This is a genomic window from Desulfotomaculum copahuensis, assembly GCF_001655685.1.
In the GTDB taxonomy this organism is placed as follows: Bacteria; Bacillota; Desulfotomaculia; order Desulfotomaculales; family Desulfovirgulaceae; genus Desulfotomaculum_G; species Desulfotomaculum_G copahuensis.
In genome coordinates, this window is the sequence record NZ_LYVF01000192.1 from 1 (window position 1) to 115,343 (window position 115,343).

At 60.0% G+C, this 115,343-nt stretch carries 104 protein-coding genes (1 of these 104 running past the window's edge); 94 read left to right on the top strand and 10 right to left on the bottom strand.

Annotated features, from left to right (window positions below):
- The first annotated feature begins 132 nt into the window (after positions 1-132).
- The 28 genes from A6M21_RS15580 (at position 133) to A6M21_RS15715 (ending at position 29,329) form a co-directional block, all read left to right on the top strand.
- Positions 133-927, top strand: a complete 795-nt coding sequence (locus A6M21_RS15580; protein WP_066671049.1) for a respiratory nitrate reductase subunit gamma — start codon at positions 133-135, stop codon at positions 925-927.
- A gap of 15 nt (positions 928-942) precedes the next feature.
- Complete coding sequence (gene dsrK, locus A6M21_RS15585; RefSeq protein WP_066670797.1) at positions 943-2,343, top strand: sulfate reduction electron transfer complex DsrMKJOP subunit DsrK; 1,401 nt, start codon at positions 943-945, stop codon at positions 2,341-2,343.
- A 182-nt stretch (positions 2,344-2,525) separates the two neighbouring features.
- Positions 2,526-2,843, top strand: coding sequence for a TusE/DsrC/DsvC family sulfur relay protein (locus A6M21_RS15590; RefSeq protein WP_066670800.1), 318 nt, complete (start codon positions 2,526-2,528; stop codon positions 2,841-2,843).
- A 175-nt stretch (positions 2,844-3,018) separates the two neighbouring features.
- Entirely contained in the window at positions 3,019-4,443 is a 1,425-nt protein-coding gene (locus A6M21_RS15595; protein ID WP_066671052.1) for a cobyrinic acid a,c-diamide synthase CobB, read from the top strand.
- Between the two features lie 131 nt (positions 4,444-4,574).
- A complete protein-coding gene (gene sleB, locus A6M21_RS15600) occupies positions 4,575-5,294 on the top strand; it encodes a spore cortex-lytic enzyme (RefSeq protein ID WP_066670806.1) in 720 nt (239 codons plus the stop codon).
- 22 nt (positions 5,295-5,316) lie between these two features.
- The gene (gene ypeB / locus A6M21_RS15605) at positions 5,317-6,690 is read left to right on the top strand and encodes a germination protein YpeB (protein ID WP_078060782.1); all 1,374 of its coding nucleotides are present in this window, start codon (positions 5,317-5,319) and stop codon (positions 6,688-6,690) included.
- Between the two features lie 139 nt (positions 6,691-6,829).
- Positions 6,830-7,120, top strand: a complete 291-nt coding sequence (locus tag A6M21_RS18520) for a hypothetical protein (protein ID WP_151191981.1) — start codon at positions 6,830-6,832, stop codon at positions 7,118-7,120.
- A gap of 170 nt (positions 7,121-7,290) precedes the next feature.
- Positions 7,291-7,770 (top strand): Lrp/AsnC family transcriptional regulator, encoded by a 480-nt coding sequence (locus tag A6M21_RS15615; protein ID WP_066671058.1) that lies wholly within the window; start codon positions 7,291-7,293, stop codon positions 7,768-7,770.
- 166 nt (positions 7,771-7,936) lie between these two features.
- Positions 7,937-9,181: an aminotransferase class I/II-fold pyridoxal phosphate-dependent enzyme gene (locus A6M21_RS15620; RefSeq protein ID WP_066670811.1), complete on the top strand. Its 1,245-nt coding sequence runs from the start codon at positions 7,937-7,939 to the stop codon at positions 9,179-9,181.
- 314 nt (positions 9,182-9,495) lie between these two features.
- Positions 9,496-11,019, top strand: a complete 1,524-nt coding sequence (locus A6M21_RS15625) for a sodium:solute symporter family protein (RefSeq protein ID WP_066670814.1) — start codon at positions 9,496-9,498, stop codon at positions 11,017-11,019.
- On the top strand, positions 11,016-12,320 hold the full coding sequence (locus A6M21_RS15630) for a phenylacetate--CoA ligase family protein (RefSeq protein ID WP_066670816.1): 1,305 nt from the start codon (positions 11,016-11,018) through the stop codon (positions 12,318-12,320). The genes A6M21_RS15625 and A6M21_RS15630 overlap by 4 nt, the downstream gene beginning before the upstream one ends.
- A 91-nt stretch (positions 12,321-12,411) precedes the next feature.
- Positions 12,412-14,196: an indolepyruvate ferredoxin oxidoreductase subunit alpha gene (gene iorA / locus A6M21_RS15635; protein ID WP_066670818.1), complete on the top strand. Its 1,785-nt coding sequence runs from the start codon at positions 12,412-12,414 to the stop codon at positions 14,194-14,196.
- Positions 14,189-14,785: an indolepyruvate oxidoreductase subunit beta gene (locus A6M21_RS15640; protein ID WP_066670821.1), complete on the top strand. Its 597-nt coding sequence runs from the start codon at positions 14,189-14,191 to the stop codon at positions 14,783-14,785. The genes iorA and A6M21_RS15640 overlap by 8 nt, the downstream gene beginning before the upstream one ends.
- 207 nt (positions 14,786-14,992) lie before the next feature.
- A complete protein-coding gene (locus A6M21_RS15645) occupies positions 14,993-15,421 on the top strand; it encodes a YwiB family protein (RefSeq protein ID WP_242868879.1) in 429 nt (142 codons plus the stop codon).
- A 9-nt stretch (positions 15,422-15,430) separates the two neighbouring features.
- The gene (argS, locus tag A6M21_RS15650) at positions 15,431-17,116 is read left to right on the top strand and encodes an arginine--tRNA ligase (RefSeq protein WP_066670830.1); all 1,686 of its coding nucleotides are present in this window, start codon (positions 15,431-15,433) and stop codon (positions 17,114-17,116) included.
- Positions 17,117-17,218: 102 nt separating this feature from the next.
- Entirely contained in the window at positions 17,219-18,829 is a 1,611-nt protein-coding gene (pyrG, locus tag A6M21_RS15655) for a CTP synthase (RefSeq protein WP_066670833.1), read from the top strand.
- Positions 18,830-18,895: 66 nt separating this feature from the next.
- Positions 18,896-19,870, top strand: coding sequence for a signal peptide peptidase SppA (gene sppA / locus A6M21_RS15660; protein ID WP_066670836.1), 975 nt, complete (start codon positions 18,896-18,898; stop codon positions 19,868-19,870).
- Positions 19,871-19,957: 87 nt separating this feature from the next.
- Positions 19,958-20,725, top strand: coding sequence for a Yip1 family protein (locus A6M21_RS15665; RefSeq protein WP_066670839.1), 768 nt, complete (start codon positions 19,958-19,960; stop codon positions 20,723-20,725).
- 109 nt (positions 20,726-20,834) lie between these two features.
- Positions 20,835-21,242 (top strand): response regulator, encoded by a 408-nt coding sequence (locus A6M21_RS15670; RefSeq protein WP_066670843.1) that lies wholly within the window; start codon positions 20,835-20,837, stop codon positions 21,240-21,242.
- A gap of 64 nt (positions 21,243-21,306) precedes the next feature.
- Entirely contained in the window at positions 21,307-21,981 is a 675-nt protein-coding gene (locus tag A6M21_RS15675) for a hypothetical protein (protein ID WP_066670844.1), read from the top strand.
- Between the two features lie 101 nt (positions 21,982-22,082).
- Positions 22,083-22,943, top strand: coding sequence for a class II fructose-1,6-bisphosphate aldolase (locus A6M21_RS15680; RefSeq protein WP_066670849.1), 861 nt, complete (start codon positions 22,083-22,085; stop codon positions 22,941-22,943).
- A gap of 66 nt (positions 22,944-23,009) precedes the next feature.
- Positions 23,010-23,666 carry a fructose-6-phosphate aldolase gene (gene fsa / locus A6M21_RS15685; RefSeq protein ID WP_066670850.1) on the top strand — a complete coding sequence of 219 codons (657 nt, stop codon included), beginning with the start codon at positions 23,010-23,012 and terminating at the stop codon, positions 23,664-23,666.
- A 168-nt stretch (positions 23,667-23,834) separates the two neighbouring features.
- Positions 23,835-24,281: a DUF2062 domain-containing protein gene (locus A6M21_RS15690; protein WP_066670852.1), complete on the top strand. Its 447-nt coding sequence runs from the start codon at positions 23,835-23,837 to the stop codon at positions 24,279-24,281.
- A gap of 261 nt (positions 24,282-24,542) precedes the next feature.
- Positions 24,543-25,856, top strand: a complete 1,314-nt coding sequence (rho, locus tag A6M21_RS15695; RefSeq protein ID WP_066671061.1) for a transcription termination factor Rho — start codon at positions 24,543-24,545, stop codon at positions 25,854-25,856.
- 294 nt (positions 25,857-26,150) lie between these two features.
- Positions 26,151-27,050, top strand: a complete 900-nt coding sequence (locus A6M21_RS15700; RefSeq protein ID WP_066671064.1) for a peptidoglycan DD-metalloendopeptidase family protein — start codon at positions 26,151-26,153, stop codon at positions 27,048-27,050.
- A gap of 361 nt (positions 27,051-27,411) precedes the next feature.
- Positions 27,412-27,603 carry a hypothetical protein gene (locus A6M21_RS15705; RefSeq protein WP_151191983.1) on the top strand — a complete coding sequence of 64 codons (192 nt, stop codon included), beginning with the start codon at positions 27,412-27,414 and terminating at the stop codon, positions 27,601-27,603.
- Complete coding sequence (locus A6M21_RS15710) at positions 27,603-27,965, top strand: type II toxin-antitoxin system PemK/MazF family toxin (RefSeq protein WP_201721917.1); 363 nt, start codon at positions 27,603-27,605, stop codon at positions 27,963-27,965. Before A6M21_RS15705 ends, A6M21_RS15710 begins: the two co-directional genes overlap by 1 nt.
- Positions 27,966-27,967: 2 nt before the next feature.
- Positions 27,968-29,329, top strand: a complete 1,362-nt coding sequence (locus A6M21_RS15715; protein ID WP_242868880.1) for a radical SAM family protein — start codon at positions 27,968-27,970, stop codon at positions 29,327-29,329.
- Positions 29,330-29,451: 122 nt separating this feature from the next.
- Here the strand turns inward: A6M21_RS15715 and A6M21_RS15720 are convergent, their stop codons facing one another.
- Positions 29,452-30,774, bottom strand: coding sequence for a GGDEF domain-containing response regulator (locus A6M21_RS15720; protein ID WP_078060788.1), 1,323 nt, complete (start codon positions 30,772-30,774; stop codon positions 29,452-29,454).
- Positions 30,775-31,109: 335 nt separating this feature from the next.
- Here A6M21_RS15720 and rpmE point away from each other — a divergent pair, with 335 nt between their 5' ends.
- The 4 genes from rpmE (at position 31,110) to prmC (ending at position 34,485) form a co-directional block, all read left to right on the top strand.
- Entirely contained in the window at positions 31,110-31,310 is a 201-nt protein-coding gene (gene rpmE, locus A6M21_RS15725; protein ID WP_066670859.1) for a 50S ribosomal protein L31, read from the top strand.
- A gap of 119 nt (positions 31,311-31,429) precedes the next feature.
- Positions 31,430-32,311: a DUF1385 domain-containing protein gene (locus tag A6M21_RS15730; RefSeq protein WP_066670861.1), complete on the top strand. Its 882-nt coding sequence runs from the start codon at positions 31,430-31,432 to the stop codon at positions 32,309-32,311.
- Entirely contained in the window at positions 32,301-33,368 is a 1,068-nt protein-coding gene (gene prfA, locus A6M21_RS15735) for a peptide chain release factor 1 (protein ID WP_066670867.1), read from the top strand. The genes A6M21_RS15730 and prfA overlap by 11 nt, the downstream gene beginning before the upstream one ends.
- Positions 33,369-33,504: 136 nt before the next feature.
- Positions 33,505-34,485: a peptide chain release factor N(5)-glutamine methyltransferase gene (gene prmC, locus A6M21_RS15740; protein ID WP_242868881.1), complete on the top strand. Its 981-nt coding sequence runs from the start codon at positions 33,505-33,507 to the stop codon at positions 34,483-34,485.
- 22 nt (positions 34,486-34,507) lie between these two features.
- Here the strand turns inward: prmC and A6M21_RS15745 are convergent, their stop codons facing one another.
- On the bottom strand, positions 34,508-35,260 hold the full coding sequence (locus A6M21_RS15745; protein ID WP_242868882.1) for a HoxN/HupN/NixA family nickel/cobalt transporter: 753 nt from the start codon (positions 35,258-35,260) through the stop codon (positions 34,508-34,510).
- A gap of 348 nt (positions 35,261-35,608) precedes the next feature.
- On the opposite strand from A6M21_RS15745, the gene A6M21_RS15750 reads away from it, so the two are divergent.
- From A6M21_RS15750 to A6M21_RS15905, 29 genes are all read left to right on the top strand, one after another.
- Positions 35,609-36,028, top strand: a complete 420-nt coding sequence (locus A6M21_RS15750; RefSeq protein WP_066670873.1) for a Fur family transcriptional regulator — start codon at positions 35,609-35,611, stop codon at positions 36,026-36,028.
- Positions 36,029-36,203: 175 nt separating this feature from the next.
- Positions 36,204-37,124: a metal ABC transporter substrate-binding protein gene (locus A6M21_RS15760; protein WP_066670877.1), complete on the top strand. Its 921-nt coding sequence runs from the start codon at positions 36,204-36,206 to the stop codon at positions 37,122-37,124.
- A 2-nt stretch (positions 37,125-37,126) separates the two neighbouring features.
- Positions 37,127-37,876 carry a metal ABC transporter ATP-binding protein gene (locus tag A6M21_RS15765; protein WP_066670879.1) on the top strand — a complete coding sequence of 250 codons (750 nt, stop codon included), beginning with the start codon at positions 37,127-37,129 and terminating at the stop codon, positions 37,874-37,876.
- Between the two features lie 81 nt (positions 37,877-37,957).
- Positions 37,958-38,833, top strand: coding sequence for a metal ABC transporter permease (locus A6M21_RS15770; RefSeq protein WP_078060789.1), 876 nt, complete (start codon positions 37,958-37,960; stop codon positions 38,831-38,833).
- Between the two features lie 290 nt (positions 38,834-39,123).
- Entirely contained in the window at positions 39,124-40,203 is a 1,080-nt protein-coding gene (locus A6M21_RS15775; RefSeq protein ID WP_066670885.1) for an L-threonylcarbamoyladenylate synthase, read from the top strand.
- A 50-nt stretch (positions 40,204-40,253) separates the two neighbouring features.
- On the top strand, positions 40,254-40,796 hold the full coding sequence (locus tag A6M21_RS15780; RefSeq protein WP_066670888.1) for a manganese efflux pump MntP: 543 nt from the start codon (positions 40,254-40,256) through the stop codon (positions 40,794-40,796).
- Positions 40,797-40,864: 68 nt separating this feature from the next.
- Positions 40,865-41,368: a low molecular weight protein arginine phosphatase gene (locus tag A6M21_RS15785; protein WP_242868883.1), complete on the top strand. Its 504-nt coding sequence runs from the start codon at positions 40,865-40,867 to the stop codon at positions 41,366-41,368.
- A 455-nt stretch (positions 41,369-41,823) separates the two neighbouring features.
- The gene (gene rpiB / locus A6M21_RS15795) at positions 41,824-42,294 is read left to right on the top strand and encodes a ribose 5-phosphate isomerase B (RefSeq protein WP_066670901.1); all 471 of its coding nucleotides are present in this window, start codon (positions 41,824-41,826) and stop codon (positions 42,292-42,294) included.
- Positions 42,294-43,541, top strand: coding sequence for a serine hydroxymethyltransferase (locus A6M21_RS15800; RefSeq protein ID WP_066670903.1), 1,248 nt, complete (start codon positions 42,294-42,296; stop codon positions 43,539-43,541). Before rpiB ends, A6M21_RS15800 begins: the two co-directional genes overlap by 1 nt.
- A gap of 311 nt (positions 43,542-43,852) precedes the next feature.
- The gene (gene dut, locus A6M21_RS19180) at positions 43,853-44,941 is read left to right on the top strand and encodes a dUTP diphosphatase (protein ID WP_242868884.1); all 1,089 of its coding nucleotides are present in this window, start codon (positions 43,853-43,855) and stop codon (positions 44,939-44,941) included.
- A 240-nt stretch (positions 44,942-45,181) separates the two neighbouring features.
- Entirely contained in the window at positions 45,182-45,796 is a 615-nt protein-coding gene (thyX, locus tag A6M21_RS15815; RefSeq protein WP_242868889.1) for an FAD-dependent thymidylate synthase, read from the top strand.
- Complete coding sequence (gene wecB, locus A6M21_RS15820; RefSeq protein WP_066670913.1) at positions 45,797-46,948, top strand: non-hydrolyzing UDP-N-acetylglucosamine 2-epimerase; 1,152 nt, start codon at positions 45,797-45,799, stop codon at positions 46,946-46,948. It abuts the gene before it with no gap.
- A 273-nt stretch (positions 46,949-47,221) separates the two neighbouring features.
- A complete protein-coding gene (locus A6M21_RS15825; RefSeq protein WP_161486098.1) occupies positions 47,222-47,518 on the top strand; it encodes an AtpZ/AtpI family protein in 297 nt (98 codons plus the stop codon).
- A gap of 243 nt (positions 47,519-47,761) precedes the next feature.
- Positions 47,762-48,175 carry an ATP synthase subunit I gene (locus A6M21_RS15830; protein ID WP_066670916.1) on the top strand — a complete coding sequence of 138 codons (414 nt, stop codon included), beginning with the start codon at positions 47,762-47,764 and terminating at the stop codon, positions 48,173-48,175.
- Positions 48,176-48,199: 24 nt separating this feature from the next.
- Positions 48,200-48,937: a F0F1 ATP synthase subunit A gene (gene atpB / locus A6M21_RS15835; protein ID WP_066670919.1), complete on the top strand. Its 738-nt coding sequence runs from the start codon at positions 48,200-48,202 to the stop codon at positions 48,935-48,937.
- 67 nt (positions 48,938-49,004) lie between these two features.
- Positions 49,005-49,238: a F0F1 ATP synthase subunit C gene (atpE, locus tag A6M21_RS15840; protein ID WP_066670921.1), complete on the top strand. Its 234-nt coding sequence runs from the start codon at positions 49,005-49,007 to the stop codon at positions 49,236-49,238.
- Between the two features lie 98 nt (positions 49,239-49,336).
- Positions 49,337-49,822, top strand: a complete 486-nt coding sequence (atpF, locus tag A6M21_RS15845; RefSeq protein WP_066670926.1) for a F0F1 ATP synthase subunit B — start codon at positions 49,337-49,339, stop codon at positions 49,820-49,822.
- Positions 49,816-50,358, top strand: a complete 543-nt coding sequence (locus tag A6M21_RS15850) for a F0F1 ATP synthase subunit delta (protein ID WP_066670929.1) — start codon at positions 49,816-49,818, stop codon at positions 50,356-50,358. Before atpF ends, A6M21_RS15850 begins: the two co-directional genes overlap by 7 nt.
- A gap of 24 nt (positions 50,359-50,382) precedes the next feature.
- Positions 50,383-51,918: a F0F1 ATP synthase subunit alpha gene (gene atpA, locus A6M21_RS15855; RefSeq protein ID WP_066670932.1), complete on the top strand. Its 1,536-nt coding sequence runs from the start codon at positions 50,383-50,385 to the stop codon at positions 51,916-51,918.
- A 43-nt stretch (positions 51,919-51,961) separates the two neighbouring features.
- Positions 51,962-52,813, top strand: a complete 852-nt coding sequence (gene atpG / locus A6M21_RS15860; protein ID WP_066670933.1) for an ATP synthase F1 subunit gamma — start codon at positions 51,962-51,964, stop codon at positions 52,811-52,813.
- A 69-nt stretch (positions 52,814-52,882) separates the two neighbouring features.
- Entirely contained in the window at positions 52,883-54,286 is a 1,404-nt protein-coding gene (gene atpD, locus A6M21_RS15865) for a F0F1 ATP synthase subunit beta (RefSeq protein WP_066670934.1), read from the top strand.
- 1 nt (position 54,287) lies between these two features.
- On the top strand, positions 54,288-54,692 hold the full coding sequence (locus tag A6M21_RS15870; RefSeq protein ID WP_066670936.1) for a F0F1 ATP synthase subunit epsilon: 405 nt from the start codon (positions 54,288-54,290) through the stop codon (positions 54,690-54,692).
- 295 nt (positions 54,693-54,987) lie between these two features.
- Positions 54,988-56,280 carry a UDP-N-acetylglucosamine 1-carboxyvinyltransferase gene (murA, locus tag A6M21_RS15875; RefSeq protein ID WP_427854637.1) on the top strand — a complete coding sequence of 431 codons (1,293 nt, stop codon included), beginning with the start codon at positions 54,988-54,990 and terminating at the stop codon, positions 56,278-56,280.
- 165 nt (positions 56,281-56,445) lie between these two features.
- Positions 56,446-57,426 carry a stage II sporulation protein D gene (gene spoIID / locus A6M21_RS15880; RefSeq protein WP_066670939.1) on the top strand — a complete coding sequence of 327 codons (981 nt, stop codon included), beginning with the start codon at positions 56,446-56,448 and terminating at the stop codon, positions 57,424-57,426.
- A 97-nt stretch (positions 57,427-57,523) separates the two neighbouring features.
- Entirely contained in the window at positions 57,524-58,555 is a 1,032-nt protein-coding gene (locus tag A6M21_RS15885; protein WP_066670943.1) for a peptidoglycan DD-metalloendopeptidase family protein, read from the top strand.
- 121 nt (positions 58,556-58,676) lie between these two features.
- On the top strand, positions 58,677-58,931 hold the full coding sequence (gene spoIIID / locus A6M21_RS15890; RefSeq protein WP_066670946.1) for a sporulation transcriptional regulator SpoIIID: 255 nt from the start codon (positions 58,677-58,679) through the stop codon (positions 58,929-58,931).
- 307 nt (positions 58,932-59,238) lie between these two features.
- Positions 59,239-60,282 (top strand): rod shape-determining protein, encoded by a 1,044-nt coding sequence (gene mreB, locus A6M21_RS15895; protein ID WP_066670950.1) that lies wholly within the window; start codon positions 59,239-59,241, stop codon positions 60,280-60,282.
- A gap of 110 nt (positions 60,283-60,392) precedes the next feature.
- Complete coding sequence (locus A6M21_RS15900; RefSeq protein WP_066670951.1) at positions 60,393-60,956, top strand: Uma2 family endonuclease; 564 nt, start codon at positions 60,393-60,395, stop codon at positions 60,954-60,956.
- A 339-nt stretch (positions 60,957-61,295) separates the two neighbouring features.
- Positions 61,296-65,318 carry an S-layer homology domain-containing protein gene (locus A6M21_RS15905; RefSeq protein WP_066670954.1) on the top strand — a complete coding sequence of 1,341 codons (4,023 nt, stop codon included), beginning with the start codon at positions 61,296-61,298 and terminating at the stop codon, positions 65,316-65,318.
- A gap of 195 nt (positions 65,319-65,513) precedes the next feature.
- Here the strand turns inward: A6M21_RS15905 and A6M21_RS15910 are convergent, their stop codons facing one another.
- The 4 genes from A6M21_RS15910 to A6M21_RS15925 form a co-directional block, all read right to left on the bottom strand.
- The gene (locus tag A6M21_RS15910; protein WP_078060791.1) at positions 65,514-66,698 is read right to left on the bottom strand and encodes a zf-HC2 domain-containing protein; all 1,185 of its coding nucleotides are present in this window, start codon (positions 66,696-66,698) and stop codon (positions 65,514-65,516) included.
- Positions 66,699-67,066: 368 nt separating this feature from the next.
- Positions 67,067-67,681 (bottom strand): sigma-70 family RNA polymerase sigma factor, encoded by a 615-nt coding sequence (locus A6M21_RS15915; RefSeq protein WP_427854638.1) that lies wholly within the window; start codon positions 67,679-67,681, stop codon positions 67,067-67,069.
- 404 nt (positions 67,682-68,085) lie between these two features.
- Complete coding sequence (locus A6M21_RS15920) at positions 68,086-68,517, bottom strand: type II toxin-antitoxin system VapC family toxin (RefSeq protein ID WP_066670962.1); 432 nt, start codon at positions 68,515-68,517, stop codon at positions 68,086-68,088.
- On the bottom strand, positions 68,507-68,752 hold the full coding sequence (locus A6M21_RS15925) for a hypothetical protein (protein WP_066670964.1): 246 nt from the start codon (positions 68,750-68,752) through the stop codon (positions 68,507-68,509). Before A6M21_RS15925 ends, A6M21_RS15920 begins: the two co-directional genes overlap by 11 nt.
- 100 nt (positions 68,753-68,852) lie before the next feature.
- Between A6M21_RS15925 and A6M21_RS18105 the strand changes: the two genes are divergently transcribed.
- On the top strand, positions 68,853-69,053 hold the full coding sequence (locus tag A6M21_RS18105) for a Uma2 family endonuclease (RefSeq protein WP_078060792.1): 201 nt from the start codon (positions 68,853-68,855) through the stop codon (positions 69,051-69,053).
- Here A6M21_RS18105 and vapC read toward each other — a convergent pair.
- Together vapC and A6M21_RS15935 are read right to left on the bottom strand one after the other, a co-directional pair.
- Positions 69,018-69,440, bottom strand: a complete 423-nt coding sequence (gene vapC, locus A6M21_RS15930) for a type II toxin-antitoxin system VapC family toxin (protein ID WP_161486099.1) — start codon at positions 69,438-69,440, stop codon at positions 69,018-69,020. The two genes, A6M21_RS18105 and vapC, sit on opposite strands and share 36 nt — an antisense overlap.
- Positions 69,430-69,633 (bottom strand): type II toxin-antitoxin system VapB family antitoxin, encoded by a 204-nt coding sequence (locus tag A6M21_RS15935; protein ID WP_066670969.1) that lies wholly within the window; start codon positions 69,631-69,633, stop codon positions 69,430-69,432. The genes vapC and A6M21_RS15935 overlap by 11 nt, the downstream gene beginning before the upstream one ends.
- Before the next feature lie 403 nt (positions 69,634-70,036).
- Between A6M21_RS15935 and A6M21_RS15945 the strand changes: the two genes are divergently transcribed.
- From A6M21_RS15945 to A6M21_RS15965, 5 genes are all read left to right on the top strand, one after another.
- Positions 70,037-72,343: a copper amine oxidase N-terminal domain-containing protein gene (locus A6M21_RS15945; RefSeq protein WP_066670978.1), complete on the top strand. Its 2,307-nt coding sequence runs from the start codon at positions 70,037-70,039 to the stop codon at positions 72,341-72,343.
- A 117-nt stretch (positions 72,344-72,460) separates the two neighbouring features.
- Positions 72,461-73,576, top strand: coding sequence for a TolC family protein (locus A6M21_RS15950; RefSeq protein WP_161486100.1), 1,116 nt, complete (start codon positions 72,461-72,463; stop codon positions 73,574-73,576).
- A gap of 272 nt (positions 73,577-73,848) precedes the next feature.
- The gene (locus A6M21_RS15955; RefSeq protein ID WP_066670981.1) at positions 73,849-76,173 is read left to right on the top strand and encodes a copper amine oxidase N-terminal domain-containing protein; all 2,325 of its coding nucleotides are present in this window, start codon (positions 73,849-73,851) and stop codon (positions 76,171-76,173) included.
- 146 nt (positions 76,174-76,319) lie between these two features.
- Positions 76,320-77,699: a copper amine oxidase N-terminal domain-containing protein gene (locus A6M21_RS15960; protein WP_066670985.1), complete on the top strand. Its 1,380-nt coding sequence runs from the start codon at positions 76,320-76,322 to the stop codon at positions 77,697-77,699.
- Positions 77,700-77,907: 208 nt separating this feature from the next.
- Positions 77,908-79,257: a copper amine oxidase N-terminal domain-containing protein gene (locus A6M21_RS15965; RefSeq protein WP_161486101.1), complete on the top strand. Its 1,350-nt coding sequence runs from the start codon at positions 77,908-77,910 to the stop codon at positions 79,255-79,257.
- 141 nt (positions 79,258-79,398) lie between these two features.
- Here the strand turns inward: A6M21_RS15965 and A6M21_RS15970 are convergent, their stop codons facing one another.
- Positions 79,399-80,943: a DHA2 family efflux MFS transporter permease subunit gene (locus tag A6M21_RS15970; RefSeq protein ID WP_066670989.1), complete on the bottom strand. Its 1,545-nt coding sequence runs from the start codon at positions 80,941-80,943 to the stop codon at positions 79,399-79,401.
- Positions 80,944-81,254: 311 nt separating this feature from the next.
- Here A6M21_RS15970 and A6M21_RS15975 point away from each other — a divergent pair, with 311 nt between their 5' ends.
- The 27 genes from A6M21_RS15975 (at position 81,255) to A6M21_RS16120 (ending at position 114,887) form a co-directional block, all read left to right on the top strand.
- Positions 81,255-83,405 carry a copper amine oxidase N-terminal domain-containing protein gene (locus A6M21_RS15975; RefSeq protein ID WP_066670992.1) on the top strand — a complete coding sequence of 717 codons (2,151 nt, stop codon included), beginning with the start codon at positions 81,255-81,257 and terminating at the stop codon, positions 83,403-83,405.
- 238 nt (positions 83,406-83,643) lie between these two features.
- The gene (locus A6M21_RS15985; protein WP_066670996.1) at positions 83,644-84,915 is read left to right on the top strand and encodes an efflux RND transporter periplasmic adaptor subunit; all 1,272 of its coding nucleotides are present in this window, start codon (positions 83,644-83,646) and stop codon (positions 84,913-84,915) included.
- Positions 84,908-88,165 (top strand): efflux RND transporter permease subunit, encoded by a 3,258-nt coding sequence (locus A6M21_RS15990; protein ID WP_066671002.1) that lies wholly within the window; start codon positions 84,908-84,910, stop codon positions 88,163-88,165. The genes A6M21_RS15985 and A6M21_RS15990 overlap by 8 nt, the downstream gene beginning before the upstream one ends.
- 139 nt (positions 88,166-88,304) lie before the next feature.
- The gene (locus tag A6M21_RS15995) at positions 88,305-88,544 is read left to right on the top strand and encodes a YgaP family membrane protein (RefSeq protein WP_066671087.1); all 240 of its coding nucleotides are present in this window, start codon (positions 88,305-88,307) and stop codon (positions 88,542-88,544) included.
- A gap of 439 nt (positions 88,545-88,983) precedes the next feature.
- Complete coding sequence (locus tag A6M21_RS16005) at positions 88,984-90,150, top strand: glycosyl hydrolase (protein ID WP_066671013.1); 1,167 nt, start codon at positions 88,984-88,986, stop codon at positions 90,148-90,150.
- Positions 90,151-90,359: 209 nt separating this feature from the next.
- The gene (locus A6M21_RS16010; protein ID WP_066671016.1) at positions 90,360-90,779 is read left to right on the top strand and encodes an RpnC/YadD family protein; all 420 of its coding nucleotides are present in this window, start codon (positions 90,360-90,362) and stop codon (positions 90,777-90,779) included.
- A 5-nt stretch (positions 90,780-90,784) separates the two neighbouring features.
- Positions 90,785-90,997, top strand: coding sequence for a hypothetical protein (locus tag A6M21_RS16015; protein ID WP_151191987.1), 213 nt, complete (start codon positions 90,785-90,787; stop codon positions 90,995-90,997).
- A 126-nt stretch (positions 90,998-91,123) separates the two neighbouring features.
- Positions 91,124-91,363: an AbrB/MazE/SpoVT family DNA-binding domain-containing protein gene (locus A6M21_RS16020; protein ID WP_066671020.1), complete on the top strand. Its 240-nt coding sequence runs from the start codon at positions 91,124-91,126 to the stop codon at positions 91,361-91,363.
- Positions 91,354-91,815, top strand: coding sequence for a type II toxin-antitoxin system VapC family toxin (locus A6M21_RS16025; RefSeq protein WP_066671023.1), 462 nt, complete (start codon positions 91,354-91,356; stop codon positions 91,813-91,815). Before A6M21_RS16020 ends, A6M21_RS16025 begins: the two co-directional genes overlap by 10 nt.
- 463 nt (positions 91,816-92,278) lie before the next feature.
- A complete protein-coding gene (locus tag A6M21_RS16035) occupies positions 92,279-92,914 on the top strand; it encodes a TetR/AcrR family transcriptional regulator (RefSeq protein WP_078060796.1) in 636 nt (211 codons plus the stop codon).
- A 21-nt stretch (positions 92,915-92,935) separates the two neighbouring features.
- On the top strand, positions 92,936-94,045 hold the full coding sequence (locus tag A6M21_RS16040) for an HlyD family secretion protein (RefSeq protein WP_078060797.1): 1,110 nt from the start codon (positions 92,936-92,938) through the stop codon (positions 94,043-94,045).
- Positions 94,042-95,268, top strand: coding sequence for an ABC transporter permease (locus A6M21_RS16045; protein WP_242868885.1), 1,227 nt, complete (start codon positions 94,042-94,044; stop codon positions 95,266-95,268). The genes A6M21_RS16040 and A6M21_RS16045 overlap by 4 nt, the downstream gene beginning before the upstream one ends.
- Before the next feature lie 238 nt (positions 95,269-95,506).
- A complete protein-coding gene (locus tag A6M21_RS18110) occupies positions 95,507-96,079 on the top strand; it encodes a nucleotidyltransferase family protein (protein WP_078060798.1) in 573 nt (190 codons plus the stop codon).
- Positions 96,076-96,561: a ribonuclease toxin HepT-like protein gene (locus A6M21_RS16055; RefSeq protein WP_066671027.1), complete on the top strand. Its 486-nt coding sequence runs from the start codon at positions 96,076-96,078 to the stop codon at positions 96,559-96,561. Before A6M21_RS18110 ends, A6M21_RS16055 begins: the two co-directional genes overlap by 4 nt.
- Before the next feature lie 161 nt (positions 96,562-96,722).
- A complete protein-coding gene (locus A6M21_RS16060) occupies positions 96,723-97,244 on the top strand; it encodes a MarR family winged helix-turn-helix transcriptional regulator (RefSeq protein WP_066671029.1) in 522 nt (173 codons plus the stop codon).
- A gap of 229 nt (positions 97,245-97,473) precedes the next feature.
- Complete coding sequence (locus A6M21_RS16065) at positions 97,474-98,832, top strand: efflux RND transporter periplasmic adaptor subunit (protein ID WP_161486102.1); 1,359 nt, start codon at positions 97,474-97,476, stop codon at positions 98,830-98,832.
- A gap of 12 nt (positions 98,833-98,844) precedes the next feature.
- Entirely contained in the window at positions 98,845-101,970 is a 3,126-nt protein-coding gene (locus tag A6M21_RS16070; protein WP_066671031.1) for an efflux RND transporter permease subunit, read from the top strand.
- A gap of 271 nt (positions 101,971-102,241) precedes the next feature.
- Positions 102,242-102,898, top strand: a complete 657-nt coding sequence (locus A6M21_RS16075; RefSeq protein ID WP_242868886.1) for an HlyD family secretion protein — start codon at positions 102,242-102,244, stop codon at positions 102,896-102,898.
- A gap of 188 nt (positions 102,899-103,086) precedes the next feature.
- On the top strand, positions 103,087-104,835 hold the full coding sequence (locus A6M21_RS16080) for a DHA2 family efflux MFS transporter permease subunit (RefSeq protein ID WP_427854640.1): 1,749 nt from the start codon (positions 103,087-103,089) through the stop codon (positions 104,833-104,835).
- A gap of 301 nt (positions 104,836-105,136) precedes the next feature.
- Positions 105,137-105,907: a WecB/TagA/CpsF family glycosyltransferase gene (locus tag A6M21_RS16085; RefSeq protein WP_066671033.1), complete on the top strand. Its 771-nt coding sequence runs from the start codon at positions 105,137-105,139 to the stop codon at positions 105,905-105,907.
- A 189-nt stretch (positions 105,908-106,096) separates the two neighbouring features.
- Positions 106,097-106,555 carry a hypothetical protein gene (locus A6M21_RS16090; RefSeq protein ID WP_242868887.1) on the top strand — a complete coding sequence of 153 codons (459 nt, stop codon included), beginning with the start codon at positions 106,097-106,099 and terminating at the stop codon, positions 106,553-106,555.
- Between the two features lie 79 nt (positions 106,556-106,634).
- Entirely contained in the window at positions 106,635-107,990 is a 1,356-nt protein-coding gene (locus A6M21_RS16095; RefSeq protein WP_151191988.1) for an LCP family protein, read from the top strand.
- A gap of 275 nt (positions 107,991-108,265) precedes the next feature.
- On the top strand, positions 108,266-110,239 hold the full coding sequence (locus A6M21_RS16100) for a DUF5693 family protein (protein WP_066671037.1): 1,974 nt from the start codon (positions 108,266-108,268) through the stop codon (positions 110,237-110,239).
- A 27-nt stretch (positions 110,240-110,266) separates the two neighbouring features.
- The gene (locus tag A6M21_RS16105; RefSeq protein WP_078060806.1) at positions 110,267-111,610 is read left to right on the top strand and encodes a polysaccharide pyruvyl transferase family protein; all 1,344 of its coding nucleotides are present in this window, start codon (positions 110,267-110,269) and stop codon (positions 111,608-111,610) included.
- Between the two features lie 76 nt (positions 111,611-111,686).
- Positions 111,687-113,303 carry a phosphodiester glycosidase family protein gene (locus tag A6M21_RS16110; protein WP_066671039.1) on the top strand — a complete coding sequence of 539 codons (1,617 nt, stop codon included), beginning with the start codon at positions 111,687-111,689 and terminating at the stop codon, positions 113,301-113,303.
- A gap of 67 nt (positions 113,304-113,370) precedes the next feature.
- Entirely contained in the window at positions 113,371-113,502 is a 132-nt protein-coding gene (locus tag A6M21_RS19335) for a hypothetical protein (RefSeq protein WP_282434551.1), read from the top strand.
- 92 nt (positions 113,503-113,594) lie between these two features.
- The gene (locus A6M21_RS16120) at positions 113,595-114,887 is read left to right on the top strand and encodes a hypothetical protein (RefSeq protein ID WP_066671046.1); all 1,293 of its coding nucleotides are present in this window, start codon (positions 113,595-113,597) and stop codon (positions 114,885-114,887) included.
- A 216-nt stretch (positions 114,888-115,103) separates the two neighbouring features.
- On the opposite strand, the gene A6M21_RS16125 is transcribed toward A6M21_RS16120, so the two are convergent.
- Positions 115,104-115,343: part of an FAD-dependent oxidoreductase coding region (locus tag A6M21_RS16125; protein WP_151191989.1), annotated on the bottom strand (this coding region is incomplete at its 5' end). 58 nt of the annotated region lie beyond the right edge of the window; the window shows 240 of its 298 annotated nt.

The following is a 115,343-nucleotide window of genomic DNA, read 5'->3' on the forward strand; positions in this document are numbered from 1 at the left end:
GGCATCCGTCACCAAACACGCCCGGCTGCAAGGCTGGGAGTTATTATGTTGTTTGCCTCTATTCCGGCACTATTGACGCTATAATCTGGCGAAAAGCTTTGAGGCCCTGTCTCAAAGGAGGTGTGGTTGGCGGTGACCTATTTTATTGCGCAGATCCTGCCCTATATTACGGTAACCATTTTTGTGCTCGGGGTGCTTTACCGTCTCTGGCGCTGGGCCAGCGCCCGCATTGTGCACAACATCACGCTGGCTCCCTTCCCCCAGTCGAATGGTGAAGTGGTGGGCATTTATGCCCGTCAGGTGATATTGTTTGAAAACCTGTTTAAGTTTGACATGCCCGTCTGGGTGGGCGGCTGGTTTTTTCATATTGCGCTGTTCAGTATTATCGGCGGACATGTGCTGGGTATTTACACCCTCGGGAAGGAATTTATGTATGTAGGCGCTTCCGAAAAATTAAGTGTATACATGTCCGATCTGCTTGGTCTCACCTTCGGCATACTGGCACTGATTGCACTTTTCTACCTTCTTTACCGTCGGGTGGCGGTCGACAAGGTGCGCCTGGTTTCCAACCCCAGCGATTACCTGTGGCTGCTGCTGCTCATTGCCATTGTAGCCGTCGGTGATTTTATGCGTTTGTTTCCCGGTTATGGCATCGAATACGCTCCGGTCAAGGAATACATCACTACGCTGGTCATGTTCCAGCCGGCCGCCATTCCGGCCAATGCGCTGTTTATCACCCATATTTTCCTGGTACAAATATTGTTGATTGTTTTCCCGTTCAGCAAACTGATGCATGTGTTCGGCATGTTCGGCGAGCGCTGGATTGAAAACCGGGTCTACAAGGATCCCGCGCCCGGACTGCCGAATGTGGATGTGGCCGCCGCCCGCGCCGCCGGCGCCGGGTTGGCCAAAAGCGATGTCGCTTAATGGGGGGTGACGAAAATGCCAACATATAAAGGAATGGTACAGCCAATCAAAGCTCCTGACGACGTGCTCCGTCGCCTCCATTTGGAACCGACTCCGGACGACCAGAAGGTGGAAAAGGCCTTAAAATACCTGGACGAGATGCGCAAGAAATTCCGCTCTTTCACCCTGGCCATGGAGACGTGTGTCAAGTGCGGATTGTGTGCGGAAAACTGCCATACCTATCTGGGCACCAGGGATCCGAACAACATTCCGACCAACCGCGCGGAGTTGATGCGCAAGATCTACCGGCGTTATTTCACTCTGGAAGGCCGCTGGTTCGGCAAACTGGTCGGGGCGGAGGATCTCAACCTGGATGTGATTGAGCAGTGGTACTCGTACTTCTATCAGTGCAGTGAGTGCCGCCGCTGCGCCTATACCTGCCCCTTCGGCATCGACACCTGTGAAGTGACCATGGCCGCGCGGCAGATATTGTACTGGCTGGGCATCGTGCCCAAGATGCATGGTGAAATCGGCCTGGCCATTGAAAAAGTGGGCAACCATACCGGCCTGCCCAAGCCGGGTATTGTCGATACGCTGGAATTCCTGTCCGAGGAAATCATGGATGAATTCGGCGTGGAAGTAAATTTCCCGGTGGACAAGGAAGGGGCCGACATTTTGTATGTGCCTTCCTCGGCCGACTTTCTGCTCAACGCCTACACCCTGATGGGGGCGGGCATGTTCTTCACTTATATCGGCGCCAACTGGACCATTTCCTCGCACATGACGGAGGCCGGCAACTTCGGCCTGCTCTTCGACCAGCGTTTTGTCCTGCGCCATCTGTTTATGCGCCTGGTGGACGCGGCACAGAAGCTGAATGTGAAGAAAATCGTCTGGGGCGAATGCGGCCACGGCTGGCGGGCCTGGAAGATGTACCTGCCCACTATGACCGATATTCCCATCCGCTGGCCGATTGTGCACATTCATGATGAAATCGCCCATTATATCCGGACCAACCAACTCAAGCTCGATCCAACCAAAAACGACCACCCGGTCACCCTGCATGATCCGTGCAATTTTGTCCGCTGCTGCAGTCCGGGCGGACCGAACGGGCTGATTGAAAACCTGCGCACGGTGATCAAGGCCTCCTGCGCCGACTTCCGGGAGATGACGCCCAACCGGGATAAGAACTTCTGCTGCGGCGGCGGTTCGGGGATCCTGTTCGACGACCCGGAGATGTATCAACGGCGCATTCAGCTGTCCAGCAAGAAGGCCGAGCAGGTCCGGGCCACGGGCGTGGGCAAGGACGGCAACGGTATTCTCTGCGCCCCGTGCTCCATCTGCAAGGCGCAGCTTTACCCGATGGTGGAGGAGCACGAACTGGGTGTGGAAGTGAAGGGACTGGTCGACCTGCTGGGACGGGCGCTGGTCTGGAAGTAATTTTAAGTTGTGCTGTACGGTAAGGTGATTGACTAGTATGCCGCGGGATGATATGCTTGTACTGGGGGTGATGTGCCCGCAGTAGCTTGGGGGAGAGGTCTGCGGCGGCTTGTTCACTCATTACCGTAAGTAAATAGGGTATCCTAAATTACAAACATTTAGCTGGAGGTGCGATTTTAAAGATGCCGACGATTAATGTGAACGGCGCGGACATTGAAGTTGATGAGGATGGTTTTATTGTCGACCCGGATTCCTGGAACGAGGATGTAGCGAAATACTTCGCCGCCCAGGAAGGCATCAAGGAACTTAATGACGATCACTGGAAAATGATCAACTATCTGCGTGACTATTACAAACAATTCCAGATTGCGCCCATGATCCGCAAGCTGTGCAAAGAAACGGGCATGAGCCTGAAATATGTATACGAGTTGTTCCCCTCCGGTCCCGCCAAGGGCGCCTGCAAACTGGCCGGCCTGCCCAAGCCGACCGGCTGCGTATAAATCAGGCTTTTTGCGGCTTATCACCCTATATTAATGTAAGATTGCGAGTTTCCATACTGCATCGACAGGCACAGGCGGATGTAGCCCCTGCCGGCGGTGAGCGATCTCACCGGCGGGGCCAAAAGCTGTGCCTCTTATTTTGGTCTTCGGCCGGACGAAAGAGGTGGGGGAAAATATGCCGCACAGATCATTGCACATGCCGCGCCTGGTGATTGGAGCCCCGCAAGGCCGTTCGGGCAAGACTACGGTAACCATGGGCCTGCTGGCGGCGCTGGCGGGCGCCCGGGGATTGTGCGTGCAGCCTTTTAAAAAGGGGCCGGATTTTATTGATCCCGGCTGGCTGACCAGGGTGACCGGGCGGGCCTGCCGTAACCTGGACAGCTTTTTAATGACCCGGGAGATCATCCGGCAATCATTCGTCCGGCACATGGACGGCGCCGCCCTGGGCGTCGTGGAGGGGGCGATGGGGCTTTACGACGGCGTTGACCTGGCGGGCAGCGGCAGCACGGCTGAAATAGCCAAAGCCATTCAAGCGCCGGTGGTCCTGGTGGTGGATACCACCCGCATGACCCGCAGTGTGGCGGCCATGGTGATGGGGTTTATGCATTTTGACCCGGAAATCCGCCTGGCCGGAGTAATTTTGAACAAAGTGGCCCGCCCCCGGCATGAAAACATGTTGCGTGCGGCTATTGAGCAATATTGCGGCCTGCCGGTGCTGGGAGCCGTTCCCAAGGGAGCCCGTTTGACCATTCCCGATCGGCACCTGGGTTTGATCCCGGCCGGTGAGCGGGAAGAGCTCGGCCGGGCAGTGGAAGAAATCGGCCGCACCGCGCCGGAGTACCTGGATCTGGACGGATTGCTGCGTGTGGCCGGAGAGGCGCCGCCCCTGGCGGCTGACCGGGCGGCGGCACAGACGGCTGAAAATTTTGATGGATCCCGGTCCGCTGCGGGCATAAGACCGGTGATTGGCGTTTTCAAGGACCGGGCGTTCAGCTTTTACTACCCGGACAACCTGGAGGCGCTGGCCGCGGCGGGGGCGGAATTGAAATACATTGACGCCATCAATGATCCCGTTTTGCCGGAAGTGGACGCTTTGTATATCGGCGGCGGCTTTCCGGAAGTGTTTGCCCGTGAACTGGCGGCCAACCGGGGCCTGCGTGCGGCGCTGCGGACGCGGGTGGAGGAGGGACTGCCGGTTTATGCGGAATGCGGCGGCCTGATCTATCTGGGCCGCCGGGTCACCTGGCGGGAGGAGGTCTTCGAGATGTGCGGGGCGCTGCCCTTTGACGTGGTCATGTCCGACCGGCCGCAGGGACATGGCTACGAGGTGGTTGAGGTGGCTGAGCCGAACATTGTATTTCAGCCCGGCGAAGTGGTCAAAGGGCATGAATTCCATCACTCCCGACTGGCCAACCTGGACCGGGAAAAAGTGCGTTTCGCCTTCCGGGTGGTGCGCGGATGGGGTATTGACGGCCGGTGTGACGGGCTGATTTATAAAAATGTACTGGCCACATACAACCATATTCACGCCCTGGCGGTGCCCCGGTGGGCGCCCCGCCTGGTGGGGGCGGCGCGGGAACACAGATGGCCGGGGCTATAGATATGCGGAGAAGGGGAGTGCGGTGCCACCCGGAGATCAATGCCGGGTGGCACCGCTTTTTTTGCTTACATATAAGATTATTTTCCATGACAAACTAAACCTGATCAATTTGCAAAGGGGTGAATGATTGCATGCAAGGGATTTTTCCTGCAGTTCGTCCGGCGCTGATCGTTTTCAGCCTGATCCTGCTTGCTCTGGCAGCCGGGCTGGGGCTTTCCGGGTGGCCAGCCGGGGCGCAGAACACCACCCTCTACTGGGGAAACAGCGGCCAGGATGTGGTGCGTGTGCAGAACCGCCTGCGCGACTGGGGTTATTACCACGGCCCGGTGGACGGGTTTTATGGCGCGGATATGCAGCGGGCTGTGGTTGACTATCAACTTGCCAACGGGTTGCCCCCCAGCGGGGTGGTGGATGCCGCCACCTGGGAGACCCTGGGCTATGCCCCGCCGGCTACGTCCCCGGCGCCGGAACCGGCCGGTTTGTCCCGCGGGATCAGCAACCGGGATTCGGTGTACCTGCTGGCCAAGGTAATTGAAGGGGAAGCGGCCAACGAGCCTTTTGACGGCAAGGTGGCCGTGGGGGCGGTAATCGTCAACCGCACCAGAAGCGCCGCCTTTCCCCACAGTCTGTCCGGCGTGATTTATCAGCCCGATGCTTTTGAGTCGGTGAGCAATGGTCAGTACAACCGGCCGGTGAGCAGCGAAGCCCTGCGTGCTGCCATGCTGGCCGTGAGCGGTTGGGATCCCACCGGCGGTGCGATCTATTTCTGGAATCCGGGCAAGCAGGTCAGCCCGTGGATCTGGTCGCGCGATGTAATCACCCGGATCGGTGATCAGGTGTTTGCCCGTTAATAAATTCGCGGGGGGAACTGAGATGCAAAGGAAAATACGGCTTTGGATACTGCCGGTGGCGGCGGCGGTACTCCTGCTGGGCGGCCTCGGCTACTGGGGACAGCAGCAGATGACCATGCGCAGACAAATGGAGACCGCACTGAACAACAAGTACCACCGTTCGTTTTACAGCCTGCTGGAGAATGTGCAAAATACGGAAGTGCTGTTGTCCAAAAGCTTGGTTGCCGCCGCACCCGCGCAGGACAGCCGCCTGTTTATGGAACTGTGGCAGCGCGCCAACGCCGCCCAGGCCGACTTGAGCCAGCTGCCGCTGGGCGACGTCCAGACCGGCCGGACGGCCAAGTTTTTAACCCAGGTGGGGGATTATGCCCACAGCATGCTTCTGCATGTGGCCGATGGAAAGGCCAAATCAAAAGAGCAGTGGGAGACACTTAACCGCTTATACCGACAATCGTCGGAACTGAACACGGAGTTGCACGGCATCGAAGCCAGCATCGCCGGGGGCAGGCTTTACCTGAGCGAGTTGAGCCGGCAGTCGGGCCTGGGTTTGCAGCGCCAGGGCCCCCGGCTGGCCAACGATAACTTCCGCACAGTGGAAAAGCATATGCAGGGTTTCCCCACTTTGATCTACGACGGCCCGTTTTCAGATCACCTGGAAAACACTCCCGTGCAGGGCGTGACGGGAAAGGTTATCGACGCCGACCAGGCCCGGTCGGTGGCCGTCAAGTCGGTCAGCCGCGATCCGGGCACGGAATACGTAGTCCGGCGGGTAAGTGAAGGCAAGGGGAAAATCCCCTTTTACCGGGTGGAGTTCAGTGCCAGTCCGGACCGGACCGGGGAAAGGGTGGCCGTAGCCGTCAGCCGGCAGGGCGGTCATTTGATGTGGCTGACCGACAGCCGGGCGCCGGGCAAAACAACCTGGAGCATTCCCCGGGCAAGGGAGGCGGCGCTGCGCTACCTGCAGCAGCACGGGTTCCAGCAAATGGTACCGGTTTACTACATGCAAATGGACGGCGAGGCTGTGTTCAACTTTGCCGGTTCCCAGAACGGCGTGGTATTGTATCCGGATCAGGTCAAGGTCACCGTGGCGTTGGACAACGGCCAGGTGGTGGGCTTGGAGGCCGCCGGGTATCTGGTTTCCCACCACCGGCGGGAATTGCCCCGGCCGGTGTTGAGCGCGTCCGCCGCCCGGGCGAAGTTGAGTCCACGCCTGCAACGGGTGAGCGGCGGCCGCCTGGCGCTGATCCCCGTATCCGGCGGCGGTGAAAAGCTGACCTATGAGTTCCGGGGCGATCTTGGAGCGGATACATTCCTGGTTTACATCAATGCTCTGGATGGCCGGGAAGATCAAGTGCTGCGCGTGGTGCGAAACAAGGAAGGAATATTGACCCTGTAGGCCGGGAATTGGCGGCGCCTTCACCGTAACCGCCGGATAACCGTCCGCCGGCCGGGCAACAACTTTCGCTGCCGGGGCTGCAAAGGCCGGAATATTGACACAGGAATCCCGGGCATGGCTTTATGTAGGCGATGAGGGTATGGGCCTGAAGCCTTCAGCATCCAATTGCAGTTTAAGTATTTCAGCTGGTAAGGCTGCACCGGTTATTGGCGTGCCAGCACCGGAAAGCCCGGTTTCACTATTGACAATTGAACTGGGGCGTGATATGATTTTTTATATTTTCACGAACGGCCATGAAGGGATTAAGGGCGTCCGGAAGCAAAAGCGAGCCGGGAACAGGTGCGAGCCGGCTGCGGAAAGCGCCCCCGCCACCCCGGAGCTGCAGGCTGAAAGCGTGACGGGTGGTTCAAAGCCATTCGCCGCCTGGTAAGCCCCGTCCGGTTGCCCGCCGTTATCCGGGCCGAAAGAGGAGCGTACACTTGTACGTTCAACTTGGGTGGTACCGCGAGAACAGCTCTCGTCCCATGAGGACGAGAGATTTTTTTTCGCTCCGGACGGGCGTGCTTTTAAAATCAAAATATATGGGCGGAGGTGATGCCGGTGAGGGAAATACTGGAGTTGCTGGAGGAAAACGCCAGGCTGACGGCGGAGGAAATCGCCGTCATGTTGAACATGAACGTTGATGACGTGCGGGACATCATCCGTGAGCTGGAAAAAAACAAGACCATCTTGAAATACATGACCCTGGTAAACTGGGAGAAGGCCGGGGTGGAAAAGGTTTCCGCCCTGATTGAAGTGCGCCTGACACCGCAGCGCGATGTCGGCTTTGACGGAGTGGCGGAACGCATTTACCGTTTTCCGGAAGTACGCAGTGTGCGTCTGATGTCGGGCGCCTATGACCTGGCTGTTTTTGTAGAAGGCAAAAATATGCGCGAGGTAAGCCATTTTGTGGCCACCAAGTTGTCCACCATCGAAGGGGTGATTACCACCGCCACCCATTTTGTGCTCAAAAGCTATAAAGAGGACGGGGTAATCATTGAAGACGGCGAGTCGGATCACCGCTTGACCATTACGCCATAACAAAGGCCCGCAAGGCCGGCGGGGTCCGGGCGGGCGGTTGCGGTGGCCGTATGGCGGAGGCGGCACCCGTCACCGGTGTCCTTCCCGCCGGTACGCCGCTCGTGACGCATGAAAGCCGGCGGTTGCGGTTGCTGATAAAGCGAGAGGCAAAAAGGAGGAGCGACTGATGAAATCCTGGTCTGACCGGTTGAACCCGGTGGTGCGTGATATTCCGCCTTCGGGAATCAGAAAATTCTTTGATCTGGTTTGTGAAACGCCGGGAGTGATTTCCCTGGGGGTGGGTGAACCGGACTTTGTCACCCCCTGGCACATCAGGGAGGCCTGCATCTATTCCCTGGAAAAGGGTCATACCATGTATACGTCCAATTGCGGCCTGCCCGAACTGCGCCGGGCCATAGCCGGTGATCTGGCCGCCTCGTACGGGGTGCGGTATGATCCCGGTACGGAAATCCTGATCACCGTCGGGGTGAGCGAAGCACTGGATCTGGCCATGCGTGCGCTGCTCAGTCCCGGCGACGAGGTGCTCATGCCCGAGCCGTCGTATGTTTCCTACTCCCCCACCGTACTGATGGCCGGTGGCCGCCCGGTGCCCATCGCCACCGGCCTTGAAGAGGGCTTCAAGCTTGCCGCGGCGAGGGTGGAGGCGGCCGTCACGCCGCGCACCAAGGTTTTGTTGCTTTGTTACCCGAACAATCCCACCGGGGCGGTGATGGACCGGCAGAGCCTGCTGGATATTGCCGCGGTGGCCGAAGCGCACGACCTGGTTGTCATTTCCGATGAAATATATGACAAGTTGACTTACGACGGGAAGCATACCTGCGTTTCCGCCCTCCCCGGCATGAAGGAGCGCACCATATTGTTGAACGGTTTTTCCAAATCATACGCCATGACCGGCTGGCGTATCGGTTACGCCTGCGGCAACCCGGATTTTATCGCTGCGATGACCAAGATCCATCAGTATACTATTTTATGCGCGCCCATTACAGCGCAAAAAGCCGCCCTGGAGGCGGTCACCCGCGGCGGGGAGGGTATGCTGCGCATGGTGCAGCAGTATAACCGCCGCCGTCACCTGGTGATGCACGCCTTCCGGGATATGGGGCTGCCGTGTTTTGAACCCCGGGGCGCCTTTTATGCCTTTCCGCAAATAAGCGCCACCGGGCTGACCAGCGAGGATTTTGCGGCGGATCTGCTGCGGGAAGAAAAGGTGGCCGTGGTGCCGGGCAATGCTTTCGGCCCCAGCGGGGAAGGCTTTGTGCGCTGTTCTTACGCCGCTTCCACCGAAGACCTGGGCGAAGCTTTCCGGCGCATGGCCCGGTTCGTCCGCCGGCGGGGCGTGCGCCCCCGTATTATCAGCGGCGCCCGGCGGTATGTGCCCGAAGAGGCGGTGCTGGGCCGGGCCGGGCAGGCATAAACAGAATGAATGCGGGCCGGTGAAACGGCAACCGGCCGGGCGCATAAACCGGTGCCCGCCCCGCACGTTTATGCAGTCCTCCCGGCTTGATGCCGGGCGGTTGCCGGGTGAAGGAAAGGAAATCCCGGCATTGTTCGGGCGTTTGTAAACGGCCGGCCCGGCCGGGGCGGTGGCGTGTTCCGGGAAACCCGTTTTTCAACCGGTTGATTGAACGACCGGCAGGATTTTGCCGCTTGATGTAGAATATGTAGTAACAGTTTCTCCGCGTGCGGCGGGGGACCACAATTTAATAGCAGGACGGGAGGATGGCAGGATTGAAAGTACTACTGCTGTGCATTTTTGTGGGTATCATGCTGTTTAGCGGCTTTACCGCCATGCGCCGGGCGCACACCGTGAACGATTTCTTTCTCGGCGGGCGGTCGATGGGGCCGTGGTTGTCGGCCTTCGCTTACGGCACCACATATTTTTCAGCGGTTATTTTTATTGGTTACGCCGGCAAGGTGGGCTGGGGATTCGGTCTGGCCGCCCTGTGGATTGTGCTCGGAAATACCCTGCTGGGCAGTTTCTTGGCCTGGCTGGTGCTGGCCAAACGTACCCGCGCCATGACCGCCCGGCTGAATGCCATGACCATGCCCGCTTTTCTGGAGGCGCGTTACGGCAGCCGGAACCTGAAGATCTTTTCCGCCCTGGTCATTTTCATCTTCCTGGTGCCTTACTCGGCTTCGGTATATATGGGCCTGAGCTATCTATTCAACCAGATCTTCGGTATTCCCTATCTTTTCGCGGCCCTGCTGATGTGTCTTTTGACCGCGGTTTACCTGGTGATGGGCGGCTACCGCGCGGTGGCCCTGACCGACTTCATCCAGGGGCTGATCATGATTGCCGGCGTGTTTGTGCTCCTGTATTTTGTAATCGGTGCGCCCCAGGTGGGCGGGCTGGTTCAGGGCCTGCACCGCCTGGCGGCGGTCAACCCCGGACTGGTCAGCCCGGCCGGGCCGGGAAACCACTGGTTGCCCCTGGCCTCCCTGGTGGTATTGACCAGTCTGGGCGCCTGGGGCCTGCCCCAGATGGTGCAGAAATTTTACGCCATCAAGGATGAGCGGGCGATCCGTCCGGCCATGCTGGTGTCTACCGCCTTCGCCCTGGTGATTACCTTCGGCGCATACTTTTCCGGTTCCCTGACCCGCCTGTTCTTTGACAAGCTGCCGCTGGATCCGTCCATCAACAAGCCCACCCCGGACATGCTCATGCCCACGCTGCTGCACAACATTCTACCGGAACTGGCGGCTGTAATCATTCTCCTGCTGGTGCTGTCGGCATCCATGTCCACCCTGGCCTCGCTGGTGCTGGTGAGCAGTTCGGCGCTGTCCATAGATCTGTTTGAGGCCGTGCGGCCGCAGTCCGCCCGGCGCAACGGCGTGTTCGCCCTGCGCCTGTTTTGTGTGCTGTTTGTCGGCCTTTCCCTGCTTCTGGCGCTGGCCAAACCGGCCATTATCCTCAGTTTGATGGCCATGTCCTGGGGCACGGTGGCCGGCTTCTTCCTGGCCCCCTACCTGTACGGCCTGTTCTGGCGCGGCGCCACTGCGGCCGGTGCCTGGGCCGGGGCGCTGACCGGATTGATCGTCTCGGTGGTGCTTTCCCTGTATTACCATCTCGATGCCGGGGTGATTCCCCTGGTCGGTTCCCTGTCCATGCTCATCCCGCTGGCCGTCTTGCCTGCGGTCAGCGTATGCACACCCGCCCTGCCGGGGGAAATAATCCGGCGCGCCTTCGGGCGCGGCGCCATTTCGCCGGGACAGGTGATTTTACCAAAAGTTAAGGAAGTGGAAACTACATGATCTGGGACCGGCAGCATGAGTGTATGCAGCGGGAGGAAATGCAAGCCCTCCAGTTTGAGCGTTTGAAGGAGACGCTGCACCGGGTGTACCGGCAGGTGCCTTTTTACCGGCACCTGTTTGCGGAGCACGGGGTACGGCCGGAGGATTTACGGCATCCGGCGGACATCGCCAAATTTCCATTCACGACCAAGGCGGCCCTGCGGGACAACTACCCGTACGGGCTCTTTGCCGTTCCGATGAAAGAAGTGGTGCGCCTGCACGCTTCTTCCGGCACCACCGGCAAGCCGGTGGTGGTGGGCTATACCCGCCGGGATTTGAAAACCTGGGCCGAACTGGTCGCCCGAATGGTCACCCAGGCCGGGGTGACCGACGAAGACGTGGTGCAGATCACTTTCGGCTACGGCCTGTTTACCGGCGCCTTCGGATTGCATTACGGCCTGGAGCGGGTGGGGGCGACCATCGTGCCCTCCTCGGTGGGCAATACCGAAAAGCAGGTCATGCTCATGCAGGATTTCAGCACCACCGCTCTGGTGGGAACGCCTTCCTACATCCTGCACCTGGGGGAGGCGGCCCGGTCGATGGGTGTCGATCCGGCCGGGCTCAAAGTGCGCCTGGGGCTTTTCGGCTCGGAGGCCTGGAGTGAACAGATGCGCATGGAACTGGAGCGCATGTGGGGCATGAAGGCCACCGACAACTACGGTTTGAGCGAGGTAATGGGGCCAGGGGTTTGCGGCGAGTGCGGCGCTGCTGCCGGAATGCATATTTCCGAGGATCATTTCTTGATCGAGATCATCGATCCGGAAACGGGCCAACCTCTTGATTACGGACGGGAAGGGGAAGTGGTAATCACCACGCTGACCAAGGAGGCCTTTCCGGTGGTTCGCTACCGCACCCGCGACATTTCCGTAATCAATCCGGAGCCCTGTCCCTGCGGCCGGACGACCGCCCGCCTGCGCAAGGTGGCCGGACGCACCGATGATATGTTGATTATTTCCGGGGTCAATGTTTTTCCCTCCCAGATTGAAAGTGTACTCATGGAGATAGACGGATTATCACCCCACTACCAGATCGTGGTGGACAAGAAGGGCTACCTGGATCACCTGGAGGTGCGGGTGGAACTGACCGATGAAAAATTCACCGGCCAGTACCGGGATCTGGAGGCGATGGAAAGCAGCGTGCGCCGCCGCCTGCAGCGGGTGCTTTCGATCAACCCGCGGGTGCGCCTGCTGGAACCACGTTCCATCGAACGCAGCCGGGGCAAGGCCCAACGGGTACTTGATCTGCGGCCGAAGGAAAATTAAAGATCGTGTTTCACCGGACCGGAGCATGGAGCGACGGGGTACGATCACAACCTTCAAGAGAACGTTTTTCACTTTAAAGAGGTGTTGTTACTTGACAGTGGAGTTATTGACCGGCAACGAAGCGATTGCCCGGGGCGCCTGGGAGAACGGCGTCACCGTGGGGGTAGGTTATCCGGGCACGCCCAGCACGGAGATTCTGGAAAATTTCGCCCGTTACGAAGGCATCCACGCCGAATGGGCGCCCAATGAGAAGGTGGCCCTGGAGGTGGGTATCGGCGCTTCGCTGGCCGGCGCCCGGGTGCTGGTGGCCATGAAGCACGTGGGCGTGAATGTCGCCGCCGACCCGCTGATGACCGCCGCCTACACCGGGGTGAACGGCGGGCTGGTGCTGGTTTCCGCCGACGATCCGGGCATGCACAGCTCGCAAAACGAACAGGACAACCGGTTTTTCGCCCGCTTTGCCCGCATCCCCATGCTGGAGCCGGCGGACAGTGCCGAAGCGCGGGACATGGCCGGACTGGCCCTGGAAATCAGCGAACAATTCGACCTGCCGGTGATGCTGCGCACCACCACCCGGGTGGCTCATTCCTGGAGCTTTGTGCAGCTGCGTGAGCGTGTGCCGGCAGTGTTGAAGGAATACCGCAAGGATCCGCAAAAATGGCTGATGGTGCCGGCATACGGCCGCCTGCGACGCCGGGCGCTGCAGGAGCGGCTGGAAAAAATGCAGGCCTACGCGGAAAACACGCCGGTCAACCGCATTCTGCCGGGCAATGGCGATGTGGGTGTAATTACCAGCGGGATCAGTTACCAGTATGTGCAAGAAGTGCTGCCCGGCGCTCCGGTGCTCAAGCTGGGCCTCACCTTCCCCCTGCCGGCCGGCCTGATCCGCCGCTTTGCCGCCGGGGTGAAAAGAATTTTGGTGGTGGAAGAACTGGATCCTTATCTGGAGGAATATATCCGCGGCCTGGGCCTGTCCGTGGCGGGCAAGGAGTTTTTCCCGGCCAGCGGCGAATTCAATCCCGCCTTGGTGCGCCGCGGTTTTGCCGCCGCCGGTGTGATTGCCCCGGCGGCACCGGTCACACAGACCGCCGGGGCGCCGGAAGAGGCGCTGCCCGCCGCCCCCGGCCGGCCGCCGGTGCTCTGTCCGGGCTGTCCCCACCGGGGCGTGTTTTATACCCTGCACAAGTTGAAACTGCTGGTTACCGGCGATATCGGCTGCTATACCCTGGGCGGGCTGCCGCCGTTAGCCGGCATGGACAGTTGCGTGTGTATGGGTGCATCCATCGGCATGGCCCACGGGGCGGAAATGGCCGATGAACAGCGCCGCGGGCGGACGGTGGCCGTGATCGGCGATTCCACCTTCCTGCATTCGGGGATCACCGGCCTGTTGAATATGGTTTACAATGGCGGCAACGGCGTGGTGCTCATCCTGGACAACCGCACCACGGCCATGACCGGCCATCAGGACCACCCGGCCACCGGCAAAAACCTGATGGGGCAGCCGGCTCCGGCGGTAGATCTTGAGATGCTGGTGCGCGCTTTGGGGGTGGGCCGGGTGGCGGTGGTGGATCCGCTGGATCTGGCCGCGGTGACGGAAACCATCAATACGGAACTGGCTGCGGCCGGCCCGTCGGTGATTATCGCCCGCCGCCCCTGCGCGCTGTTGAAGAAAGAGAGCCGTCCGCCGGTGCAGGTGGATACGGCGGTGTGCACCGGCTGCAAGAGCTGCCTGCAGTTGAGCTGTCCGGCCATCGCGGTGGCTGGAAAGACGGCGGCGGTGGATCCGGTCGCCTGTACCGGTTGCGGTCTCTGTGTGCAGGTGTGCAAGTTCGGCGCTTTGAAGACGCGTCCGGAAGGAGGAGAGGCTGATGCCTGAAGCCCTGGCGAAAGAAACGGTCCTTGCACCGGTGGACATTTTACTGGTCGGCGTGGGCGGCCAGGGCACCATCCTGGCCACCAAAGTGCTGGCCCGCGCCGCCCGGGCGGCCGGCTACGACATCAAGGTTTCTGAAATTCACGGTATGGCCCAGCGGGGGGGCAGTGTGGTCACCCAGGTACGCCTCGGGGAAAAGGTCCATTCCCCCCTGGTGGAGGCGGCCGATGTCATTGTCGCCTTCGAACAGCTGGAAGGCCTGCGCTGGCTGTCCGGCTTGAAACCGGGCGGCGTCATGATTGTAAACAGCCAGATCATTTTCCCCGTGCCCGTGCTGGCCGGGGCGGCGCAGTACCCGGCGGACATACCGGACCTGCTCGCCCGCCGCGCGCCGGGCACGGTGGTGCTGGACGCACTGCAGACAGCGCTGCAGTGCGGCAACGCCAAAGCGGCTAACGTGGTGCTGCTGGGCGCCCTGGCGCGGCGCCTGCCCATCCCGGCGGAACTCTGGGCGGACGCCCTGGCCGCCGTGGTGCCGGCACGCTTCCTGGCGGTGAACCGGGCGGCCTTTCAAGCGGGATATAATAAATAACCTTCCGGCGGGTGAGGTCTGTTCCGGCCGGTATTCCCGGGCTTTTTTACCATATCCACATCACTTGACAGGAAGGATATGGTACTTTGTTTTTGCGCAGAATATTTTTCCTTGAACGTGATTCCCCCTTTTGGTTGCGGTGAAAAAAGGATATAATATTTAAAATTTGGTTAAGACGCAACCACCAACCCGATCACGGAAAGGATGATGGTATTGCGCAAAGAGGTTCTGGTGACCGTGCGGGGTACGCAGACCAACGACCTGGGGGAACGGGAAACCATCGAGCTGATTACCAAAGCCAACTACTACCAGAAAAACAGCTCTTACTACATCATTTATAACGAGTCCGAAATATCCGGCATGGAAGGGACAACCACCTCCCTCAAGGCCGAGCCCAGCCGGGTAACGCTGAACCGTATGGGCACCGCCGAAGTCAAGCAGGTTTTCGAGGAGGGCATCCATAACGAGGGCAACTACGTCACGCCTTACGGCGCCATGTGGATCCGCGTGCTGCCCTGGAAAGTGGAGGTTGACTTGACAGAAATGGGTGGCAGTATTAACCTGGAATATGAGCTGGAGTTGTGCCGCCAGAAAATCGGCTACAACGAACTTTCCATCACTGTACAGGAGGTCTAGGAATCTTTGATGAGCGGAATAGTGGAAACGGCGCGGGAGCAACTGGCCCGCGCCCTGCGTGAGGCGGTGGCCGCCGCCGGGCGCCGGGGGGCGTTGCCGGTGGTGGAACCGCCGGACTTTGTGGTGGAAGTGCCCCGCGAAAAGGAACACGGCGATTTTGCCACCAACCTGGCCATGTTGCTGGCCCGGCCGGCGCGCACCGCTCCCCGCAAAATCGCCGGGGCGTTATGTGACAACATCAATTTGACCGGGCTGCCGGTGCAGCGGGTGGAAATCGCCGGCCCCGGCTTTATTAATTTTTACCTTCAACCGGACTGGGTGCTGGCCGCGCTGCCGGAAATAGAGGCGGCCGGCGATGATTACGGCCGGGTGGACCAGGGCCGGGGCAGCCGCGTGCAGGTGGAATTCGTCAGCGCCAACCCGACCGGTCTTTTGCACATGGGCAATGCCCGGGGAGCCGCCCTGGGGGACAGCATCGCCGCCATCCTGGACTTTGCCGGGTATCACGTCTCCCGGGAATATTATATCAACGATGCCGGCAACCAGATCGAAAATTTCGGCCTGTCCCTGGAGGCGCGCTACTTCCAGCTGTTTGGCCGGGCCGGGGAGGTGCCCGAACAGGGCTACCACGGGGAGGACATTGTGGACACGGTGCGCGGTTTTATCCGGCGGCACGGTGAGCGTTACCTGCACACCGGTCCGGATGAGCGCCGCCGTGCCCTGGTGGAGTACGCCCTGGCCGAAAAATTGACCGCCATCAAAACAGCCCTGGCCGCTTTCGGTGTGCGTTACGACGTCTGGTTTTCCGAGCAAAGCCTGCATGATTCCGGAGCGATCCGGGATACCCTGCGCCAGCTGGAAGAGCGGGGCTATGTTTATTCCAGTGAAGGGGCGTTGTGGTTTAAAGCGCGGGAGTTCGGGGTGGAAAAAGACGAGGTGCTGGTGCGCGCCAGCGGCATTCCCACTTACTACGCCGCTGACATCGCTTATCACCGGGACAAGTTCCGCCGCGGATTCGGCCGGGTGATCAATATCTGGGGGGCGGACCATCACGGGCATGTGCCCCGCATGAAGGCGGCCGTGGCCGCCCTGGGCTACGACCCGGACGCGCTGGAAATAATCATTATGCAGCTGGTACGCCTTTACCGGGGCGGTGAGATAGTGCGCATGAGCAAGCGCTCCGGCCAGTTTGTCACTCTGGAGGAACTGGTGGAGGAAGTGGGCAGGGATGCCGCCCGCTACTTCTTTGTCATGCGCAGCGCCGACAGCCACCTGGACTTCGATCTGGACCTGGCCCGCGCGCAGTCCAATGACAATCCGGTCTATTACGTTCAGTACGCCCACGCCCGGATCTGCAGCATTTTCCGCCAGTTGGCCGCCCGGGGCATGACTGTGCCGGAGGCCGGCAAGGTGGATTTGTCCCGCTTGAAAGAAGAGGCCGAACTGGCCCTGGCCCGCAAGCTGGCCGATTTTCCCGGGGAAATCGACGCCGCCGCCCGCGACCTGGCCCCCCACCGCCTGGCCCGTTACGTCCATGAACTGGCCGGCCTGCTGCACAGTTTCTACAACGCCTACCGTGTGATTACGGATGATGCGGCGCTGACCGAAGCCCGGCTGGTGCTGGTGGGCGCCACCCGCACCGTGCTGGCCAACGGTTTGCGCCTTTTGGGGCTGTCCGCACCGGAGCAGATGTGAAGGCGGTTGCCGGTTGCCTGTTGACACGCCCCCGGGCGACGGCTAGAATAGGAGAGGCATGATTTAATCCGGTAATTTTTATGTAATAATTGGGAGGCTGACATGGCCAAGTTTGTTTTTGTCACCGGCGGAGTGGTCTCATCATTGGGTAAGGGCATTACAGCCGCCTCTTTGGGCCGCCTGCTGAAAAGCCGCGGCCTGCAGGTAGCCATTCAAAAACTGGATCCCTACATCAACATCGACCCCGGCACCATGAGCCCCTACCAGCACGGGGAAGTATTCGTCACCGACGATGGTGCGGAAACCGACCTGGATTTGGGGCACTACGAGCGTTTCATCGACAGCAACCTCAGCCGCAGCAGCAACGTGACCACCGGCGGCATCTACTGGTCGGTGATCAGCAAGGAGCGGCGCGGCGATTATCTGGGCGCCACCGTGCAGGTGATTCCCCACATCACCAACGAGATCAAGGAACGGGTGCTGCGCGTGGCCCATGAGTCCAGCGTGGATGTGGTGATTACGGAAATCGGCGGCACAGTGGGCGATATCGAATCACTGCCCTTTCTGGAAGCCATCCGCCAGTTGCGTACCGATCTGGGCAAAGAAAACGTCCTTTACATTCACGTCACGCTGGTGCCCTATTTGAAAGTGGCCAATGAACTGAAAACCAAGCCCACCCAGCACAGCGTCAAGGAACTGCGCAGCATCGGCATCCAGCCCGATGTGATCGTCTGCCGTACCGAACGGCCGCTTTCCCGTGACATGGTCGATAAACTGGCCCTGTTTTGCGACATTGATCAAAATGCGGTGATCCAGGCGGTGGACGCCGGCTCGATTTACGAGGTGCCCTTGATGATGGAAAAGGAGGGTCTGGGCGAAATTGTGGTCCGCCGGCTCGGGCTGGCCTGCCGGGAACCGGATCTGGCCGAGTGGGAGCACCTGGTCGGCCGGATGAAACAACTGCGCCGCCTGACCACCATCGGCCTGGTGGGCAAGTATGTCTCCCTGCCCGACGCTTACTTCAGTGTGGCCGAGGCGTTGCGTCACGCCGGCCTTTTTCATGGCGCGGCGGTGGATATCCGCTGGATTAACTCCGAGGAACTGGAACAGGCGGATGATGCAAACCGTTATTTGCACGATGTGGACGGCGTGCTGGTGCCCGGCGGTTTCGGCGACCGGGGCATCGAGGGGAAAATCAACGCCATTCAGTTTGCCCGGGAAAAACAGGTTCCCTTCCTGGGCATTTGTCTGGGCATGCAGTTGGCAGTGGTGGAGTTTTCCCGCCACGTATTGAAATGGGAAGACGCCAACAGCTCGGAATTCAACCAGAATACCACCCGCGCGGTGATCGATCTGCTGCCCGAACAAAAGGAACTGGACCGGATGGGCGGCACCATGCGTCTGGGACGCTATCCATGCCGCCTGCTCCCCGGTACCCTGGCCCACCGGGCCTATGGCGAAGAAATGATTTATGAGCGCCACCGGCACCGGTATGAACTGAACAACATCTACCGGGAGGACCTGGCCCGGCGGGGACTGGTGTTCAGCGGCACACTGCCGGATGGCTATCTGGTGGAAATCGTGGAGCTGCCCGGACACCCCTGGTTTTTGGGCACTCAGTTCCATCCCGAATTCAAATCCCGGCCGAACCGGCCTCATCCCCTGTTCCGTGATTTCATCGGGGCGGCACTGGAGTTCAGGGAAAAACATTGACCGGTCCCGTATGGCCGGTACACCGCAGGCAAAGAATAGGACTAAAAGATAATGAGGTGTTGGTCCTTGAGGCAAAGAACGATTGCAGCGGTGGTGGTGGGCGTGGTGCTGCTTTCCGTGGTGATTGGGGCGGCGGCCACCCTGTCCGCCGGCCGTAACCCGGTTGGCGGGCAGGGTGGCGGCGGGACGGTGGCGGTAATTCCGGTCAGCGGCATGATTGTCAGCGGCCGGGGCGTGCCGGGCCTGTTCGGCGGCAGCCAGGCCGGTTCCGATGAGATCACCGCCCGCCTGCGCCAGGCGGCGCGGGATCCCGGCGTGAAGGCGGTGGTGTTGCGTCTGAACAGCCCCGGCGGCACGGCGGCCGGGGCGCAGGAGATTGCCGCGGCGGTGGACCGGGTGCGCAAAGCCGGCAAGAAAGTGGTGGCCTCCATGGGAGACACGGCCGCTTCCGGCGCTTACTGGGTTGCCTGCCGGGCCGACAAGATTGTGGCCGAACCGGGCACGCTCACCGGCAGCATCGGCGTAATCATGCAGACGCAGGATTTACAGGGATTGTACCATAAACTGGGCATCGCCACCGAAACCTTCAAAAGCGGCCCTTACAAGGACATGGGTGCGCCCAACCGTCCCGTCACCCCGGCCGAACGGGATATTTTCCAGGGTATGGTCAACGACATTTACGACCAGTTTGTACATACCGTGGCCGACGGACGGAAAATGAACCCGGACCGGGTAAAACAACTGGCTACCGGCCGGGTCTACACCGGGCGGCAGGCACTGCAGCTGGGACTGGTCGATCAGTTGGGCAGTTTTCAGGACGCGTTGGATCTGGCCGGCCGGCTGTCCGGACTGGGGCCGGAACCGCGGGTTACCGACCTGGGGCCGCGCGGCTTCTGGCAGGACATCATGGGCGGCGCCGGTTCCCTGGCCGGGCTGGCGGCGCCGGCAACGGCGGGGCGGGCTTTTTACCCGGCCGTCTGGTTGCTTGTTCCGGCCGGCCCGCTGCCGGAAGGTGTTTTGAGCACGGCCGGAACCCAGTAAAAAAGCAGGAGGTGGCAACCCGCGCTGGCCTTGGTGGAAGCCGTCCCGGGGATGGTCGTCCGGGTTTATAAGCCAGCAGGGTGGGGCATGGAAAACCAGTCGCTTGATTTTGCCGGCGAAAAGGACGCGGCCGATCACGGGACACAGGATAGTTACCCGCACCATGACCAGTCCGGCGCCGGCCGTCCGGATGGGGTGCCGGAACCACCCGGTCCGGGCCGTACCGGTTTCCTGGAACTGGTCTACGGAGTGCTGTTCGATCCGGCAAGCACTTTCCGCCGGGTTGCCGCCGGCCCGCCGTTGGGTACGGCCGTGCTTGTTTTTACCCTGGTCAATCTGATCAGCGCCTTGATGAGCGCCCTGCTCGCCCACCGTCTGGCCTACCGGGGCCCGAACGGCATGCACATGGCCTGGCTGATGCAGGCCGCGACCCCGGTGCTGGCCGCAACCGGCCTGGTGCTGCAGTATGTCAAGTGGTATGTATTCAGCGCTCTGATCCATCTCACCGCCGGCCTCACCGGCGGGCGCGGCCGGGCCGCCGGCACGCTGACGGTGGTGGCGCTGTCCGTTCTGCCTTCGATCATCCTGGTGCCCGTGGATTTGATCCTGCTCCTGGCCGGTCTGCACGGTCCGGCCGTCACCGTGGTGATGATCCTGCTCGGGCTGCTGATCCTGGTTTGGAGCGTCGTGCTGGTTGTGCTCGGCCTGCGGGAAGTGCACGCCATCTCCACCGGTCAGTCCCTGATTGCGGTGTTGCTCCCGCCGCTGGTGCTGCTGGTAATCCTGTTTGTTTTGCTCCTGCTTGCGGCAGCCGGTGTTGCTTCGCTGATGCCTTTGGCGGTACCGCGCTACTGAAAAATTTCGTTTAAAACAGCAGGGATTTCCCCCTTGGTGACGAATGAAAATCTTTGCCGGTATTTTCTGGTTATGCCGGGCACGTCCAATGGGGAAAGGGGGAATAGCTTTGTCTGAAATTGTGTATGACCTGCTGGTGGTGGATGATCAGGCTGGGGTGCGCAGGCTGCTTTACGAGGCGTTTTCCGACGACGGCCTGCAGGTGGCCATGGCGTCGTCGGGCGCCGAAGCGGTGCAGAAAGTAAGCGCCAGCCGTGTGTCGCTGGTCCTGCTGGATATGAAAATGCCCGGAATGAACGGGCTGGAGACGCTGCAGGAGTTGCGCAAAGTGGATGCCGGGCTGCCGGTGGTCATGATGACTGCTTATGGTGAACTGGATCTGATGGCGGAAGCACGGAAGCTGGGCATACGTCATTATGTGACCAAACCCTTTGATCTCCAGGAAGTACGTTACCTGGTCAAGGCGCTGCTGGTGGAATCCCGCCCGCGTGACAAGTATGTGGTGGAAACCGGCTGACAGGCTGACGGGCCGGCCCTTTTAAAGTATTTATCCTGTGCAACCGGGAGGAGGTCCTTGCCAGTTGCTTATTAATACTGAAATCACACTGGCCATGCGTTGCCCGGTCTGCGGTAAGCTGGGCAACCACCCTGTGCCGCGATTTGCCTTTTCCGGCGGCCGGCCGTTTACCGTCAACTGTTCCTGCGGCGCCCTCAAGCTGGCGGTGGCCGTGCCGAAAAAGGGTCGGTATTGCCTGCAGGTGCCCTGCGTGGTTTGCGGCGAGATTCATCCGCTCCATGTACCGGGACGGCACTTGTGGTCCGGCCGCTTGATCGAGCTGTTTTGCACGCAAACCGGTATTGAACTGGGCTGGCTCGGCTCTACGGACCGGGTGCGTCAAGTCACCCATGACCGGAAAGAGGACTTGAGCAGTCTGATCAACGAATTTGCCACTGCGGATTATTTTCATAACAACAGTGTGATGTGTGCGATTTTAAAACGGCTGCACATCCTCGGTGAGCAGGGGGAGGTATACTGCCGCTGCGGCAACGGGCAGATTGAGGTGGATATCTTTCCCGACCGGCTGGAACTCCATTGCGCCGACTGCGAAGATGTGCGGATTATCTATGCGGAAACCGAGGCGGACTGCGAAGCGGTTAAAAACTTGAACAGCATCGTCTTGAACGGCCGCCTGCACGGCAACGGCGCGGGCATGGACGGCAAGGTACAGCTTCTTCCCCGTCACAGCCACCGGTAAGACATTATCCGCGGCAGGTGCAGATTAAAGCGCCAGTTTTGTAAAAATCGAAAAAACCGGCATAATATAAAGGACTTTTGCCAGGCGAGGAGGAATGCAAGATGTCATTTGTACCGGTCAGTGCGCTGCTGCGGGATGCCGAAAACGAAGGATATGCCGTCGGCGCCTTCAACTGCAACAATATGGAGATTGTGCAGGCTATTGTGGCGGCCGCCGAGGCGGAAAACGCCCCGGTAATCATGCAGGCCAGCCAGGGGGCGATCAAGTACGCCGGCATTGATTATATTGTGGCTATGGCGCGGGTGGCCGCCGCCGGGGCCAAAGTGCCGGTGGCCCTGCACCTGGATCACGGCACCAGTTTTGAGCAGGTTATTCGCTGTGTGCGTGCCGGTTTCAGTTCAGTGATGTTTGACGGTTCCAAGCTGCCTACGGAACAGAATATCGCCATTACCCGGCAGGTGGTGGCGGTGTCCCGGCCGGTAGGCATTTCCGTGGAGGCGGAACTGGGGAAAATCGGCGGCACCGAGGACGAAATCGTGGTGACCGACCGGGAGGCGCTGTTCACCGATCCGGAAGAGGCGCGTTATTTTGTGGAACAGACCGGGGTGGACTCCCTGGCCGTGGCCATCGGCACCGCCCACGGCCGTTATAAAGGGGAGCCGCAGCTTGACTTCGAGCGGCTGAGCAAGATCAAGTCCCTGGTCACGGTGCCCATTGTACTGCACGGTTCCTCCGGCGTACCGGCCGAAGCGCTGCGGGAGGCCATCCGGCGGGGCGTGCGCAAAATAAACATTGACACCAACATCCGGGAGGCCTTTGTGGGTACGGTCAGGCAGGTGCTGGACGGGCACCCGGATGAGATCGACCCGCGCAAGGTGCTCGGCCCGGCGCGCGAGGCGGCGGTGGAAATAATCCGGGAAAAGATGCGTATCTTCGGTTGTGCGGGCAAGGCCCGGCAGTAGCACGGCGCAGCTGATCAAACAACGCCGTTTGGATTAAAAAATTTAACGGTTATCCGGAGGAACAAAATGGAACTGTTTTTAGACACAGCCAATGTAGAAGAAATCAAAAACGCCTATGCCCTCGGGGTGATCAGCGGAGTGACCACCAATCCCTCCCTGATTGCCCGGGAAGGCCGCGATTTTGCGCAGGTGGTGCGTGAAATCACCGCCATTGTGGACGGGCCGATCAGCGCCGAGGCGGTGAGCCTCCAGGCACCGGATATGATTGCCGAGGCGCGTGAACTGGCGGCCATCCACCCGAACGTGGTGGTGAAAATCCCCATGACCGCTGAAGGGTTGAAGGCCGTCAAGGAACTTGCGGCCGCCGGCATCAAGACCAACGTGACCCTGGTTTTTTCCGCCAACCAGGCCTTGCTGGCCGCCCTGGCCGGGGCCACTTTCGTCAGTCCCTTCGTCGGCCGGCTGGACGACATTGGACACGACGGCATGGCGCTGGTGGCGGAGATTATGGAAATTTACGCCAGCTACGGCTTCGACACCCGGGTGATTGCGGCCAGCATCCGCCATCCGCTGCATGTGATTGCGGCGGCCAAAGCCGGTGCCGATATCGCCACCGTACCTTACCAGGTTTTGATGCAGATGCTCAAGCACCCCCTGACGGACCTGGGGATAGAGAAGTTCCTGGCCGACTGGGCTAAAGTGGCAGCGCAAAAACAAGCCTAGCACCCCGGCCGCTCTCCGGATGGTGCCGCCCGCACCGTCCGGAAAAGAAACACGGCGCGGTACGGGCGGACCGGCCGGCGGTGTGAGCAGCCCGGAATTTGTGCTTTAGTTCCCGTCCTCCGGATGGTATAATATAAACAGGAATTTGTTCGACCGTATGGAGGAAATTTGGATAAATTAAAGCGGTACCTGAAAGAAAAGTGCACCAGAATCATGGAACTGTCCGACGCCCCGTATAAAATCGCCCACGGGGTGGCCCTGGGCACAGCGTTGGATTTTCTGCCCATTCCCATAGTCAGTATTCCCATTGCCTACCTGCTGGCGCGGCTGATCCGCGTCAACAGCATAGCGGCGGCGTTGTCGGCCATCTTTTTCAAATGGGCGGTGCCTTTGTTTTACGGTCTTAATTACATGGTGGGGCGTGCCGTGATTGGCGACATTCCCGCCGCCGCCATCCACTCTTTGCCGGATGAATCCCTGCTGACCGGTTTGAAGTACATCGGTTATCCATTTATCCTCGGGGCCGTCATCAACGCCGCCCTGGCCTGGGCGATTGTCTATTTCCCCCTGCGCCGGCTGCTTGAACAGCGCCGGAAAGCACGCGGTTACCGTTAGACGTCCGTCAACCTGCGACTCCGCCGGAATATGCGGCGGGGCGCCCGGTATTTGCCGTTACGTCCATTCTTTTGCTCCTGTCGACCGGACCGGCAGGTCCGGTGATGCTTTGTTCAAACTTGCCCCGCGCGTACCCTCTGGCGTAACCACGGCCGTTAACCCGGACAGATGATGCTTTTCCCTCCCCGGAAACTTTTTCTCAATCCAATTGCCCGGCAATTTTTTATACCGCCGTGGCGAAAATCCCCCGGAAAGGAACGGATGCTTTTGAATTATGCCGATTTAGAAGGTAAAACGCTGCAGGAATTGTATAAAACGGCCCGGGAAATGCAGTTGACCGGGTATTCCCGCCTGCGCAAGAAAGAGCTGATTTTCGAGATTATCAAGGCACAGACGGAAAAAAACGGGCTGCTTTATGCGCAGGGCGTGCTGGACATACTGCCGGACGGTTATGGATTTCTGCGCCCTTTCCAGTACCTGCCCAGCAACGACGATATTTATGTTTCAGCCTCGCAGATCCGCCGCTTCGACCTGCGCACCGGCGACCTGGTGGCCGGGCAGGTGCGCGGCCCCAAGGACAACGAGCGTTATTTCGCCCTGCTGCGGGTGGAGCAGGTCAACGGCGTGGATCCGGAAGTGGCCTCGGAGCGGTTGCATTTCGACGGACTGACCCCCCTCTACCCGCTGGAACGCATCCGCCTGGAAACCGCCCCCGACCGCCTGTCCACCCGCGTCATCGACTTGATCGCCCCCCTGGGCAAAGGCCAGCGCGGCCTGATTGTGGCTCCGCCCAAGGCCGGCAAAACCATTTTACTCAAGGAAATAGCCAACAGCATCACCCGCAACCATCCGGAAATACACGTCATGGTGCTGCTGATCGATGAACGGCCGGAGGAAGTGACCGACATTGAACGTTCGGTGGACGGCGAGGTGGTCAGTTCCACTTTTGACGAGCCGCCCGAAAGCCACGTCAAGGTGGCCGAAATGGTGCTGGAGCGGGCCAAACGACTGGTGGAACACAAACAGGACGTGATCATCCTGCTGGACAGCATCACCCGTTTGGCCCGGGCGCACAACCTGGTCATCCCCCCCAGCGGGCGCACCCTCTCCGGCGGCGTCGACCCGGCCGCGCTGCATAAACCGAAGCGCTTCTTCGGCGCCGCCCGCAACCTGGAGGAGGGCGGCAGCCTGACCATTCTGGCCACGGCGCTGGTGGAAACGGGCAGCCGGATGGACGACGTAATTTTCGAGGAATTCAAGGGCACCGGTAATATGGAACTGATCCTGGACCGCCGCCTGGCCGAGCGCCGCCTGTTCCCCGCCATTGATGTGCAGCGTTCCGGCACCCGCAAGGAGGAACTGCTGCTGTCCAAAGAGGAACTGGAGTGGATCTGGCTTTTCCGCAAGGCCATCGTGGGCATGGCTCCCTGGGAGGCCATGGAAATGCTGATGGACCGGATCAAAAAAGCCAAAACCAATGAAGAAGTGCTGCGCATGTACCGGGCCGCGCGCAAGCCCGGTCCCCAGGTTACTCCCGGCCGTCCTCCCGATATCCGCCGGGACATCTCCCAGTAACTCCACCGGTCCGCTTCACGCATTCAAAGAAAATCATGATTTTCTCTTTTTCCGGGCGCGGGCCGTTACCGCCCGGCTTCCGTCAACGATCCGCCGGATGATGTATGAAAACCATCCCCGCTGGAAATAATATTTGTAAAGCTACCCGCATCCCGCCCCGCAACCGGCGGCGGAAAAAGCGGGGTGGCGGCGCCCGCCAACGCGCAGGCCGGTCCGGACCGGAAACGCTGCGGGAAGCCGCAGATTGGCGAGGGATGGAACGTGAACGGATTAACTAAAAGGATTTGTACCGGGATGTTGACCGCGGCTCTGGCCGGCAGCCTGCTGCTGCCGGGCTTGCCGGTGCTGGCGGCCCCGGACGAGGCCGTGCTGACGGACGCCCCGTATTACAACCAGCCGCTGGCTGTTGCGCCTCAACCGGCTCCCGGCGCGGCGGCGCTATATACTGTGCGTACCGGCGATACCTTGAGCGCCGTAGCCGGCCGTTTCGGCCTGACTGTAGACGCCCTGTGCCGGGCCAACGGCCTGTCCGGAGGCGATCTGATCCTGACCGGGCAGGTATTGACCATTCCGGGCGGGATGACCCGTCACCGGGTGGCGGACGGGGAAACACTGACCGGTATCGCCCGGCGTTTCGGCGTGGACACGCAGGAACTGGCGCGGGTGAACAACCTGACCGGTGCCGGCCGGCTGGCGGCCGGGCGGGAAATGATCATTCCCGTCCCAAACCAGGCTGCAGCGCCGGCCGCGTCCCGGCACAAGCCGGCCGGCTGGGACATGCTGCCGGGCTGGAACGCCGTGGCCGCCCTGCCCTTGCATGAACTGGCCCGGCCGGTGGCGGGACGGGTGAGCTCACCCTTCGGCATGCGCGCGGATCGCCCCCACGAAGGGGTGGATATCGCCGCTGATGAAGGCGCACCGATCCGGGCCGTCAAGGCCGGACGGGTGATCTTTGCCGGTCCGCGGGGCACCTATGGCAACGCGGTAATCATCGACCACGGCAACGGTTTGCAGACCCTGTATGCCCACGCCCGCCAGGTGCTGGTGCAGCCGGGACAGGCAGTGAATGCCGGGGATGTGATTGCCCTGGTGGGCAGCACCGGCCGTTCCACCGGCCCCCACCTGCACATGGAAGTGCTGCTCAACGGTGTGCGCTACGACCCGCTGCTCTGCCTGCAGCCCGCATACGCCTAAGGAAACGAAAGTCCGCTGTGCCGGTGGATCATCCCCCGGCACAGCGGACTTTTTGTTGCCGGACCGGTTGACATCATTTTTTCAGCTGGTTATACTCATGGTATGAATGGGGGTTGAGAAACAGCTAAAGAAACCATAGAAATATATGACCCCTTATGATATAATATTTCCATGAAGCTAAGTGAATGGGCGAAGATAACGGAATCACATATAGAACCGCCTGGAAATGGTTCAAGGCCGGGAAGTTGCCCGTCCCTGCGGAACAAACGCCGGCAGGGACGATTCTGGTCAAAGAAGGGCGCGAACCACCATAAAAACTGCTGTTTCCATGCCGGAGGCGTTATTTAAAAAAGCAGAAGAAATGGCAAACAGGCTTGAAATTTCCTGCAGCCCGCTTTTTACTCTTGCCCTGGAAAACTTTATCCGTCAGTATGAAAATAAGCAGTTATTGGAAAGGATCAACGCTGTTTACAGTGACGCACCCGATTCCGGTGAAAGTCAATACCGCAAGCTAATGAAAGACTATTACCGGCGTGCCCTGGAGGGAGAATAGTGATTAATCAGGGTGACGTTTTCTGGATTGATCTTGGTGCACCGTCCGGATCCGGGCCCGGGTACAGGCATCCCCATGTTGTGGTGCAAAACAACCTCTTTAATCACAGCCGGATTAATACGGTGGTGGTTTATGCCTTGACATCCAACCTCAGGCGGGCCAATGTACCGGGGAATGTGTTGCTTGATCCCGGTGAGGCCAATTTGCCAAAGGCAAGCGTTGTTATTGTGACACAAATTCACACGGTGGACAAGCAGGATCTGCTGGATAAGGCGGGTACCATTTCCGGCCGGCGGGTACAAGAAATTCTGGCCGGGATTGAGTTGGTGCTAGAACCACGGACAACCGGAGTTAAAGATTAGAGGTGAACTACTTGTACCGCCTGGTTTACGCCGGTGCCGGCGGGCGTTTTTTTGATCATCCTGATTTGCTGGCCGCCGGCCGCACGGGGGACCGCTTTGTGGAGATGACGGCGGCGGAAATGATCCCCCTGCCGCCGGGGGCCTCGCTGGTCTTGATCCCCGGCGGCAGCCCGGTGGGGCTGCGCCGGCGGGGAGGTTTCACGCTGCTGGAAAGGATGCCCGCTGCCGTGCCGGCGGCACGGGAAATGCCGGGAAAAGAAAGGCGGCACCGGAATGTGGTGCCGGAAGCGGGCCGGCCGGGCCGGTTGCCGGGGACGGGCGGGGAACCGGTTTTCGCCGTGGGAGCCCTGCTGCCCCAGGGCTACACCCGTACACTGCTGCCGGCCTACCGCCGCCCGGCCGGGGAAAAGCCGCTGCCCCTGTTCGGCTACGCGGCCGTGGCCTGGCGGCAGGGCCGGTTGTGGACGGCCGCCAGGCGCACCGACGACCCGGAGCGCTGGGACCCCCGGCATTACAACACGCCGGAACTGTCCGGCCTGGTGGCGCGGCGGCTGCAGGACGACCCGGACAACCGCATCCTGGCCCGGTTGGCGCGGTGCGCTCTGGAATACTCCTGTTTCACCGCCCAGAACATCTTCTACCGCCGCTGGGAAGGGGGCGTGCCCGTTTCCCCGGCCTGCAACGCCCGCTGCCTGGGCTGCATATCCAGACAGCCGGCGGAATGCTGTCCCTCTCCCCAGGGCCGGATCGATTTCAAGCCGGACGCGGCGGAGGTGGCCGCGCTGCTCACCACCCACCTGGAACGGGCGCCGGGGGCCATCATCAGCTTCGGCCAGGGCTGTGAGGGGGAACCGTCCCTGGCCGCGGACACCATTGCGGCGGCCGTTGAAATGGCCAGGCGGCGCACCGCCCGGGGCACGCTCAACATGAACAGCAACGCCGGAGACATCGCGGCAATGGAAAAGATCTACGCCGCCGGCCTGGACGCGCTGCGGGTGAGCCTGATCAGCGCCCGGGCGGACATCTACCAGGCCTACCACCGGCCGCGGGGATTCACTCCGGACGATGTGCGCCGCTCCATCCGGGCGGCCCGCCGGGCCGGGGTTTTTGTCTCACTGAACCTGCTCGTCATGCCCGGACTCACCGACCGGGCGGACGAACTGGCCGCCCTGGAAGAACTGATCCGGGAAACGGGCGTGCAGATGGTGCAATTGCGCAACCTGAACATCGATCCGGATTTTTTGTGGCCGCAACTGCCGGCGCCGGCGGGAGAAATTCTGGGTGTGCCGGAAATGATCCGGCGGTTGAAAAAAACTCCCGGCCTGCTGGTGGGCAGCTTCAGCCGGGAAGTGCATCAAACGTAACCGGCGGGCCCGGCCGGGAGTTGTTTTAAAGCCAGCCGGGGTTTATGTTGTTGTCATCCCGCCGCCCGCGTTCCGCCCGTCATTTGTTCCGGCCGTACCGCCGCCCCGCCGGCCGTGCGCTGCTAGTCCGCCGCCAGCGCACGGTTTTTACCCTCCCGTTTGGCCCGGTACATGGCCCGGTCGGCGGCGCAAAGCAGTTCGTCAGCGTTTTCCCCGTGTTCCGGAAAGACGGCCACCCCCAGGCTGACGGTCAAATGCCCGGCGGGCCGGTCTCCCCCGCCGCCAAAAAGATGACCGGCCACCTGCCGGCGGATATTTTCCGCCCCTGCCATACCGCCCTCCGGACCCGTCTGGGGCATCAGAACAATAAACTCCTCCCCGCCGTAACGGTAGACGGTATCGGCCTCCCGTGTGTGGACGGTCAACAGGCCGGCCAGTTCCTTCAGCACCTCATCCCCCGCCGGATGCCCGTAGGTGTCGTTGTAGCGCTTGAAGTCATCCACATCCAACAGGATTACGGCCAGCTGAAGATTGTAGCGTTTGGCCCGGGCCAGTTCCCGCTGCATCTCCATCGCCAGCCGGCGGCGGTTGTACAACCCGGTCAGGGGGTCGCGGCTGGCCTCATTAAGCAGGGTATCCATCAGCTGTTTGCGCCGCAGCAAAGACTTGGTACGGATGAGCAATTCCTTGCGATCCACCGGTTTGACCAGAAAATCGTCCGCGCCGCATTCCAGCCCGCGGATCCGTTCCTCCCGGCTGCTGCGGGAGGTGATGATCACAATGGGGGTGCCGGCGGTGGAGGCGCCTTCCTTGAGCAGCCGGCACACCTCGAAGCCGTCCAGCCCGGGCAGCACCAGATCGAGCAGTACCAAATCGGGCGGCGCCTGCCGCGCCTTTTCCAGCGCCTCGACTCCGTCGGCGGCAGTGAACACATCCAGATCCTGATCGGTCAAATAGCGGGCGATCACCCGCCGCTGCAGCGGGCTGTCTTCAACCACCAGCACCCTGGGCCGTCCGGAAGCGGAAACCCGGCTTTGCGCCTGCTGTTCCAGTTGCTGCAGATGGAGCACGGCATTCAGCCGGGTGGACAACTCCAGTCCGCTGACAGGCCGGTGCAGGATCTCGTTTACCTGCAGGGAAGGATTGTCCGGATAGGCGCCTTCCGCTCCGGTAATCAGGATCAGAGGCAGCAGGCTTTTATTTTCGGCCAGGAATTGGCACAATGTGTTATCCCGGCAGCCGGCCGGCTCAAAGATCAGTACATTGGGCCAGCCCAGGCGGATTTTTTCCGCCGCCTCTTTTTCACTGGTGACAATCAACAGGTTGAACTGCGAGTAATCCAGCTGCGAGGATATTTCGACAATGGTGGCCTGTGCCGGGGTTACCAGCATTACCGTCTTGGGGCTTCCGGGGCATTTCAAGGTAGTCTGACCTCCCCATGGCATTTTAGGTCTTCCCTACCAGTACCACATTACCATGAAAATAGATTATGTTCAAGTGTAACAATTTTTGCCCGCTTCCGGCCCCTCAAAAACCGTTGCCTCCCGCTTTCCCGGGGGTTGGACCGTAAATCATACGATCAAAATTTCAGCCCCGGCCCGTCAAGCATCTTAAATAATGCCATACCGGCAGTTGATATGTGAGTTTGCGTGAGTATGATTCTTGCCTGGTTTAATTCGTTATGGTATAATCATGTAGATGATCTATGCCCGCCCGTGCGGCCCGGCCGGCGGCTTTTTCATGTGGCGGCGGGATTTATTTGAAGAAGAGGTGAACAGCAGTGAAGGAAGGTATCCATCCCAAATACCAGCAGACAAAAGTAACCTGTGTTTGCGGCAACACCTTTGAGACCGGTTCCACCAAAAAGGAACTGCGCGTGGAAATTTGCTCCCGGTGCCACCCCTTTTACACCGGTTCGCAGCGGACGGTGGAAACCGGCGGGCGGGCAGACCGCTTCCGTAAAAAATACGGCCTGAAATAACGGGTAGCAGAGCGGCGGCTCTGCTATTTGTTTAAGATGCCGCCGCAAATTCCGGACCCGGAGCCGGCGGCGGCCGGATGCTCCGGCGGTGGCGGCTTGAAAAAAGGGGAATACTATATATGAGTGAATTCCAATACGGCGGTCAGGCGGTCATTGAAGGCGTGATGATGCGCGGCCCTTATTCCTGGGCGGTGGCCGTGCGCCGGCCGGACGATACCATCGTCCTGGACCGGCAGCCGGTAAATTCAGTCACCTCCCGGGTGCCGCAGCTCAAATGGCCGTTCCTGCGCGGCGTGGTGGTGCTGGTGGAATCCCTGGTGGTGGGCCTGCGGGCGCTCACTTATTCGGCCGCCCAGGCCATGGGGGAAGAGGAAGAAGAGGAATTGGGCACCCGGGAAATTGTGGTCACCATGCTGGCGGCTCTGGGGTTGGCCGTGTTCCTTTTCGTGGTGCTGCCCACCGGGCTGACCCACTTTCTCACCCCTTATGTCCGGGGCAGCCTGGCTCAAAACCTGGTCGAGGGGGCCATCCGGCTGGCCGTTTTCCTGGCCTATGTGGCCGCCATCGGCCGGCTGCCGGACATCCGGCGGGTCTTTCAGTACCACGGGGCGGAGCACAAGGTGATCAACGCCTTTGAGGCCGGCGAGGAACTCACCCCGGCCAATGTGCAGCGTTATTCGACCTTTCATCCCCGCTGCGGCACCAGCTTCATTCTGATCGTGCTGGTGGTGAGCATTTTTCTTTTTTCCCTGCTCGGCCGGCAGGTGTTGTGGTGGCGGCTGCTGTCACGCGTCTTGTTGTTGCCTGTGCTGGCCGGTATTTCTTACGAATTGTTGAAACTGTCCGCCCGCTACCCGCGCTTTATCCTGTGCCGGCTGTTTATTGCGCCCGGGCGCTGGTTGCAGGCGCTGACCACCGGCCGCCCCGACGACGGCCAGGTGGAAGTGGCCATATCCGCCCTGGGGGCGGTGCTGAAAGAAGGTGAAACCAATGTTAGATAAACTGGCCAGTCTGGAAAAACGCTACGACGAATTGAGCGCGCAGATTGCCGATCCGGAGGTGATCGCCGATCAGGCGCGCTGGCAGCAATATATCAAGTCGCACGCCGAGTTGGAGGAAGTGGTGGGCGTATACCGGGAGTTCAAGCAGGTGCGCGCCGGCATGGAGGAAGCCAAAGAACTGCTGGCGGATAAACTGGAGCCCGACTTTCGCGAACTGGTCACGGCCGAATTGACTGAACTGGAGGAGAAACGGGAAAAGCTGGAACAGCGGCTCAAGGTGCTGCTGCTGCCCAAGGATCCCAACGATGAAAAAAACGTGATCGTGGAAATCCGCGCCGGCACCGGCGGCGAGGAGGCGGCGCTGTTCGGCGCCGACCTGTTCCGGATGTATTCCCGTTACGCCGAGCGCCAGGGCTGGAAAATAGACATCATGAATTCCAACCTGACCGACCTGGGCGGAGTGAAGGAAATCATCTTCCTCATCGAGGGGAAGGGGGCTTACAGCAAGCTCAAGTTTGAAAGCGGTGTGCACCGGGTGCAGCGCATCCCCTCCACCGAATCAGGCGGGCGCATCCACACTTCCGCCGCCACGGTGGCGGTGTTGCCCGAAGCCGAGGAGGTGGAGGTGGAGATCAATCCGAACGATCTGCGCATCGACGTCTTCTGCGCCACCGGTCCGGGCGGCCAGTGCGTGAACACCACCCAGTCGGCGGTGCGCATCACCCACCTGCCCACCGGCATTGTGGTTTCCTGCCAGGATGAAAAAAGCCAGCACAAAAACAAGGACAAGGCCATGCGCGTGATGCGGGCGCGGCTGCTGGACAAATTTCAGGAAGAGCAGCGGGAGAAGGTGGCCAGCGTGCGCAAGTCGCAGGTGGGCAGCGGGGACCGCAGCGAACGCATCCGTACCTATAACTTCCCCCAGAGCCGGGTGACCGACCACCGCATCGGCCTGACCACCCACCGGTTGACCGAGGTGCTGATGGGCAACCTGGACGAAATCGTCGAGGCGCTGATCACCACCGACCAGGCGCGGCGGCTGCAGGAAGCGGTCTAAAAGGGCTGTCAGCCGCCGGAAACCGCCGGCCGGTGGAGGAACACCGGTATTCTGCAGCCGGCGGGGCAACCGTTCCGGGGTGGCGGCAATTTTCCCACACACGATACTCCGGCGGCAAGGTAAGGAGTTTTATACAGTGGTTACGATCATGGAAGCCCTGGCCGAGGCCGGGGCTTTTTTGCAAAAATGCGGGGTGGACGGCGCCGCCCTGGATGCGCAGGTTTTGCTGGCCCATTGTACCGGTTTGGACCGGGCGGGTCTTTACCGGGAAGGGCAGCGGGAGTTGACCCGGGAGCAGGCGGACAACTTCCGTGCACTGGTGCGCCGGCGGGCCGCCCGGGAACCGGTGGCCTACCTGACCGGGCACCGGGAGTTTATGGGACTGGACTTTCTAGTCCGGCCGGGGGTGCTTATCCCGCGGCCGGAAACAGAACTGCTGGTGGAAGAGGCGCTGGCCCAGCCGGCGAAGAGGCGGAACGGCGGCACCTTTCCCGGCGGGGCGGATGCGCCCGGCATTGCCGGCGGCGGGCACGCCCGCCGGGGCGGTCCGGCCGGTGCTTTGCGCATCGCCGACGCGGGCACGGGCAGCGGCGCCATCGCCGTCAGCCTGGCCCGTTTCCTGCCGGCGGCGCTTGTGTACGCCACCGACATCTCCCCGGCCGCCCTGGATACGGCACGGCAAAACGCGTTCCGCCACGGCGTGGCGGAGCGGATCAGCTTTTTCTCCGGCGACCTGCTGGTTCCGCTTCTGGAGCGGGGGTTGGCGGGGCGTCTGGATCTGGTGGCCGCCAACCTCCCCTACGTACCTTCCGCCGGCCTGCCGGGGCTGATGCCCGATGTGCGCCTGTATGAACCATCCACGGCTCTGGACGGCGGCCCGGACGGTCTGGACCTTTACCGCCGCCTGATCCCGCAGGCTAAGGAGTTGCTTGCGCCGGGCGGCCATTTGCTGATCGAAATCGATCCTTCCCAGGCGCCGCTGATTCCCGCCCTGCTCGACCGGCGGGACTGGGTTTATGCCGTCCGCCGCGACCTGGCCGGCCGGGAGCGGTTGGTAGCGGCGTGGCGGAACGGAATTAAGTCCATAAATGATCAAAGCGAAAACCATTTACCGTAAAGGCGAATGGTTTTTTGTTTTTTCACGCCAGGTGTTTTAACGCCTGCCAGGCGGTCAGGATGCCGATTACAGTGATCAGAGTGCCGCTGGCCGCCGTCAGCCAGCGCCAGCTGTTCGGCCCCAGCAGGCGTCCGGCCAGGGACGAAAGGCGGACAAAGGCCAGCCCGACGCCGACCAGGGCGACGGCCCCGCCGATGCCGAAGGCGGCCACCAGCAGCAGGCCGGCCACCGGTGTCCCGCTGCCCACGGAGAGCAGCAACACCGCCAGCGCGCCCGGACAGGGCACCAGGCCGTTGCTGACGCCCACCAGCAGCAGGCCGGCAAGATCCCGGGAGTGTTCATCCAGGATGGCCCCCCGTCCGGGAAAGAGGCCCGGGCGGCCGGCCATGCCGCGGCCGGGCCGGTGCAGTACGGCGTGGTGATCTCCGTGGTGACAGTTTCCGGAGCAGCAGGACGGGTTTCGTGACAGCAGCAGGCGCAGGCCGATGATCGCCACCAGCGCGCCCGAGCACAATTGCAGCCAGACGGCGAACTGCTGCCGGGGCGCCCCGGCAGCCGCGGCCGCCAGCCAGGCCGCCGAACGGGCGCCCATGGCCAGGGCGACCACCACCAGGGTGTGGGTGAGGGCGGCCGCCAGTCCCAGCAGCACGGCGTCCCGTGCCCGACCCCGGGAAAGCACCAGGTAGGCGCCCATGATTCCCTTGCCGTGTCCCGGCTCCAGGGCGTGCATGGCGCCCAGGCCGAGGGCGGACAGCAAACTGATGGAAAGGTTCAACACGTCTCCCTCCCGATGAGAGAAAAATTCCGCCGGGAACCGCCTGCCATCCCTGCCTGATAATGGATCTAAGGTTGATAAAATATATTCGCTGTACCGGCCGGTTTAGACCGCTCCGGCAGGTATTTTTCCCGCCGCCGGCCTGTCCACCCGCCCGCCCGCTTGTGCGCCAACGCCACCGGCATTACATCCTGTTTTGAAGTATATCCGGCGTCGATTTAATTTGGTCCGTGCGGCCGCGATTGATTTGGGGGAAAGTATTTCTACCCGCCATTGACAGGACGCATAAAAACTGTTATATAATAACTGACCGCATGTTGGAATTATTCTGATCTGGGGGGCATACTGATGAATCTGGGGGAAGCGTTGGAAAAGTTGAGGGCCGGCGGGGTCAGGCTTACTCCCCAGCGCCAGGAGGTGCTGCGGGTATTGCTGGATGGCGGGGAACATTACAGCGCCGAGGAAGTATGGCGGCGCGTGCAGCAGCGCTATGCCGGCGTCAGTTTCGACACCATTTACCGGACGCTGCACATGCTCACCCGTTACGGCCTGGCCAGCGAGGTGGACTTTGCCGACGGTTGCCGGCGCTTCGAGTTCGCCGGCAAGGGGCACCACCACCATTTGGTCTGTTTACGCTGCGGCCGGATTGAAGAGCTGCCTTTTTGCCTGGAGGACTGCCTTTCCCGGGTCAGGGCGGAAAAACCGGATTTTAAAATCGCCGGCCACGCCTTCAAGGTTTACGGTTACTGCCGGCGGTGCCAGCAGTGACGGCGCCCGGTGCCCTGCCGGAAATCACCGGGGTGCTTGAGAGTTACGGGGTTGTTGTCCCGTCCGGCGGCGGGCCGGATTTCCGGTGCGGGAGAGGCTTGGGGGCTTTTCACCGGGCGGTTGGTTCGAAAAATATGCCTAAAGGCATAATTTTATGGTGGAGGGTTTCGCGTTCATGAGGGAAAAACTGATTATCCCGGTTATGATACTACTGTTGGCGCTAGCGGCCGCCGGGTGCGGGGCCGGGCCCGCCGGTACGCCGGGCGGAGCGAAAAAGATTGCGGTGGTGGCCACCATTTACCCGCTTGCCGATTTTGCTTCCCAGGTGGGCGGTGATCGCGTCCAGGTTACCTGTCTGGTGCCGGCCGGCGTGGAACCCCACGACTGGGAGCCGGCGCCGCGGGACATGGCCCGGATTGCCGGCGCGCAGGTGTTCATCTACAACGGTGCGGGTATGGAGCCCTGGGTGGATTCCCAGGTGAGCATGCTGCAGGGCAAAGGGGTTAAAGTGGTCGAAGCCAGCCAGGGCCTGGATTTGATCAGTGCCGCCGGTGCCGGGAACAGGCCGGGTGCGGTGGACCCGCACATCTGGCTCGATCCGGTGCAGGCACAAAAAATTGTCGCCCGGATCAGGGATGCCCTGATCTCTGTGGACCCCAAAGAAGCGGCCTATTATTCCAACCGGGCGCAGGCCTATCTGGAGAAGTTGGCCGTGCTTGACCGGGAGTACGCGGGGGCGGTAAAAACATTCCACAGCAGGGACATCGTCACTTCACATGACGCCTTTGCTTATCTGGCCCGCCGTTACGGGCTGCGCCAGCTGTCCGTGACCGGCCTTTCCCCGGACAGCGAGCCGGATCCGGCACAGATGGCCGCGCTGATTGCCTTTTGCCGGGAACACAAGGTAAAATATATTTTCACCGAAAAACTGGTCAGCCCCAGACTGGCCGACACACTGGCCCGGGAGGCCGGGGCGTCCACACTGGTGCTGGACCCCATTGAAGGGCTGACTGCAGCCGAACAGTCACGCGGGGAAAACTACCTGCTTATTATGCGTCAAAACCTGGCCAATTTGAAAAAGGCGCTGGGAGAATAATCATGAATCCAATTGTAGAAATAAAAGATCTCTGTTTCAGCTACGGCGGGGAGCTGGTGCTGGAAAGGGTGGATCTGGAAGTGTTCCCCGGGGATTTTCTGGCCCTGATGGGACCGAACGGTTCGGGCAAGACCACCCTGGTCAAACTGATGCTCGGCCTGCTCCGCCCCCTGACCGGACAAATCAATCTTTTCGGTACTGTGCTGGAGCGCTTCCGGGAATGGTACCGCATCGGCTATGTGCCGCAGAAAGCCACCGGGGTGGACGTCCGTTTTCCGGCCTCGGTGGAGGAAGTGGTTATGGCCGGCCGTTTCGGCCGCCTGGGTCCGGGACGCCGGCCGGGGCCGCTGGACCGGCGGGCGGTGGACGAAGCGCTGGCGGTGGTGGAAATGTCCGCTTGCCGCCGGCGGCCGGTAAGCAGTCTTTCCGGCGGACAGCAGCAGCGGGTGTTCATCGCCCGGGCGCTGGCCGGCCAGCCGGAGTTGCTGGTGCTGGACGAGCCTGTGGTCGGCCTGGACAGCCGGGCACTGGATTCGTTTTACAACCTGCTGGCGCTGTTGAACAAGCAAATGGGCATCACCCTGCTCACCGTCTCTCACGATACCGGTGCGGTGACGCGGCGGGTGAACCGGGTGGCCTGCATCAACCGCACCTTGATCTGCCACGGCACGCCGGCCGAGGTGCTGACCACCGCCAACCTGGTCCGGCTGTACGGGGCACCCGTGCGCCGGGTGACCCACGGCCACCGTTAATCCGGGCGGCCGCAGTCCGGTGCGGCGGAAAAATTTCCATGATCTGTTATCCGCAGGCACCAAGTTACAAGGAGGATGGCCATGTCTTTGCTGCAATACGATTTTATGGTCCGCGCCCTGCTGGCCGGTTTGATGATCGGCGTAATCTGTCCGGCGGTGGGGGTTTTCCTGGTTATGCGCCGCTACGCCTATATGGCCGACACCCTGTCCCACGTCTCCCTGGCCGGCATCGCCGCCGGCCTGCTGCTCGGCCTCTTCCCCCCGCTGACCACGCTGGCCCTGGCTTTGCTGGCCGCACTGGTGATTGAGCGGTTGCGCGCCGCCGGCCGTCTTTACGGTGAAGCGGTGCTTGCCCTGGTCATGAGCAGCGGACTGGCCCTGGCGGTGGTATTGATCAGCTTTGCCCGCGGGTTCAACATCGACCTGATGAGCTACCTGTTCGGCAGTATTCTCACCGTCGGCCCGGCGGACCTGCTGCTCATATTACTGGCCGGGCTGCTGGTGCTTGGTCTGATCGCTTATTATTACAAGGAGCTGTATTTCATCTCTTTTGACGAGGAATGCGCCCGGGTGGCCGGCCTGCCTGTGGACCGGCTGAACCTGCTTTTCATCCTGGCCGTGGCGCTCACAGTTTCCGTTGCCCTGCGCGTGGTGGGCACGCTTTTGGTGGGCGCGCTGATGGTCATTCCGGTGCTCACCGCCCAGTTGCTGGCCGGGAGTTTCCGCCAGGTATTTACCGGGGCGCTGGTGCTGGGGGTGGCCGTTTCGCTGGGCGGCCTGACCGCCTCTTACTACCTGGGTACCGCTTCCGGCGGCTCGATCGTCCTGCTGGCCGCCGCCCTGTTTGTGCTGGTGCAGGCCGGTACCGCGCTGCGCCGCAAACTGCGCCGGCAGTCTCAGGCGCGGTGCGAGCGGGAGAACGCGCCGGTTACCGATTGTGGCGAGCAGGCCGGATAACGCCCGCCGTTACAAGGAGCGCACCGCTTCCCGCCTCCGGGGAACCGTCCGGCGCGGGCCGTTTGCACCCGGCCGGTTTCTTGTTTCGCCGGACAAGGCGTTCCGGAACATTTCGCGAAAAGTGAATTGTGTGGTATACTACGTGTAAACCCTTCCAGGACAAGCCTGCTTCCGGATTACGGCGGTTTCCCGGGAGCAGCGGCCGGGGCACTGTGCCGGCGGCTGGCGGGATGGTTTAACAGGCATATTTTTACGCGGCCGGCATTAATTTACTATGGGGATGTCTGTGCATGCAGAAAACAAGACGCACCGCTTTCTGGCCGGTGGATTCCCGGCACCCCGACCCGGCGGTGATCAACCGTGCCGGGTTGATTTTGCGCCGGGGCGGACTGGTGGCTTTTCCCACCGAAACCGTTTACGGCCTGGGGGCAAATGCTCTGGACGGGCCGGCGGTGGCGGGTATTTTCCGGGCCAAGGGACGTCCCCGCGACAACCCGCTGATTGTCCACGTGGCTGCTCAAGATGCGGTTTACCAGCTCGCCGCCGCCGTGCCGGACAGCGCCCGGCGGTTGATGCAGGCCTTCTGGCCCGGACCTTTGACCCTGGTCCTGCCGGCCGGGCCGGGCCTGCCGCCGGAGGTTACGGCCGGACTGGACAGCGTCGGCCTGCGCATGCCGGCCCACCCGGTGGCCCTGGCCCTGATCAGTGCCGCCGGGGTGCCCGTGGCCGCTCCCAGCGCCAATCTCTCCGGCCGGCCCAGCCCGACCACGGCGGGTCACGTCTGGCAGGATTTGCGCGGGCGCATTGATGCCGTGCTGGACGGCGGCCCGGCCGGTGTGGGGGTGGAGTCCACCGTACTGGACATGACCGGCCCGGTGCCCGTGGTGCTGCGGCCGGGCGGTGTCACGCCGGCGGAACTGACCGCGGTGGCCGGTGAAATAGCCCTCGATCCGGGGGTAATCGACACCGGCGCCGCGGCGGCGGGCGGCGGGCGGCGCCCGCCCCGCTCACCGGGCATGAAATACCGCCATTACGCTCCCCGGGCGCCCTTGATCCTGGTCGAGGGTGCGCCGGAACGGGTGCCGCCGCGCATCCGGGAATTGGCCGAGCATTACCGGGCGGCCGGCAAACGGGTGGGCATCCTGGCCTGCGCCGAATCGGCGGACCTGTTTTCATCCGGACAGGTGCTGGTGGCCGGCCGGCGAGCCGAACCGGCCACAGTGGCGGCGCGCCTGTTTGCTTCCCTGCGCCGCTTCGATGAACTGGGAGTGGATGTCATTCTGGCCGAGGGTGTTGAACCGCAGGGAGTGGGCCTGGCGGTGATGAACCGTTTGCGCCGGGCGGCCGGGGACCGCATCGAACGGGTCTGACCCGGATGACCGGAAAACCCTGACGGGTGCAGGCGGCCGGAGGTAGGTTGATGGGTATAATCACTGTTCTGTTGCTGGCCCTGGCTTTGGGCGCGGATGCCTTTTCCCTGTGCCTGGGCATCGGCATGGCCGGAATAAAGCGGCGGCAGGTAATCTTGATCAGCCTGACGGTGCTGCTGTTTCATATTATTATGCCCCTGGCCGGTTTTGAAGCCGGGGAACTGGCGGGCGGACTGATCGGCCGGGCGGCGGCCGTGGCCGGCGCCCTGCTCATGCTTTACCTGGGCCTGCGCATGGTGCAGGGGGCGCTGCGCCACGAAGCGGAGGAGTCTCCCCGGATTATTCTGGTGAACGGCTGGGGATTATTTATGCTGGGTGCCAGCGTCAGCATGGATGCATTAAGTGTGGGTTTCACCCTGGGCACCCAGCGGATCAACCTGCTGCTGACCGTGCTGGTCTTCGGCCTGGTTGCCGGGCTGATGACTTTTTCCGGCCTGTACTGCGGCCGCTGCATCGGCCGCTGGGCGGGGGAGCGGGCACAGCTGCTGGGCGGTTTGATCCTGCTGGGAATCGGCTTGAAAATGATTGTTTGACGGCGGCGGAAAAACGAATGATGAGCAGAACAGCCCGGCCGGGTGGTATGGCAAAAGGGGGGAGCCATGTGCCCAACAAAAAACTGCTTTTTGTCTGCACGGGCAACACCTGCCGGAGCAGCATGGCCGCCGCGCTGGCCCGGCGGGCGCTGGCGGAGCGCGGCCTGACCGGCCGGGTGGAAGTTATTTCGGCGGGCCTGTTTGCCCGGCCCGGCGACCCCGCATCACCCCGGGCAGTGGCGGTGATGGGCGAGTGGGGCATTGATTTGCACCGGCACCGGGCCAGGCAGTTGACCCCGCGGGATGTGGCCGGAGCGGATCTGGTGCTGGTGATGACGGCCGGCCACCACCGGCAGGTGCGGCAGATGGTTCCGGAGGCGGGTGACCGGATCCACACCCTTGCCGCCTATGCCGGGGTGGACGCCGACGTGCCCGACCCCTTCGGCCGGCCGCTTGAGGCCTACCGTCGTTGCGCCGTTGATTTGCGCCTGCTGGTTGAGCGGGCGGTGGACAGGCTGGCCGGGGAATGGTTTTCCGGCCGGACCGGTGGCCGCGGCGCCGGTCCGGCATAAACTGATCCGGATGGAACGGCGCAGCACACCGGGCCGGGTTGGAGTCCATTTCAAGATTGCGCGGGGCCGGCGGAAATATCCGTCCGCCGGGTGCGGCGGCCCCTGGCGGGAACGGATCTTTGCCGTGTGCCCGGCAAATTATACTCATTCCGGCATGCCGCAGCCTCAAAACGGCCCCGGCGTTGCCGCAAGGCATGGCGGGCGGAAACGGTGTCTTGCCGTGATAAAAAAGGAAAATGACGATTATTGTAGAAGTGTTCCTTTTATGTGCCCGGCGGGTTGTACCGCCGGGAACGGGTTACATATTGTAACCGGACAACGGCATAATATGACCGGTTATGTTGCCGGAACCGGGCGGGTGGGTGCATGGTGCCACACCCGGCAGGTAACTCCGGCCAGGAATGGCCGCGGTATTTGACATCCGGCTTTGAGGGCCGGGCGAGGGGGTTGGCAATTTGCGTGTGGCTGTAGCCGCCGATCACGGCGGTTTTCGTCTCAAAATGGCGGTTACCGGCTGGTTGAAGGAAGCCGGCGTGCCCTACGATGATCTGGGCACCTTTTCCGAAGAAGCGGTGGATTACCCGGATCAGGCGCTGGCCGTGGCTGAAGCGGTACGATCCGGCGCCTGTGACCGGGGTATTTTGTGTTGCGGTACAGGCATCGGGGTTTCCATCGCCGCCAACAAGGTGCCGGGGATCCGCGCCGCGCTCTGTCATGACACTTTTTCCGCCCGGGCTGCCCGGGAACACAACGATGCCAACGTGCTCACCATGGGCCAGCGGGTGATCGGCCCCGGCCTGGCCGAAGAAATTGTGCGCGTCTGGCTGAGCGCCTCTTTTCAGGGCGGCCGGCACGCCCGCCGGGTGGGCAAGATTGCTCAAATTGAAACGAAATATTGCCGGTGCGGGGTTGAGGAGGAAAAATAATGGATATGACGAAATCCCTGGCCGAAACGGATCCGGAAATCGCCCGGGCGATTGACCTGGAACTGTCGCGCCAGCGTAACACACTGGAACTGATTGCCTCGGAAAACGCCGTCAGCCGGGCGGTGCTGGAGGCGCAGGGTTCCGTACTGACCAATAAATACGCCGAGGGTTATCCGGGGCGCCGTTACTACGGCGGGTGCCAGTTCGTGGATATTGCCGAGGAACTGGCCATCCGCCGGGCCAGGGAACTTTTCTCCGCCGGGCACGCCAATGTGCAGCCCCATTCCGGCGCCGAGGCCAACCTGGCGGTTTATTACGCTTTTCTGGAGCCGGGCGATACCATCCTGGGCATGAATCTGGCCCACGGCGGTCACCTGACCCACGGCAGCCCGCTGAACATCTCCGGCAAATATTTTCAAAACGCCTTTTACGGGGTGGACCGGGAAACCGGCCGCATTGATTACGATCAGGTTTATGATGTTGCCCGCCGCTCCAAGCCGCGCATGATTGTGGCCGGGGCCAGCGCCTACCCGCGGGCCATCGATTTTGCCCGTTTCCGGGAGATTGCGGATCAGGTGGGCGCCTACCTGTTTGTGGACATGGCCCACATCGCCGGGCTGGTGGCGGCCGGTGAGCACATGAGCCCGGTGCCCTATGCCGACGTGGTCACCACCACCACCCACAAGACATTGCGCGGCCCGCGGGGCGGTCTGATCCTGTGCCGGGAGAAATATGCCGCCGTCATTGACAAGGCGGTGTTCCCGGGCATTCAGGGCGGCCCGTTGATGCATGTGATTGCCGCCAAGGCGGTGGCCCTGGGCGAGGCGCTGCGGCCGGAGTTCAAGACCTATCAGCGGCAAATCGTATTAAATGCCAAAGCGCTGGCCGCCGCGCTGATCGAGCGGGGCTTCGAGCTGGTCAGCGGCGGCACCGACAACCATTTGATGCTGGTGGACCTGCGTAACAAGGGGATTACCGGCCGGGAGGCGGAGGCTGTGCTGGACAGCGCGGGGGTGACGGTGAACAAAAACGCCATCCCCTACGATCCGCAGCCGCCCGCCGTGGCCAGCGGCATCCGCATCGGCACGCCCCAGGTGACCACCCGCGGTCTGGACGGGGCGGACATGGAACGTCTGGCGGAGATCATCCATTTTGCCCTGAGCTTCAAGGGCGACGGGCAGCGACTGGACCGGGCGCGGCGGATGGTGGAGGAACTGTGCCGGGAGCATCCGCTGTATGAACGGTAAGATGTCCTTTCGATAAGCCCGGTGGCTTTTAGCAGGGTGGATGTTTCACTGCCGTCGGGTTGCCCGGTTTGACCGGTGGTTTGCCTCATTTTAATTACACCGTGGCTGAAGACCTGGCGGTCCGGGTTGATCGATTTCCGCCACCCCGCCCGGGCTTCGGGGAGGCGTGGATGTCAGGAAAAATAATGGTTTCATTGCGGAAGCGGTTTAAGTGGTTTAAACGGCGTGCCGGCTTGTACCGGGGCGGCTGTTCGCAAAAATGGCTGTCCCCGTGCGGTTTTGCGCCGGTATCCCGGTGGAGGTAGAATTAATTGGATCAGCGACCGACCTTTGATCAAACTTACATGGACGTGGTGGAGGTGATTGCCCGCCGCTCCACCTGTTTGCGCAAAAAGGTGGGGGCGGTGATTGTGGTGGACCGCCGGATCATCTCCCACGGTTATAACGGCGTGGTCAGCGGCGAAGCACACTGCTGCGACACCGGAAAATGTTTGAAAGAACTGGCCGGGCGGGAGGACTACAAGCCCTGCGTGCACGCCGAGCAAAACGCCGTTTGTGTCTGCGCCAAACGGGGGCTGGCGGTGAAGGGCGGCACATTGTATGTGAACGCCGACATCTGTATCACCTGCGCCAAACTGATCGTATCCTGTGAACTGGCCCGGGTGGTGGTACGCCGGGACTACAAAGGTTCGGGCGAGGGAATCGACTTTTTGCGCCGTTACGGTGTACACGTCGAGCTCTGGCCGGCCGGGGGGAAAGACGCCGCCGGACCGGGCAGCGGGCAATCAACTGACTCGTTTGTCCCCGCGTCCGCCGGCGGGGAAAATGTTGCCGGTGCGGGCGGCCGGCCCGGGTGCGCCGTTTTTGACCGGTATGCCGGGGGCGGCGCGGCCGGGGGAATGCGTCCGGCGGCGCCGGGGGGCATTCCCCCGGGTGGTGCCGGGGCGCTTGAGGATGCCTCCGGAAAACCGGCCGGTCCGGTCATCCGTTACATATTGTCCGGCGGGGGGAACCCCCCCTTTCAGGCCACGCCCGGCAGCGCCGGGTGGGACGTCTGCGCCGTGGAACCGGTCACCGTGCGCCCCGGCGCGGGGGAGACCGTGGACACCGGCCTGGCGGTGGAAGTGCCGCCCGGCTATGTGCTGGATGTGCGCCCGCGCAGCGGTCTGGCTTTCAAGCGGGACATCCTGGCCTTCCCGGGCACCATCGACTCCGACTTCCGCGGGGTGGTGCGGGTGCGCCTGTGGAACCTGGGCACGGAGCCCTACCACGTGCAGCCGGGCGAACGGGTGGCCCAGTTCGTCCTGCTGCCGGCGCCGCCGGTGCGCTGGGTAGAGGCCGCCATCCTGACGGACACCGCCCGGGGGGAAGGCGGCTTCGGCAGCACGGGCAAGCGGTAAAAACATACATAAAGCCCGTGCGACTACCTGACGGGTCACCGCCGGGGCGAAGATTTTCCGGCGTCATTGTCAAACCGGCCGCGCCGGCGTTTGATCCGGCCGACTGCCCGTTGAATTTTCCTCAAGCACAGTGGCAGTACCTCGTCGCTTCAATGTTTCTCCGGTACGGCCACCACCCCCGGGAAAACATTTTTACTTTAAAAGCCAATTTTACCGCGAGGGAGGGATACCGGTTTGGAAGTGAAGCTCCTGGCCTGTACCGGGCTGGCTGAAGGCACCCCCCCGGTTCCCGGCTGTACGGAGGCGGACAGTGTAATCATTTATGCCGTCAGCCAGTGTTACCAGGCCAAGCCGCAGCCCGGGATGATCCGCAACTGCTTTGAGCGCGGTCACCACAGCGTTTTTGAACATGTGCATTTCAGTTTCGCCGTACATGGAATCAGCCGGGCGTGCCTGGCCCAGCTTACCCGCCACCGTCTGGCCAGTTACACGGTGGAGTCCCAGCGCTACTGCGACTACACCAAAAAACCGGCCGGTTTTGTGTGGCCGGATACCATTGAGGGTGGGACGGCGAAAAAGTACCGGGCGTTGCTTGAGCAGGCCATGACCTGCTACCACGAGTTGCGCGCCGCCGGCGTGCCGCCGGAAGACGCCCGTTTTGTGCTGCCCCAGGCCACGGCTGTCAACCTCGTTTTTACCATGAACGCCCGTGAGCTGTTCCATTGTTTCGACCTGCGCCTGGACAGGCATGCCCAGTGGGAAATCCGCCGTCTGTTCGCCCGGGTATTGCAGCTGGTGCGGGAACGGGCGCCGCTCACTTTTGCCGCCTATGCGGACCGGAAAGAGGAGTTGTAGTTGTTGAAAATTCTCACCATCTTCGGTACCCGGCCGGAGGCGATCAAAATGGCGCCTTTGATCAAAGAGCTGCAAAACCATCCGGGTTGTTTCGACTGCCGGGTGGCCGTCACCGCCCAGCACCGGCAAATGCTGGACCAGGTGCTGGACCTGTTCGGCATCGTCCCCCGCCACGACTTGAACATCATGCAACCCGGCCAGAGCCTGTTCGACATCACCCGGCGGGCGCTGGCCGGCCTGGAACAGGTGTTGTCCGCCGAACAACCGGATCTGGTGCTGGTGCACGGCGACACCACCACTACCTTCACCGGCGCGCTGGCCGCCTTTTACCGCCGGATCCCGGTCGGCCACGTGGAGGCCGGCCTGCGCACCGGCAACAAGTTTTCCCCCTTTCCGGAAGAAATCAACCGCCACCTCACCGGCGTGCTGGCCGACATTCACTTCGCCCCCACCGCCGCCGCCCGGGCCAACCTGCTGCGGGAAGGGGTGGCGGAAAAAGATATTTTTGTCACCGGCAATACGGTGATCGACGCCCTGCTGGCCACCGTGCGCCGGGAATTTGCGTTTACAGACCCGGTGTTGAGCAATATTGATTACGCCAGGCAGCGGGTGCTGCTGGTGACCACCCACCGCCGGGAAAACCTGGGCGAACCGATGCGCGAAATCTATCTGGCGCTGCGGCAGGTGGTGCAGGATTACCCGGACGTGACGGTGATTTTCCCCGTGCATAAAAATCCGGCCGTGCGCCAGGTGGTGCGTGAGGTGCTGGGGGAAGCGCCCCGCGTGCATCTGATCGAACCACTGGACTACCAGCCGTTTGTCAACCTGATGCAACGCAGTTACCTGGTGCTCACTGATTCCGGCGGGCTGCAGGAAGAGGCGCCGGCGCTGGGCAAGCCGGTGCTGGTGCTGCGCGACACCACAGAGCGGCCCGAAGCGGTGGAAGCCGGCACAGTGCGCCTGGTGGGCACGGTCCGGGAGGCGGTGCTGACCGAAACCCGCCGCCTGCTTGACGACCCGGTCCATTACCGGCGTATGGCCGAAGCGGTCAACCCTTACGGGGACGGGCAGGCCTGCCGGCGCATCGCCGCGGCCATCGCCTGGCATTTCGACCTGGCGGAAGCGCCGCCGGATGAATTTTCGCCGCGTTGACGGCGCCGGGCGGTAAAACGAAAAATTTTTCCGGCCGGCAGGATTAAGGACACTTTCCGCGAAACATAATTAACATATGGCCGTGGCTGCCGTCCGGCAGTCGCCGGCGACTGTTCGGAGTTGAAAATCAACCTTCCGGAGTGTCCGGGACCCGTCTTGCAACGCCCGGGACGCAACTGGAGAAAGTACCGGCAAGCATTGTGCATTTGGGAACAAAAATTTTTCCACTATATGAAGGATTAAGAGCCTTTTTGTAGAATTGATATTAGTGCCTTGACCCACAAGCGCCCTGGCGCCCGGGGGGGAAAGATCGTAGCACGCAGGCGGTCAGGTCAACCGGAAAAAAATAGCGGCGGCAAGGGCACGTCTTTTTTTCAGGCCTTCAGTCTGGCGTCCATCGTCAGCTTTCAACTGGCCGGCTCCGTCCTGGTGGGTTATTTCCTGGGGCGGTTTTTGGACGGGCGGCTGGGCACCACGCCCTGGCTGATGGTGGCCGGCATCCTGTCCGGCATAGCGGCGGGCGTGATTGGCACCATCCAGGTGGTGGGCCGGTTTTTTGAGCAGAAGTAAGGCCGGTCCCGTTCATCTCCGGCTGCTTTCACGGCAGGGCCTTCCCGGTTTGAGATCTTGAATCATAATCAAGTCATCGCCCCGCCGGCGGCAAGCCGGGGGAAACAGGCCGCCGGTTCCGTTTCCCGCAAGCCGGAGGAGTTTCCGTTTTGTCCGGCGTTGTTCGCGGGCATAATTGGGAAAATTTTCGCATGTATTTTCAACACGGCATCTTGCCAGTTTTAACGGTCGGGAGGAATTCCGGTGCGGGATTTGCCTTTTGAAGCGTTTTTGAACCGGACGGTGAAAATCGGCCTGTATGTGCTGGCCGGTTGCCTCCTGCTTATCGGCTGGGATTACCAGAACCGCATGTTCTGGGGTCTGGCCATGGGCGTCGGGGTGGGCCTGTGGAACATCTATTTCCTGGCCCGGCGGATCAAGCTGATTACCTCCCGGGGGCGGGAGTTCTTGCGGGACTTTCAAAGGGAAGTGGCGGGCAGCCTGATTGCGCGGCTTTTGTCCATTGTGGCCGTGCTTTACCTGGCTTCCCGCATTTCCCTGCCGGCGGTGATTGCCGCCGCCGCGGGCATCCTGGCCGTGTCGGGCATCTTTGCCGCGGTGGGCGGCGGGGCGCTTTTGCGGGAGGTCAAATCAGATCAGTTATTTAGAAAAAATTAAAACGCGAAAGGGGGGAGATTACAGATGTTGAGCATGGAGCAAGTAGAGGAAAAGCTGAATTTTTGGAACTTCCCGCAACAGCCGTGGCATCTGGGGCAGATCGGGAACTTTCCCATCGACCTCAACCCGCGCACCATTGTCATGACCTGGGTGGCCATGCTGCTGGTGATTATCTTTGCCGTCGCCGCCACCCGGAACATGGACATGCGCCGCCCCGGCAAGCTGCAGGTGGCCTTTGAGTCCATGTACGATTTTGTGCGGGGTTTGGTCAACGACAATATGGATCCGGTCAAAGGGCTTTCGTTGTTAAGCATCGTTCTGACCTATTTCATATTCATCCTCTTTTCCAACCTCCTGGGCCTGGTTCCCACCTTGAATTCGCCCACGGCCGATTATAACACCACCTTTGCCCTGTCCCTTTTCACTTTTGTGCTGATTCAGTTCTTCGGCCTCAAGTACAAAGGACTGGGGTATTTCAAGCACTTCGTCAAACCCGTTTTTGTCTTTTTACCCATCAACCTGGTCGAAGAGCTTTCCAAGCCAGTGACGCTGGCCTTCCGTCTTTACGGGAACATCTACGCCGGTGAAGTGCTCATCGCCGTTTTGCTGGGCCTGTTCCCGCTGGTCGGGGACATCTTCGGCGGCTTTATCGCGTCGGTGATCTGGCTGGGATTCAGTATCTTTGTGGGAGGCATCCAGGCTTTCATCTTTACCATGCTGAGCATCGCTTACGTGGGACAGGTGGTTGCCGACGAGCATTAATCCGTTGTGTGTTTGTATTGCTATGTGATTGTTTAGGGAGATTACCGGGGAAAGGAGGGGAAAAATTATGGAAATTGGAGCAGCTGCCGCCATTGGCACCGCTCTGGCCGTGGGCCTGGGCGCTCTGGGCGCCGGCATCGGTGACGGTCTGGTCACCGGCCGCGCGGTGGAAGCCGTCGCCCGCCAGCCTGAAGCCCGGGGCACCGTTTACACCACTATGTTCATCGGCGTCGGTTTGATTGAAGCCCTGCCGATCATCGGCGTGGTTATCGCCTTCATCTTAATGGGTAAAATCGGTTAATCACCCCTTAAAGCGGGGACTTGGGAACGGCATAGCAGGTGGCTGCCGCCTGCTATGGCCTTCCTTTTGTCAAGGTAACGGAAGGAGGGGAATAGGTTTTGAAGTTTAATGCCACCCTGCTGGCCCAGTTCTTCCATTTCATTCTCCTGTTGATCTTTCTGCGCATTGTGGCCTACAAGCCCGTTGCGAATATGTTGAAGTCCCGTCAGGAATTCATTACCAATAATGTGGCGGCGGCAGAGGAGGATCGCAAACAGGCCGAGGCTCTGCGCCAGCAGTATCTGGCCGACATGCAAAAAGCCAGGGAAGAGGCCCAGGCCATCATTCAGCAGGCGACCAAAGCCGGCGAGGTGCAGGCGCAGGAAATCATCGAAGCGGCCAAGACCGAGGCGAACCGCGTAAAAGACAACGCCCTGCAGGAAATCGCCCGGGAGAAGGAGAAAGCGGTTGCCGAATTGCGCGACCAGGTGGCTTCACTGTCCGTCCTGGTGGCCGGCAAGATTATCAATCAGACCATCACTCCCGAGATCCAGCACGGTCTGGTGCAGGATTTCATTAAAGAGGCGGGGGATCTGCCATGCTAAAGGGAGCCGTATCCGGACGTTATGCCGAGGCGCTTTATGAAATCGCCGCCGCCGCGGGCACAGTGGACCAGGTGGAGGCGGAATTGAAGGCGATCACGCAGATTATCGCCGGCTCCCCCGAGTTTCAAAAGGTATTGTTCCATCCGCGCATTACCGCCGCTGAAAAAAAAGACTTCCTGAAAGGCCTTTTTGAGGGCAAGCTCTCCGTAACAACGGAAAATTTCCTGTTCTTGCTGGTGGACAAGCAGCGGGAAGCCTTTATCAGCGATATTACGGCTGTTTTCACGGAACTGGCCAACCGGGCGCGCCATGTGGTCAAGGCCGAAGTGACCAGTGCCGTGGAACTGAACAAGGACGAAAAGAAAAAGCTGGGCGACGTGCTGAACAAGCTGACGGACAGCAAAGTCGAAACAGCATTTGCCGTGGATCCCGCCCTGCTGGGCGGAGTGGTCGTGCGTATCGGCGACCGGGTGATCGACGGCAGCCTGCGCGCCCGTCTGGCTACCATGAGAGAACACCTCAGGCAAATAAGTTAATTGGGATAGGGGTGAACCAGTAGTATGAATTTGCGACCGGAAGAGATCAGCTCGATCATTCGGCAGCAGATTGAAAAATACCAGGCGCAAATTGAAATGCGTGACGTGGGCACCGTTATCCAGGTGGGTGACGGCATCGCCCGGGTCTACGGCCTGGAAGCCTGCATGTCCATGGAACTGCTTGAGTTCCCCGCCCCCACCGAGGGCGGCGAGCCCACCCTGGGCATGGCCCTGAACCTGGAAGAGGACAACATCGGTTGCGTGTTGCTGGGCGCCTACACCCACATCAAGGAAGGCGACACGGTGAAACGCACCGGCCGCATTGCTTCCGTACCCGTGGGCGACGCCCTGATCGGCCGGGTGGTCAACCCGCTGGGACGCCCCCTGGACGGCAAGGGTCCGGTCAATTCGGACAAGTACCGCCCGGTGGAGCGCATCGCCCCCGGCGTAATCACCCGTAAACCGGTGCACCAGCCCCTGCAGACCGGCCTGAAGGCCATCGACGCCATGATTCCGATCGGCCGCGGCCAGCGCGAGTTGATCCTGGGCGACCGCCAGACCGGCAAGACGGCCATCGCGCTGGACGCCATGATCAACCAGAAGGGCAAGGATGTAATCTGCATTTATGTGGCCGTGGGCCAGAAGGCCTCCACGGTGGCCAACGTGGTGCAGATTCTGACCGATCACGGGGCGATGGATTACAGTATCGTGGTTTCCGCCACCGCCTCCGACCCGGCGCCGCTGCTGTTTGTGGCCCCGTTCGCCGGTGCGGCTATCGGTGAGGAGTTCATGGAACAGGGCCGCCACGTGTTGATTATCTATGACGACCTGTCCAAACAGGCGGTGGCCTACCGCGAACTTTCCCTGCTGCTGCGGCGTCCGCCCGGACGTGAAGCCTACCCCGGCGATGTATTCAACCTGCACTCCCGGCTCCTGGAGCGCGCCTGCAAATTGAACGACGAACTGGGCGCCGGTTCCATGACCGCCCTGCCCGTCATTGAAACACAGGCCGGCGACGTTTCGGCCTATATTCCGACCAACGTGATTTCGATCACCGACGGCCAGATCTTCCTGGAGCCCGACCTGTTCTACGCCGGTATCCGCCCGGCCGTGAACGTAGGTATCTCGGTATCCCGGGTGGGCGGCGCGGCACAGGTGAAGGCGATGAAGAAATACGCCGGCACCCTGCGCCTGGACCTGGCCCAGTACCGTGAACTGGCCGCCTTCGCCCAGTTCGGCTCCGACCTGGACAAGGCCACCCAGGCCCGCCTGACCCGCGGCGAGCGCATGGTGGAACTGTTGAAGCAGGGGCAGTACGTGCCCATGCCGGTGGAGGAACAGGTGATGAGCATCTATGCCGGCGTCAACGGCTATCTGGACGACCTGCCGGTGGAAAGCGTGCTGCCTTTTGAGGCTGATTTCCTGAAATATATGCGGGCCAGCCATCCCGATGTGGGTGAGTCCATTGGCAAAACCGGCGAAATGAGCAAGGATACGGAAGAAAAATTGAAGGCAGCCATCCTCGAATTCAAGAAAGGCTTCGTGGCCAAGCCGGCATAAAGCCGGACATTGAGCGCCAACAGGCGAGGTGGTGAAAACTTAGATGGCCAGTTTACGTGACTTGAGGCGCCGCATCAAGAGCATTCAGAGCACGCAGAAAATCACCAAGGCGATGAAGGCGGTGTCCGCCGCCAAAATGCGCCGGGCGCAGGATCAGGTGCTGGCGGCCCGGCCCTATGCCAAAAGAATGCGCGACGTGCTGGGGCGGGTGGCCAACTCGGCCGGTAATGTGCGCAATCCGCTTTTGGAAGTGCGGGAGCCGAAAAAGGTGGCCTACCTGCTGGTGACTGCCGACCGGGGTCTGTGCGGCGGCTTCAACGGCAACCTGATCCGCAAGGCCAGCCATGAAATCAAGGATCGCGACGCCACCAGCATGATCTGCGTCGGCCGCAAGGGGCGGGACTTCTTCCGCCGGCGGAACTACCATATCGCCCAGCAGTATGTCGGTCTGGGCGAGACAATCAGTCTGGGGCAGGCGCAGGAGATCGCCCGTTTTGTCATCGGGCAGTACGGGGCCGGCGAATTTGACGCCGTCTACCTGATCTACAGCGAATTCGTGAATGTGCTGATTCAGCGTCCACAGATGATCCAGTTGCTGCCCGTACAACCGCCGGCCGGGGCGGAAGAGGCCAAAAAGGTGGATTACATTTTCGAGCCGGACGCGGAAGAAGTGCTCAACGTCCTGTTACCACGCTATGTGGAAAACATGGTCTATTACGCCCTGCTGGAATCCAAGGCCGGTGAGCAAAGCGCCCGCATGACGGCCATGGACTCGGCCACCAAGAACGCCGCGGACATGATCGACCGGCTGACCCTGTCCATGAACCGGGCGCGCCAGGCGGCCATCACCAAGGAAATTTCCGAAATTGTGGGCGGCGCGGCGGCGCTGGAGTAAGACGGCATGATTTATGGGAACCTTCTTATGGCCAGTTGAGTCAAGCGCAAAGGAGGTACGAAGTAGTCAATGAATGTTGGTCATATAGTTCAGGTCATCGGCGTGGTGGTGGACGTGCGCTTCCCCCCCGGCCAGGTGCCTGACATCTATAGCGCCTTGAAAATCGCCCGCGAGGGCCAGGACGACCTGACCCTGGAAGTGGCGCAGCACCTGGGCAACAACTGCGTGCGCACCGTGGCCATGAGCGCCACCGACGGCCTGGTGCGGGGCATGGAAGTGGCCGATACCGGCAAGCCGATTACCGTGCCGGTGGGACGCGACGTGCTCGGCCGCGTGGTGGACGTGCTCGGGCTGCCCATTGACGGCAAGGGCAAGATTGAAAGCAAAAACTACTATCCGATCCACCGTTCCGCCCCCCCGCTGGTGGAGCAGTCCACCCGGGCGGAACAGCTGGAAACCGGCCTGAAAGTGGTGGACCTGCTGGTGCCCTTCCTGAAGGGCGGCAAGGTCGGCATGTTCGGCGGCGCCGGCGTGGGCAAGACGGTTATCGTGATGGAGCTGATCAACAACATCGCCAAGCAGCACGGCGGCATCTCGGTATTTGCCGGCGTGGGCGAGCGCACCCGCGAGGGCAACGACCTCTACCGTGAAATGACCGAGTCGGGCGTGCTGGACAAGACCACCATGGTGTTCGGCCAGATGAACGAGCCTCCCGGTGCCCGCCTGCGGGTGGCCCTGACCGGGTTGTGCATGGCCGAGTTCTTCCGTGATGCGGAAGGCGCGGACACGCTACTGTTTATCGATAACATCTTCCGTTTCACCCAGGCCGGTTCCGAGGTTTCCGCCCTGTTGGGCCGCATGCCCTCGGCTGTGGGTTACCAGCCCACCCTGGCCACTGAAATGGGCCAGATGCAGGAGCGCATCACCTCCACCCGCAAGGGTTCGGTTACCTCGGTGCAGGCCATTTACGTGCCGGCCGACGACCTGACCGACCCGGCGCCGGCCACCACCTTCGCCCACCTGGACGCCACGGTGGTGCTGTCCCGGCAGATCGCCGAACTGGGCATTTACCCGGCGGTGGACCCCCTGGACTCCACCTCCCGCATCCTGGACCCCCACGTGGTGGGGCAGGACCACTACCAGATCGCCCGCGGTGTGCAGATGGTGCTGCAGCGCTACAAGGAGTTGCAGGATATTATCGCCATCCTGGGCATGGAGGAGCTTTCCGACGAAGACAAACTGACTGTGGCCCGGGCGCGCAAACTGCAGCGTTTCCTGTCCCAGCCCTTCCATGTGGCCGAGACATTCACCGGCATGCCCGGCGTGTATGTGTCCCTGAAAGACACCATGCGCGGCTTCAAGGAAATCCTGGAAGGCAAGCACGACAACCTGCCCGAGGAAGCATTCTACATGGTCGGTACCATTGATGACGCCGTGGCCAAGGGGAAACGCTTAGCAGAGGGAAGTGCATAGTATGGCGGAAAAGACCCAACGCCTGGAAATTGTCACCCCCGAGCGCAAGGTATTCAGCGGCGACGTCCGCTTTGTGGTGGTGCCGGGCGTGGAAGGCGAACTGGGCTTCCTGCCCGAGCACGCTCCGCTGGTCAGCGCCCTCAAGATCGGCATTATCCGGGTGCAGCCGGAGGAAGGCAAGCCCTTCAAAGTGGCTGTCAGCGGCGGTTTCGTGGAAGTGCGCAACAGCAAGGTGAGCGTGCTGGCCAACACGGCCGAGCGCGACGATCAGATTGACCGGGAGCGGGCCGAAGAGGCCAAACGGCGCGCCGAACAGCGCCTCGCCTCCAAGACCTCCGAACTGGATGTCGCCCGGGCCGAACTGGCCTTGAAACGTGCCCTCAACCGCCTGAAAGCGGCGGAATAAGCCGGACAACAGAATGTCATGCCAAGAGCCGGGAGATGCAAAATCCCCCGGCTTTTCGTATTGCGCGGACGGACGATCCGCCCCTGATTTAAAATCCTCCGTCCGGATGGTATAAAACCGGTCCGGTGCCGGACAAACGGTTTGCCAAAAGTTATTCAGAATTTCCGCCCGCTTGACCCGGAAAGCCGGCAGCAGCGGCGAGGCGTGCAGATAAAAACCGGAATAATCCGGAAAGGAACAGTCCCGCATCGCTAATTTCCGAATACGGGTATGCCTGCGGTTGAAAATGGCAACAATGGCAGGCAGGACTGTTTTTAACGGAGCGATGGACGTGGAAACACTGGTGATTGAAGGCGGCCGGCCGCTGGCCGGTCTGGTGAAAGTAAGCCCGGCCAAAAATGCCGTGCTGCCAATCATTACAGCCTCCCTGCTGGCTGAAAGCGCCTGCGAACTGGAAGAAGTGCCCGCACTGGCCGATGTGGAAACGATCTGTGCCGTGATCCGGCACCTGGGCGCCGGCGTGGAGCGCCGGGGCGGCGGGTTGGTGATCACGCCGCCGGACCGTCCGGCAACCGAGGCGCCCTACGAGTTCGTGCGCCAGATGCGCGCCTCCTTCCTGGTCATGGGGCCGCTTCTGGCGCGTGCCGGCCGGGCGCGCATCTCCCTGCCCGGTGGATGCGCCATCGGCACCCGGCCGATTGACCTGCACCTGAAGGGGTTCGCCCTGCTCGGGGCGAAAATCGCCCAGACCGGCGGCTATATCGAAGCCCGGGCGTCCGCACTGACCGGCAGCCGCATTTATCTGGACTTCCCCAGCGTGGGCGCTACGGAAAACATCATCATGGCGGCGGTGCTGGCCCGCGGTCAGACGGTGATCGAAAATGCCGCCGAGGAGCCGGAAGTGGTCGACCTGGCCAATTATCTCAACGCCATGGGCGCGCGGATTAAAGGGGCGGGCACCAAGCTCATCCGCATTCAGGGGGTGGAAGAACTGCACGGCGTCACCCACAGCATCATCCCCGACCGCATTGAGGCCGGCAGTTTTCTGGTGGCGGCCGCGATCACCGGCGGCGACGTGGTGGTGGAAAACGTAATTTGCGACCACCTGAAACCGGTGGTGGCCAAGCTGCAGGAAGCGGGCATTACAGTGGAAGAACGGGAAAGCAACATCCGGGTGGCCGGGAACGGCGAGATCCGGCCGGTGGACATCAAGACCATGCCCTACCCCGGCTTCCCCACCGACATGCAGCCCCAGTTGATGGCCCTGATGACCCTGGCCAAAGGCACCAGCGTGGTCACCGAGACGGTTTTCGAAAACCGTTTCATGCACGTGAACGAATTGAAGCGCATGGGCGCCCGGATCAAAGTGGCCGGACGCACGGCGGTGGTTTACGGTGTGCGCGGCCTGACCGGTGCGCGCGTGCGCGCCACCGACCTGCGCGCCGGCGCCGCTCTGGTCCTGGCCGCGCTGCGGGCGGCGGGGGAAACGGAAATCGGGGACGTCCATCACCTGGACCGGGGCTATGAAAATCTGATCGACAAGCTGCGCTCGCTGGGTGCTGCCGTAAGACGGGAAGAAAGGCGGTAATGGACGGCGCATTTAAAGCATATTAATGTGATGACCGGGTAGACAGGCCGTGGCCGGCGATGCTCAACTGGTTGACCGGCAAGCGTCATCTGGGAAGAAGCGGCAAGTTGCATACCGGGTGATGCGGCGGATGTCAGCAATTAAAACGGTCCGGGGGGCGGGTATATGCGCAAAACGAAAACGTTATTCGGTTTGCTGCTGATCATCATTGCCCTCGTCCTGGGCCTGCCCTACCTGATGGAGCGTCCCGCCCCGGTGAAGATCCGGCCGGAGCCGGTGCGGGTGCGCCTCTTTGTGCATGAAACCGGCAAAATTGTCTCCCTGCCCCTGGAAGACTACGTTACCGGCGTGGTGGCCGCCGAGATGCCGGCGTCTTTCCCCGTGGAGGCGCTCAAAGCGCAGGCGGTAGCCGCCCGCACTTATATCGTGCGGCGCCTGACGGCCGGCGGGGTAGCCAACAACGCCCACCCCGGTTCCGATATCAGCGATGATCACCGGGACGGACAGGCCTGGATTTCCCGGGCGGAAATGAAAAAGCGCTGGGGATTTTTCGGCTACTATGAATATTACTTTAAAATCCGCCGGGCGGTGGATGAAACACGCGGTTTGGTGCTTACTTGGCAGGGGGCGCTGATCGATCCGGCCTATTTCGCTTCCTGCGGCGGCCTGGGTACAGAAAGCGCCGCCACCGTCTGGCAAAGTGACGAGCCCTATTTAAAAAGGGTGGATTGCCCCTACGACGCCGACCCGCAGCCGGTGCGCAAGGTAACCCTGCCCGTTGAACAGGTGGACCGGTCGCTGGGCGTGCACCTGGGGGCGGTGCCGGTTATCCCCGGAGCGGGCGTGCGCAAGGTGTCACCGCCGGCGCCTTTTGCCGTCATTGCACGCACCCCCGCCGGCCGGGCGCTGACCGTGAGTATGGGCGGGCGCACATTTCCCGCCACTACCGTACGCGACCGGCTCGGGCTGCGCTCCACCGCCTTTACGATGCAGTTGAAGGGCGACCGGGTCGAAATAACCACCCGCGGCTACGGGCACGCCGTGGGCATGTGCCAATACGGGGCCAAGGGCTATGCACTGCAAGGCTATAATTTCGAACAGATCCTGAAGCATTATTACACCGGGGTGGATATCATCAAGATGTAGGAACGGTGAAGAATAATTTTTCCGCCGTTTGGCCACAATTAGCCTAAAGGAATTTGTATCTCCCCGGGAACAACGCCCGGGCGGGAAAATTCACGGGGTGATTGAATTGTGGCCTTTTGACGAACGCCTGTCGGCCTCCGACGGAGTGAAAAAGTATCGCCGGTGGCTGCGCCGGTGGCTGCTGGGCGAGCCGGGGCAAGATGGCGCGGAAACGCGCCGGAGCGCCGGGTGGTGGCACTTTGCCCTGGCCGGGACGATGGCGGTGGTGCTGGTGGCCGGCTTGATCTGGGCGGCGGCCGGTACCTGGCAACCGGCCGGACCGGCGCCGCAAAACAGACCGGGTGTGGAATTGATGCAAGGGCCGGGAGCGGCCGTCCCGGCATCGGCCGGTATAAGTCAACCGGTTGACGGAAGCAGTCCGGCAGGAACCGGAAAAGAAACCGGAACGTCTTCAACAGCCGGCAAAACATCCTCCAGTGAAGCTGCCGGTCCGGCATCCGGCAAGTTCGTGCACGGAACCGCCGGTACCGGGGACATGTCATCGCCCTCCGGCGCTGTTACCGGTGCAACTGCCTACCGTTCCGGTGACGGGCGAACGGCCGCCGGCGGCACGGAACCGTCAAGCGGAAGAACCGGCAGCCCGGCGGCGGCCGGTAGCGGCATTGTAGCAGGAAATGCGGAACAGCCCTCCGGCGGCATTTCCCTTTGCCGCCCGGTCAGTGGCGCAGTCGACCGGGCTTTCGGTCCCGGCTATTCGGAAGTTTACGGTGATTACCGCTTTAACGACGGGGTGGAGTTTGCCGCCGTGCCGGGCGGCAGTGTCAAAGCGGCGGCGCCGGGGCGGGTGAAAAATATTGTTCCCGGGCCCGCAGTCGCACTGCCGGGGAACGGCGGCCAACGCCGGCCGGCAAGCTACAGCGTGACCATCGATCACGGCAACGGCTGGCAAACCACCTATCAGGGCCTGGACACGGTGCGGGTGCGTTCCGGCCAGACGGTGGGCGCCGGTGAGATTATCGGCGCGCTGCCCGCGGTAACGCCGGGCGCAAAAGTATCCCGGTTCACCCTGGTCCTGCGGCACGCCGGTCAAACAATGGATCCGGCAAAGTATCTGGCAAACGAAAGATAACGGCAAAAATGAAAATCAGCCCGGAAGCTGCCCGCCGACGGGCTTTTTTCTTTATTTCCGGCATTTATCCATCTGCCACGCATATATATTTTAGTAGCTATTCAGCCGGGGAGGTAGGGCAATGCAGGAATACATCCAGAAAAGAGTACTGGATATTTGCGCCTATATCCTGGAGACCCGGGCCACCGTGCGTCAGGCCGCGCAGGTGTTTCAGGTGAGCAAGAGCACGGTGCATAAAGATATGACCGAACGGTTGCCGTCCTTGAACAAGGAACTGGCCGTCCAGGTAAAAAGGATACTGGACTATAACAAATCCGAGCGGCATTTACGGGGCGGGGAAGCGACACGGAAGAAATACCGGGAAAACATCATCTAGGTTGCAAATCCGGGGGCAGCTGTCCGGCGGGACGGTTTTTGACGGTCTGTCTTGGATCAAATCGGCATATATTCCGTAGAACCGGGCGTGCCGGCAACTTGTGAAAAGTTTTTGCTGGCTAGAGGAATTTCCCTGAAAATGTAGAATAATCCCTTGTTGTTCATCGTACATAGTAAACCGGCCGGGTCCGGCCGGTGGACAGGCCCGGGTAAACGCGGGAAAGCAAGGGATGTTGTGCATACAGCCTGCTTTTCGGGGTGGTTCCGCCCGGGCCGGTGTTGGGGAAGGGGAAAGGAGATCCGGATTAATGCTCGGTTTGACAACGGATATCGGCATAGATCTGGGCACGGCCAACGTGCTGGTATATGTCAAGGGCCGGGGCATCGTGCTGCGCGAGCCCTCGGTGGTGGCTTTGAACAAGGAAACTGGCCGGGTGATTGCTGTGGGCGCGGAAGCCAGACGCATGCTCGGCCGCACTCCTGGCAACATTGTGGCCACCCGTCCGCTGCGGGACGGGGTGATCGCCGACTATGACGTGACGGAAAAAATGCTGCGCCATTTCATCGGCAAAGCGTGTGGACACAAGCTGTTCTTCCGCCCGCGGGTGATGGTCTGCATACCTTCCGGCGTCACCGGCGTGGAAGAGCGGGCGGTCAAACAGGCCGCCGTTCAGGCTGGCGCCCGTCAGGCGCACGTTATAGAAGAGCCGCTGGCGGCCGCCCTTGGGGCCGGGCTGGACATCTCCGAACCCACCGCCACCATGGTGGTGGATATCGGCGGCGGCACGGCCGACGTGGCCGTGCTTTCGCTGGGCGGGGTGGTCTACAGCATTTCCCTGCGGGTAGGCGGGGATAAATTCGATGAGTCCATTGTGCGCTTTGTGCGGCGGGAATTCAACCTGGCCGTGGGTGAGCGCAGCGGCGAGGAGATCAAAATGGAAATCGGCGATGCCTGCCCGGATACGGGAGAAGAAAGATCCATGGAAATCCGGGGGCGGGATCTGCTGTCCGGTCTGCCGCGGGCGATCACCATCACCAGCGGCCAGGTTTATGCGGCGATCAAGGAAAACCTGGACGCGGTGGTGGGCGCGGTGAAAGAAGTGCTGGAACACACACCGCCCGAGCTGTCCGCTGATATTGTGGACAAGGGTATCGTCATGACCGGTGGCGGTTCGCTTCTGCGGGGCATTGACACGCTGATCAGCCGGGCCACGGGAGTGCCCGTCTATGTGGCCGAGGATGCCCTTTCCTGTGTGGCCATGGGCACCGGCCGCGCGCTGGCCATGCTCAATGTGCTCTCATCCAACTCGCCGCGGCGCCGGCCGCCGGTTAGCCTGAAAAAGATAGTCTAACGGGCCGCATACCCGCCGGCCGGCGGCACATGCCGGAACGGCAGTAATTCTTGACATTATCCGGAAATAAGCTTACAATAAGCGCAAATGCAAACGGGGAGGTGCCGGCAGTGGGTGGATCAGCGCCACCGGCGGGGGAAGCCATTCTCACCTACGACGATTATCTGCAGTTGCCGGACGATGGCAATCGTTACGAGATCTGCGAAGGGGTGCTGCACGTGACGCCATCGCCCACCACCGGGCATCAACGGGTCTTACGCAATCTGGCTTTTCTTTTGCACGCTTTTGTTTCCCGGCATGACCTGGGGGAAGTTTTTTTTGCTCCGCTGGATGTGGTCTTAAGCCGGATCAGCGTTGTCCAGCCGGACCTGGTCTATGTGTCCCGGACCAGGCAGTCCGTGCTTACCGAAAAAAATGTGTGTGGCGCCCCGGACCTGGTAGTGGAGATTGTCTCCAACTCTTCATCCAGCGCGGACCGGGTGACCAAAGCACAGGTTTATGCCCGCTACGGGGTGCCGTATTACTGGGTGCTGGATCCGCGGGAGAAAAAGCTGGAAGAGTTCCGCCTGGCCAGAGGTATCTATGTACTGGTGCACTGTTGGGAAGACAGCGCGGCATTTACACCGGAGATTTTTTCCGGTCTGACGGTGGATCTGCAACAGGTGTGGGCTTAGCTTGGTGGAAGGTTATATTTCCGCAACGGAGAGTTAAACGGCAGGGAAATTTGGGGACAAAAAATTAATCACCGTCCTCAAATTTTTTGTTTTTCCGGCAACATTTCGCCCCCTTCATACGTCTATATATAATGAAGCTGTGCACTTCAGGGAGCGGCGGGGCAAAGCCGGGATATTTTCACCGGTCCGGGAAATCATAAGGCCCGCCGGAAGGGGAGAAAGACTCACAATGTTAACAATTAATTAACTTAACAAAAACGGCAGGAGAACCCCTTTTTGTGTCGAATTATCTTTTCAGTCAGGGAAAGGAAACCAATTGTACATAAGGAGTCCTTAAGCATGCACAAATGGTTGACAGGCCGCCGCGCACTCCTGCCGGTCCTGTTATTGGCCGGCATCTTGCTGTTCATGCCGGACTGGTCCGGAGCAACCGCCGGGAAGCGTGCGCCGGAGCCCCGGGTGAGTTTTTTGAACGACCGCGCGGCGGCCATCGTGGGCGCGGCGCCGCTTGCCGCGCCGGGGTTCGTCACGCCCGGCGGGCTCACCGGCGCCGGGGAAGTGGTGGCCATCGCGGACAGCGGTTTGGGTAACGGCGACATGAGCGATCCCGTTCCGGACCTGAAGAGCGCGCCCGGTCAAAAGCCCAAGGTGATCATGCTCAAATCCTGGGCCGGCCGGGCCAGGGCCGACGATCCGCTGGGCCACGGCACCCACATGGCGGCCACCATCGCCGGTACCGGGGCGGCTTCGGACGGCCGCTACGCCGGCCTGGCCCCGGGCGCCAACCTTTATTTCGAGTCCATCCTCAATGCCGCCGGCAAGATCGACCCGCCGGCAGATCTAACCAGCCTTTTTACACCGGCCTATGCCGCCGACGCACGCATCCACGTGGACGGCTGGGGCACCGAAACCAACGCCTATTTGAGCGGCGCCGCCCAGACCGATGCCTTTGTGCGGCAGCATCCCGACTTCCTGGTCATCTTCGGCGCCGGCAACAGCGGGCCGGCGGCCGGTACGTTGACGGCCGAGGCCAATAGTAAGGACGCCCTGGTGGTGGGGGCCAGCGAGAGTGTGCGCCCGTCCTTCGGCCCGGACAGCGACAATGCGGCGAAGCTGGCTCCTTTCTCCAGCCGCGGCCCCACCGCCGACGGACGCGTCAAGCCGGATCTGGTCGCTCCTGGCACGGCGATCATTTCCGCCTGCTCTCCTTTGATCAAGGGCAACCTGCCCGGTGATCCGGACTACACCCGTATGAGTGGCACCAGTATGGCCGCGGCGGTGGCCGGCGGGGCGGCGGTGCTGTTGCGCCAGTATTTCGGACAAACCGGTGTGCCCGACCCCTCGGCTGCGCTGATGAAGGCGGCGCTGATCAACGGAGCCGATCCCGTTTCCGGTGGCGGGGCGGGCTTCGGCCGCCTGGACCTGGCCCAGACCGTGCTCTCCCTGCAGCAAAAGGCCTTTGCCGCCGTTGATGAACGCAACCCGCTGACCCGGGGGGACAGGGATACATATTATTTCAAAGTAAGCGATCCCGCCCGGCCTTTCAAGGCCACCCTGGCCTGGACGGATCCCCCGTCCGTTCCTGGTGCGGCGCGCACGCTGATCAATGATTTGAACCTGGTGGTGGAAACTCCGGACGGCCATTTTGTCACGGACAGCCGGGATGCGAACAATAATGTGCAACAGGTGGTCATTCCCCATCCCGTCCCGGGCACTTACGCCGTGATTGCCAAGGCCGCCAGAATAAGCCGCGGCGTGGCGCCGGGGGCGGCGCCCGGCCAGGATTTCGCCCTGGTTTACGGCCAGCCGCTGGCGCAGAAGACAATTCTGAACAGCGACGTACAAAACAACCGGCTCTATTTTACCGACGGCAGCGAAGCCGCCTTCCCGGATACGGGACACATCGCCCTGGGCCGTGAAACGCCGCCCTGGAACCTGACCCACGCCCTGCCCGGGACAATCGCCTATATGGTGGACGGAAGCCCGCTTTACCTGGCCGGGGAGGTGTGGAAGCAGCAGGCCGCCGATGTGCTGCCCCTGGCTTCGGGTACGCTGCTGCAGGAGGCGGATCCGCAGCACCGGAACGGCGGCTACTATATCGATCCGCGGGCCGATAACCCGCTGCAGGTGAACGATCAGCCCGCCCGGCCGGGTGACGTGCCTCCGGGCGTGCGCATCTGGGCCTCGGTCGACCCGCTCACCCAGACCGCCTGGCGCGCCTGGGCCTGGTTCCGGGAGGAAAACGGCGTGATCAGCGCCGTGGACGCGGCCAATCACCGGCTGTACCTGTTGGGTCACAGCCAGCCGTATCTGCTGGATGAGAACACGGTTTACGCCTTTGACGACACTCTGACCGGCTCCAGCCCGGCCGATCTGCCCTTCGGCGAACCGGCGGCCGGCAGCCTGTCCGGGCTGGCCGCGGGTATGAAGGTGCGACTGATGCTGGCCGGCGAGCCGGAGAACCGGGTGGCCTACCTGGGCGTGCAGCGCGACCTGGCCGTGGGTACGGTGGCCGCCGTGGACGGCGGCAATAATACCGTGCGGCTGGCAGGGGGCGGCAGTTTCCGCCTGATGCCCGGCCTGCACGTGGATCTGGACGGGCGGCCCGCCGGCATGCCGGCCATCCAGCCCGGCCGGTATGCCTCCCTGCTTCTTTCCGGCAACCTGGCCATCGGCGCGTCGATCTACGATCAGACCACCTACGGCCAGGTGGTGTACTACAAGCAGAACGGCCGGGATCTGCTGCTGCTGGACTATCAAAACCATATGCACTCTCTGGCCGTCACGCCGCAAACCCGGTTTTTCCGCTGGGGCCGGCCGGGCGACATTAATAACCTGATGCCGGGCGAGTGGGTGCGGGTGGCCCTGGCCCCGGACGGCGTCACCGCCCTGCGGGTGGATACGGCCGAGGCGGCCGGCGGGGGCAAGGCGGGGGTAACGTCCGTCAATACCAGTACCGGGCTGGTCACCTTCTCCACCGGCGAAAAAGCCTTACTGACGCCGTATACGCTGGTGACAAAAAACAGCTATCCGGTACAGCCGGAGGACATCCGGCCCGGCGAACCGGCCGAGTTTATCTCCCTGGCCGTGCCGGCCGGCGGCACACCGTCGCTGGCGACGCTGAAGGCGCGCTCCCGGCCGGGCGTCCCGGCGCCCTCCCTGCAGGCGTCCATCCGCCTCCAGGGCCTGGGCCTGCTGGTTGCCGGGCGCACTTCCGGCAATATCGTTTATGTATACCCGGAACAGGGCTCCCCGGTAAAGGCCGGCACGGACGGCCGGGGTGACTTTGAAGCGCTCCTGAACCGGCCGGCCGGCGGCACGGTGCAGGTGGTGGCAGTGGACCGGCGTACCGGCGGTGTGGTCGGCGAATATCTCACCGTGCCCGGCGCGGACATGTTCAGTGATCTACGCGGTCACTGGGCGGCCAAAGAAATCGGCAGCCTGGTGGAAAACGGCCTGCTGAACGGCTACCCGGACGGCAAATTTTATCCGGACCGGCCGGTCACCCGGGCGGAGTTCACCGTGATGCTGGCCCGCGCCCTGGGCTGGAGCAGCGGGGCGGAAAACAGTGCTGGTACGAAGGCCGGCCCGGCTGTGCTGGCGCCGGATCTTGACCGGACAGGCGCTCCCGGGGCGGACAGTGGCGGAGATGGTGGCGGAACGCCGGCCGGGAAGGCAGGCGGCCCAATGCAAACGGCCGCTGATGCGGCGGACTCCGCCGGGCCGGGGCACGGAACCGCCCCGGCCGCGCCTGCGGACCGACTGCCCGCCTGGGCTGCCGGGGCGATCAAGGCCGCCCTGACCCGGGGTGTTATCTCCGGTTATCCGGACGGCACCTTCCGGCCGGATCAGCCGGTGACCCGGCTGGAGGCGGCCGGCATCCTGGCGCGCGTGCTGGAAGTAACGGGGCTGGTCAAGAATAACGGAGAACCGCCTGCCGGTGCCTCCGGCGGCACGTCCGCCACCGGCGCGGCACAAAAAGGCACCGCCGGCACCCCTGTCAACAGCGGCGGCAGCGGCACGGTAAAAACAACCGGTACTCCGCCGCATGGCGGGACGGACGCCGCCGGTGCAGCCGGAACAAACTCCGCGGATGGCGGTAGTCCGGCCGGCGGCGGCAATACGGGCGGAAGGAATGCTAACCGGGGTGGCAACTCCGCATCAAGCAGTGACTCATTTATCTTGCCGTCCTACGCGGACGCCGGAGCTATTCCGGCCTGGGCGCGCACTTCCGTGGCCCTGGTGGCCCGTTTCGGCCTGATGGCCGGCGACCCCGGACAGCGCTTCGATCCAGCCGGACCGCTCACCCGCGCCCAGGCGGCGGTAATCATCTACCGCCTGCGCCTGCTGATGGGGCTGTGATCTGAAAGAGCTTAAATCCTTGTAATTAGCTGGTTTCGCTGCTTTTGCCGGGGCTACGGGTGGAATTGAAAGATATATTCGGATATTTACCCCCACAACGCTGACAGGCCAATTAACTTCAACGCCCAAAAGTACAGGCCCGGCTATTCAGCCGGGCCTCGATTATCTGACGCGTTCTCATATAACACCATCCCCCTACTGCTGCACCCACACCACAACCACCTGGTCTTGCGCCTCCTGGTCCCAGGTGACCAACTGCTGCTCCAGGGACTTGATCTGTGCGTTCAGGTCGGCCGTACCGCCGCCGCTGTTGCGCTGGGCGATCAGCGCCTGGTAGTGGTCCAGGGTGGCGGCAAACTGAGCGGAGATGTCTTTGCTCTGCTGCTGCTCGTCGATGACCATGCCCAGGCTCCGGGCCGTGTTTTCAAATGTGTTGGCGCGCTCCGCCGGTACCACGAAGCGCATTATCTCCACCTTGTGGCCGGCTTCGTATTGCTGGCCGAACCCCTGATAGGATGCGCCGCCGGTCGCGGCCAGCAGCTTTTGCCGGGCCGCCGCCAGATCCGTTACCTGCACCTTGATCAACATGCTGTCAATGGTCCGGGGCTGGTTGAGAAATACCCGCGGTGCTCCCGGTGCGGACAAGGAAGACATTTTGGACGGGCTGCTTTTATCTGCCGGGGTGCCGCTGTTACGGGCGGCGCCGGTTTGCGAACCGCCATTCGCGCCGGTATTGTTGCCCGTCTGCCGGTCCGCGCTATTGCCCGGCTGTCCCGTACCCTCTTTTGAAGCACCGTTTGGCTGCGTTACGCCCGGCTGACCCGGAGCGGCCGGATTGGCGTTTCCCGGTACGGGCGCAACCGTTTGCCCGCCGCTATGTCCCGGCGCCGTTTGCCCGCTGCCGGAATTGTTATCCGCAATCACGGCCGGCGCGTGCATGCTTACCGGCAGCCAGCCGTAGCGGGCGGCAAAGCCCGCCGTACCGCCCAGCAGGATGAGTGCCGAGGCGGCCACGGCCACACCCCGCCGCCAGGCGGCGGAAAGATTGCCCCACCAGCGTCCGGGTCCGTTTCCGGCCGGTAACGCGGCGCCCGCGTGCGCGCCTTTTCCTGTTCCGGCCAATCGCCCGGCGTCCGGGAGCAGGCCGGTTCCTTCACCGGCCAAACGTTCCATCACGCCGGCGCTGAAGCCCTGCGGCGGCACCACCGGGACGGCCATGCCCTTCAATGCGCCGGCGATGGCCCGGCATTGTGCCATTTCCGCCCGGCACCCCGGGCAGACGGCCAGGTGCTCCCGGAACGCCCGCTCCGCGTCGCCGGGCAGTTCGCCGTCCAGGCAGGGATAAATCAGTTTTCTTGCTTCCCGGCATTGCATTGCCATCACCTTCTTGCCGCTCCCTTGCCGGGAGTGCGTTCAAATGTTCATATCCGCCGGTCCGGAGATTTTCCGGATGACGTACAGTTTGGCAGTATCAGCATCACAGTAACAATAGTGCCGATTATTTCGTTAGCTATATTTAAGGTGCGCATTGCCTTTTGTTTCTGCATATCTGTACATAAAGTCACGGCAATGTCAAAGCCGTTTTTCCGTCGCACAATGTAGAGCATCTTGTCTATTGCTGCTTTATATGGCACCGTAAGAGAACTTTGACGTGCTCCTGGAGTCATAATATGCCTTAACCTGTCCGGTCAGGATCATTAATGATATTTTTTCCGCCAGGCCGGGTTCATCATCAGCAGGGAAAGATTTTACTTATGAGATGTTCCCGGCAGGTTTATGCCGTTTTCCGCCGCCAGCGCGGCGACTTTTTTCTTCAGTGTTTCCCGCGCCCGGTTCAGGCGGGAACGCACCGTGCCCACACTGCAGTCCATAATCCCGGCAATCTCGTCGTAGCTGCAGCCCTCAATTTCCCGCAGCACCAGCACGGCTTTGTGCTCCGCCGTCAGTTCGTTCAGCGCTTTGCCCACCAGGCCACGGAACTCCTTTTCCTCCAGCGCTTCCAGCGGGTCGCCCGCGGAGGCGGCCACCTCCCGGGCCACTTCCCCTTCGTTCGTCTGGACCGGTTCGTCCAGGGAAACCACCGTCGCCCGGTCACGCCGGCGTTTCACATTCAGCCAGATGTTCACAGCGATGCGGTGCAGCCAGGTGCCGAAATCCGCCTCCCGGCGGAAGCTTTTCAACCCGTGATAGGCGCGGATGAAAACCTCCTGGGCCAGGTCCTGGGCGTCGGCGTGGTTGCCCGCCAGTTGATAGCTCAACGAATAAACCCGCGTCTGATACATCAGCACCAGCTGTTCAAAAGCCAACCGGTCGCCGTGCTGCGATCTATTGACCAGTTCCGTCACTTCATCCAAAGGAAGCACTCCTCTGGGCGCGGAACCTCCCGGTTTACTTTTTAGACACATTATATGCGTAAAAAGTTCCGTTCCCGGGGTGAAATCCGGCCCAATCTATAAAAATAATTCCGGCTTTGTCCCTGCTTGCGGGGAAACTGTGTTATTATCCGATAAATACAAATCATTCCTTGCCTGCCATGGTGGCAGCAAGAATACGGAAGGAAAGGCATTTACCCATTACGTTCATTATACCCGGTTTCCGTCCCCCCGGGCAATGCCGGTCGTAAAAAAAGCCGCCCCGGCCAAGGCGGTAGATTTTGCCTTTTTTTGATCGGGCAACATTATTTTCACCGCTTTTGCCCGGCCTGCAGGTGTAACTGAAGCATCTTTCAAGTTAATTAACCCGGCGCCTGAAACTACAAATATCTAGTTCACTTAACAGATCCCGGCAAAATAGGGATACCGGCTAATACCATGTGACGATCAAAAGAAAAAATGCTGTCAATCTCCGGATGAAGCTGGAGAATAGCCAGGGTAAGGGCATCGACGTAGGAAATACTTTGGTCCTCAAAGCGATAAATTATCCGGCGCGCCTTTTTCTCTAAATTTTTGTCCGGATAAATTACAAAGAGCAAACACTTCTCCTCGGCCTCTTCTACATATCCAAGCCATTTCCTGGCTTGTACGCCCCCAAGGTGATATAAAACCCAGGCGTAGCTTTCACCAATGACAGGCAAAGATGTAACTCGTTGAATATTCGGAGCGAGTTCGTAGTAAAACTCGACTGCCCGATCATGATAGATGTCGTTCCGATCAGCCAGTGCAACGAAGCCACCGGTATCAATAAAAATCTTAGTGAACATGGTCATAGATTTCGTCATGATCCACGGACCCGGTTCCGTGTCCCTCGCTGGCCCCAATACCTACGGTTTTTAAGATAGGGTCGCCTTCGTTCTTAATCCCGTGCTCTTTTAAGTATGTTTCAAGTGCCCGCCTCATGATTTCCGACTCGGACAGTTTTTTAGTCGAACAGATTCGTTTCATGGTTTTGTCCATGTCAGTCGATATATAGACTTGTTTCCGTACCAAATCCATCATTAACCCACCTCCATTTACCCATTACGTTCATTATACCCGGTTTCCGTCCCCCCGGGCAATGCCGGTCGTAAAAAAAGCCGCCCCGGTGGTGTGGTAGATCATGGGTGGCTCAACTCATATTAACGCCGCGCCGGATATGGCGATCGAAATGTTTTCGCCGTCCACGGAAAAATACGACCGCAATCAAAAAAGCCAGTTGTATTATGCCCGCGGGATGAAGGAGTACTGGCTGGTCGGCCCGGCGCTGCAATTGGTGGAAATAAGATTAATTGCCAAAGAGCGGCACGGCAATGGTGCGTAAATCCGTCGCGACAGTTTTAATCAAATCATAATGATGGTCGTGATGAACTAAAATGCATCCGTGAAGGATGGCCCAGGAGGCAATCAGCGTGTCAATCAGAGGAATATTAACTCCCCTGCGGCGCAGATTGAAATTCAGTCCGGCCGCATAATCCCACACCTCTTCATGCCGGCCCAAAAGAGGTAACGCCGCCAAATCCTTTTTTAATTCATTAAATTCTTTCTCGTTCACCGTTCCGGAAAGCAATTCAGCCATCACCGGCGGAGCCAGGAGGACCCTATCTTCAAGCAAGGCTTTTCTTAACCACTCCCGGCTTTCGGAATGCCCGTCCCGCCTTAATGCGTCTATCCAGGTTGATGAGTCGACTACAAAATGCTCATTCGTCACGGCGCATTTCCTCCAGATCGCTCAAAGTAAGGGCAAAATCCTCCCGTCCCAGTTTGGCCGCCAGAGCCTCCAGCCGGCGCCGGCGCACAAATTCGCTCAAGGCCAGGTTCACCACTTCGGTGATCTTCCTGCCGCCGGCCAGCGTCATCGCCTCCTCAAGCAGTTCCCGGTTGACATATAATGTGGTCCTCAATTGACATCACCTCCTGACATATATTTTACAATAATTTTATGCTGCCGCAAAGAAAAAAACTCGAAAAAATTTTTCCGGCCATGGAACTTTTCCCACCCTTTCGTTGTCTAACTAAACAGGTGACCCGGAAGGAAGAATTATGCCAGACCAGGCAGGATTCCGCCTGGACATGCAGAATGTTCTTCCCGTGGGTGGCCTTGCTAACCGGCTAATCGGTTGGTTTGACAGCCTGCACAGCGCAGCAGTGAACGCAGTCCGTACGCAGCAACAGAGGCAAGAACAGGCGAAAGGAGGGAGGCGCGGCACAGTAAGGGGTGCCGGCCCGGAGCGGTATCCGGCGTTGAAATCAAGATGCCGGAAAGCGGAGAAAACATAAAACAAACTTCAAGGAGGTCCAAATTTAATGCGGAAATCCAGGAAACTGGTAGCCGTGCTGGCCACACTTGTCATGCTGATGGCCATGATGATTCCGATGGCTGCGCCGGCCTTCGCTGGCACAACCAACGTGACCAGCAGCGTGCCCAATATCGTGCAGCCGTATTACGGCCAGTTGACTACGATTAAAATCAACGGCCTGTCCATCAGCGGCACCGACCAGATCCAGGTCGTGCTGCCTTCCGGTGTGAACTTCCTCACCGGCACATTCAGCGACGGCACAAACAATTACAACAGCGTGCCTTTCAGTGTCTACAACGGTGCGGTCACAGAATCTGTCACCCAGACACTGACCACTCCCATGACGGGCAATGTCATTTGGACGCCCCAGTATGTTCCGGACAGCCAGCAGGTGCCCAACGGCGTAAGTTTGATCAGCGTCGACACCCTGCAGCCGCAGTTGCTCGCTTTCACCGTAAAGAGCAACGGTAACGGCAACGCCGGCTATATCCGCATCAACATGCCCGTTTCCGTGACCAGCGCCGCTTCCGGCCCGATTCAGGCCATTGTGCAGGACAATATCGTGGCGGTTACGGCCGGCAAGGTCACCATCGGCAATGCGGTGACCGGCGGCACGGTGACAAGCGTTACCACCACCGCCACAGTAGCTCAGAACAGCAGTGACAGCGTGAGCTTCCTGATCAATGAAAACAGCGCCAAAGCGCTCGGTCAGGGCGGCGGCGAAATCCACATCGATCTGCCGTCACACTTCACCTGGGCGACACCGAGCATCACTCTGGCCGGTGGTTTCCCCGCCAATGCCGTGACATCTTCGGTGACGACCAACTCCTCCGGCAACTCCCGGATGGTTTTGCAGGTGGTCAATCCATCTGTCGGCACACCGGGTTCCATCCTGGTGAACACCAAGATTTCGGCCGACTATAACGCGCCCACCGGCGACATCACCGCCACCTTCGGCGGCACGGATCCCGGCTTTACGGCGACCACGGCCACCGTGGGCACCTGCGGCAACTACAATGTCAGCACCACCCAGGGTAACCTGCCCACCATCTATACCGGTCAGACCGGCGAGAACGTGGGTACCTTTACGATTGCTGAAAGCGTAAAGAACACTCTGATCACCGGCCGCTCACTGTCCATTACCCTGCCCGGCGGGGTGCGCTGGACCGATAGCAACCTGCCCATTCCGGTGGTGCAGACCGGCAGCGCCCAGTTGATCAACGCTTCGCTGAGCAACGACGGGCAAACGGTAACCTATGAGATTCAGAACTCGGGCGGCAGCGCCACCACCATCCAGTTCCAGCAGGGCGAAGTCAACGTTGATTCTACCGTGGCACCCGGCAACTTGACCGCAAAGATCAGCGGCAGCGGTGTGGACCAGACGGTGGACATTGCCAAGATTGCCGCTCCGGTGACCGGAGTGGCCACCGGCAGCGTGCCTGATGTGATGATCGGCAAACCGGCTCAGAGCGCTTCCGACTTCACCATCACCGAAGCTGCGGCCGGCGCGATCATGGCCAACTACGGCAATGGCAAGAACCAGGCCTATCTGGACATCATCGCCCCGTCCGGCGTGACCTTTGCCAGCATTCCGACCATCAAAGTGACCTCCGGCGACCTGAACCTGAGTCCTTCCGGAGCCACACTGACTGATTACAACGGTGTGCTGAACAGCCGTATCTCCATCCCGGTGAGCAACGGCAGCAATAAGGCCAGCACGATCACTGTGAGCAACGTGAAACTGAACATTGACAACACCGTCGGTGTCGGACCTGTTTCGCTTGTCCTGGGCGGTTCCGCCCTGGTCGACCCGTCCACCCAGATGGTCAAGGACAGCAACGGCAACCTTATTTCGACCAATACCCGGTTGGTCAACGGCAGCTATGTGGCGTCCGTGCAGGTGGCCAACTGCACCACTCCGATTTCCAAGACCACCGGCGGTAGCGCCGTATTCACGATTGGCAGCACCAGCTACACAGTAAACGGGCAGACCTATACCGCGGATGTAGCCCCTTACACCAAGGACGGCCGGACTTTCGTACCCGTCCGCTATGCGGCCATGGCGCTTGGTGTGACCCCGGACAACATCCTGTACCAGAATGGCGTGGTCACCATCGTCAAGGGTTCCACCATTGTACAGATGACTCTGGGCAGCAAGACAATGAAGGTTAACGGCGCCAGTGTATCCATGGATGTTCCGGCCAGCACCACCAACGGCCGTACCATGCTGCCCCTGCGGTGGCTGGGCATGGCGTTGGGTGCAACCTTCAACTGGGATGCCAGTTCGCAGACAGTGACTGTCAGTATCCAATAAGTAGTTGTTGTCTCCATGGAGTCCGGCTTCTTTTTGAAACCGGGCTCCATTTCCCTATTGAAGGTTGATATATTGAATGCAGTAAACTACTGCTTTTGGCAAAAGCAAGGTGATAAAATGAAACAGTTGGGATTTTTCCTTGGATTCTGTGTCCTGCTGTTATTTTTGCCGGCGGCCTGTCTTGCCGATAACGCCACCGGGCAACCTGTTTCCCTGTCCCAGGCGGTGCAGATGGCCCAGCAAAACAACATCAATCTGATTATGGCGCAAAATACCAATCAGCAGGCGCAGAAAACATATAACTACACGTCGGATAATTTTTCCGGGTTTACGCCGGTGACCACCGGACCATCGAACCCCTATGTCCCTAATGCGGGAGACGTACAATCGCAGATTAACCTGATGCAATCCAACTACGGCTGGCAGGAGTCCTCGAAAAACCTGAGCTATCTGAAAGATGCCACCACCTTCCAGACCATGTATGATTACTTTGCCGTCCAGGATGCCCTGGAAGCGGAAAGTGTGGCCGAAAAAAGCCAGCAGCAGGCGCAGGTTGCCTATAACAACACTTTGGCCCTGCATGCCCAGGGAATGGCCACCGACGCGCAATTGGAGGCGGCCAAGGCGGCGCTCGATGGAGCAAACAGCGGCCTGGCCAACGCCAAAAATGACATCGACAATGCCTATACGGCGCTCAATACCTTGCTCGGTCTGGATCCGCACGCCCGTCCGGTGCTGAATACGCAGGTGGCTTATCAAAAAGATGACTTTTTTAAGGCCATCAATCAGGATGCGGCGGTCAACCGCGCGCTTGCCAACAGCCCGGCGGTATTTCAGGCCCAGAGCAATGTGTCGATCACCAATCAGACCAGGTATTACAACCAGGTGCCTGATGTCGGTCCGCTGCAGTACCTGCAGGCGCAAAACGCCTATAATCAGGCGGTGCAGCAGGTGACCCAGCAGACAATCAGCGCCTTCCTGGCCATAGATAATGCGGAGAAAGGATATGCCGCCGCACAGAAGGCGCTGACCGCCGCTGAAATGGCCTATAAAAACGCCCAGGTAAATTACCGGGTGGGTATGGCCACCAAACAGGATTTGCTGACGGCACAGTTGAACCAGGAGCAGGCCGGAATAAAATGCGCCCAGGCGCTGCACGGCATATTTGACGCCCGCGGACAACTCGCCCTGCTTATGGGAGTGGGGGCAATCCTGCCGGCGAACCTGTCCTGAGAACATTAGAAACGAATAAGTTTTTTCCTCATGCCGCGCAATAAGACGCGGCTTTTTTGCAGGGAAAAAATGGCATGGAGTACGGGGAACTTTTTACTTTATATTGGTGTCTAACTAATTAAATAGCAAAGGTGGCAAATGCAGCTTGTACAGGAAAAAGATAAGTCCCCGGAAAGCAGAGTGTTTGCTTACTTTTAAGGAGGTGATGTGCGTTTTATTAGCGCGACCTTATCGGGAAGGTAACAGAAATTTTGTAAAGGAGGTTAACCGGGGTGTATAGACTAAAGAGGAAAACAGTATCCATCCTGGTTGTGCTGGCCATGCTGGCAGCGCTGCTGATTCCGGCGGCCATGCCGGCTGCGGCGGCGACGACCAGTCAGACCGACAGCGTGCCCAATATCGTGCAGCCGTATTACGGCCAGCTGACCACGATTAAAATCAACGGCCTGTCCATCAGCGGCACCGACCAGATCCAGGTCGTGCTGCCTTCCGGAGTGAACTTCATTACCGGTACTTTCAGCGACGGCACAAATAGTTACAACAGCGTTCCGTTCAGTGTTTACGGCGGTGCCGTCAGTGAAACTGTCACCCAGACACTGAGCACTCCCATGGTGGGCGACGCCATTTGGACGCCCCAGTATATTCCGGACAGCCAGCAGGTGCCCAACGGCGTAAGTTTGATCAGCGTCGACACACTGCAGCCGCAGTTGCTGGCCTTCACCGTGAAGAGCAACGGTAACGGCAATGGCGGTTATGTGCGTATCAATATGCCCGTTTCCGTAACCAGCGCCGCTTCCGGCCCGATTCAGGCGATTGTGCAGGACAACACCACGGCGGTTACAGCTGGCAAGGTCACCATCGGCAATGCGGTGACCGGCGGCACAGTTACCACCTTGACCACCACCGCCACGGTGGCCCAGAACAGCAGCGACAATGTGAGCTTCCTGATCAATGAAAACAGCGCCGGCGCGCTCGGTCAGGGCGGCGGCGAAATCCACATTGATCTGCCGTCACACTTCACCTGGGCGACGCCACAGATCACTCTGGCCGGTGGTTTTCCGGCCGGTGCCGTGACATCTTCGGTGACTACCAACTCCTCCGGCAATTCCCGGATGGTTTTGCAGGTGGTCAAGCCGTCCAAAGGCACGCCTGGCTCCATCCTGGTGAACACCAAGATTTCGGCCGACTATAACGCGCCCACCGGCGACATTACCGCCACTTTCGGCGGCACGGATCCCGGCTTTACGGCGACCACGGCCACTGTGGGCACCTGCGGTGACTACAATGTCACCACCACTCAGGGCAATGTGCCGACCATTTACGACGGACAGACCGGTCAGACCGTAGGGACGTTTACGATTGCCGAAAGTGTAAAGAACACTTTGATCACCGGCCGCTCCCTGTCCCTCACCCTGCCCGGCGGAGTGCGCTGGACCGAAAGCAACTTGCCCATTCCGGTGGTGCAGACCGGCAGCGCCCAATTGCTCAATCCGACTTTGAGCAGCGACCGGCAGACGGTGACCTATGAAATTCAGAATTCGGGCGGCAGTGCCACCACCTTCCAGTTCCAGCAGGGCGAAGTGGACGTCGATTCCACTGTGACACCCGGAACGTTGAGTGTCAGCATCAGCGGCAGCGGAGTGAACCAGACGGTGGACATTGCCAAGATTGCTTCCCCGGTGACGGCAACCGCCACCGGCAGTATACCTGATGTGACTATCGGCAGGCCCGCTCAGAACGGTTCCGACTTCACCATCACCGAAGCTGCGGCCGGCGCGATCATGGCCAATTACGGCAACGGCAAGAACCAGGCCTACCTGGACATCATCGCCCCGTCCGGCGTGACCTTTGCCAGCATTCCGACCATCAAAGTGACCTCCGGCGACCTGAACCTGAGTCCTTCCGGAGCCACTCTGACTGATTACAACGGTGTGCTGAACAGCCGCATCTCCATCCCGGTGAGCAACGGCAGCAATACGGCCAGCACAATCACCGTGAGCAACGTGAAGCTGAACATTGACAATACCGTCGGTGTCGGCCCTGTTTCCCTGGTGTTGGGCGGCTCCGCCCTGGTCGACCCGTCCACGCTGATGGTCAAGGACAGCAACGGTAACCTCATACCGACCGGCACCCGTCTGGTCAACGGCAGCTATGTGGCTTCCGTTGAAGTGGCCAACTGCAACACTTCCATCACCACGGGCACCGGCGGCACGGGCACCGGCGGTACGGCGGTGTTTACAATCGGCAATACCAGCTATACAGTAAACGGCCGGACCTATACCATGGACGTAGCTCCTTACACGCAGAACGGCCGCACATTCGTACCGCTGCGCTATGCGGCCATGGCGCTGGGTGTGAATCCGGACAACATTCTGTACCAGAGCGGCGTGGTTACTGTGATTAAGGGTTCCACCGTGGTACAGATGACTCTGGGCAGCTACTCAATGCGTATCAATGGCGCTGATATAACTATGGATGTGCCCGTCAACACTGTCAACGGCCGCACCATGCTGCCGCTGCGGTGGTTGGGTATGGCGCTGGGTGCAACCTTCAACTGGAATGCCGGTACACAGACGGTAACTGTGAGCAATCAGTGAAAATAAAATAAAACCGTCTTAAATGCTGTGTGGCCCGGGTTGTAATAAACCCGGGCACTGATTTTTCATCGGGAGGAAAAACAAGCCAGCCGGCGAATAAATTGTGTTAAAATATAGGCGCAAAAATAAACAAGGGGTGAACAATTGTGAAGGGCAAACCGATTGTTGTTCTGGCATTGGTAATCTTGTTTTTGGTTATTTTGCCCGGCTGGTCTTTGGCTGCAACGGTTAAAGCGTTGGACATGCCCAATGTGGTCCAGCCCTACAACGGCAATCTGGGTACTATTGAGATTGACGGACTATATCTGAACGGACCGGATCAAATCTCTGTCATCCTGCCCAAGGGGGTAACGTTTATGGTGCGCGACCCGGACCAGCTGATATCCGTGCCGGTTTTTTTGCCCGATACCAGCGTGCTCAACGGCGTTTACCAGCAGCAAGGGCCGGGATTTAGCAATGCATATATCGACCCCGGCGGGATGATGCTCAATTTTACCATTGCCCCCAGCGATGTACCGGAGGCCCGCGCTAATTCCGGAACAGTACTGATTAAGATGCCTCTGTCCCTGGTCAATGCCGAACCGGGAGCAATTAATGTAACAATCAAGGATACGGCTTTTCAAGTTTTTTCCGGAGATACCCCTGTGGGCAGCCAGATGCGTAACGCCACCACTCCGGATGTAATCAAGCAGCTTGATCTGAAAGCGGGGGGCGCCGGAACCTATGCCCTTCAAATCACCACTCTGGCCAGGGGCGGTGCCGCCGGGGCGGGCAGCAACCTGTGGTTCGATTTGCCTGCTCATTTCGTCTGGCAGGAGCCGGTGCTTGCCGTTTCCGGCGGTTGGTCAAAAAACTCCTTAAGCGCCAGCGTAACCCAAAATGATCAGGGGAATTCCCGGCTGCTGCTGGTTATTAACAGTTCTCCGGCCGGTACGGCACAGGTGCGTTTGGATGGGGAGGTGGACGCCGATCCCGGCGCCACACCGGGGAAAATCATTGTGAGTTACGGCGGCAGCGATCCAGGCATCGGGGTGAACAATACCCTGGTTTTGGGACAGTGCGATCCCGTACCGAATACCCCGGTGACTACGGGCGTTTCCTCCCAAGGTTCGTCCGCTGTTCAACCGGAACCGGCAATAGAAGCAAGAGAAATCGAGTTTACCAGTGATAAAAAGTCTTATCTCGTCAACGGACGTGAATTTTCCATGGATGTAGCGCCTTTCTATCAAGATGGCCGCCTGGATGTGCCGGTCCGTTATCTGGCCTATGCCCTGGGTATTCCTGAAGAGGGGGTGAATTGGGATAACCACAGTCAAACCGTGGAGCTGCAAACTAAGGGAATATCCCTGTCGCTTACGGCCGGGAAAGACATTTACTATGCGAACGGACAGCAGAAAAGGATGGATACCGTTCCCATAGTACGCGGCAACCGGCTTTTCCTGCCGGCCCGTTTTGTGGCGGAGGCATTCGGTTGCCAGGTTGGCTTTGAATCCGGAACGGTTAAGATAACCGGTCCCGGAAAATAAGGGGGGATCTATTTTGCTGAGAAAATTGCACTTCATAGTAATAGCCGGCTTGTTTCTGATGTTTATGCCTATATCGGCACAGGCGGATCAAAAGTGGGAACAGTCCGCCCCGCCTTTGGCACTCAGTCAGGAGGCAATGCCGCCGGCGGTTTACGTCGCTTTTTCACCCCACTTTGACACTGACGATACAGTTTTTATGGCTACCGGTGTGTCCCTTTATGAAAGCAAGGACGGTGGCAAAAGCTGGTCTCAGCCTGATACGCCCGGTTCCTTGTCAACCCAAAAAGGTAACGGTATAATTTATGGCTTCGGTTCATCCGGGAACAAAATAACTGCAAAAATGTATGTATCGCCCGATCCGAACATAGTAGCTATTTCTACCGTGGAAGGACTGTATGCCGCCAATGTGTCTGCCCGGGTGACCAGTAACGATGTGACGGGCGGTCGGATGCTGATTACGAATGTCACCCCGGCTGTTCCAGCCGGTTTAATCAGCACGCCGGATTTCCCGCCCGGATTTGCTTTTGGAGACGACGGTACCATGTATGTCGCCCGCGGCGCGGCGATATATTATGGCAATCCGGTGATCACTAATTATGACCCCGGTGTTTGGAAACAGCTCTATTATGCCGGCAGCTATGTCTATAGTATCAAGCTGGCTCCCGATTTTGCCTTCAACAAAACGATGATCATTCAAAGCGGCAAAGGGGTTATGATCAGCGCGGACGGCGGCAACAGCTTCAACTCGACCGGCCTGCCCGTGACCAGCAATCAATATGCTATTGCTTTTTCGCCGGATTACGATAATGATGGCACGATAGCGGCGGCTATTCCCGATTATGGCGTTTTTCTTTCCATCGACCGGGGTAGAAGCTGGCAGAACGTATTTTCACACAAAGGGGTTACTTCGGTGGTTATTGGCAAGGGCGGCACTTTATATGCAGGTACAGGTTCTTCCGGGGGAATGGAAAAAGGAATTTTTATTTCCAGGGACAAAGGTTATAAGTGGCAGAACATCGGCCTGAAAAACAGCAATATTGTATCTTTACATGTCTTTCCCGGCCGCGGGAATGATCAGGTTTATGCCGTTACCGATCAGGGTTTTTATGGTACTGTGGTAGAGAACGGTCAGACCCAACAAAGCGGCGGGCCGGGGAATGCAAATACTCCTGCCGCACCGGAACAAACCATCAGCTTTGCCGTCGGGCAGAACGCCTATTATGTCAATAGTCAGGGATACAGCATGGATGCCGTTCCTTTTACTGAAAACGGGCGCATATACGTTCCCGTGCGTTACCTTGCTAAATCGTTGGGGTTAACGGACAACCACATTAAATGGGACGAAAAGACAGCGGCCGTCACACTTGAGGACGGCCTGACATTGAAATTTGTCAACAACGGCGCATTTTGTTATATCAACGGACAAAAAAAGAATATCGATGCACCGATGTTGGAGCGGAACGGGCGTGTATACCTGCCGGCTAAATATGTAGCGGAACCGTATGGCTATAAAGTGAGCTGGGATGGTGCTTCTCAAACGGTATATTTGGAGAAGTAAAAATCAATAGCCGCTTTAAACCCGGGGGGTGGCAAAAAAGCTGCCTCCCTTTTAATTGATGGCGTGAAAGCGGCATGCTCAGTGGATCGGAAAAATACAGAGCTGTGGAAAATGAATTGGAGTGGTATTGCAAATGACCTATTACTTTGTCAGCGTCCTATTGTTTTGCCATTGTTGAAAGATGCCGATGAACAAGATGACAGGTACCGAGATTAAGATAAAAATTGTGGCAATCACAAAGGTGTCATCAATTGCCAGAACGAATGATTGCTGCTGCACCAGGCCGTTCAACAAGCCGAGTGATTTCTGGTATCCCACGTAACCACCACCCAATAAAACGGCCAAGTCTCCGATCATGCTGTGAATAGGCAATGAATATACGGATACTGCTTCCCTTAAACGATCGAAGTGAAAATCCATTCGCTGCTGCAATGCCGAGGTCAGAATAGCTATGCCGAAAGAACCGGCAATTTGTCTGAAAAGATTAATAATCGCCGAGGCGCCGCCAGCCAGGCGGCGGGCGACTGCATTCATGCCCATGGCGTTGATCGGCATCATGGCCAGGCCGATGCCGAATGAGCGCACAACCATGAGCATTTGTATGTGGTGAAGGCTGGTATTCAGGTTTAAATTATGCAGTTCCCATGTGCCCCAGGTGGTCAGCGCCAGACCGAAAGTGGCCGGGATTACCGCTCCAATGCGGTCAAAAAGAAAACCGGAGAGGGGCATGGTCACGGCGCTGGCCAGGGCGGAAGGCAGCAAAACTAGGCCGGTCTGCATGGGTGTAAGGCCGATTAGGTCCTGCGTAAATAAGGGAATTAAAAAAACCCCGCCGTACAGTCCCATAGTCATCAGTCCGGCGGTCAGGACGCTGCCGGAAAACACCGGACTTTTAAAAGCACGCAACTCCAGCATCGGTTCATCCACAGATACTTCAATGAGCATGAACAGAAATAATGCGGCAATACCGGCCGCCATCAGTGTAACAATGAATTGTGAGCCCCAACCGTCTTTCTGCCCTTCACTCAGGGCCAGCAAGAGAGAAAAACAACCGCTGGTGGAAAGTATAAAACCCCAGATATCCAGCTTGCGATCAGTGCGCCGTTTTTCCTTCGGCAAAAGAAGCAAGGCCAGAATCAAACCGAGAACACCGATCGGTATATTCATACTGAACAGCAAACGCCAGTTTAGGGCATCAATTATGTATCCCCCCAAAGTAGGCCCGATGGCCGGCCCGACTACAATGGATACACCCCATACCCCCAGGGCGGTGCCGATTTTTTCCCGCGGCACGATTTTATAAATAATGGTCATGCTTACGGGCATAATCACGCCCCCGCCGATAGCCTGAACCACTCTTGAAACGAGAAGCATATCTAAGTTGCCTGAAATACTGCAAAGCAGCGAACCGGCGGTAAAGATGGCCAGTGCAAAAATGTAAAGCCAGCGGAAACTCAAATAATCACCCAGAAAACCCGTAATGGGGATAACCACACCGGAAGTGATCATATATGCCGTAAGCACCCACTCGATCTGGTCAGTACCGACACCGAATATGGCCATCATTTTCGGCAGCGCCACGTTGACTGAACTGCTGGTCAGCAGGGCGGCAAAACATCCCAGAACAACGGTAAACAAGGGGATCCAAAAAGAAATATTTTTACTATCCGTTTGCTGCGCGTTCAATTTATACCTCCAGGAAGTTTGTAAGTTTCAAAGAGCTATTAAATTAAATCGATATTAAAAAGTTACCATAAAAAAACTACATTGGCAAGCAAAAGTTTAGGCTAACAAAATACATCCTGGCAATTAAACCTGTTCATGCCGGAAAAGATCGCTGCGGTGTGTCCCCGGACTGTGTCGCGACAGGCGCGCAATCTAAGGCTTGGGAAAATAGAGACAACAGTCTTTTTATTTACTGGCATATTTGTCCAATCAGGCAGGAAATTTCATCAACCTGTCGAAGATGCCTAAATAACAAACCTCGGGGGTGAGCAATGGTGGCACAAAAAATACTGACTATTATTCTAGCCTGTCTTTTGCTAAACATATTCTTTTCCCCGGCAGCCAGTGGAGATACCATAAGCGGGGTGGAATTTGTACTCGGAAAAACCAACTACACCGTGAATGGCCAATCCTATCAGATGGATGCCGCAACCTTTATTAAAATGCCCGAGAACAGGGTTTTTGTTCCCTTACGCTTTTTAGGCCTGGCGCTTGGCCTGTCCAAGAACAATATCACCTGGGATCAAGCCGGCAATATGGCTATTTTGTCTAGCAGTAACGTATCAGCAATTTTTCAACCTGATAAAAATGATTATATTGTCAACGGCCGGCATCTGACCATGGATACAACCCCGGTGGTTGCTCAAGGGCGTATTTATTTACCGGCACGCTATGTGGCCAACGCCTTTGGGTACAACGCAACCTGGGATGGCAAAAAACAGGCAGTGATCATAACACCCGCCAAAGCGGTTCCGCCAGGTACTGGCGGAACACAAACCGGTGACAACGGACAAACAACCGGTACTTCCGTCCCGGCGACCACCAATCAGTACCGGTTGCAGTTGCAACCGGTAAGTAATACTGCTGCCACCGGCCAAAACCTGGCCCTGGTGGTTAGTCTCACCAATTCCGGCAATCAGCCGGTAAACGGCGCGACAGTGAATGTGAGCTGCAATTCAGGCAATGTGCAACTGTCTGCCGGTTCGGTGACCACGAACAGTCAGGGACTGGGGTTGATCTCCGCCACAGATGCGGCGGCGGAAAATGTAATCATCACCGCTACCGTCCCTGCACTGGGAGTCACTGCAAACACTGCTGTACAGTGGACCAGCGGTGGCGTTACGACAAATACAAACACCACCGGTAACTATTATTTGCAATTTAATGCCACCACTGCTTCGCCTGTAGCCGGTCAGCCGGTGGTTTTAACGGTTACGGCAACCAACAGCGCCGGTAACCCCGCCCAGGGAGTGATTCTGAACGTTACCAGCAATTCCGCCGGAGCCGTTTTAAATACCGGCACTGTGACCACCAATGCCCAGGGCCAGGCTTTTGTAGTCGCTACAGATAATAACCAGGACAATGTCACCTTCACTCTTTCCGGGGCAGGTGCATCCCAGCCACAAACTTTGAATGTTTACTGGGCACCGGTGGCGCCTTTGCAATCAAGCTATGTGCAGACCACCCCCGGGATCTCCATCATCCCTTCAACGACCACCGCTGCAACCGGCCAACCGGTGGTATTCACCATTACCGCCACGGGTAATTATGGTCCGGCCGTCAATCAACCGATTTCGGTCAGCAGCACTTCCCCGGGGGCCGCCCCGGGCAGCACCGCATTAACTACCAACTCCCAGGGCCAGGCATTTTTTACCGTCACTGACAACAATATTGAAAATGTGGTGTTTATAACGCATATGGCCAACAATGCAGCGATTATGGCCACCGCCACCGTTTCCTGGGTGGGGGCATACGCTCAGCAGACGACAGCAAATAACAATACGCCCATCTATTCCTTGCAGATAAGACCTTCCACCAACGCTGCCGTGGCCGGTCAGCCGGTTGTGCTCAGTATTACGGTGACAGACAGTTCCGGTAAACTGGCTTCTGGGATCGGGGTGAATGTGGTCAGCAGTTCCAATGGTGTTTCAATGAATAACAGCTTTGTCACAACAAACAGCCAGGGCCAGGCCTATATTACCGCTTGGGACAATAATTATGAAACCGTGACATTCACCGGCAATCTGGTCAACGCCACCTCCCGGGCGCCGTCGGTCGCCGCATCCGTGCAATGGGGCGCACAAGGCGGCAGCACCTATGCCTACAGTACGCCCACGGTGACCGCGGGAGGCTACTACTTGAGCGCGGCTATCTCGGCAAGCGGTGTGCCGGCCGGTCAACCGGTGGTGCTTGCAGTAAAGGCAACCAATGGTAACGGTGCCCCGGCATCAGGCGTGGCTTTTTCCATAACCAGCAACTCCAGCAACGTACAGCTGACTCAGTCAAGTTCCGTCACCAACAGCCAGGGAATGCTGTTTGTTGTGGCTACGGACAATTTGGCGGAAAACGTAACGCTAAACGTCGGTCTGGGCAACGCCGGCAGCTTCATTCCGGCAACCAGTTTAAGTGTGCGTTGGTATTGATCATTGAGCGGGTCAATGAACAAAATATTGATTTCAACAAGTGGTTTCCCAGGCCGGGAAACCACTTTATGTTTGCCCGTTACCAGTGCCGGGTTGCTAGTTTTCGTCGGATGGTTATTTCACTTATGCTCAAACAGTGCCAACGTAAAAACCGGAAAAAACAGGTTGACATGACGGAATAATATCGTATAATTAATATATATTGTAATGTTAACAAGAAAGGAGGCCTCCATTAAGCATGGTTCTTCCAGAACGCCTGAAGCAAAAGTTTTTGCGTTTGTCCGGCATGAAAGGTGTTTTCAGAATTGTCGCCCTCTTTGTCCTGCCGGTGTTGCTGCTGATCCTCTGGACAACGGGAGCGCTGTTGCCCAAGGTCAAAACCGGGCATACGCCGTTGCAGGGACAGGAGGTTACCGGTGTACAAACTTACAAGGTACAGAACGGTTCCGGCACCTTACATATTTCTGCCACCGGCACCGTGCGTCCAATGGTCAGAGCGTTGATTGCCAGCAAAATCATGGCCCGGGTCACATCAGTAAACTTTCATGAAGGAAGCCAGGTGACGGCCGGCGCGGATCTCTGCCTGCTGGACGACCGGGATCTGTCTGCTCAGACCGCCCAGGCGGCGGCCGGCGTGCAGTCCGCTCTGGCCGGCGAGCAGGCGCAGGCACAGGGTATCAAGCAGGCGGAAGCGGGACTGGAGAAGGCCCGGGCTGACTATCAGCTGTCTGAAACCAACTTCAACCGTTACAAATTTCTTCAAAGCCAGGGAGCGGTCAGCCAGGCCGACTTCGACCGCGTGCAGAACCAGTACCAGCAGGCTAAATCCGCCCTGGACAACGCCCGGGCGACTTTGGACAGCGCGGTGGCACAGGTGAAGGTGGCCGGCGCCCAGGTGACCCAGTCGCAGGCCAATTTGCAGTACGCGCAGGCCGTCAACAGCTACAGCCGGATCAGCGCCCCTTTAAACGGCATAATCGTGAAAAAAATGGTCGATGTGGGCAGCATGGTTACGCCGGGTCAACCTGTAGCCGAGGAAGAGCAAGGTCCCTATCGCCTGGAGGTGCCGGTGCCGGAAAGCTATTATCATCAGATCCGGGTAGGCGATCAAGTTACGGTTGATATCCCCGCCTTGAACCGGCAATTCGTGGCGAAGGTGGATGAAATCGTGCCTGCCGTAGAATCCAGCAGCATGACCTATTTGGTAAAAATCCTTCTGCCTCAAGATTTGAATGTAAAAAGCGGCATGTATGGCGATGCTGATTTCGCTCTGGGCAGTAAGCGGGAAATGACCATACCCGCCGCGGCGGTGGTGAAATGGGGCGATTTTACCGGCGTTTATATCCTGCGTAACGATGTGGCCAGACTAAGTTTTGTCACGTTGGGGGAGGAACAGGGCGATAAAGTGCAGGTGCTCTCCGGATTAAATCCCGGCGATGTGATTGTGGCCGGCGGGACGGCCCGGGTTCACGACGGCGACCGGGTAAAGGGCGGGTTAATCAATGAGTGAAAAAAAATTGGGCATTGCCGGTAAAATCGCCGCCGCTTTTTTGAATTCCAAGATTACACCGGTACTGGTGCTGGCCGCGTTACTTCTGGGCATATTTGCTGTTGTAACCACGCCGAAAGAAGAAGATCCTCAGATCGTGGTACCGATGGTGGAAATATTTATACCTTTTCAAGGAGCCAGTGCGCAGGAAGTGGAAGCACATGTAACCACGCCGCTGGAGAAAATCTTATGGTATGTCAAGGGAGTAGACTACATTTACTCAAAATCCATGCCGGGCATGGCCATGGTAACGGTACGTTTCAAGGTCGGTTCCGATCAGGACAGCAGCTTGTTTAATGTTTATAACCAGATCTATTCGAACATGGATAAAATGCCCATGAATGTGGGTCAGCCTTTAATCAAGCCGAAAGCGATTGAAGACGTGCCCATTGACAGCATCACTCTTTGGAGCGACAAGCTGAACGCTTACCAACTGCGGCGGATTGGCCTGACTGTGGCCGACGAGGTCAACCGGCTGCATAATATTTACAAGGTAGATGTGTTGGGCGGGGAACCGCGGCAGATTACTGTTTCCCTTTCGCCCGACCGGTTGAGCGCTTATCACGTCTCGCCACTGCAGATAGCGGGTGTCATTCGTTCAGCCAACATGAACAGTAACCCGGCGGCCGTCAGCCGGAACAACTACACCTACCAGGTGCAGACCGGCGGTTTTCTAAGTAATGTTCAGGATATCGGCGATCTGGTGGTGGGTGTTTACCAGAACCGGCCTGTTTATTTGCGGGATGTAGCCAAAGTCAAGGACGGTCCTGGTGATGTGACCAATTATGTACTCTTTGGAACCGGACCGGCGGCGGCGGAAAGCGGTCTGCATGCGCCGGTTGCCGGGAATACGGTGTTCCCGGCGGTGACGATCACGGTGGCCAAGAAAAAGGGCGCCAATGCGGTGATTGTGTCCGGTGATGTGTTGAATAAAATCAATGCCCTGAAAGGCAGTCTGATCCCGGCTGATGTTCATGTTACAGTGACCCGTGATTACGGTGCTTCCGCGGCGGAAAAATCCAACGAACTGATTGAGCATATGATTATCGCCGTGGTATCGGTATTTTTGCTCATCCTGGTGATGCTCGGTTTCCGGGAGGCGCTGGTGGTGGGGGTGGCCTTGCCGGTGACCCTGGCCATAGCCCTGTTCTTAAGCGAGATGTATGGTTATACCTTGAACCGGGTGACATTGTTCGCGCTGATCTTTGCCATCGGCATTTTGGTGGACGACGCCATTGTGGTGGTGGAGAACATCAACCGCTGGTGCCATTTGCGCGAGGTGCCCACGGCCGGTGAGGTGATCCAGGCGGTGGACGAGGTGGGCAACCCGACCATCCTGGCCACATTGACCGTTATTACAGTCCTTTTGCCGATGGCCTATGTCACCGGTATGATGGGACCGTATATGCGGCCCATTCCGATTAACGCCTCGGTGGCCATGTTCTTTTCCCTGCTGGTGGCTTTTGTCGTCACGCCCTGGTTTGCCCTGCGGCTGTTACGCAACAAGCCAAAGGACGTGGAGCAGTGCGAAACCGATATGCATGGCGGAAGCGGACCGAAACTTTATTACCGCCGGGTAATGCAGTATTTGCTGGATCACCGGAAGGCGCGGTATACGTTTGTAATCGGCCTGGTGGTGCTGTTGGGGGCGTCTTTTCTGCTCATTACCCGGCAGGCGGTGATTATGAAAATGCTGCCCTTTGACAACAAGGAAGAAGTTCAGGTTGTGCTGCGCACAAAGGACGGCACCACCCTTGAACAGACGGCGAAGGCCGCCCGGGCCGTGGGAGATTATCTGGCTACGGTTAACGAAGTATCCAACTACGTGACCTATGTGGGCATACCGGCTCCGGTGAACTTCAACGGGTTGGTACGCTGGTACGACATTCAAAAGGGAGACAATCTGGCCACCATTCAGGTGGATCTGGTAGGGAAAAAAGCGCGTAATGTACAGAGCCACCCCTTGACTGAACAACTGCGCGGGCCAATTGATCAAATTGCCTCCCGTTACGGCGCGGTGGTGAAGATGGTGGAGGTGCCGCCCGGACCGCCCACCCTCTCGCCAATTGTAGCAGAGATATACGGTCGCGATTGGGAACAGGATTTGGCGGTGGCCGCTCAAGTCAAGCATGTGTTTGCCACAACAAACGGCGTGGTGGATGTGGACTGGATGGTCAATGATCCACAAACGGAATACCGCTTTATTCCCAACCGGCAGGCACAGTTGCACGGCATATCAAACCAGGATGTGTCTCAAACCATTGATATGTTAATTAACGGGAGTACTGTGGATCTATTGCATACCAACCAGGAGATAGAGCCGGTGCCCATTATATTACGGGCACCATTAGCCGAGCGTTCCAATTTGGAAAGTCTATTGCATGCTTTTACGTTGCCGGATAAAGAGGGAGGGATGGTGCCGGTTTCCGAACTGGTGCGGCAGGAAAAAGATAGTGCCGATCAGCCCATTTACCACGAAAACCTGAACCGGGTGATCTATGTGACCGGAGATGTGAGTGGACGAATAGACAGTCCGGTTTATGCCATGCTGGAAATGAGCAGGCGGATTGGACAGATCAAATTGCCCGACGGGCAAAACCTGCCCCAGTTGTGGATCCACAAGCCGGCATTGGATAATAGCGTGGCCTTGAAGTGGGGCGGCGAGTGGACGATCACCTACGAGGTTTTCCGGGATCTGGGCGTCGCCTTCGCCATTGGCCTGATCATCATGTATCTGCTCATGGTGGCCTGGTTCAAGTCGTTCAGTATGCCGGTGTTGATCATGGTGCCCATTCCGTTGACCCTGCTGGGCATTATTCCCGGACACTGGCTGATGGGCGCCTTCTTTACCGCCACCTCGATGATTGGTTTCATCGCCCTGGCCGGTATTGTGGTGCGTAATTCCATCCTGCTGGTTGAGTTTACCAATGAGCGATTGCGGGATGGTGTGCCGCTGAAGGAAGCGCTGATCGAAGCGGGCATTGTGCGCGCCCGGCCGATCATCCTGACGGCGGCGGCGATTATCGTCGGTTCATTCGTGATCATTTTCGACCCGATTTTCACCGGCATGGCTGTATCGCTCATCTTTGGCACTATTGCCGCCACGTCGCTGACGCTGGTTTTAATTCCAACGCTGCTGTACGGGCTGGAAAGGCGCCTGCAGGCGCGCCGGCCGGCGGACGCCGGTGAAAAGCTGTCAGCCGGGCAGTAATAGCATCATTGCCGGCGCCGAGTTGAAAAGTTTCATCGCGGCGGGAGGTGCGGCGATGATACAGGCGGTACCGGGGCCGCCCGGGCATCATCTGCAGGCTTTTAAGTTCCGGTTATTTGAAATGAAAGGAGGGAGGCTCATGTTTGTTGTCAACGGCCGTGGTTCCCTGGTGCGTTTAATTGCCGGCATTTTTGTTCTGGGCAGCACGTTGCTGGCGGTTTCGGTCAGTATTTACTGGCTGTATTTCACCGGGTTTGTCGGCTTTATGCTGATGGTATCCGCAATCACGGGATTTTGTCCCATGGAAATAATCTTGAAAGCGATTGGGGTTGAGGAGCGGCAGGTAACGCCGGTGGGGCGGTTGGACCGGATTAAATAGAGGTGTGGGTTGGTGGGGCGTTGCATTGCTGTTGGGGCGGTGGATTCCCTGCTGTACCGGTGGAACCGTTCACCGCCGGATCGTGCCCGGCCGTTGAAGGCCGCCAGGCCGGCAAATTTTGTCATGAATTGTTGTAACCCGCGTTATTTCGCGGGTTGCTTTGCGTTTTCCCGGAAAACCGGCTGGTTGAAGGTGCCGGGAGGCATAGCGGCAGCATGCCGTCTGTAGTATAATGACCGGGAAGCTGGTGATGCGCCGGGAATATTACTATGAGAGACTATCTAATGTTTGAAACAGGTTTGGCCGCCGCTTAATCCCCTCGGCAATGAATAATTGTTTGCGTTTTCTGGCCACCCGGTTGATATGTAAACCATTTAATGCTCCAGGTGGTGCACACATGGGGTCTTGAGAATTTTTATCGAGGCAGGTTTGCTTTTTAATGAAGAAAAAGAGTTGCTTTTTATTATTGTTTGTGCTGCTGCTGTCTTCTTGCCCCCGGTGTGTTTACGCCGGTGCGGTATTCGAGCCGGACAACGGCTGTTACACAGGCGCATATATGTTTGACGATACCAGGTGTAACGCCGACCCGCAGAATTTCAACCTCCTGGCCGGCAAAAAACAGGCTGCCTTCCTGGCCTACCGCGGTTACGGGCAGCCGTTTCCCAGCGATCTGGCCGCCAAGGTGAAGGCCGCGCACGCCGCCTTGCAGCTGGCCCTGGAGCCCAATGACGGTTTGGATCAAGTGCAGGACGACGCCTATCTGCACCGGTTTATGAAAGATGCCTGGAAGTCCGGTATTCCCATATTTCTGCGTTTCGCCTCCGAGATGAACGGGCCGTGGGTGGCCTGGCACGGCAATCCCTGGCTGTACCAGGAAAAGTGGCAACTGGTATGGAAGGTGGCCCGGGAGGAAGCGCCCAATGTGGCCATGGTCTGGGTGCCGGCGGAAACGCCTTTGAGCGGGATGATGGACTACTATCCCGGCAGTGAATGCGTGGACTGGGTGGGCATGGACATATATTATGACGGGCAGTACAACGGGGAGGCGGACAGCAGTATCTGGCATGTGAATCCGCTCGATTCCCTGAAGTACCTTTATTACCGCATTCCCGACAAGCCGTTTTTCATTGCCGAATTCGGCGTTGCGCATTATGAAAAATCGTCCGGGCGCAATCTGACGGCCCGGGCGGTGAATGAAATGTGCAATTTTTATAACGAACTGCCGCAATCATTCCACCGGGTGAAGGCGGTCAGCTATTTCGATTGCGACAGCATCACCTTTCACAGCGAGGATAACGACTACTCTTTAAGCAACGGGGTTATATTGAACGCCTATAAGGCGTTGATCTCACCATCCTACTATTTGAGCGATGTGCAGGGCTGGCGGGAATACAAGGGATACTGCCTGCCGGAAGTGCGGTTCAACGGCCACCGCTTCATCCCGGTCCGGGCTTACGCCCTGGCGGAGAATTTAAGCGTCCGCTGGAACCCGCCCAATAACATTGTGCTCGGCAAACAATCCTATACTGTCAACGGGAATGATCTGCTGGTGTTCCACAGCCAGGCGTGGCTCAGGGAAAGCCTGGTGCTGCCGGTTGGGCAGTAGATGCGGCACCGGGAGTTGCCGGAGCGCGGCGTTTGTTTTTGCCGGCTTGGAAAATGCCGGGTGCGCTAAAGGCCATACTCAAAAATAGCCGCATATGGTATAATGAGCTCAAAAAGCGGGTGATGCCGTGGCAGAGCACGACGAATCCTACCACGCCCATGACAAAGGCTACAAGCAGCTTCTCGCCAACAAGAAGACATTTCTGGAAGATGGACGTAGAAGAATTACTCAAACGCATGCGCAAAATGGCCGCCGGGCTGAAGTCGTTGAGCCGGGATGAATTCAGGCAGCTGGTGGCATGGGTGCTGCATATTTTCAGAGCGAAGTATCCCAAGGCTCTGCATGAAGAAGTGGCCTGCATGATGGAAGAAGCAAACCCCTGGGAGGTGGAAACGGTGATTATGAATTTGGAACCCGCCCTGGACGAGATGCAGGAACGGGCGATATTGAAAGGCAAGCTGGAGGGGCTCAGGGAAGGCAAGCTGGCAGGGCTCAAGGAAGGCGAACTGAAAGGGAAACTGGCGGTTGCCAGGGCCGCTTTGCGCAAGGGGTTTTCCGTGGACGACGTGGCCGGGATAACCGGATTGAACAGGGAAGAGGTTTTTAAACTGAAAAGCGATATGCAGTGAACGGGATGATCTTGCTCCTGTTGATGGAAGCGGATCAGGATTGGCTTGGTGAACAAAAATCCGGCGGAGAGCAGGTCAATTTAATCTTGCTATCAAGAGTCTCATCCTGCGGGTGGGGCTTTTATTATCCGGCGCTGAGTGAAGCTGAAGCCAGGGAACAGCCGCTATTTTTCACTGGCTTGCGGAAACGGCTGATTTTGCGGTTTTTCGGGGTTTGACAGCGGAGTTTGTCTTTTGCCGGATTAAAAATTGCCGGTGTTCGGAAAAAAGGGCTATTTGGTGTCGATATACCGGGTAAGGCACGCTTATAATATAGTAAGGAAAAGTATTGGAGGTAAAGTGGGATGGCAATTGTAAAGATATCCAGTAAGCGGCAAATCACTCTTCCAGCCAGGCTATGCCGGGCGTTAAATTTAAAGGAAGGGGACCGGCTGGCGCTGGAGATCAAAGGAGATCAGATTACCTTCACCCGGGTACCGGATAACATTACCCACTTTTTTTCCGGCATTGCCCGGGGTGTGTATGGCGCAACTTCACGCCAGGTTGATGAATATGTGCGGGAGGAAAGGGACTCGTGGGAATAGCCGCGCTTTTGTATACATTGAAAAAACAGACGGCGGTTTTGGTTGATACCAATATAGTCATTTATTTTCTGGAAGACAGCCCCGTTTTCGGAGCGGCCGCCAGGGAAGTATTTCAACAGATTCAAGATAATGAGGTAAAGGGATACCTTTCTGTGATTACGGTTACTGAGTTGCTGGTTAAGCCGTTTAAAAGCGGGAATGAAGAACTTAAGAAAAACATAAGGTTACTCCTGGATTGTTTTCCTATTCTGAACACGCTTGATGTTATCAGGGAAATAGCCATCAAGGCGGCTGAAATAAGGGCTTTGACCAATCTGAAAACGCCTGATGCCATTTTAGTGGCCACAGCATCCATTCATGGTTGTGCGCTGATTGGAAACGATCTGGAATGTTCAAAAAAGCATTTGGTAGTGACATATATCAATTTCGGCCAGTTGATTGTACCGGAATAAGGTGCGGGGTGTGACGTATGAGATACGGCGTTTCGGCGGGCATGTCCCATCATGCAGTGGTGGGGCTTTTTTTATTCCAGGTACTTTATGTGGTGAACTTTTTGCGTGGTTAAATTTAAGTCAAGGGCGGGGTGAAGGGTGAAGCAGCAAAAGGAGCTTGCCGCCTGCAACACCGGAAGCTTTTGTGGCAAATGTATCTGAAAGAGCGGAGTGATATCCGGTGTACACCACCGGGATGTGGCCGGGGTAAGTATTTCAAACCTGTCAAAAGTCTCACCCTGCGGGTGGGGCTTTTATTATCCGGCGCTGAGTGAAGCTGAAGCCAGGGAACAGCCGCTATTTTTCACTGGCTTGCGGAAGCGGCCGGTTTTGAGGTTTATCCGGTCTTGACAGGTGCGAGAAGGGTATAGTAAAAATATATGGCAGTAAGTAACCATACGGTTACTTATCAGGGGGTGTTGGCGTGGATAAAGGGCTGAAACAGGTGCGGGACGCCGTAGCCACCCGGGCAAAGATTATGGCCGTGGCGCGGAAAATTTTCGCCGCCCGCGGTTTTGACGCGGCGCGGGTGGAGGAGATCACCGGGGCGGCCGGGGTGAACAAGCGCATGCTGTACCACTATTTCGGCAGCAAGGAAGGGCTTTACCTGGAGGTGCTCAAAGAGTGCTTCGAGCGGGTCTACCGGATGAGCAGCGAAGAGCTGTGCGTGGAGGGGGCGGTGGTCGAGCGGGCGCGGGCGGCCGTCAGCCGCTACTTTTACTTCCTGGCTGAAAACCTGGATTTTGTGCGGCTGGTGGGCTGGGAAACGCTGCAGGGCGGGCGCTTTGCCGGACAGGTTTTGTCCGGTCTTTTCGAAGCCGGTCTGGAGAAATTGGAGTCTATCCTTGACCAGGGGGTGCGGGAAGGGGTATTCAGGCCGGACATAGATATCCGCCGTCTGCTGGTGAGCATTAACGGATTATGCCTGTCCTACTTTTCCCGCCTGGACATGCTGCGTTTTCTCTGGCCGCGGGATCCCCGGGCGCCGGAGATGCTGGCCGCGCATTTGGAGCACATCCTGGCCCTGGTTTGGCGGGGCATCCTGGCCCCGGAAAAATAGTCGTGTGGGGGAGAGAGCGAGTTGTTCGTACAGAAACGGCAAATCTCATGGTTGCGTGCGGCGGTACTCGGATTGGCGGCAGTGCTGGTTTTTTCCCTGGCCGGGTGTGTGGCCGGCGGCCCGGCGCAAGCGGACAAGCAAACCTACAGCGGCCTGGTCAATGCCACGGAGGTGGACGTCAATACCAAGATTCCCGGCCGGGTGATCAAGCTGGCGGTTAAAGAGGGCGGTACGGTCAAAAATGGACAGTTACTGGCGGAGATTGATCCAGCAGATCTTTTAAACCAGAAAAAGGCGGCACAAGCGCAGCTGGACGCGGCCGCGGCGGCCATGCAAAAGGCCGGTGCCGGACTGCAGGCGGCTGCGGCCGGCGGTGAAAAGGCGCAGGCGGCCGCAGACGTAACCCGGGGCACCGCCGGGGCCACTCTGGCCAAAGCGCAGGCCGGGTTGGCCAAAGCGCAGGACGATGCCGCCCTGGCGAAGAAGGTCTACCAGCGCATTGATACACTGCACCGGCAGGGCGCTGTCCCGGAGCAGCAGTACGATGAGGCGAAAAACAAGCTGGACGCCGCCAATGCGGCCGTGCAGGCGGCGGAAGACGACGTGGCGGCGGCCCGGGCCGGCCTGGGGCAGGTGGACGTCTATCAGGCCGGCGTGGCGGAGGCGTCGGCGGCCAAAGCGGCCTCGCAGGCGGACATCAACGCGGCCCGGGCGGCCTACAACCAGGCGCAGGCACAGTTGCAGGAAATTGAGGCCAACCTGGCCCAGACAAAGGTGGTGGCGCCAGTTTCGGGCGTGATCACCTCCCGCAATGTGGAAGCGGGGGAAGTGGCGGCGGCCGGAGCGTCACTGTTCACGCTTACCGAAAACGGTCATAACTGGGTGGATGTGAAGGTGCCGGAGACAGCGCTGGGCAAAATCAAGCTGCACCAGAAGGTGACGGTGACCGGCGATGCCTTTCCCGGCCGGCGCTTTACCGGGGAAGTGACGGCCATCAACAAAAAGGGCGACTTTGCCACCTACCGGGCGACGAACGACCGGGGCGACAAAGACATCATCGCCTTTGACGTGCGGGTGGAGCTTGACGACCCGGCCTGGTGGCCGGGCATGACGGCGGAAGTGGCGTTTTGAGTTCCGGAAAGGGGGTGGTTATGGTGCCCGGACAGATTGGTTTTGTAGCCCGGCGGGAATGTCGTTACATGCTGGGCAACCGGCGGCTGCTGATTATTTTACTGGGCATTCCGTTCCTGTATATCAGCCTGTTTGGCGTATTATACAGCCGGCACGTGATCACGCACATACCAACGGTGGTTTACGATATGAACCAGACCGGTTTAAGCCGGGAAATGGTGCAGGCTTTCCAAGACTCGCAAAAGTTCGACCTGCTCGGCTATGTGGACGATGAGGCCCAACTGAACCGGGCGCTGGCAGACCGGCGGGCCGTGGCGGCGCTGGTGATTCCCCCGGACTTTGCGCGGGCGGTGAAAAGCGGCCGGCAGGGGCGCCTGCTGGTCGTGGTCAACGGCACCAACATGCTCTACAGCAATGCGGTGATGACGGCGGCCAGTGAAATCGCCGGCACGCTTTCGGCCGGGGTGAGCGTGACCGCCCTGGAGAGCCGCGGCCTGCTGCCCGGGCAGGCTTTGGACGCGGCCGCGCCGCTGAACCTGCGGCTGCGCATCTGGTACAACCCGGCATTTAATTATCTCAACTTCCTGCTGCTCGGGTTGGTCTGCACCGTGATGCAGCAAATCGCCCTGCTTTATGTGGCCGTGGCTGTAAGCCGGGAAAAAGAACAGGGCACACTGGAAGAACTGCGGCGGGCCGGGATTTCCGCGCCGGCGGTGGTGCTCGGCAAGCTGCTTCCCTACCTGCTGGCCAACCTGTTGACTCTGAACGGTGTTTTGCTGCTGGTCTTTACATGGTTCCAGGTTCCCTTCCGGGGCAGTATATGGGTGCTGGGCCTGTTGGAGTTGCTCTTTTTGACCGGCATTCACGCTCTGGGCATTTTCCTTTCCACCGTTTGCCGCAGCGAGTTGGAAGCGACCCAATTGGCCATGCTGGTGGCAGTGCCCTCGTTTTTGTTTTCCGGCTACACCTGGCCCCTGCCCGCCATGCCCCCCCTGGCCCGGGCCGTCTCCAGCCTGCTGCCGCTGACCTATTTCGCCTCCGATGTGCGGGATATTGCTTTGATGGGTGTGAGCCTGCCGGTGCTGGCCCGCGATCTGGCCGTGCTGGCCGGCCTGGCGGCGGTGCTCCTGCCCCTGTCCGTCTATTTCTTCCACCGCCAGTACCGGTTCGCGCCGCCGGCGGGGCAAGCGGCTGCGCTGCCGGTGCGGGAAGCCGGCCGGTGAAGCTACATTTACGGAACTTGGCTTTTTGACAATTGATATATTGTTGTTATACGTGCAAACGCCGGATGTCGTCTTTGCGCTTTGGAAAGCGTATCCATGATGATAACGGCATTCACCGGTCCCCGCGCAGGAAGTGCGGGGTTTATTTTTGCCGGCTTTGAAAACTGCCAGGTGCGCGGCAGGCCATATTCAAAAACAGCCGCATATGGTATAATGACCTCAAAAAGCGGGTGGTGCCGTGCTTGATCACGACAAGTCACACCACGCCCATGACAAAGGCTACAAGCAGCTTCTCGCCAACAAGAAGGCATTACTTAAACTTTCGTCCGGGAAAAGGGTGTTATATATTTTCAAGGCGGAATTTCCCAGGGCTTCACACGAAGAAGTGGTCCGCATGATGGAAGAAGCAAATCCCCAGGAGGTGGAAACGGTGATATTTGACCCGGTGTTTACCGGACGGGATGTGGCCTGTGTCCGGGCCGGTCTGAAAAAAAGGCGTGAGCAGAGGGAAAAAGAGCTGGCGCAGCGGAAAGAGGACGCCCTGGCCGGCGCGCGCCGGGCGGCGGCCATGATCCGGGCGGAGTACGGCTGCCGGGTGCTGCTTTTCGGTTCCCTGGCCCGCGGCGGCAGGTTCAACGAACATTCCGACATCGACCTGGCCCTGGAGGGATTGCCGGTGGAAGCCAACTTCTGGCGTCTTTATGCCGGCGCTCTGACGCTGGTGGAGCCCTTCCACCTGGACCTGGTGCTGCTGGAATCCGCCTCTCCGGAGTTGCAAGGCCGGATCCGGCAGGAGGGAGTGGAAATATGACTGCCGAAACGGCCGTATTGGAAGCCAGGATCAGACAGGAACTGCGGCAGTTGGACAAATTGTCCGCCGAGATGAAAAAGGCCTTGAAGCCTTTTCAGGGTAAAGAAATAAAAAACACCGTCATTCTGCGTGCCCTGGGCTCAATGCTGCATGACTTCTATACCGGGGTGGAGAAGATTTTTTTAAATATCGCCAAAGAAATTGATCAACTGGCCCCGCGGGGGGAGAATTGGCACCGTCAACTTTTGGAGCAAATGACACTGCATTTGAAAGAACGCCGGCCCGCCGTGATCGATCTGGAACTGGCCGGGCAATTGGAGCAATACCTGGCTTTCCGGCATCGTTTCCGCAACCTGTACGGCTTTGATCTGGAATGGGGGCGCATGGAGCAGCCGGTAAAAGAGTTGCCGGAAACGCTGCGCCGCTTTGGCGCGGCGGTGGAAGATTTCCTGCTCCTGCTGATGGAAGCGGATCAGGATTAGCCTGGTGAAAGAAAATACGGCGGAAAAGCCCTGCCATACCACGGCGGGGCTTTTTTCATGCCGGGTATATAACCATACTTGACAGTAATTACCCGAAGTCATATACTTTACATGGTGAACCTTTTGGGTGGTTAAATTTAAGTAAAAAGGCGGGGTAAAGGGTGGGGCAGCAAAAGGAGCTCGCCGTCTGCATCGACCGGCTGGAGGAAGTGTTCCAGCAAATGATCCGCCGCTTGCATGCCGAACTGGATCATCACCTGGCACAGGGCATTACGGGCAGCCAGTTTTTTGTGATGAAACGGGTTGAACGGCGCGGGCGTATGATGGTTTCCGAGATGGCCGAAGACATGGGCGTGTCCTTAAGTGCCATCACCGCGCTGGTGGACCGGCTGCACAAGGCCGGATTCGTGCGGCGGGTGCGTGACGACAGCGACCGGCGGGTGGTCTGGCTGGAAGTGACACCCGAGGGCAGGCAGGTACTGCAATCTTGCCTGCTGACCAGGCGGCGGATCCTGGAAAGATATCTCGGCCAGTTGCCCCTAACAGATGTGGAGCAGCTGGTGCACATTTACGAAAAGCTGCTGGCTGTAATCCAGCGGGAGGGGGGCGGTATTACAACCGGCCGGGGGTGCTGCGCCGTGCACCAGATGCCGGAGGAAGGACCGGGGGAGAAGCCCGGATAAAGAGGTTTACCGGCAACGGGTTGCTTCCGGGCGCCTGCCAGCCGCGCAGGTCTTAAAACGGCTACCTGTTTGATGGTGGCGCATTGCTTTTTAGTGCTGGGTTATGTGTCATCTGCCGCCTGTGAAATCGGGCTGGCCGGTTGAATACGGATTGGTTTTGGCGGAAACTTTTTCAGCATAACCGTGTAATTACTTTACAGGTACAATTATGGGGCGGGGAGTGAAGCATATGGCCAATGAGCATGAAGCGCCGGCAAACGGCGCGCCGGAAGAAGACAGGGGCGGCCTGCCACCGGCCGGGGGCGATGCTGTACATAGCAAAAACGGCGGCCGGGCGCGCAAGGTGATCATAGCGGTTGTGGCCGTACTGGTGGTCGTGGCCGCCGGGCTGGCCATCACCCATGGCAAAAAGCCGGCGGCCGTCGATCAGGCCGCGGCCGGGACGCTGACGGTGAGCACGGCCAAAGCGGAGACGGGCTATCTGAGCAACGATACGGTGGTCAGCGGCAAGCTGGAGGCCGTGCAGTCGTCCGAAGTGGTGGCCAAGATGCCCGGCAAGGTGGCGGCCGTTTTCGTGGATGTGGGCAGCACGGTACAGGCCGGTCAGCCGCTGGTGCAGCTGGACAATAAGGATTTACAGGACCGGGTGAGCCAGGCGCAGTCCGGAGTGAGCCAGGCACAGGCCGCTGTGGACCAGGCGCAGGCGGGGGTTCAGGCGGCGCAGGCCGGTGCCGGGACGGCGCAGGCCGCCCTGGCCACCGCCCGGGCCAACTATGCGGTGGCTCAGGCCAACTATCAGCGCGGGCAGCAGTTGCTGGCCGCCGGGGCCATTCCCCAGGCTGATTTTGAAAGACTGTATGAACTGCCGTATGAAAAAGCCAAACAAGACGTAGAAAATAGCGCCCCTTCCGGAGTTGCATCAAACCAGGCTCAACAGGCACAAGCCCAGGCCGGCTTGAAAACCGCCCAGGCCGGGCTGCAGGCGGCGCAGGCGGCGTTGGCCCTGGCGCAGCAGGCACTGCATGACAGTGTGATTACCGCCCCCTTCAGCGGCGTAATCACCGCGCGTCTGGTCGATCCCGGCGAAATGGCCAACGGGGCGGTGGTCTCCATGGTCAACCTGGATAAAGTGGTAGTCAAGGCCACTGTCGGCGAAGATGTAATCAATCAGTTGAAGCAGGGCGAGAAGGTACAGGTGAAAATCAGCGCCGCCTCCGGGCAGCCCTTCACCGGTGTGCTGACCAACATCTCCCCGGCCGCTGATCCGGTGACCAAGGCCTATCCGGTCAAAATCGAAATCGACAATGCCAATCATATCTTAAAGCCGGGCATGTTCGCCGAGGTGGATCTGCCCCGCGACCGGCAGAAATCCCTGCTCGTGCCCCGGGACGCGGTGGTCAAGGACGGGGACAAGAGCTACGTCTGGGTGCTCAAGGACGGCGTGGTCAACCGGCGGGAGGTGAAAACAGGCGACTCGGACGGCACCAATATTGTGATCACCTCCGGGCTGACGGCAGGTGAAGATGTGGTTACCGCCGGACAGGAAACTTTGCAGGACGGCGCCAGAGTGACGGTGAAAAACGGTTAACGGAGGAAATCCATGAAAATAACCGACACTTCGATCAACCGTCCCATGCTGGTGGCCGTGCTGGTGAGTGTGGTGCTCATCCTGGGCGCCGTCTCCCTGAGCCGGTTGAACATCGACCTCTACCCCGAAATGGACCTGCCGGTGGCCGCCGTGGTCACCCAGGATCCCGGCGTGGGTCCGGAGGAAGTGGAAGCCCAGGTCACCAAACCGCTGGAATCGGTGCTCGGTACGGTGAACAACCTGGACAGCATTCAGTCCACCAGCAGCACCGGCAACTCCCTGGTCGTCGTGCAGTATAAATGGGGCACCAACATGGATGTGGCCGCCATGCAGATGCGGGACAAGATCGACCTGGTGCGCCAGTATTTACCGGACGGCGTCAAATCGCCGATGGTGTTCAAAATGGACCCGAACATGATCCCGATCATGCAGCTGGCCCTGTCCTCATCCGACCCGGAGCAGCTGAAAAAGATCACCGATGATGTAATCCAGCCCCGGCTGGAGCGCACCGCCGGGGTGGCCAGCGTCTGGACGGCCGGCGGGGTGGAGCGGGAGATCCACGTCCTGGTCGACCCGGCGCGCCTGCAGGGCCGCGGGCTGTCCCTGAACCAGTTGACGGCGGCGCTGACGGCCGAGAACATGAATGTCTCCGCCGGTTCCGTGCAGGAAGGCAGCAAGGATCTTTTGGTGCGCGTAACCGGTCAATATAAAAATCTGGATCAGATCCGTAACCTGGTGATCAGTTCCCCCGGCGGCGCCGCCGTGCACCTGGGTGACGTGGCGCAGGTGACGGATGGCCAGAAAAAAACCACCGGCTTCAGCCGGGTGAACGGTAAATCCGCCCTGACTGTATTCATTCAGAAACAGAGCGGCTCCAATACGGTGAAAGTGGCGCAGGCGGTGCGCCGGACGATCGCTGATTTAAAACAGCAGGTGCCCGGCGTGAAGTTTGATCTGGTCATGGATCAGTCCAAATACATTGAGGAATCGATCACCCACGTGGTGCGGGAAGCCCTGGCGGGCGGCCTGCTGGCCGTGCTGGTGATGTGGATTTTCATGCGTAACCTGCGCAGTACGCTGATCATATCCACCGCCATTCCCATCTCCATTGTCGGCACCTTTGTCCTGCTTTATTTTAACAACATGACTTTGAACCTGGTCTCCATGGGCGGGCTGGCCCTGGGAGTGGGCCTGATCGTGGACGACGCCATTGTGGTGCTGGAAAACATCTACCGGCACCGCCAGCAGGGCTACGGACTGGTGGACGCCGCCAAAACGGCCACCGGCGAAGTGGGCGGCGCGGTGATCGCTTCCACCCTGACCACCATGGCCGTCTTTTTACCGATTGTTTTCGTCCAGGGGCTGGCGGCGCAGCTGTTCCGGCCCATGGCCCTGACGGTTTCCTTTTCCATTTTCACCTCCCTGATTGTGGCTCTGACCCTGGTGCCCCTTTTGGCCTCCCGCCTGCTCAAGCTGGAGGGACGGCGGGGCGTAAAGAACGGGGTGCTCGGGCGGCTGTACGCCGTTTCCGGGCACTGGTCCGACAAATTGAACGATGCCTACCGGCGCCTGCTGGAATGGGCGCTGGGGCACCGGCGCCTGGTGATCGGCGGGGTGGTGGTGCTCATGGTATTGAGCCTGGCCGTCTTCCCCCTGGTCGGTTTTGAGTTTATGCCGTCCATGGATCAGGGCTATGTGAATGTAACGGCAAAAATGCCCCGCGGTACGAATCTGGCCGCCACCAACCGGGTGGCCGCGCAGATTGAAAAAGACGCGCTAAAAATGCCCGGGGTGGAAAGCATCTTCACCGGAGTGGGTTTTACCGGCACACAGGGGATGTGGGGCGAGCAGTCCACCGATTTGGCCCAGGTGAGTTTGAAACTGGCCGACAAGACCCGGCGCGCTCTTTCCGACCGGCAGATCGCGGAGCAGCTGCGGGAGCAGTTGAAGAACATACCGGGGGCCAAAATCACCGTGGCCGCCCAGGACCCCAACCAGATGCAGGGCTCCGGCGCCCCCGTTTCAGTGAAAATAGCGGGTGACGACCTGGCTGTGCTGACCAAACTGGGCGACGACCTGGCCGGCCTGATCCGCGGCGTGCCGGGTGCCCGGGAAGTGACCAGCAGCCTGGAGGAAGGGCGGCCGGAGGTGCAGGTGCTGGTGGACCGGGACCGGGCGGCCGCCTACGGCCTGTCCCCGGCCGACGTGGCCGCCACTGTGCGTACGGCCATCGACGGCACGGCGGCCACCCAGTACCACACCGGCGGACATGAAGTGGATATCCGGGTGCAGCTGGCGGGCGGAGCGCAGGCGCGTTTAGCCGACCTTGCCGGTCTTACCATTACCGCGCCGTCCGGGACGCAGGTGCCCTTGAGCCAGGTGGCGCATTTGCAGGAATCCACCGGACCAAACGCCATCGCCCGCGAAAACGGCTCCCGGGTGGTGCAGGTAACCGCGCAGTTGGCCGGGCGCAGTCTGTCCGCCGTGGTCAGGGACATCAAGGCCAAAATGCCCGGGCTGGCCCTGCCGCCCGGGTATACGCTGGACTTCGGGGGCGAACAGAAGCAGATGGCCGAGGCCTTCGGCGACCTGGGCCTGGCCTTGATCCTGGCGGTGGTGCTGGTCTACCTGGTGATGGTGGCCCAGTTTGAATCGGCAATCTACCCCTTGATCATCATGTTTTCCGTACCCGTAACCATCATCGGGGTGGTGTTCAGCCTGCTGGTCACCGGGCGTGCCTTTTCCGTACCGGCCTTCATCGGTGTGATCATGCTGGTGGGCGTTGTGGTGAAAAACGCCATCGTATTGATTGATTATGTGAATATACTGCGCCGGCGCGGTCTGGACCGGCGTGCGGCGCTGCTCAGGGCCGGACCCACCCGCCTGCGCCCCATTTTGATGACGGCGCTGACGGCCATCCTGGCCATGCTGCCGATGGCGCTGGCCCTGGGGCAGGGCGCGGAGGGGCAGGCGCCCATGGCCACAGTGGTGGCCGGCGGGCTGGCTTTTTCCACCTTGATCACCCTGGTGCTGGTGCCGGTGGTCTACACCATCCTGGACGACTGGAAGGAGCGCTGGTGGGACCGCCTGTGGAATAAAGGGGCGGATAAGGCGGGCGGTGGTACGGCATCCGGCTGAAGAAGGAACGGCGCGGCGGGCGAAGCCTGCATGGGCGGCTGACACCGCCGTCCGGCGGTAAAACAGGGAAGCGGCGGGATCCCGGCGGCCCGCTGCGCATGCGGCAACCGGATACGGCACCTGCTGGCGAAGGGCACGCCCCGTCTGCCATCCGGTTTGAAAACGGTACTGCCGCGGCCGCATCCGGCCGGACGGCGTCCGTCCCCGGCGTTTACGGGCCGGACTGCTTGCGATTCGCGTTTGAAGCTTACTGGAGAAGGGGGAACCCGGTTTGAAAAACAAGAAATTGATTTATTTGGTCGCGGCACTGATGGTGGTGGTCCTGGCCGGGATCAGTTATTATTACTGGCATGAAAACACCTATTATGTATCCACCGATGACGCTATGATTGACGGTGACGTTTATAACGTCAGTCCGCAGGTGGCGGCCAAGATTATTGAATTTGATGTCAATGAGGGGCAAATGGTGAATGCAGGGGACATTATCGCCCGTTTGGACGACACCACCCTGCCGCCGGGTTCGAACAGCGATCTGGCGGTAATCCGGGCGCCGATCAGCGGCGTGGTGATCAAAAAGGTGAACCACGTCGGCGAGGTGGCGGCCCCCGGCTATCCGGTGGTGATGATGGTGGATCCCCATGCCCTGTATGTGACGGCCAACATTGAAGAGACCAAGGTCAACCGGGTGCATCCCGGACAGCCGGTGGATATTACGGTGGACCAGTTGCCGGGGAAAAAGTTCACCGGTGTGGTTACATCGGTGACCAGGGCCACTCAGGCCACCTTCTCACTGCTGCCCACCGGCAACACGGGCGGCAACTTCACCAAGGTCACCCAGCGCATTCCGGTGCGCATCGCCTTGAATGCCTATCAGGGGGCCAAACTTTTATACGGCGCCAGCGCGGAAGTAAAGATCCATGTGAAATAAAAACATATTCCGGTGTTTTCCGGTGCCACGGTGTGTGAAGTCCAGTTCAGGAACCGGTAAGGCCGGCGCTGCTTTTACCGCCCGGAATGCAGCGCACGAAGCGGCGCCGGGATCCGGCGGCGGGAATTTTCCGGAGCGCGGACGGCATCGGACGGGTTCTGTCCGCCGATTATGCGGAGGGAGAGATAGTGGCCAGCGTGAATGAATTAAACAAGCAGCCTTTAACAAGCGGGGGGCGCGCCAGGTCCGGCGCCGCGGATGGCTCCGTTTCCGGGCTTGAAAACAGTACCTCCGGGGGCGCGGCGCCCGCCGGGAAACAATCCGGTCCGCCCCCGGGGCCGCCGGCCGGGCACATACCTTGGGCGCCGGTGATGGTTCTGGTGCTGGGCGCTTTCATGGCCATTCTGGACAGCAGCATCGTGAATGTGGCCCTGCCCAAAATGATGGCCATTTTCGGGGTGGGGGCGGATAAAATACAGTGGGTGCTCACCGGCTACCTGCTCACCTCCGGGGTGGTAGTGCCGGTGACCGGCTATCTGGGGGACCGGCTGGGATACAAGCGCGTATACATCCTGGCGCTGGCCGTTTTTACGGCCGGTTCCGCCCTGTGCAGCCTGGCCTGGAATGAAAATGCCCTGATTGCGGCACGGGTGCTCCAGGCCATCGGCGGGGGGGCGATCATGCCGGTGAGCATGGCCATGAACTACCGCATCGTGCCCCGGGACAAGATCGGTCTCGCCCTGGGCATTTGGGGCATCGCAATCAGTATGGGCCCGGCCATCGGACCGACCCTGGGCGGTTACCTGGTGGACAATTTCAGCTGGCAGATGATCTTCACTATCAACATTCCGATCGGCATTTTTGCCGTCCTGTTGTCCGGGATGTTGCTGCCGCCCACCCCCGGCCGCTCTGATTTGCGCTTCGACCTGCCCGGTTTCATTTTTTGCACCGGCGGTTGTTTCGCCATCCTGCTGGCCCTGAGTGAAGGCCAGGACAAAGGCTGGACTTCCCAGTACATTGTCACCCTGCTTGTAGCGGGTATTTTCGCCATGATCCTGTTCGTGATCTGGGAACTGTTCTTTCCTGAGCCCATGCTTGATGTGCGTTTGATGCGCAACCCGGTTTTTGCCGCCAGTATTGCCGGTACCACAATCATTACCATCGGCCTTTTTTCGGCGGTCTTTTTGATTCCGATTTACGCCCAGAACCTGTTGGGTTACACTCCCATGCAGACCGGCTTGCTGATGATGCCCATGGCGCTGACCATGGGAGTGATGATGCCGCTCAGCGGGCGGCTTTTCGACCGCCTGGGGGCTGTGCCGTTGTCCCTGACCGGATTGGTGGTGCTCATTTACGCCACATATTTGTTGCACGACTTGAGCCTGGAAACCTCCTACCATCACCTGCAATTTTTGATGATTTTGCGGGCGGTGGGATTGGGGCTGTGTATGATGCCCCTGAACACGGCCGGCATGAATGCCATACCGCGGGCACTGGTCGGCCGTGCTTCGGCGTTGAACAACCTGGCCCGGCAGATCTCCGCTTCGATGGGTATCGCCTACCTGACCTACGTCATGCTGGAGCGCCAGACCGAACACGCCGCCTGGCTGTCCGGTACGGTGAGCTACTCTTCACCGGGGACGATGAGCTTTTTAAGCCGCCTGCAGGCGCACTTCGCCGGCAGCCTGCCCGGCGGCGCCGGGCGCGAGGCGGCCCTGGGCACGCTATCCATGCTGGTTCACCAAAAAGCGATGATCCTGGCCATCCAGGATACTTTCCTGGTGTCCATGATAATCGTCATTTTCGCCATTCCGGCGGTCTTTTTCCTGGGCAAGCGCCGGGTGGAGGCCGCCCTGCAGGCCGAACGCGCCCGTCTGGCCGGCGCTTCCAATACCAAGGCAGGCGTGGCCGCCGGCGGGGCGGTGGCCGGGGCATAAAGCATAAGGCGCCGTTCGGGGCTTGCCGTTCAGTTTGCCGGACGCCCGCCGGCCTTTGCCGCCGGGCGTCCTTTCTATTTTCAGCGGTTGGTGATAAAATATATGGCGGGCGGGAACAAAACGGCCCGTTCTTTCGTCATAATGATCAGAGCGGTGAAACAAGGGACGGGTGTGCCCGCAGGGTGTTTACATGCGCGGTTGGCCGGTAAAAAATAATCACTGTGAGAAAGACTTGCGGCTGTGACGGATTCCGGGCCGCGGCCGCAGGGCAGGATGTCTTTTTCGGAGGAGCATGCCTTTTATGCGTATCAACCTTTTGGGGGCGCCGGTGGACGCCCTGGATCTGGAAGCCGCGGTGGAGCGGGTGGCTGCTTTTGTGACCGCCGCCGGGCCGCCCCGCCAGGTGATCACACTGAACCCGGAAATTCTTTTCCGCGCCCGGCAGGAGCCGGCATTGCTGACTCTGATCAACAGCGCGGATCTGGTTACCGCCGACGGGGTGGGTATTGTTTGGGCCGCCCGGATGGCCGGCACGCCGGTGCCGGAACGGGTGACCGGCATCGACCTGATGCTGCGCCTGATGCCCCTCGCCGCCCGGGAGGGCTGGCGGGTCTTTCTGCTCGGCGCGGCGCCGGGGGTGGCTGCGGAAGCCGCCCGGCGCCTGCAGGCGCAGCACCCCGGTCTGGTCATTGCCGGTACGCACCACGGCTATTTTCAGCCCGGCGCGTCATCCCCGGGGGCGGCGGCAGAGCCCGGTCAGCTTACGGAGGACGAGGTGGCGGCACTGGTCCGCCGCGCCCGGCCGCACCTGCTGTTTGCCGGCCTTGGCGCACCGAAACAGGAGCGGTTCATCGCCCGGCACAAGGAGGCCATGGGCGTGCCGGTGTCCATGGGAGTGGGGGGCAGCTTCGACGTGCTGGCCGGCCGGGTGCGCCGGGCTCCCCGCTGGCTGCAGCGGATGCACCTGGAGTGGCTGGGCCGGCTGTTCATGGAACCGGCCCGCTGGCGGCGCACGCTGGTGCTGCCCCGTTTCGCCTGGCTGGTATTGAGTCATGTGCGTGCGAAGAATTAACATCTTGACCCGGCTTTTAGCGCCGTCTGTTTTTGCCGGACAGGTGCGGGAGCTCCGGCGTCCCAATACAGGGGGATCTTTTGCGGGGGCAATTTGTTACAAAAGCTTGTAAATTGCGCCCGGCCGGCAGGGATGCAGTGCCGGGCGTCGAAAAACTTCATTTGACGTATCATCCGGGGAGGGATTTCATTGGCGAAAAAATGGCGCCTGACAGTGCTGGCGCTTGCCATCATGGCGGCGGCGGCGCTGCTCGGGTATGCGGGACTGGCGCTGGCGGCGGGGAATGATCCCGGTTCCAGCTCCGATCCGCTGGTGAGCAAAAGTTATGTGGAGAACTATGTCGCCCAGTATGTCCAAAACGCCTTGAAAGCAATTCCGGGCAACGGTGGCGGCAATTCCCAATGGCAGGTGAAAACGGTGCCGGCCGGCCAGGCATTCACCGGCGCCGCCGGGGCGGAATTCATCCTGCGCAGCGGACAGGCGCTGGCTGTGGATCCCACGGGCAGCGGCATGCCTGATCTAACCGCCGGCTCCAATTTGACCGCCGGGCGCGCGGTGGCCGCCAACCACCTCTACCTGGTGCCCCGTGCGGACGGACGCGGATTCAAGGCGCAGACCAATGTAGTAATTATGTACATGGGACAATAACAATTAGAGAGAGAATGGGGCGGAGAAGGAAATTGACCGTCCGGGTTCGCCCCGGGCGGCCGGAAGCGGGGTGATCCTGTTGGTAAGACGCAGGAGGAAGTTACCCTTTTTACTTTTGTTTGCCTTTATCTGCCTGGCGGGTGGCGGCGCCCTGCTGGCCAATCAGTTGGGCCTGCTCTGGCCGCAACATTCCCTGATTCCGGAAGGGTTGGGCGCCGGCCGGCCGCCGGGTTCTTTCACTGTGTTGCTGCTGGGCACCGATGCCAGGCCGGGTGAGAAAACCGGACGCACCGATTCCATTATTGTGGCCAATGTGGAAACGGATAAAAACCGTATTGCCCTGTTATCCATCCCCCGGGATACACGGGTGGATATCCCCGGGCACGGTCAGGACAAAATTAACGCCGCTGTTGAGTACGGCGGTCCGGAGTTGACCGCGCAGGTGGTATCCAACCTGATCGGCATGCCGGTGCAATATTACGCCCTGACCCGCTGGAGCGGGTTCAAAGATATTGTGGACACCCTGGGCGGCGTGACCGTTGATGTAGGACGGAATATGTACCACTATGACAGCTCCGACGGCCCCCAATACGCCATCAACCTGCGCAAGGGCGTCCAGCACCTGAACGGGGCGGAGGCGCTGGAGTTCGTGCGTTTCCGGGACGGCCCGCTGGGTGATATCGGCCGCACCAGGCGGCAGCAGGAATTCTTGAAGGCGCTGGCTCAGGAAATCATGCAGCCGCGCACCCTGCTCAAATTGCCGGAGCTGGTGCCGGAAATCAACCGCTGTGTGCAGACCAACCTGGGAGCGAAGGAAATGCTGGCCATGGCTGCCGCGGCCCGGAGCTTGAACCAGGCGCAGATTGTCACTCAGACCCTGCCCGGACAATTTCTGACCATCAACGGGGTCAGCTACTGGGGTGTGGATCCGCAGCAGGCGCAGCAGGTGGCGATGAATTTCTTTGTGGACGGCAAACAGGTGGCCCGGGTGGTGGAGCCGTCCCCGGCGCCGTCGCAGCCCGCCGCTCCGTCCGAGCAGATGGCCAGCAGCGGGGAGCCGGTTGACCAGTCCCCGGCCCCGCCACCGGCGCAGCCGCCGGTTACCGGAAACAATAATCCTCCCGCCGGCGGGAGCCGGAACGGCGCACCCGGCGGTGTGATTACACCCGCACCGGGTCAAAACAACCCCGCTTCCGGTCAAACCGGCGCCGCCGGCACGGGGACAGGGGAAAACGGTGCCCCGGCCGGTGGCGGCACCAACGGGAGCGGCGGCAACGGCACTTTGCCCACCGGCAGCGGTACCGGGACAGCCGGAAAAAGCGGTCCGTCCGGCGGCAACGGGGGACAGGGCGCCGGTGCGGGCCGACCCGGCGGCAACGGTCCGGCGGGCGGCGATGTGATCATTACTCCCCTGCCGCCCGGGAACAGCGGTTGAAGTAAATTCCGGGTGTCCGCACAGTTAAGTAACGGCGGTACATGCAAACAGGTAGAGCCGGTCGCACCGGCCCTTTTCGTGTTGCGGCCGGCATGAAAACCGCCTTCCCGGGAGGGGCCCGGAAAGCTAGTCCCGTACCGGTGCCGGTTTCTGCTCATCCGGCAATCCCGTCCCCGGAAGCCGGGCTTTCACCGGTAAACCGTTTCCAGTGGGCGCTGAATTTGCCCCGGTCTTTGAAGGCTGCAGCTTGATTAAATTTTTGGAGGTTTTTGGGCATGAATCACCGTTGGTATTCCGCGCTGTTGATCATCCTGCTCATTGCGGGCATGGCGGCGGCGGGTTACGCCGGCTACCAGCGTTACCGGGCGGAGGTTGCTTCCCGCAGTGTGGAGATGGCCATGTCTTACGACGATGTCAGTGCGCTGGCCAGGCAGGCCGGAAAAAGCCCGCTCGATATACTTCGTTTGCTCCGGGAGCAGGGACTGACCACCGTGCTCTATAAGGAACCTACGGTGGACGACCTGCGGGCGGCCGGTGAATTTTCCGTGATGACCGGACAGGAATTACTGGTCGAAAGCCGCCTGGGCAACCAGCAATCCGCCTGGATAAACAACTTGCAGGCGGCGGGGGGGCTTGTGCCGGGAGATACTTACCTGGTCACTACCAGCAAGGACACTGATCAGCGTTTAATCTGGCAGTTGCGGGCCAAGACCCGGGATGTGCAGTCATACAACCCCGGTGCCGGCGTTTATATTGTCAGATCGGGGCTGGATTACCAAAGCCTGAAGGATATCGGCCTGGGCTTTCCCGGCGCACAGCTGCAGGACAGCGTAAAGGCCGGGCTTTTTGCCATTGTGCAGGTGCGCAGCTGGCCGGAAGTTACAAGCAACAGCCTGGAACAGGTTTTCAAGCCGTTGAAACAAATCCCCAACCTGTCGGCGCTGGCCTTCAACGACGAGGTGATTCCCGGTTATCCTTTGAAAATCCGGGCGCTGGCCCGGGAGGTGAATTCCCTGGGTGTGCCGGTCTGTCAGATTGAATTCAGCAAACAAAAGGGCGTCGACCAGTTGGGTATGTTGTTGGGCAAGCGGGTGGTGCGTTTGCACAGCATTTTCCCCAAAGATATGGGCCGCTATAACTTTGCCAGCGCCGAGGCGCGCTATGTGCTGGCCGCGACCGAACGCAACATGCGTGTGCTGCTGGTGCGTCCCTTCATCCTGCCTGATTCCGGCAATGTGCTGCAGGACAACCTGCACTATGTGGCGACGATCAAACAAGAGCTGGCGCGAAAAGATCTGACCACGGGGCGGGCGTCAATTTTTCCGTCCCTGCCGGTTTCCCGTCCGCTGCTCTTTATCATGGGCCTGGGGGTGATTGCCGGCGGGTTGCTGTTGTTGCGGCGTCTGGGCCTGCGGCGGTATGAACCAGTCATCGGTTTACTGGCCGCGCTGGCCTGGGCCGGGCTGCTGTTCGCCGCGCTGGATCCGGCGCGCAAGCTGATGGCGCTGGCGGCGGTGATTATTTTCCCCACCCTGGCCGTGATCACCAACGTACGCGCTAAAGGGGCCCCGCCCTGGGAGAGCATCGGCATGCTGCTGCGCACGACGCTTATTTCCCTGCCCGGAGCCCTGTTTACCGTCGGGTTGCTGGCGGACACCGGCTATATGCTCCTGCTGGACCAGTTCAGCGGGGTCAAGCTGGCCTACCTGGGTCCGCTGGTTTTGGTGGCGGCGTCCTTTTACCTGTTTTCCGGTCCGGATGAGCCGGTCGGCCGGCGCATCCGGCGCACACTGGATCAGCCCGTGCAGGTCAAGTGGGCGCTGCTCACACTGATCCTGCTGGCGGTGATGGCCGTTTACGTGGTGCGCACGGGTAACGACACTTCGGGTATTGTGCCCGTATCCTCCCTGGAACTGAAGTTCCGCGGCATTTTGGAGACGGTGCTCAGCGTGCGCCCGCGCACCAAGGAGTTCCTGCTCGGGCATCCCCTGTTGATGCTGCTTTTCTACAAAGGCTACCGGGACAACCGCTACCTGCCCCTGCTGGTTTTCGGCACCATCGGGCAGATTTCCCTGGTCAATACTTTTGATCATATTCATACGCCAATCATGATCTCCCTGTTCAGACTGGTCAACGGCCTGTGGACGGGCATTCTGGCCGGCCTGGTGCTTATCCTGCTGGTCAACCTGGCGGAGCGCCTCTGGAACAAATATTTTGACAGCGGAAAAGCCACGGCGCAAACGGAGTAAATTGCCGGTTGAGGGTTGGTGAAATTTATGCCGGTGTGTGATGATTCCGGCTGCCGGACACTGAAGGTGGCTGTTTCCGGCTACTACGGCTTTGACAATCTGGGCGACGAGGCGGTGCTTTACAGCCTGCTGGACGCCCTGCGGGAATACTGCCCCGGTGTGCGGCCGGTAGTGCTTTCCCACGCTCCGGAACGCACGGCGGCCTTGTACGGCGTGGAGGCAGTCAACCGCTGGCGTCCGGGCGAGGTGTACCGTGCCCTGGCCGGGGCGGATCTATTGATCAGCGGCGGAGGCAGCCTGCTGCAGGATGTGACCGGTTTGAAAAGCCTGCTCTATTACCTGGCTGTGATCTGGCTGGCCCGCCGGCTGGGCCGGCCGGTGGTTTTCTACGCCCAGGGAATCGGTCCGGTGCGCAGTTGGCCCGGCCGGCTTTTGATGCGTTTGGTGGCCAACCAGGTGCAGCTGATCACCGTGCGGGACGAAAAATCGGCCCGGGATCTGGCGGACATGGGTGTGACCCGGCCGCCCGTACACGTCACCGCTGATCCCGTGCTGGGACTGGACCCGGCCGGGGTGGACCCGCAGCCGGGCCGGGAACTGCTTGCCGCCGCCGGTGCGGCGGCCGGGGCGGGACCGGTGGGCCGGGTGCCGCTGAGCGAAGACCGGCCGGAAACGAATGAAGCCGCCGGCGAAATTCCCCCCCGCCGTAAGCCGGAAAGCGGACCGGCCGTTGCGGCCGCCCCCGGAGCGGGATGCGGGCCGGTACGGGGCGGGGGGCCGGATGCGTCAACCGGGGTGGCCGGCCGGCCGGTGGCGGGCGTATCCGTACGCGAGTGGCCCGGCTTTGACAGCCACCGGCAGCGGGCGCTGGCCGGTGTGTGCGATGATCTGTGCCGCCGGGGCTGGCGGGTGTTTTTTATTCCCCTGCATTATCCCGAGGATCTGGCCGTGAGCCGGGAAGTGGCCGCGTTGATGAACAAGCCGGCGGCTGTACTGGACCGGGGCCTGACCGTGCCGGAAGCGGTTTCCCTGTTCAGCCGGCTGGACTTGCTGATCGGCATGCGCTTGCATGCACTCATTCTGGCCGCTGTGCTGAATGTACCGCCGGTCGGTATAGCCTACGATCCCAAAATCGGCCGTTTTCTTGAGCAGATCGGACTGACGCCGGCGGGGGAGGCGGCGACGCTGGCCTACGGCTCACTGCGGGCGGCGGTGGACGCCGTCCTGGCCGATCCGCCCGCCTTCCGGGCCGCACTGGCTGATGCCGTGGCACCCCTGCGCCGGCGGGCCAGACAGACGGCGGAACTGGTCCGGCAGATATGTGCCGGGTGGTTGACAGGGAACGAACACAACCCGGCCGGAGGCGCTTGAGCGGGAAGACCTGGTGGCAGGCTGCCGTTTTTGGCGCCAACCTGTCAGGGCGTATCAGTTTGGGGGTGCACATGATATGAACCGGAAAAAGTTTTTTGCCCTTTTATTGGGAGGAGCCTTGTTTTTCAGCAACGCCTTTTCCGCCGCCGCAGCCGGGGACAGCCGGCCGGCGCCGGCCGGGGGACCGGCTTCCGTCGCCCTGCCAACCGGTCAGCCGGCACCCGCCGTCGCGCAGCCCGCCCCCGTTGCCACACCAACCGCTCAGCCGGCGCCGCAACAACTGGTGTCACCACCGGCTCCGGGCGACATCCGGACGGTGGCCCCGGGGGTGCGCTATTACCCGATCAGCGGTCATACCTGGCAGGGGGAGCCCCTGCACGGCTATGTGGTGGAAGTTGATCCCGGCCAATCGCTGCTGGAAGTACGGGTGACAGTGCCCGGACACACTCTGGGGGACGGGGAGACGTTAAGCGGTATGGCCGCCAGCCACGGGGCGGTGGCCGCGATCAACGGCGGGTTTTTCGACGGCTCCGGCGGGCATCCGATCGGCAGCCTGGTGCAGGATGGGCGGATCCTGGCCACCTCTGCAATTCTGCGTACATCGATCGGCATCTTGAACCATAACCGGTTGCAGCTGGGTTATTTCTCCCCCCGAGTAACCGTGCGCTTCGGCGGCGGGGGGGCAGTGCCGGTTCAGGGTGTGAATACTTCCGCCGCGGAGGATGGCGTCACGCTATATACGCCGGCCTGGGGGCAAAGTATCGACGCCCCGGCGAACGGGGTGAACGTGGTGGTGGAACGGCGGGGCGGGGCGGATGTGGTTCAGTCCGTCAGCGCCGGCAGTGTATCCATGCCCGCGGATGGTTATGTTTTGACCCTGCAGGGTAGCGCGGCCGCCGGCGCCGGTGAACCGGCCGCCGGTACGGCCGTCAAGCTGGGCTTCGACTACGGTGCCGGATGGGACGGGCTGAAGCACCTGGTTACTGCCGGTCCGCTGCTGGTGGCGGACGGACAGCCCGTGCTGCAGGGAATTATGGAGGGATTTCGCGGCAGCCTGTTGGAACCGTCGCCGCGTACGGCCATCGGCGTAAACAGGGAAGGGCGCCTGCTGCTGGTGGTAGTGGACGGCCGGGAGCCCGGCTGGAGCGCCGGCGTGACCATGGAGGAACTGGCTTACCTGATGACCAATCTGGGGGCGGTGCGGGCGGCCGCGTTGGACGGCGGCGCATCCAGCGCCATGTGGGTGAGCGGCAGGATTGTCAACCGGCCCTCCGACGGCCGGGAACGCGCCCTGGCCGACGCCATCCTGGTTTTGCGCCAGGTGCCGGTTTATTTGGACGGTACACGCATTTTCTTTGACGTGCCGCCGGTGGTGGAAAATGGACGTACGCTGGTTCCACTGCGGGGAATCTTTGAAAAATTGGGCGCTTCCGTGGACTGGAATGCCGCCACCCAAACAGTGACCGCTTCCCGGGGGGGACGTGAGGCCAGCCTGACCATCGGCAAAAGACAGGCCCGGGTCAACGGCGAAACAGTCAACCTGGACGTGCCGGCACAGCTGGTGAACGGCCGTACCATGGTGCCCCTGCGTTTTGTGGGCGAGGCGCTGGGGGCCGGCGTGGCCTGGCAGGATGCGCCTCCGGCGGTGCTGCTCACCAGTCCGTCCGCAGCGGGTGGAAAAGCCGGCCGGTAGGGGGCGGTCCCGGCCATATCCGGCACCGCCCCCGTATTGCGGCCGGCGGAGTGCCGGGGGCCGGGCTGTGGAACGGTCCGTTTCCGTGCCCGTCTGTGTGGCAGGTGCCCGGCGGGACAACCCCGCCCGGCCGGCACGCAATCAGGAGGGGATGACGGTGCCTTCGCTTCCGGTGTCCGTGGTTGGGAACGGTGCCTGACAGGGCTGGATTTCGCCGGGAGTTTTAAAGAATGCTGTTTACCCGGTATAGGTAGAGGCTAAAAAATATTTTTGGTTGGGAGGCTGCAGCTTATGAAAATGAGCACGGACAGGCTGGTATACATATGGTCCGGCGTTGCCCGCCGCCTGGTTTTTCACCGGTCCGGCCGGCGAATTCTTTCCCTGGCGGCCGCGTTTTTAGCCCTGGCTGCAGCCTTGGCGCCGGCGCTGCCGGCTGCGGCGGCGGTGGAAACGGACTACCGGGACGACAGTACGGTCAGCCATCCGTATGCCGTGCAGCAATTGGATGACGGCAACCTGCTCATCTGCCGGGCCGGTTTTCTCGATCCGGGGGTGACGGAGGTGACTCCGTCCGGGGCGGCCGTCTGGTCCTTCCCGGGCGTGGAGGCGGCCAGTGCGCAGCGGTTGTCCGGCGGCGACACGTTGATTGCCGATTCGGGCGCACCCGGGCCGCCTTATACGCCCCGGGTGATTGAAGTGACACCGGCCGGGCGGGTGGCCTGGGAGTACCGCCTGTCTTCCCCGGCCCAAGCGCCCCGTTATGCGCAGCGGCTGGCCAACGGCGATACGCTGATCACCTTGCCCTTTGAAATTATTGAAGTTTCCCCGGCCCAAAAAGTGGTCTGGTCTTACGGCTGGGGGCGGCCGGTGGCGCCGGGCACACCCGGCTTTCTGGCCAATCCGGTGCAGGCCGTCCGCCTGGCCAACGGCAATACACTGATTGTCGACCAGGGCTTTACCGGCGGGCGGGTCTTTGAAATTACACCGCAAAAACAGGTGGTCTGGCAGGCTGGTGACTATCTGTACAGCCCGGCCGGCGGCGGGACGGGCGTTTCCGGCACCGGCGGCGCTGCGGGGACGTCCCCCGCGCCGTCCGGCAATAACGGCCCGGCCGGCGTGCCGGCGGCTGATCACGGCCAGGACACGCGGAGCGCAGCCGCAAATAACGGTAATGACGGAATAACCGCCGGAAGTGCGGTTGGCCGCGGCGCTGCCGTTAATGGTGACGGATCCGGCAACGCCGGGAACGGTTTAAAAGAAACTGCGGGCAATGGTGCCGGCGATGCCGCAGGTGCCGCGGCGGCCAACCCGCCGGGAGGCTTCCTCCGGCCCATTCAGCTCAAGCGCCCCACCGGGGCCGTGCGCCTGGCCAACGGTGACACGCTGATCGCGGACGCTGGCACCTCCACTTTATGGGAAGTGACTGCGGACGGACAGGTTGTGCGTTCGGCTTCCTGGCAGGACGCTCTGGCCGGCCTGCCGGTGATGAACCAGTGGCTGGCCACGCCTTTGAGCAGCGGCTGGGTCATCCTGCCCGTAACCATGACCAGTTCCCGGTCGCGTGTACTGGTGGTAATGCCGTAAGCAATTGATGAGCCAATACGCAAGCCCGTGGTCTGGTTAAACCACAGGCGTTTTTTTACAGCGCCGGCACCGGGTGCGCTCTTTTTACCAGGTGCCAGGATTCCCCTGCCGGACCCGCCGGTATGGCTTGAAAGGATCCCCCGGACATAACAAATGCGAATCGAGGCGGGACATTATATATTTTCATTTCCGGAAACGGGATCGTCATGAGAAGGCCTACTTGTCCAGCCGGGCACCCATTTGGCGGAGTTTTGACTGCACCCGGCGGATTTGATCCATTCCGAAGTCCGCCGGCTGCTCGCCGGAAATGACCGCACGGGCGGCCGCCACCCCGGCGGCGTCGCCCAGCACGGTCAGGTTGGGCAGTACACGCGTTTCCGCCCAGGCCAATGAAGATGCGCCGGTGGCGTAACCGGGCACCAGCAGGTTGACCATGGCCGGGGTGACCAGCATCCG

Excerpts from the sequence above, each read along its gene's own strand:
- dsrK (WP_066670797.1), top strand. The coding sequence starts at position 943 with ATGCCAACATATAAAGGAATGGTACAGCCAATCAAAGCTCCTGACGAC.
- A6M21_RS15590 (WP_066670800.1), top strand. The coding sequence starts at position 2,526 with ATGCCGACGATTAATGTGAACGGCGCGGACATTGAAGTTGATGAGGAT.
- A6M21_RS15595 (WP_066671052.1), top strand. The coding sequence starts at position 3,019 with ATGCCGCACAGATCATTGCACATGCCGCGCCTGGTGATTGGAGCCCCG.
- sleB (WP_066670806.1), top strand. The coding sequence starts at position 4,575 with ATGCAAGGGATTTTTCCTGCAGTTCGTCCGGCGCTGATCGTTTTCAGC.
- ypeB (WP_078060782.1), top strand. The coding sequence starts at position 5,317 with ATGCAAAGGAAAATACGGCTTTGGATACTGCCGGTGGCGGCGGCGGTA.
- A6M21_RS18520 (WP_151191981.1), top strand. The coding sequence starts at position 6,830 with ATGGGCCTGAAGCCTTCAGCATCCAATTGCAGTTTAAGTATTTCAGCT.
- A6M21_RS15620 (WP_066670811.1), top strand. The coding sequence starts at position 7,937 with ATGAAATCCTGGTCTGACCGGTTGAACCCGGTGGTGCGTGATATTCCG.
- A6M21_RS15630 (WP_066670816.1), top strand. The coding sequence starts at position 11,016 with ATGATCTGGGACCGGCAGCATGAGTGTATGCAGCGGGAGGAAATGCAA.
- A6M21_RS15640 (WP_066670821.1), top strand. The coding sequence starts at position 14,189 with ATGCCTGAAGCCCTGGCGAAAGAAACGGTCCTTGCACCGGTGGACATT.
- A6M21_RS15645 (WP_242868879.1), top strand. The coding sequence starts at position 14,993 with ATGGTATTGCGCAAAGAGGTTCTGGTGACCGTGCGGGGTACGCAGACC.
- argS (WP_066670830.1), top strand. The coding sequence starts at position 15,431 with ATGAGCGGAATAGTGGAAACGGCGCGGGAGCAACTGGCCCGCGCCCTG.
- pyrG (WP_066670833.1), top strand. The coding sequence starts at position 17,219 with ATGGCCAAGTTTGTTTTTGTCACCGGCGGAGTGGTCTCATCATTGGGT.
- A6M21_RS15665 (WP_066670839.1), top strand. The coding sequence starts at position 19,958 with ATGGAAAACCAGTCGCTTGATTTTGCCGGCGAAAAGGACGCGGCCGAT.
- A6M21_RS15680 (WP_066670849.1), top strand. The coding sequence starts at position 22,083 with ATGTCATTTGTACCGGTCAGTGCGCTGCTGCGGGATGCCGAAAACGAA.
- fsa (WP_066670850.1), top strand. The coding sequence starts at position 23,010 with ATGGAACTGTTTTTAGACACAGCCAATGTAGAAGAAATCAAAAACGCC.
- rho (WP_066671061.1), top strand. The coding sequence starts at position 24,543 with ATGCTTTTGAATTATGCCGATTTAGAAGGTAAAACGCTGCAGGAATTG.
- A6M21_RS15700 (WP_066671064.1), top strand. The coding sequence starts at position 26,151 with ATGTTGACCGCGGCTCTGGCCGGCAGCCTGCTGCTGCCGGGCTTGCCG.
- A6M21_RS15705 (WP_151191983.1), top strand. The coding sequence starts at position 27,412 with ATGGCAAACAGGCTTGAAATTTCCTGCAGCCCGCTTTTTACTCTTGCC.
- A6M21_RS15720 (WP_078060788.1), bottom strand. The coding sequence starts at position 30,774 with ATGCCATGGGGAGGTCAGACTACCTTGAAATGCCCCGGAAGCCCCAAG.
- A6M21_RS15730 (WP_066670861.1), top strand. The coding sequence starts at position 31,430 with ATGAGTGAATTCCAATACGGCGGTCAGGCGGTCATTGAAGGCGTGATG.
- prfA (WP_066670867.1), top strand. The coding sequence starts at position 32,301 with ATGTTAGATAAACTGGCCAGTCTGGAAAAACGCTACGACGAATTGAGC.
- A6M21_RS15750 (WP_066670873.1), top strand. The coding sequence starts at position 35,609 with ATGAATCTGGGGGAAGCGTTGGAAAAGTTGAGGGCCGGCGGGGTCAGG.
- A6M21_RS15760 (WP_066670877.1), top strand. The coding sequence starts at position 36,204 with ATGAGGGAAAAACTGATTATCCCGGTTATGATACTACTGTTGGCGCTA.
- A6M21_RS15765 (WP_066670879.1), top strand. The coding sequence starts at position 37,127 with ATGAATCCAATTGTAGAAATAAAAGATCTCTGTTTCAGCTACGGCGGG.
- A6M21_RS15770 (WP_078060789.1), top strand. The coding sequence starts at position 37,958 with ATGTCTTTGCTGCAATACGATTTTATGGTCCGCGCCCTGCTGGCCGGT.
- A6M21_RS15775 (WP_066670885.1), top strand. The coding sequence starts at position 39,124 with ATGCAGAAAACAAGACGCACCGCTTTCTGGCCGGTGGATTCCCGGCAC.
- A6M21_RS15780 (WP_066670888.1), top strand. The coding sequence starts at position 40,254 with ATGGGTATAATCACTGTTCTGTTGCTGGCCCTGGCTTTGGGCGCGGAT.
- A6M21_RS15800 (WP_066670903.1), top strand. The coding sequence starts at position 42,294 with ATGGATATGACGAAATCCCTGGCCGAAACGGATCCGGAAATCGCCCGG.
- atpB (WP_066670919.1), top strand. The coding sequence starts at position 48,200 with ATGTTGAGCATGGAGCAAGTAGAGGAAAAGCTGAATTTTTGGAACTTC.
- atpE (WP_066670921.1), top strand. The coding sequence starts at position 49,005 with ATGGAAATTGGAGCAGCTGCCGCCATTGGCACCGCTCTGGCCGTGGGC.
- A6M21_RS15850 (WP_066670929.1), top strand. The coding sequence starts at position 49,816 with ATGCTAAAGGGAGCCGTATCCGGACGTTATGCCGAGGCGCTTTATGAA.
- atpA (WP_066670932.1), top strand. The coding sequence starts at position 50,383 with ATGAATTTGCGACCGGAAGAGATCAGCTCGATCATTCGGCAGCAGATT.
- atpG (WP_066670933.1), top strand. The coding sequence starts at position 51,962 with ATGGCCAGTTTACGTGACTTGAGGCGCCGCATCAAGAGCATTCAGAGC.
- atpD (WP_066670934.1), top strand. The coding sequence starts at position 52,883 with ATGAATGTTGGTCATATAGTTCAGGTCATCGGCGTGGTGGTGGACGTG.
- A6M21_RS15870 (WP_066670936.1), top strand. The coding sequence starts at position 54,288 with ATGGCGGAAAAGACCCAACGCCTGGAAATTGTCACCCCCGAGCGCAAG.
- murA (WP_427854637.1), top strand. The coding sequence starts at position 54,988 with ATGGCAGGCAGGACTGTTTTTAACGGAGCGATGGACGTGGAAACACTG.
- spoIID (WP_066670939.1), top strand. The coding sequence starts at position 56,446 with ATGCGCAAAACGAAAACGTTATTCGGTTTGCTGCTGATCATCATTGCC.
- spoIIID (WP_066670946.1), top strand. The coding sequence starts at position 58,677 with ATGCAGGAATACATCCAGAAAAGAGTACTGGATATTTGCGCCTATATC.
- mreB (WP_066670950.1), top strand. The coding sequence starts at position 59,239 with ATGCTCGGTTTGACAACGGATATCGGCATAGATCTGGGCACGGCCAAC.
- A6M21_RS15905 (WP_066670954.1), top strand. The coding sequence starts at position 61,296 with ATGCACAAATGGTTGACAGGCCGCCGCGCACTCCTGCCGGTCCTGTTA.
- A6M21_RS15910 (WP_078060791.1), bottom strand. The coding sequence starts at position 66,698 with ATGGCAATGCAATGCCGGGAAGCAAGAAAACTGATTTATCCCTGCCTG.
- A6M21_RS15920 (WP_066670962.1), bottom strand. The coding sequence starts at position 68,517 with ATGTTCACTAAGATTTTTATTGATACCGGTGGCTTCGTTGCACTGGCT.
- A6M21_RS15925 (WP_066670964.1), bottom strand. The coding sequence starts at position 68,752 with ATGATGGATTTGGTACGGAAACAAGTCTATATATCGACTGACATGGAC.
- A6M21_RS18105 (WP_078060792.1), top strand. The coding sequence starts at position 68,853 with ATGGGTGGCTCAACTCATATTAACGCCGCGCCGGATATGGCGATCGAA.
- A6M21_RS15945 (WP_066670978.1), top strand. The coding sequence starts at position 70,037 with ATGCGGAAATCCAGGAAACTGGTAGCCGTGCTGGCCACACTTGTCATG.
- A6M21_RS15950 (WP_161486100.1), top strand. The coding sequence starts at position 72,461 with ATGAAACAGTTGGGATTTTTCCTTGGATTCTGTGTCCTGCTGTTATTT.
- A6M21_RS15975 (WP_066670992.1), top strand. The coding sequence starts at position 81,255 with ATGGTGGCACAAAAAATACTGACTATTATTCTAGCCTGTCTTTTGCTA.
- A6M21_RS15985 (WP_066670996.1), top strand. The coding sequence starts at position 83,644 with ATGGTTCTTCCAGAACGCCTGAAGCAAAAGTTTTTGCGTTTGTCCGGC.
- A6M21_RS15990 (WP_066671002.1), top strand. The coding sequence starts at position 84,908 with ATGAGTGAAAAAAAATTGGGCATTGCCGGTAAAATCGCCGCCGCTTTT.
- A6M21_RS15995 (WP_066671087.1), top strand. The coding sequence starts at position 88,305 with ATGTTTGTTGTCAACGGCCGTGGTTCCCTGGTGCGTTTAATTGCCGGC.
- A6M21_RS16005 (WP_066671013.1), top strand. The coding sequence starts at position 88,984 with ATGAAGAAAAAGAGTTGCTTTTTATTATTGTTTGTGCTGCTGCTGTCT.
- A6M21_RS16010 (WP_066671016.1), top strand. The coding sequence starts at position 90,360 with ATGGACGTAGAAGAATTACTCAAACGCATGCGCAAAATGGCCGCCGGG.
- A6M21_RS16015 (WP_151191987.1), top strand. The coding sequence starts at position 90,785 with ATGATCTTGCTCCTGTTGATGGAAGCGGATCAGGATTGGCTTGGTGAA.
- A6M21_RS16020 (WP_066671020.1), top strand. The coding sequence starts at position 91,124 with ATGGCAATTGTAAAGATATCCAGTAAGCGGCAAATCACTCTTCCAGCC.
- A6M21_RS16055 (WP_066671027.1), top strand. The coding sequence starts at position 96,076 with ATGACTGCCGAAACGGCCGTATTGGAAGCCAGGATCAGACAGGAACTG.
- A6M21_RS16065 (WP_161486102.1), top strand. The coding sequence starts at position 97,474 with ATGGCCAATGAGCATGAAGCGCCGGCAAACGGCGCGCCGGAAGAAGAC.
- A6M21_RS16070 (WP_066671031.1), top strand. The coding sequence starts at position 98,845 with ATGAAAATAACCGACACTTCGATCAACCGTCCCATGCTGGTGGCCGTG.
- A6M21_RS16085 (WP_066671033.1), top strand. The coding sequence starts at position 105,137 with ATGCGTATCAACCTTTTGGGGGCGCCGGTGGACGCCCTGGATCTGGAA.
- A6M21_RS16100 (WP_066671037.1), top strand. The coding sequence starts at position 108,266 with ATGAATCACCGTTGGTATTCCGCGCTGTTGATCATCCTGCTCATTGCG.
- A6M21_RS16105 (WP_078060806.1), top strand. The coding sequence starts at position 110,267 with ATGCCGGTGTGTGATGATTCCGGCTGCCGGACACTGAAGGTGGCTGTT.
- A6M21_RS16110 (WP_066671039.1), top strand. The coding sequence starts at position 111,687 with ATGAACCGGAAAAAGTTTTTTGCCCTTTTATTGGGAGGAGCCTTGTTT.
- A6M21_RS16120 (WP_066671046.1), top strand. The coding sequence starts at position 113,595 with ATGAAAATGAGCACGGACAGGCTGGTATACATATGGTCCGGCGTTGCC.